The organism is Enterococcus sp. AZ194 (genome assembly GCF_051713825.1).
In the GTDB taxonomy this organism is placed as follows: domain Bacteria; phylum Bacillota; class Bacilli; order Lactobacillales; family Enterococcaceae; genus Enterococcus_K.
In genome coordinates this window covers 2,333,015-2,448,357 of the sequence record NZ_JBIOQR010000001.1, presented here as the reverse complement: position 1 = coordinate 2,448,357, position 115,343 = coordinate 2,333,015, and the positions used below count along the sequence as shown (strand labels likewise).

Annotated in this window: 111 protein-coding genes, 3 pseudogenes and 1 other annotated feature (1 of these 115 cut by a window edge); of the genes and pseudogenes, 89 read left to right on the top strand and 25 right to left on the bottom strand. The window is 37.2% G+C overall.

The genetic code is table 11. The features are described 5' to 3' along the window. Positions 1-654 carry the 3' portion of a tRNA (guanosine(37)-N1)-methyltransferase TrmD gene (gene trmD / locus IGI37_RS11475; protein WP_438762049.1) on the top strand. Its footprint begins 84 nt before the window's first position, so only the last 654 of its 738 coding nucleotides appear in the window; its start codon lies beyond the left edge, outside the window; its stop codon occupies positions 652-654. Between the two features lie 247 nt (positions 655-901). After that, complete coding sequence (gene rplS, locus IGI37_RS11470; protein ID WP_438762048.1) at positions 902-1,249, top strand: 50S ribosomal protein L19; 348 nt, start codon at positions 902-904, stop codon at positions 1,247-1,249. Between the two features lie 134 nt (positions 1,250-1,383). Here the strand turns inward: rplS and IGI37_RS11465 are convergent, their stop codons facing one another. The 3 genes from IGI37_RS11465 to IGI37_RS11455 form a co-directional block, all read right to left on the bottom strand. Further along, positions 1,384-2,508: a tyrosine-type recombinase/integrase gene (locus IGI37_RS11465; protein WP_438762046.1), complete on the bottom strand. Its 1,125-nt coding sequence runs from the start codon at positions 2,506-2,508 to the stop codon at positions 1,384-1,386. 106 nt (positions 2,509-2,614) lie between these two features. Then, a complete protein-coding gene (locus IGI37_RS11460; protein ID WP_438762045.1) occupies positions 2,615-3,736 on the bottom strand; it encodes an ImmA/IrrE family metallo-endopeptidase in 1,122 nt (373 codons plus the stop codon). Then, positions 3,717-4,085, bottom strand: coding sequence for a helix-turn-helix domain-containing protein (locus IGI37_RS11455; protein WP_438762043.1), 369 nt, complete (start codon positions 4,083-4,085; stop codon positions 3,717-3,719). Before IGI37_RS11455 ends, IGI37_RS11460 begins: the two co-directional genes overlap by 20 nt. 304 nt (positions 4,086-4,389) lie before the next feature. On the opposite strand from IGI37_RS11455, the gene IGI37_RS11450 reads away from it, so the two are divergent. The 47 genes and pseudogenes from IGI37_RS11450 (at position 4,390) to IGI37_RS11220 (ending at position 37,036) form a co-directional block, all read left to right on the top strand. Next, positions 4,390-4,581, top strand: a complete 192-nt coding sequence (locus tag IGI37_RS11450) for a helix-turn-helix domain-containing protein (RefSeq protein WP_438762041.1) — start codon at positions 4,390-4,392, stop codon at positions 4,579-4,581. A gap of 11 nt (positions 4,582-4,592) precedes the next feature. Then, on the top strand, positions 4,593-5,330 hold the full coding sequence (locus IGI37_RS11445; protein WP_438762039.1) for an ORF6C domain-containing protein: 738 nt from the start codon (positions 4,593-4,595) through the stop codon (positions 5,328-5,330). Between the two features lie 21 nt (positions 5,331-5,351). Further along, positions 5,352-5,561 carry a hypothetical protein gene (locus IGI37_RS11440; RefSeq protein WP_438762037.1) on the top strand — a complete coding sequence of 70 codons (210 nt, stop codon included), beginning with the start codon at positions 5,352-5,354 and terminating at the stop codon, positions 5,559-5,561. Positions 5,562-5,611: 50 nt separating this feature from the next. After that, positions 5,612-6,001: a hypothetical protein gene (locus IGI37_RS11435; RefSeq protein WP_438762036.1), complete on the top strand. Its 390-nt coding sequence runs from the start codon at positions 5,612-5,614 to the stop codon at positions 5,999-6,001. Continuing rightward, on the top strand, positions 5,998-6,540 hold the full coding sequence (locus IGI37_RS11430) for a hypothetical protein (RefSeq protein WP_438762035.1): 543 nt from the start codon (positions 5,998-6,000) through the stop codon (positions 6,538-6,540). The genes IGI37_RS11435 and IGI37_RS11430 overlap by 4 nt, the downstream gene beginning before the upstream one ends. 4 nt (positions 6,541-6,544) lie before the next feature. After that, positions 6,545-6,709, top strand: a complete 165-nt coding sequence (locus IGI37_RS11425) for a hypothetical protein (protein WP_438762034.1) — start codon at positions 6,545-6,547, stop codon at positions 6,707-6,709. Further along, a complete protein-coding gene (locus tag IGI37_RS11420) occupies positions 6,706-6,933 on the top strand; it encodes a hypothetical protein (protein ID WP_438762033.1) in 228 nt (75 codons plus the stop codon). The genes IGI37_RS11425 and IGI37_RS11420 overlap by 4 nt, the downstream gene beginning before the upstream one ends. Positions 6,934-6,948: 15 nt before the next feature. Beyond that, positions 6,949-7,152, top strand: coding sequence for a hypothetical protein (locus tag IGI37_RS11415; RefSeq protein WP_438762032.1), 204 nt, complete (start codon positions 6,949-6,951; stop codon positions 7,150-7,152). A 2-nt stretch (positions 7,153-7,154) separates the two neighbouring features. Further along, a complete protein-coding gene (locus IGI37_RS11410) occupies positions 7,155-7,370 on the top strand; it encodes a hypothetical protein (protein ID WP_438762030.1) in 216 nt (71 codons plus the stop codon). Between the two features lie 32 nt (positions 7,371-7,402). After that, positions 7,403-7,984: a hypothetical protein gene (locus tag IGI37_RS11405; protein ID WP_438762029.1), complete on the top strand. Its 582-nt coding sequence runs from the start codon at positions 7,403-7,405 to the stop codon at positions 7,982-7,984. A 14-nt stretch (positions 7,985-7,998) separates the two neighbouring features. After that, positions 7,999-8,481: a siphovirus Gp157 family protein gene (locus IGI37_RS11400; protein WP_438762027.1), complete on the top strand. Its 483-nt coding sequence runs from the start codon at positions 7,999-8,001 to the stop codon at positions 8,479-8,481. After that, positions 8,478-9,179 (top strand): AAA family ATPase, encoded by a 702-nt coding sequence (locus IGI37_RS11395; protein WP_438762025.1) that lies wholly within the window; start codon positions 8,478-8,480, stop codon positions 9,177-9,179. The genes IGI37_RS11400 and IGI37_RS11395 overlap by 4 nt, the downstream gene beginning before the upstream one ends. A gap of 1 nt (position 9,180) precedes the next feature. After that, positions 9,181-9,672, top strand: coding sequence for a hypothetical protein (locus tag IGI37_RS11390; RefSeq protein ID WP_438762024.1), 492 nt, complete (start codon positions 9,181-9,183; stop codon positions 9,670-9,672). A gap of 504 nt (positions 9,673-10,176) precedes the next feature. Next, entirely contained in the window at positions 10,177-12,012 is a 1,836-nt protein-coding gene (locus tag IGI37_RS11385; protein ID WP_438762022.1) for a hypothetical protein, read from the top strand. After that, the gene (locus IGI37_RS11380) at positions 12,009-13,475 is read left to right on the top strand and encodes an ATP-dependent DNA helicase (protein WP_438762021.1); all 1,467 of its coding nucleotides are present in this window, start codon (positions 12,009-12,011) and stop codon (positions 13,473-13,475) included. The genes IGI37_RS11385 and IGI37_RS11380 overlap by 4 nt, the downstream gene beginning before the upstream one ends. After that, positions 13,472-13,939: a crossover junction endodeoxyribonuclease RuvC gene (locus tag IGI37_RS11375; RefSeq protein WP_438762019.1), complete on the top strand. Its 468-nt coding sequence runs from the start codon at positions 13,472-13,474 to the stop codon at positions 13,937-13,939. Before IGI37_RS11380 ends, IGI37_RS11375 begins: the two co-directional genes overlap by 4 nt. 13 nt (positions 13,940-13,952) lie before the next feature. Then, positions 13,953-14,414, top strand: coding sequence for a hypothetical protein (locus IGI37_RS11370; protein ID WP_438762017.1), 462 nt, complete (start codon positions 13,953-13,955; stop codon positions 14,412-14,414). 20 nt (positions 14,415-14,434) lie between these two features. Then, positions 14,435-14,959, top strand: coding sequence for a hypothetical protein (locus IGI37_RS11365; RefSeq protein WP_438762016.1), 525 nt, complete (start codon positions 14,435-14,437; stop codon positions 14,957-14,959). Between the two features lie 111 nt (positions 14,960-15,070). Further along, positions 15,071-15,403, top strand: a complete 333-nt coding sequence (locus IGI37_RS11360) for an HNH endonuclease (protein WP_438762014.1) — start codon at positions 15,071-15,073, stop codon at positions 15,401-15,403. A 14-nt stretch (positions 15,404-15,417) separates the two neighbouring features. Next, positions 15,418-16,221, top strand: a complete 804-nt coding sequence (locus IGI37_RS11355) for an HNH endonuclease (protein ID WP_438762012.1) — start codon at positions 15,418-15,420, stop codon at positions 16,219-16,221. A 113-nt stretch (positions 16,222-16,334) separates the two neighbouring features. Further along, complete coding sequence (locus IGI37_RS11350) at positions 16,335-17,570, top strand: hypothetical protein (RefSeq protein ID WP_438762010.1); 1,236 nt, start codon at positions 16,335-16,337, stop codon at positions 17,568-17,570. Further along, on the top strand, positions 17,563-18,795 hold the full coding sequence (locus IGI37_RS11345; RefSeq protein WP_438762008.1) for a hypothetical protein: 1,233 nt from the start codon (positions 17,563-17,565) through the stop codon (positions 18,793-18,795). Before IGI37_RS11350 ends, IGI37_RS11345 begins: the two co-directional genes overlap by 8 nt. Position 18,796: 1 nt before the next feature. Then, positions 18,797-19,033 (top strand): hypothetical protein, encoded by a 237-nt coding sequence (locus IGI37_RS11340; protein ID WP_438762007.1) that lies wholly within the window; start codon positions 18,797-18,799, stop codon positions 19,031-19,033. 61 nt (positions 19,034-19,094) lie between these two features. Continuing rightward, positions 19,095-19,286, top strand: a complete 192-nt coding sequence (locus tag IGI37_RS11335) for a hypothetical protein (protein ID WP_438762006.1) — start codon at positions 19,095-19,097, stop codon at positions 19,284-19,286. 50 nt (positions 19,287-19,336) lie between these two features. After that, positions 19,337-20,749: a DEAD/DEAH box helicase family protein gene (locus tag IGI37_RS11330; RefSeq protein ID WP_438762004.1), complete on the top strand. Its 1,413-nt coding sequence runs from the start codon at positions 19,337-19,339 to the stop codon at positions 20,747-20,749. A gap of 80 nt (positions 20,750-20,829) precedes the next feature. After that, positions 20,830-21,300 carry a capsid assembly scaffolding protein Gp46 family protein gene (locus IGI37_RS11325; protein WP_438762002.1) on the top strand — a complete coding sequence of 157 codons (471 nt, stop codon included), beginning with the start codon at positions 20,830-20,832 and terminating at the stop codon, positions 21,298-21,300. Positions 21,301-21,306: 6 nt separating this feature from the next. Continuing rightward, positions 21,307-22,215 (top strand): phage major capsid protein, encoded by a 909-nt coding sequence (locus IGI37_RS11320; RefSeq protein WP_438762000.1) that lies wholly within the window; start codon positions 21,307-21,309, stop codon positions 22,213-22,215. A 3-nt stretch (positions 22,216-22,218) separates the two neighbouring features. Further along, positions 22,219-22,515, top strand: coding sequence for a hypothetical protein (locus tag IGI37_RS11315; protein ID WP_438761999.1), 297 nt, complete (start codon positions 22,219-22,221; stop codon positions 22,513-22,515). Next, positions 22,505-22,906, top strand: a complete 402-nt coding sequence (locus IGI37_RS11310; protein WP_438761997.1) for a phage Gp19/Gp15/Gp42 family protein — start codon at positions 22,505-22,507, stop codon at positions 22,904-22,906. The genes IGI37_RS11315 and IGI37_RS11310 overlap by 11 nt, the downstream gene beginning before the upstream one ends. Then, the gene (locus IGI37_RS11305) at positions 22,893-23,231 is read left to right on the top strand and encodes a hypothetical protein (protein WP_438761995.1); all 339 of its coding nucleotides are present in this window, start codon (positions 22,893-22,895) and stop codon (positions 23,229-23,231) included. The genes IGI37_RS11310 and IGI37_RS11305 overlap by 14 nt, the downstream gene beginning before the upstream one ends. Beyond that, positions 23,224-23,460, top strand: coding sequence for a hypothetical protein (locus IGI37_RS11300; RefSeq protein ID WP_438761994.1), 237 nt, complete (start codon positions 23,224-23,226; stop codon positions 23,458-23,460). Before IGI37_RS11305 ends, IGI37_RS11300 begins: the two co-directional genes overlap by 8 nt. Further along, a complete protein-coding gene (locus IGI37_RS11295) occupies positions 23,461-23,796 on the top strand; it encodes a hypothetical protein (protein ID WP_438761992.1) in 336 nt (111 codons plus the stop codon). It begins immediately after the preceding gene. A 16-nt stretch (positions 23,797-23,812) separates the two neighbouring features. Next, positions 23,813-24,364, top strand: a pseudogene (locus tag IGI37_RS11290) (phage tail protein); the annotation flags it as partial. A gap of 116 nt (positions 24,365-24,480) precedes the next feature. Further along, on the top strand, positions 24,481-24,744 hold the full coding sequence (locus IGI37_RS11285; RefSeq protein ID WP_438761990.1) for a hypothetical protein: 264 nt from the start codon (positions 24,481-24,483) through the stop codon (positions 24,742-24,744). Between the two features lie 11 nt (positions 24,745-24,755). After that, positions 24,756-25,130 (top strand): DUF5361 domain-containing protein, encoded by a 375-nt coding sequence (locus IGI37_RS11280; RefSeq protein ID WP_438761988.1) that lies wholly within the window; start codon positions 24,756-24,758, stop codon positions 25,128-25,130. Next, complete coding sequence (locus IGI37_RS11275; protein WP_438761987.1) at positions 25,130-28,105, top strand: hypothetical protein; 2,976 nt, start codon at positions 25,130-25,132, stop codon at positions 28,103-28,105. The genes IGI37_RS11280 and IGI37_RS11275 overlap by 1 nt, the downstream gene beginning before the upstream one ends. Before the next feature lie 12 nt (positions 28,106-28,117). Continuing rightward, positions 28,118-28,936, top strand: a complete 819-nt coding sequence (locus IGI37_RS11270) for a phage distal tail protein (protein ID WP_438761986.1) — start codon at positions 28,118-28,120, stop codon at positions 28,934-28,936. A 14-nt stretch (positions 28,937-28,950) separates the two neighbouring features. After that, positions 28,951-31,116 (top strand): SGNH/GDSL hydrolase family protein, encoded by a 2,166-nt coding sequence (locus IGI37_RS11265; protein WP_438761984.1) that lies wholly within the window; start codon positions 28,951-28,953, stop codon positions 31,114-31,116. Between the two features lie 26 nt (positions 31,117-31,142). Next, complete coding sequence (locus IGI37_RS11260; RefSeq protein WP_438761982.1) at positions 31,143-33,089, top strand: phage tail spike protein; 1,947 nt, start codon at positions 31,143-31,145, stop codon at positions 33,087-33,089. Beyond that, on the top strand, positions 33,089-33,340 hold the full coding sequence (locus IGI37_RS11255; RefSeq protein WP_438761981.1) for a hypothetical protein: 252 nt from the start codon (positions 33,089-33,091) through the stop codon (positions 33,338-33,340). Before IGI37_RS11260 ends, IGI37_RS11255 begins: the two co-directional genes overlap by 1 nt. Beyond that, positions 33,319-33,537 (top strand): hypothetical protein, encoded by a 219-nt coding sequence (locus IGI37_RS11250; RefSeq protein WP_438761979.1) that lies wholly within the window; start codon positions 33,319-33,321, stop codon positions 33,535-33,537. The genes IGI37_RS11255 and IGI37_RS11250 overlap by 22 nt, the downstream gene beginning before the upstream one ends. 19 nt (positions 33,538-33,556) lie before the next feature. Continuing rightward, positions 33,557-34,030, top strand: a complete 474-nt coding sequence (locus IGI37_RS11245) for a hypothetical protein (protein WP_438761978.1) — start codon at positions 33,557-33,559, stop codon at positions 34,028-34,030. Between the two features lie 21 nt (positions 34,031-34,051). Further along, entirely contained in the window at positions 34,052-34,327 is a 276-nt protein-coding gene (locus IGI37_RS11240) for a phage holin (RefSeq protein WP_438761976.1), read from the top strand. Beyond that, on the top strand, positions 34,317-35,102 hold the full coding sequence (locus IGI37_RS11235) for a peptidoglycan amidohydrolase family protein (protein ID WP_438761974.1): 786 nt from the start codon (positions 34,317-34,319) through the stop codon (positions 35,100-35,102). The genes IGI37_RS11240 and IGI37_RS11235 overlap by 11 nt, the downstream gene beginning before the upstream one ends. 582 nt (positions 35,103-35,684) lie before the next feature. Beyond that, positions 35,685-36,327, top strand: a pseudogene (locus IGI37_RS11230) (hypothetical protein). A gap of 65 nt (positions 36,328-36,392) precedes the next feature. Beyond that, the gene (locus IGI37_RS11225; RefSeq protein WP_438761972.1) at positions 36,393-36,716 is read left to right on the top strand and encodes a family 1 glycosylhydrolase; all 324 of its coding nucleotides are present in this window, start codon (positions 36,393-36,395) and stop codon (positions 36,714-36,716) included. Next, entirely contained in the window at positions 36,713-37,036 is a 324-nt protein-coding gene (locus IGI37_RS11220) for a family 1 glycosylhydrolase (RefSeq protein ID WP_438761970.1), read from the top strand. The genes IGI37_RS11225 and IGI37_RS11220 overlap by 4 nt, the downstream gene beginning before the upstream one ends. Before the next feature lie 238 nt (positions 37,037-37,274). Here the strand turns inward: IGI37_RS11220 and IGI37_RS11215 are convergent, their stop codons facing one another. Next, on the bottom strand, positions 37,275-38,603 hold the full coding sequence (locus IGI37_RS11215; RefSeq protein ID WP_438759476.1) for an ISL3 family transposase: 1,329 nt from the start codon (positions 38,601-38,603) through the stop codon (positions 37,275-37,277). A 129-nt stretch (positions 38,604-38,732) separates the two neighbouring features. Between IGI37_RS11215 and IGI37_RS11210 the strand changes: the two genes are divergently transcribed. From IGI37_RS11210 to IGI37_RS11200, 3 genes are all read left to right on the top strand, one after another. Beyond that, positions 38,733-39,575, top strand: a complete 843-nt coding sequence (locus tag IGI37_RS11210) for a PRD domain-containing protein (protein WP_438761969.1) — start codon at positions 38,733-38,735, stop codon at positions 39,573-39,575. Between the two features lie 64 nt (positions 39,576-39,639). Further along, positions 39,640-41,466, top strand: coding sequence for a beta-glucoside-specific PTS transporter subunit IIABC (locus IGI37_RS11205; protein ID WP_438761968.1), 1,827 nt, complete (start codon positions 39,640-39,642; stop codon positions 41,464-41,466). Between the two features lie 54 nt (positions 41,467-41,520). After that, positions 41,521-42,957, top strand: a complete 1,437-nt coding sequence (locus tag IGI37_RS11200) for a glycoside hydrolase family 1 protein (RefSeq protein ID WP_438761966.1) — start codon at positions 41,521-41,523, stop codon at positions 42,955-42,957. 1,036 nt (positions 42,958-43,993) lie between these two features. Here the strand turns inward: IGI37_RS11200 and IGI37_RS11195 are convergent. After that, entirely contained in the window at positions 43,994-44,284 is a 291-nt protein-coding gene (locus IGI37_RS11195) for a hypothetical protein (RefSeq protein WP_438761964.1), read from the bottom strand. 260 nt (positions 44,285-44,544) lie between these two features. Then, the gene (locus IGI37_RS11190; protein ID WP_438761962.1) at positions 44,545-45,540 is read right to left on the bottom strand and encodes a helix-turn-helix domain-containing protein; all 996 of its coding nucleotides are present in this window, start codon (positions 45,538-45,540) and stop codon (positions 44,545-44,547) included. A 301-nt stretch (positions 45,541-45,841) separates the two neighbouring features. On the opposite strand from IGI37_RS11190, the gene IGI37_RS11185 reads away from it, so the two are divergent. The 6 genes and pseudogenes from IGI37_RS11185 to IGI37_RS11160 form a co-directional block, all read left to right on the top strand. Next, entirely contained in the window at positions 45,842-47,179 is a 1,338-nt protein-coding gene (locus IGI37_RS11185) for an ABC transporter substrate-binding protein (RefSeq protein WP_438761960.1), read from the top strand. Positions 47,180-47,253: 74 nt separating this feature from the next. Further along, positions 47,254-48,165 (top strand): carbohydrate ABC transporter permease, encoded by a 912-nt coding sequence (locus IGI37_RS11180; RefSeq protein WP_438761958.1) that lies wholly within the window; start codon positions 47,254-47,256, stop codon positions 48,163-48,165. Beyond that, positions 48,158-48,991: a carbohydrate ABC transporter permease gene (locus IGI37_RS11175; RefSeq protein WP_438761956.1), complete on the top strand. Its 834-nt coding sequence runs from the start codon at positions 48,158-48,160 to the stop codon at positions 48,989-48,991. Before IGI37_RS11180 ends, IGI37_RS11175 begins: the two co-directional genes overlap by 8 nt. Before the next feature lie 80 nt (positions 48,992-49,071). Then, entirely contained in the window at positions 49,072-50,196 is a 1,125-nt protein-coding gene (locus IGI37_RS11170; RefSeq protein ID WP_438763637.1) for a glycoside hydrolase family 88 protein, read from the top strand. Between the two features lie 51 nt (positions 50,197-50,247). Continuing rightward, positions 50,248-52,134, top strand: coding sequence for a DUF2264 domain-containing protein (locus IGI37_RS11165; protein ID WP_438761954.1), 1,887 nt, complete (start codon positions 50,248-50,250; stop codon positions 52,132-52,134). 335 nt (positions 52,135-52,469) lie between these two features. Beyond that, positions 52,470-53,301: pseudogene (locus tag IGI37_RS11160) on the top strand (aldo/keto reductase); the annotation flags it as partial. 236 nt (positions 53,302-53,537) lie between these two features. On the opposite strand, the gene IGI37_RS11155 reads toward IGI37_RS11160, so the two are convergent. Beyond that, positions 53,538-53,789, bottom strand: a complete 252-nt coding sequence (locus IGI37_RS11155; protein ID WP_438761952.1) for a DUF3781 domain-containing protein — start codon at positions 53,787-53,789, stop codon at positions 53,538-53,540. Between the two features lie 493 nt (positions 53,790-54,282). On the opposite strand from IGI37_RS11155, the gene IGI37_RS11150 reads away from it, so the two are divergent. From IGI37_RS11150 to IGI37_RS11120, 7 genes are all read left to right on the top strand, one after another. After that, positions 54,283-54,603: a hypothetical protein gene (locus tag IGI37_RS11150; RefSeq protein WP_438761950.1), complete on the top strand. Its 321-nt coding sequence runs from the start codon at positions 54,283-54,285 to the stop codon at positions 54,601-54,603. Next, a complete protein-coding gene (locus IGI37_RS11145; RefSeq protein WP_438761949.1) occupies positions 54,596-56,311 on the top strand; it encodes an ATP-binding cassette domain-containing protein in 1,716 nt (571 codons plus the stop codon). The genes IGI37_RS11150 and IGI37_RS11145 overlap by 8 nt, the downstream gene beginning before the upstream one ends. Before the next feature lie 2 nt (positions 56,312-56,313). Beyond that, entirely contained in the window at positions 56,314-58,065 is a 1,752-nt protein-coding gene (locus IGI37_RS11140) for an ATP-binding cassette domain-containing protein (protein WP_438761947.1), read from the top strand. 447 nt (positions 58,066-58,512) lie between these two features. After that, positions 58,513-59,067: a hypothetical protein gene (locus IGI37_RS11135; protein WP_438761945.1), complete on the top strand. Its 555-nt coding sequence runs from the start codon at positions 58,513-58,515 to the stop codon at positions 59,065-59,067. Positions 59,068-59,977: 910 nt separating this feature from the next. Further along, positions 59,978-60,397, top strand: coding sequence for a hypothetical protein (locus tag IGI37_RS11130; protein WP_438761943.1), 420 nt, complete (start codon positions 59,978-59,980; stop codon positions 60,395-60,397). Positions 60,398-60,615: 218 nt separating this feature from the next. Then, a complete protein-coding gene (locus IGI37_RS11125) occupies positions 60,616-61,230 on the top strand; it encodes a helix-turn-helix domain-containing protein (protein WP_438761941.1) in 615 nt (204 codons plus the stop codon). 171 nt (positions 61,231-61,401) lie between these two features. Beyond that, the gene (locus IGI37_RS11120; protein WP_438761939.1) at positions 61,402-62,211 is read left to right on the top strand and encodes a hypothetical protein; all 810 of its coding nucleotides are present in this window, start codon (positions 61,402-61,404) and stop codon (positions 62,209-62,211) included. Between the two features lie 138 nt (positions 62,212-62,349). On the opposite strand, the gene IGI37_RS11115 is transcribed toward IGI37_RS11120, so the two are convergent. After that, entirely contained in the window at positions 62,350-63,768 is a 1,419-nt protein-coding gene (locus IGI37_RS11115) for a PLP-dependent aminotransferase family protein (RefSeq protein WP_438761937.1), read from the bottom strand. A gap of 110 nt (positions 63,769-63,878) precedes the next feature. Between IGI37_RS11115 and IGI37_RS11110 the strand changes: the two genes are divergently transcribed. From IGI37_RS11110 to IGI37_RS11095, 4 genes are all read left to right on the top strand, one after another. Further along, on the top strand, positions 63,879-64,775 hold the full coding sequence (locus IGI37_RS11110; RefSeq protein ID WP_438761936.1) for a DMT family transporter: 897 nt from the start codon (positions 63,879-63,881) through the stop codon (positions 64,773-64,775). Between the two features lie 213 nt (positions 64,776-64,988). Further along, positions 64,989-66,434, top strand: coding sequence for a DUF1958 domain-containing protein (locus IGI37_RS11105; protein WP_438761934.1), 1,446 nt, complete (start codon positions 64,989-64,991; stop codon positions 66,432-66,434). A gap of 665 nt (positions 66,435-67,099) precedes the next feature. After that, a complete protein-coding gene (locus IGI37_RS11100; RefSeq protein ID WP_438761932.1) occupies positions 67,100-67,828 on the top strand; it encodes an ABC transporter ATP-binding protein in 729 nt (242 codons plus the stop codon). After that, on the top strand, positions 67,812-69,470 hold the full coding sequence (locus IGI37_RS11095; RefSeq protein ID WP_438761930.1) for a hypothetical protein: 1,659 nt from the start codon (positions 67,812-67,814) through the stop codon (positions 69,468-69,470). Before IGI37_RS11100 ends, IGI37_RS11095 begins: the two co-directional genes overlap by 17 nt. A 262-nt stretch (positions 69,471-69,732) precedes the next feature. On the opposite strand, the gene IGI37_RS11090 is transcribed toward IGI37_RS11095, so the two are convergent. Next, the gene (locus IGI37_RS11090) at positions 69,733-70,107 is read right to left on the bottom strand and encodes a winged helix-turn-helix transcriptional regulator (protein ID WP_438761929.1); all 375 of its coding nucleotides are present in this window, start codon (positions 70,105-70,107) and stop codon (positions 69,733-69,735) included. Positions 70,108-70,412: 305 nt separating this feature from the next. Between IGI37_RS11090 and IGI37_RS11085 the strand changes: the two genes are divergently transcribed. The 4 genes from IGI37_RS11085 to IGI37_RS11070 all read left to right on the top strand — a co-directional run bounded on the left by IGI37_RS11085 (position 70,413) and on the right by IGI37_RS11070 (position 74,350). Next, positions 70,413-71,594, top strand: a complete 1,182-nt coding sequence (locus IGI37_RS11085) for an NADH-dependent flavin oxidoreductase (protein ID WP_438761928.1) — start codon at positions 70,413-70,415, stop codon at positions 71,592-71,594. 414 nt (positions 71,595-72,008) lie between these two features. Continuing rightward, a complete protein-coding gene (locus IGI37_RS11080; protein ID WP_438761926.1) occupies positions 72,009-73,238 on the top strand; it encodes an MFS transporter in 1,230 nt (409 codons plus the stop codon). Positions 73,239-73,347: 109 nt separating this feature from the next. Then, complete coding sequence (locus IGI37_RS11075; RefSeq protein ID WP_438761925.1) at positions 73,348-73,857, top strand: hypothetical protein; 510 nt, start codon at positions 73,348-73,350, stop codon at positions 73,855-73,857. 55 nt (positions 73,858-73,912) lie between these two features. Further along, positions 73,913-74,350, top strand: a complete 438-nt coding sequence (locus IGI37_RS11070) for a GNAT family N-acetyltransferase (RefSeq protein ID WP_438761923.1) — start codon at positions 73,913-73,915, stop codon at positions 74,348-74,350. Positions 74,351-74,778: 428 nt separating this feature from the next. On the opposite strand, the gene IGI37_RS11065 is transcribed toward IGI37_RS11070, so the two are convergent. Next, entirely contained in the window at positions 74,779-75,531 is a 753-nt protein-coding gene (locus IGI37_RS11065) for a C39 family peptidase (protein ID WP_438761922.1), read from the bottom strand. Between the two features lie 328 nt (positions 75,532-75,859). On the opposite strand from IGI37_RS11065, the gene IGI37_RS11060 reads away from it, so the two are divergent. Next, entirely contained in the window at positions 75,860-76,033 is a 174-nt protein-coding gene (locus IGI37_RS11060) for a response regulator (RefSeq protein WP_438761921.1), read from the top strand. 303 nt (positions 76,034-76,336) lie between these two features. On the opposite strand, the gene IGI37_RS11055 is transcribed toward IGI37_RS11060, so the two are convergent. Both IGI37_RS11055 and IGI37_RS11050 read right to left on the bottom strand, forming a co-directional pair. Further along, positions 76,337-76,891, bottom strand: a complete 555-nt coding sequence (locus IGI37_RS11055; protein ID WP_438761920.1) for a TetR/AcrR family transcriptional regulator — start codon at positions 76,889-76,891, stop codon at positions 76,337-76,339. A gap of 31 nt (positions 76,892-76,922) precedes the next feature. After that, positions 76,923-77,300, bottom strand: coding sequence for a DUF7006 family protein (locus IGI37_RS11050; protein WP_438761919.1), 378 nt, complete (start codon positions 77,298-77,300; stop codon positions 76,923-76,925). A gap of 402 nt (positions 77,301-77,702) precedes the next feature. Here IGI37_RS11050 and IGI37_RS11045 point away from each other — a divergent pair, with 402 nt between their 5' ends. The 3 genes from IGI37_RS11045 (at position 77,703) to IGI37_RS11035 (ending at position 87,768) form a co-directional block, all read left to right on the top strand. Next, complete coding sequence (locus tag IGI37_RS11045) at positions 77,703-79,145, top strand: helix-turn-helix domain-containing protein (protein WP_438761917.1); 1,443 nt, start codon at positions 77,703-77,705, stop codon at positions 79,143-79,145. A gap of 2 nt (positions 79,146-79,147) precedes the next feature. Beyond that, entirely contained in the window at positions 79,148-79,489 is a 342-nt protein-coding gene (locus IGI37_RS11040) for a hypothetical protein (RefSeq protein ID WP_438761915.1), read from the top strand. Positions 79,490-80,544: 1,055 nt separating this feature from the next. Next, a complete protein-coding gene (locus tag IGI37_RS11035) occupies positions 80,545-87,768 on the top strand; it encodes a Spy0128 family protein (protein WP_438761913.1) in 7,224 nt (2,407 codons plus the stop codon). A 126-nt stretch (positions 87,769-87,894) separates the two neighbouring features. Here the strand turns inward: IGI37_RS11035 and IGI37_RS11030 are convergent, their stop codons facing one another. The 8 genes from IGI37_RS11030 to IGI37_RS10995 form a co-directional block, all read right to left on the bottom strand. After that, positions 87,895-88,281, bottom strand: coding sequence for a hypothetical protein (locus IGI37_RS11030; protein WP_438761912.1), 387 nt, complete (start codon positions 88,279-88,281; stop codon positions 87,895-87,897). Positions 88,282-88,376: 95 nt separating this feature from the next. Continuing rightward, the gene (locus IGI37_RS11025) at positions 88,377-88,979 is read right to left on the bottom strand and encodes an ATP-binding cassette domain-containing protein (protein WP_438761910.1); all 603 of its coding nucleotides are present in this window, start codon (positions 88,977-88,979) and stop codon (positions 88,377-88,379) included. 12 nt (positions 88,980-88,991) lie between these two features. Next, positions 88,992-89,522: a hypothetical protein gene (locus tag IGI37_RS11020; protein WP_438761908.1), complete on the bottom strand. Its 531-nt coding sequence runs from the start codon at positions 89,520-89,522 to the stop codon at positions 88,992-88,994. A 17-nt stretch (positions 89,523-89,539) separates the two neighbouring features. Then, a complete protein-coding gene (locus tag IGI37_RS11015) occupies positions 89,540-89,935 on the bottom strand; it encodes a hypothetical protein (RefSeq protein WP_438761906.1) in 396 nt (131 codons plus the stop codon). Between the two features lie 39 nt (positions 89,936-89,974). Continuing rightward, a complete protein-coding gene (locus tag IGI37_RS11010) occupies positions 89,975-90,505 on the bottom strand; it encodes a hypothetical protein (RefSeq protein ID WP_438761904.1) in 531 nt (176 codons plus the stop codon). Between the two features lie 17 nt (positions 90,506-90,522). Then, on the bottom strand, positions 90,523-91,353 hold the full coding sequence (locus IGI37_RS11005) for a hypothetical protein (protein WP_438761902.1): 831 nt from the start codon (positions 91,351-91,353) through the stop codon (positions 90,523-90,525). A 30-nt stretch (positions 91,354-91,383) separates the two neighbouring features. Further along, positions 91,384-92,205 carry a hypothetical protein gene (locus IGI37_RS11000; RefSeq protein ID WP_438761900.1) on the bottom strand — a complete coding sequence of 274 codons (822 nt, stop codon included), beginning with the start codon at positions 92,203-92,205 and terminating at the stop codon, positions 91,384-91,386. A 70-nt stretch (positions 92,206-92,275) separates the two neighbouring features. After that, on the bottom strand, positions 92,276-92,674 hold the full coding sequence (locus IGI37_RS10995; protein WP_438761898.1) for a choline-binding protein: 399 nt from the start codon (positions 92,672-92,674) through the stop codon (positions 92,276-92,278). Between the two features lie 540 nt (positions 92,675-93,214). Here IGI37_RS10995 and IGI37_RS10990 point away from each other — a divergent pair. Beyond that, positions 93,215-95,002 carry a DUF2264 domain-containing protein gene (locus IGI37_RS10990; RefSeq protein WP_438761896.1) on the top strand — a complete coding sequence of 596 codons (1,788 nt, stop codon included), beginning with the start codon at positions 93,215-93,217 and terminating at the stop codon, positions 95,000-95,002. A gap of 154 nt (positions 95,003-95,156) precedes the next feature. Continuing rightward, complete coding sequence (locus IGI37_RS10985) at positions 95,157-96,128, top strand: diaminopimelate dehydrogenase (RefSeq protein ID WP_438761894.1); 972 nt, start codon at positions 95,157-95,159, stop codon at positions 96,126-96,128. Positions 96,129-96,214: 86 nt separating this feature from the next. Here IGI37_RS10985 and IGI37_RS10980 read toward each other — a convergent pair whose 3' ends face one another. Then, positions 96,215-96,382, bottom strand: coding sequence for a hypothetical protein (locus IGI37_RS10980; RefSeq protein WP_438761892.1), 168 nt, complete (start codon positions 96,380-96,382; stop codon positions 96,215-96,217). Positions 96,383-97,068: 686 nt separating this feature from the next. Continuing rightward, positions 97,069-97,283 (top strand) — a binding site (T-box leader). Positions 97,284-97,388: 105 nt separating this feature from the next. Here IGI37_RS10980 and tyrS point away from each other — a divergent pair. The 7 genes from tyrS (at position 97,389) to pcp (ending at position 106,518) form a co-directional block, all read left to right on the top strand. Next, the gene (gene tyrS / locus IGI37_RS10975; RefSeq protein WP_438761891.1) at positions 97,389-98,645 is read left to right on the top strand and encodes a tyrosine--tRNA ligase; all 1,257 of its coding nucleotides are present in this window, start codon (positions 97,389-97,391) and stop codon (positions 98,643-98,645) included. 286 nt (positions 98,646-98,931) lie between these two features. Next, positions 98,932-100,797, top strand: coding sequence for a tyrosine decarboxylase (gene tdc / locus IGI37_RS10970; protein WP_438761889.1), 1,866 nt, complete (start codon positions 98,932-98,934; stop codon positions 100,795-100,797). A gap of 137 nt (positions 100,798-100,934) precedes the next feature. Then, complete coding sequence (gene tyrP / locus IGI37_RS10965) at positions 100,935-102,353, top strand: tyrosine-tyramine antiporter (RefSeq protein WP_438761887.1); 1,419 nt, start codon at positions 100,935-100,937, stop codon at positions 102,351-102,353. Between the two features lie 184 nt (positions 102,354-102,537). After that, complete coding sequence (gene nhaC / locus IGI37_RS10960; protein ID WP_438761885.1) at positions 102,538-103,920, top strand: Na+/H+ antiporter NhaC; 1,383 nt, start codon at positions 102,538-102,540, stop codon at positions 103,918-103,920. A 268-nt stretch (positions 103,921-104,188) separates the two neighbouring features. Beyond that, positions 104,189-104,875 carry a DUF969 domain-containing protein gene (locus IGI37_RS10955; protein ID WP_438761883.1) on the top strand — a complete coding sequence of 229 codons (687 nt, stop codon included), beginning with the start codon at positions 104,189-104,191 and terminating at the stop codon, positions 104,873-104,875. Between the two features lie 41 nt (positions 104,876-104,916). Beyond that, the gene (locus IGI37_RS10950; RefSeq protein WP_438763636.1) at positions 104,917-105,837 is read left to right on the top strand and encodes a DUF979 domain-containing protein; all 921 of its coding nucleotides are present in this window, start codon (positions 104,917-104,919) and stop codon (positions 105,835-105,837) included. Positions 105,838-105,870: 33 nt separating this feature from the next. Beyond that, positions 105,871-106,518: a pyroglutamyl-peptidase I gene (gene pcp, locus IGI37_RS10945; RefSeq protein ID WP_438761882.1), complete on the top strand. Its 648-nt coding sequence runs from the start codon at positions 105,871-105,873 to the stop codon at positions 106,516-106,518. An 83-nt stretch (positions 106,519-106,601) separates the two neighbouring features. On the opposite strand, the gene IGI37_RS10940 is transcribed toward pcp, so the two are convergent. Further along, positions 106,602-107,018, bottom strand: a complete 417-nt coding sequence (locus IGI37_RS10940; protein WP_438761881.1) for an Hsp20/alpha crystallin family protein — start codon at positions 107,016-107,018, stop codon at positions 106,602-106,604. A gap of 1,028 nt (positions 107,019-108,046) precedes the next feature. On the opposite strand from IGI37_RS10940, the gene IGI37_RS10935 reads away from it, so the two are divergent. From IGI37_RS10935 to IGI37_RS10925, 3 genes are read left to right on the top strand one after another with little or no spacing between them, the layout of a single operon-like run. Next, positions 108,047-109,378 carry a PTS sugar transporter subunit IIC gene (locus IGI37_RS10935; RefSeq protein ID WP_438761879.1) on the top strand — a complete coding sequence of 444 codons (1,332 nt, stop codon included), beginning with the start codon at positions 108,047-108,049 and terminating at the stop codon, positions 109,376-109,378. Next, entirely contained in the window at positions 109,371-111,665 is a 2,295-nt protein-coding gene (locus IGI37_RS10930; RefSeq protein ID WP_438761877.1) for a glycoside hydrolase family 3 N-terminal domain-containing protein, read from the top strand. The genes IGI37_RS10935 and IGI37_RS10930 overlap by 8 nt, the downstream gene beginning before the upstream one ends. 12 nt (positions 111,666-111,677) lie before the next feature. After that, positions 111,678-112,658 carry a LacI family DNA-binding transcriptional regulator gene (locus IGI37_RS10925; protein ID WP_438761875.1) on the top strand — a complete coding sequence of 327 codons (981 nt, stop codon included), beginning with the start codon at positions 111,678-111,680 and terminating at the stop codon, positions 112,656-112,658. Positions 112,659-112,759: 101 nt separating this feature from the next. On the opposite strand, the gene IGI37_RS10920 is transcribed toward IGI37_RS10925, so the two are convergent. Genes IGI37_RS10920 through IGI37_RS10910 form a run of 3 tightly spaced genes read right to left on the bottom strand, consistent with a single transcriptional unit; the run spans position 112,760 to position 115,153 of the window. Then, a complete protein-coding gene (locus IGI37_RS10920) occupies positions 112,760-113,761 on the bottom strand; it encodes a Gfo/Idh/MocA family protein (RefSeq protein WP_438761873.1) in 1,002 nt (333 codons plus the stop codon). Further along, complete coding sequence (locus IGI37_RS10915; protein ID WP_438761871.1) at positions 113,758-114,252, bottom strand: hypothetical protein; 495 nt, start codon at positions 114,250-114,252, stop codon at positions 113,758-113,760. Before IGI37_RS10915 ends, IGI37_RS10920 begins: the two co-directional genes overlap by 4 nt. Before the next feature lie 10 nt (positions 114,253-114,262). Beyond that, the gene (locus tag IGI37_RS10910; RefSeq protein ID WP_438761870.1) at positions 114,263-115,153 is read right to left on the bottom strand and encodes a helix-turn-helix transcriptional regulator; all 891 of its coding nucleotides are present in this window, start codon (positions 115,151-115,153) and stop codon (positions 114,263-114,265) included. Between the last annotated feature and the right edge of the window lie 190 nt (positions 115,154-115,343).

Sequence of the window (115,343 nt, the reverse complement as noted above, 5' to 3'; positions counted from 1 at the left end):
GATTTACTCGAAATCAACGTCTCCAACTTCCGTGAGTTTTCAGATAACAAACATCAAGCGGTGGATGACTATCCATATGGTGGGGGCGCTGGCATGCTTTTAAAAGTCCAGCCAATCTATGACAACTTAAAAGCAATCGAAAAGGACACACCCCACACACAAAAAAGAGTGATTCTTTTAGATCCAGCTGGCAAACAGTTTGACCAAAAAATGGCTGAAGAGTTCTCTGAAGAAGAGCACCTTGTATTTATTTGCGGACATTACGAAGGGTATGATGAGCGTATTCGTTCAATGGTCACCGATGAAGTTTCACTCGGCGACTATGTTTTGACAGGCGGCGAGTTAGGGGCGATGGTCATGATTGATGCAACAGTCCGCTTACTTCCAGATGTATTAGGAAATAAGACATCTGCGCAAACAGATTCTCACTCAACCGGACTACTAGAGCATCCACAATACACACGCCCTGCTGAATTTAATGGTATGGCCGTACCTGAAGTCTTAACCAATGGTAACCACAAACTAATTGCTGAATGGCAGCTAAAGGAATCCTTGCGTCGAACGTATTTACGTCGCCCAGATATGTTAGAAAAACTAGAGCTGACAGATGAAATGAGCAAGCTATTAGCTGAGATCAAAAAAGAAGAAGCCTAGTCTAAACGAAACACCAAGAACTGCTCCTTTAAGAGCCGGAATCCTTGGTGTTTTTTTGACGATTTGATCTCAGCTAAAATAGAAGAGGGATTGAAGATATAAGTCAAAAAATAGTTATAAAGAAAATTTACTTTACACTGTCTAAAAGCTGTGCTAAACTAATTTGGTGAGTGCAAAAGCACTTAACTATTACGATATTCCGCTGTGGTCCGTACCATAAGAATGTTTGGAATAAGGAGAAGAAGAAATGAATCCATTAATTCAAGAATTAACACAAGAACAATTACGCAGTGACATCCCAGCGTTCCGTCCTGGTGATACTGTACGTGTTCACGCGAAAGTTGTCGAAGGTACTCGCGAACGTATCCAGTTATTTGAAGGTGTTGTTATCAAACGCCGTGGTGCTGGAATTAGCGAAACTTACACAGTTCGTAAAATCTCTAATGGTATTGGGGTAGAACGTACTTTCCCATTACACACACCTCGTGTTGCTCAAATTGAAGTGGTTCGCTTTGGTAAAGTTCGTCGTGCGAAACTTTATTACCTACGCGCATTACACGGAAAAGCAGCTCGTATCAAAGAAATTCGTCGTTAATTTATCGTTATCGAATGAAGTTGAAACCCTTGATTATTCAAGGGTTTTTATTTTATCATTGTTATATATTTCAATCAGTGAGCACTAGTACTTTGTCCCTATACGCTCAAAAGGGGCAGAAAAGGGGCAAGCTTTTATAAAAGCTCTAAATCACTTTGTAATTTTTCTCGCATTCCTTCAGTAACATGAAGATAAATTTGTTGAGTCAATTTACTATCCTCGTGACCGACTCTGTCTTGTATCACATACATCGGTGTTCCAATTTCAGCCAGCTTAGAAATATGCGTGTGTCTAAAAATATGAGAGCTTAAACTTTTTTCTGGATTGATTCCCATATCGACTTTATGTTTTTTAAGATACGTATTTATTGCAGTGATTAAAATAGGTGTTCCTCTGCTTGTTTGAAATAAAAAATCACCACTCGGATTTAATTCCAGTAGTCTATAATATATTTCCATGGTCTTTGTAGACAAACCAATTTTGCGCATCCCTGCTGCAGTTTTTGTCCGGTTTGATTTAACCATCTCTGATACTTTACGCTCTCTGGTTAGCAGTGTGCCGTTAATATCCACCATTGTGTTATCAACATCCACATCTGACTTTAAAAGGCCTGTAGCCTCACCAGGGCGCATTCCTGTTAAATACAACCACTGAAACAACAATCCATATCGTTCATTATGATTCATTGAAAATTTTATAAGTGATTGATATTCGGAGTCTTCAAGATACTTATCTTTAATTTTTCCCGTTTTAAATTCTTTCTTATAATTCAATTCAACTTTGTCTAGGGGGTTGATGGTAATATAACCTTTTCTAATTGCATATTTCAAAACAAGATTAATTTTAGTCTTAATAATACTGACATATTTGTTCGATAGATTTTTCTCATATAAATATCTATCTAAAATGTCACCAAGAAGACGATCGTCAATTCTAGACACCAATGTATTTTCACCCACATCAGCAATTACTGCTTTCATCAAGTTTTTTGTAGGGAGGTAAGTTCCTTCTGCTACTTGCTTCTTATAGCGCTCATACCATTCGTTATACAAGTCGATAAACGTAATTTCTGGCAAAGCATTTTCCAACTCATTTAGTTTATCGGCAATCTTATTATTCAAAATGTACATAGCTTCCTTTTGCGTTTGTCTCGTCTTGTTGGGGCAAAGCACCGACATACGTTTCAATTTCCCCGTTAATGGGTCCTCATAGCGTTCAATATACTTGAATCTGCCGTCCGGCATTTCTTCAATCCACATTTGTATCAGCTCCTATTTTTTGATACAATAAGCGTGACTAAATAAGCCTATTGTTTATTTTGTACTGCACGCCAATCTTTCGACGGATGGGGCGTGTTTTTTTATTTTAGAAAGGTGGGTCTTCCTTAAGTTCCTTTTCCAAATCCCAATTTTTTAGTAACCCTTGAACTTTGTATGATGTAGTAGCGCCACATTTCGGACAATATCTAAAATTCCCTGACAAAACTCCATCACAGCTACTAGAATCTTCACTTCTTTCTTGAAGGGTCAATTGTACCGTACCAAAAAAAGTATCGACTGTTTTATTCGAATCAGGCCCTAAGCAAACGTTGTGGATATAAGTCGAGCATATAGGACAGTAGTTAAAATCGTCATTCAATCCTTCGTACTCACAGCTAGGACATTTAACAGGAGTACCTTGTTCATTTGTTTCAATTTTTGAATAGTCCATAATATTATCCCTTTCCACAAAATAATTAGCATAACTTTCAGCGTTAGCACCGTTAAAATGAGTATTTCCACAAAATATGCAAAAATCATTATCCTTATCTTGCGCCCCAAAACAATTCATACAAATTTTTGAGTTCGCATCAGCGTTAATGAAATCAATAAAGCTGTCAACCATAGGATGTCCTTCTCGAACTATCATTGACCTTTTATATCTTCTCTTCAAATCAGTAATTATGTGATGTGCTACTGTATAGGATGTGTTGAACGCATATTCAATACTGGTTGCCACTATTTCGTTCCAATTTTCCATATATAAATCCACTAATGGTATAGGAGCAAGCAATCTCTTTGCGAAATAATTAGCTTCTTTTTCAAAAATATCATACTCATCACTGGTCAAAGAATATCTAGATAGTTTTGTTTTCTCTGAAAGTTCATTGTGCTTTAAAACGTAATGACCCAACTCGTGAGCTAAGGTAAAGCGTATTCTTCCAGTATTTTCTATCATATCATTATATAGAATAATAAACTTATTCTTTCCGTTCATCCAAAGACAACCCTCTTCTGAGTTTGTAATTTGATAAACTTCTTCTAAAGATAGATTTCTTCTTTTAGCAAATACTGTATATTTTTGTAAAGAGATATTCGGAAAGCTTCTTATTAATTTTTTTACAGATAAAGGCAATTTGCTTTGACCGCTGTTTTGCACCGTTTCATAAGCTAAAGATTGGGCCTTGCCATAATCAGGCGATATATCATCATAAGTCGTCGTCTTCATCTTCTTCAAAATCCCCATTCTCTAAATCATCAAAAGTAGCTTCCATGATTTTTAAAAGGCGCTGTTGCTCTTTTTGACTCAGCATTTTTGATTTTCGTTGAATAGCAAAAAATTCGGGCGGGATATTATCATCTTCCGTTTCTAATGGATTAGGATTTACTGTCCTTCCAAGTAAATAATCTACATTTACATCAAAATATTTTGCAACTTTTTCTAAATCTCTCGCTTTAGGTTCACTGGTTTTCCAACGGTAAAACAGATTTTCGCTAAAACCCAAGTCTGAAGCAACTTTAGATACACTTACCCCTCGATCAGTAGCTAATTTTTTTATCATCTCAAACACTGTCATATCAATATTCCTCCTGTAAAGACGAGAAAACTCAATACGAAATGTAAAAAAATGATTGACATTTTATACGAAACGTAATAAAGTAATACTCGTAAGATAAATAGTAAGACTAGAAGCGAAAATTAATACACCTAATTAATAATTACAATTCGAGGTCGGCAAACTTAGAACGCTAATTTAAAAAGGGATTAACTATGCTTATTTAACTATGCTTTAATTTTATACGAACGTATAGAAAAGTCAATAGTTATTTACGAATTCTTGCTATTTTTCTTACAAATACAAAGAAAAAGGAGGGATTACAGTGCCTAATATTGCCAACGGAAGACAAAAAGTATTGGAATACATGAAGGAAAATAATATCTCTGTAACTGATTTGGCTGTTGCTTATGGCGTAAAGAAGCAAGATTTATCTAGTTACTTAAATGGAAAGCTCGACAATGTCAAAGGCAATCAGATTATTTTGCGAATTATTTCAGACTACAGAATACGATAGGAGGAGTTCAAATGAACACTATACAAATTGCAGCAAACGAACAAACAACCGATTTATTAATTAAAGAGTACCAGAAACAACGAGTTGTCACTTTTAAAGATATTGACGAATTACATCAACGTCCGGAAGGAACGGCAGGAAGAAATTTCAGGGAAAATAGAGAGAATTTTATTGAAGGTGTAGATTATTTCAATCTTGCTGGAAACAAACTGAAAGAATTTAAACAGGCGACGAATTTCGTCGGCAGTCGAACGAAAGAATTAATTCTTATTACTCAAACTGGTTACCCAATGTTGACAAAATCAATGAATGACCCTTTATCCTGGGCGGTACAAAGAGAATTGGTTAATCATTACTTCAATCCACAATACCAACCAATGTCTATGGAACAAATGATGATTCACCAACTCCAAGAAATGGAAACAGTAAAGGGTGACGTAGCATTGCTGAAGACTGAAACCACTTTGAATGGTAGTCAACGAAGAAGGATAAACAACCAAGTCAAATCGACAGTTATTAGTACGCTAGGTGGTATGAAATCAAATGCATACAAAGATAAATCTATCAGAAATAAATGTTTCAGTAACTGCTATAAGCAATTAAAGGATTATTTTGACGTAGCTTCTTATATGGATATTCCGAAAATCCGATTTGAGGAAGCTATGGAACTAATCCCAAGATGGAGTCCGACATTAGAGCTTCAAGCCATCATTGACTTTGCAAATGGAAATTCTGATATTTTTTCATAGTTCTAGAGAGGAGGAATAACGATGGACGGAACACTTTCAAAAAAAGACTTCAAAGAAAAGTACAAATATTCAGAATCGACGTATCACCGACGGATTAACTTATTCAAACAATCGAAATTTCGAAAAGGCTACATTGCACCAACAAAAAATGAAGTTCATATAAACATCGATTTATATGAACAGTTTTTAAAAGAAAAATCTGCAGAACGATTACATTATCAAACAGTATAGAACAGAGTCGAAATTTTCGACCTTGTTAAAAAAAATAGGAGGAATTTTTAATGAATAAACAAAATGAAGTATGGGAAGTAGCGGACGACATTATAGAAAATATCGATTTTATTTTCAACGCTTACAAGGAAGATGTGCCAATTTATAACATCGTGAAAGACGAGTCGATTGAAGGATTTATTGGTCAGTCTGTTTTAGAAACAACAAATGGGAGTCCGGGTCATACGATGCGTGATGAAAACGGTGAAACTATTTTCGTTCAGCTATTTTCGGATGATAAAAAAATATACACCTATTTAAAAGATGGAAAAGTCTCTCGCTATGAATTTTTGGTTTTAGATAAAAAAATAGATACACCAACGAAAAAGCTTGAATATATCAAAAAGAAGATTGAAGAACTAATTGCTATTCAACCAGAACTGGTGAGTGAAGACAAATGATTATTAAATTAGATAGAACAGGCTTTAAACGTAGATTGTGGGAGCGAGCTTTTTACAAGGCGTTAAGACAATATGAGACGGATTTCGATAACAAAGAATCAGAAGATATCCTTCAACAAGATGCCGAAAAAATAGTAGTGTATGGCATAAAATTTTTAGGTCCAAAATATAAGGAAATGAAAGATTCAGAAAGAGAAGCGCTTGAACATCAGTGGGAATTATACTCAGTCGTGATGAAGTCAATCCAAGCTGTAACACCTCGCCAGTTTATGGAGTGGTTTCGGATAAAGAAAGATTTCGACGGAAAACGTTGGGAATGCAAAGACTATTTTTCGACGATGGAAGCATTACAAGAAGTTGACATAGACAAACCTATCAAAGAACCTTTTGAGTTTCTATGGGATTACTGGAACCGGGATACGTCAAGATTTCTTATAAACTACATGAGCGCTATAAGCAACTTAAGAAAATTAGACACAGGAATTGGAATTGTTGAAGAGTATTTTCAAAACGAAGGATTAACATTTTATGAGGAGTGACGACATGAGCAAACTACGACTACCAATCTTCACATTTATTCTAGGCGTTTTGTTTGGTAACGCAACACTCGAATGGAAAATTCTTGTATTAGTTCCGCTAGGAATCTGCTTATATATGGACTGGGACGAATTCAATGTGAAGTACAAATTTGGAGGGATTAATAAATGACAAGTGATGAATTATTAGAACAAGCTTCAGAACTGGCCAATCTAGCTGACCGATTGGAATTGGTCGAACGTATATTAGAAAATCTCGAATATGCTAGTTCAACAGGAGACGACTTTTGCATAAAATTTCAAATTAAACAAGGCGTACTTGGGAATCTAGGTGACAATGTTACTGATATCAAGAATAAAGTAATTGCAATATCAAATAAAATTTGTCCGGATTAGAGGAGGAAAAAGTAAATGAAGAATATCGATGATTTAGCTGCAGACGCCGCATATTTAGGGGGGGCTATTCGAGCACTGGATACAGTTTTATATCATCATCTTAATACCAGCATGACTGTAGATAAAATTAACGAAATAAACGGAATGGTCGAAATGATTAAATGCTTTTCTGAAAAACATGAAATAGAAATAGATGCGTATTCTATGGAAGGAGAATAAGGATGAATTTGAAAGAAAAGCTATGTAAAGAAATAAGCGAGCTAGTTGATTATGCTCAAACACTTGATGAAGTCGACTTGCAAAACTTGATTGCTGATATCAAATATCAATCATCTATACATGACTCTATGCCAGTCAAAAATACCTTTAACAATATAGTAAAACTGTTAGAACAAAAACAAGAGCCTGCATCGTTGGCAGACGATACAGACCATTAAATAAATATTCTATATAAAAGGAGTGTAACATATTGAAATTAAAACCGCAAAACACCTATCGCCACCTGCTGAATTTTGTAGGCGACGGTAAGACTAGGCCTTTATTAAGTGCCTTCCATTTTAGAGAAGATGGTGCCATCGAAGCCACTAACGCCCACATTTTATTACGTTTATTAAATCATGGGATTAAAGGAGTGTCGCTAAATCTACATCCAAAAGAATTGACACAGATTGAAGGCTGCTATCCAGAAACAGATAAGTTATTTCAAAAAAACAATGAGTCTGCATTGCTTTTAGAACCAGAAACTTGTGCTAAGATTTCTGCATTTCTTAAAGCTTTCAAAAAAGATGAAGAAATAACTATTTCTGTAAAGGGGACGGAATTAAGCATTACGAACGGAGCGACATCGGCTTTATTTTCTGTGATAAATTCCGAGCACAAAGATACTCAAATGTTCGTGAATTGCACGTACTTTGGTTACGTAATGAGTTTTATCGCTGATTGTAGTTCATTACCAGTCCAGCTGTGCATGCCGTCGCAAAAATTCCACCCAATTATTTTCAAGGTGGATGGTTATTGTGAAGGAATAATTAGTCAAATTTTACAACGATAAGAGGAGGAAAAATCATGGCAGTATTATACAAACTTGTAGCAGATTACAACCACGTAATTGAAATGGCTGACCAATTGGACGATGGCACATTAAAAGACACATTAGATTCAATTGAAGAAGTCTTCGACGACAAAGTAGAAAATATTGCAAAGTCTATCAAAGAAATTGAAGGACAGGCAGATATGATAAAGGCCGAAAAAGAACGACTGGCTAAACGGGAACAAACCATGCGAAGCAATGTAAAAAATATGAAACGCTACATGCAGGATCAAATGGAAGCGGTAGGGAAGAAAAAAGTCCAAGGGGAACTGTTAACAATTGCAATTCAACGGAACGCCCCTTCAATTCGCATTGACAGCGAGGAATACATTCCAGAAGAGTTTTACATTCCGCAACCATCAAAGCTTGATAAAACTGAATTAAAACAAGAATTAAAAGCAGGACTAGAGATACCTGGTGTAGCACTTGTTCAAACAGAAAGTGTGAGAATCCGATGAAACGAATTCAAGCGGAATCTATCCAACGTTTTGACAATTGGACCTGTTTGATTTATTCCGAACCAGGAAAAGGGAAAACAAGCATGGTCAACTATTTAAAAGGAAACACGCTTTTATTTTCAACAGATGGCATGTATCACGTTTTAAGTGGCTTAAAAAATGTTGAAATTCTAGTTATGGATTCAAAAAAACCACATGACGACTTGGAAGCATTCTTTCGCTATCTCGTAAAAAATAAAGATAATTTTGACAACGTAGTAATAGATAATCTATCAACGTTTCAAAAGTTTTGGCTTAATTCAAAAGCCACATCGACGACTAGTGGGATGCCTGAAATTAAAGATTACGGTGTCATTGACCGCGTGTTACTGGACCTTGTGGCAAGTCTAAAAGACTTAAATAAGAACATCCTCCTATTTGCCCATGAGAAGCAAGTAGAGGTCACGATGGAATCAGGGCGAGTTTACACCCAATTCCAACCGGACGTCCGCAATATCGACGCTGTAATGGGTATCGTGCCATTAGTTGGACGTCTAGTTATTATCAAAAATCAAGAAACAGAAAAGCAAGAACGAACAATTATTTTACAACCAACGCAATCAACACGAGCAAAAGATCAACTAATTGGGAATATGCAGACTGTCAAACAGACAGAATTGCTTTCTATATTACAACAAACAGAAAAAGGAGAGATTTAAAATGGGCTTATTAGACTTATTAAAACAAGTAAAAGAGGATGGATTTGATCCAAAAAATGACAAGATTGTAAAAGATACACGACTAGCTGCAGGTAACTACCCAGTGCGTTTGAAATCAGCACAAGCAGGCACAAGCAAGATGGGTCAAGATCAAATCGCTATCACACTAGAGGTGGTTTCTGGTAAGGATAAGGACAGATTAGAAACTATCTACATTTCATTTGATGATAAATTGCCAGAGTTTGTTTTGGAAAAAAATGGTCGTATGCTACTAAAATTATCAGCTATGGTCGGGGTTGAATTTGGCAAAAAGGATTTGGAAGATGAGTATTCAGCAAGCGAAGCGTTAGCTAAAGGAGTCGGCACCCAATTCTTGATGAATTTGACGATTTCACCCAACAAAAAGAATCCGTCATATCCATATAGAAATTATGACTTCGAACAACTAGAAGATACTGACATGGACATCGAAGAAGATGAATTTCCGTTCTAAAACTGTAAATTTCACAATCGAAAACACTTTAAAAATAGTATTTCTATTGAAAATTCGAGTTGAAATTCACAATCGCATCGTTTTTATGAGTATTTCCTCATAAAAGGGTAAAAAATGGTTACAAAATATTTTTTCACAAAGTGATAAAAAGTGAATCCTAACTTAGAGCAACAAAGGATTAAAGGTGGTTATGGAAAAGTTACAAGATAGGTTACAAAAAAAGAAAAATAACCTTAAATTAGAAAATTTTAATCTAAAAACAGAAAATTCTTGTAACTGTAACCCCCTTTATAACTTTTTTGTAACCTCTGAATACCTTGGTACTATTGGGTTTTTAAGCAAAAGTTACAAAGTTACACCGAGTAAATAGATAAATTAATTATATTTATTAAAAAAGTAAATACCCTCCTTTTGTAACTTTTCACAAAGTTTAAAGGAGGGCACTAGTTAAATTATTTTGTTCTTGGGTATCACTAATATAGCACGGAAGGAGTTGTCTTGCAAGTGGGTGAGATATTATTTGATAAATCTCGTAGAAACCTAAAAAAAATATACAACAGAATAAATTCAACCAATTTAAATCAATATATAAAAGCAGAAAAAGAAAAAGTTCTCTATTTAGCCATTGGAGGGTACAACCGAACATATGACTTATTACTCGCAATGGGACTAGAAGAGCATGAAATCACAACACATTCAAACCTAAACCTAACACAATCTTTTTTAAATGAAACTCATATGAAAAAAGTGATCTATATAAAGAAAATCAACTACACAACAAGCATTAATAAAAGTCTGCCATATGCACCAAAAAAATTGGATTTAAATGTCGCTGACGCTTTTGAGGAATCTTTAATGATTTACGAGACTGCAGAACGGACCTTCTTTTTTGGGAAACGAAAAGAAGCATGGCAAAAACCAAAAATTATTATTCTGGATGACAAATCATTAAATCTACAATATGAAGGGCATCGATTCAAATATCAAAATGATATCGGGTTTGTTCAGATTCGAAATCGGAATGCAAATCCTAAACTTATTCTTGAAGAAATAGAAAACGTGGAAGAAGCAGAACGAATGATGTTTGCTTTATATCAAACGCAAACAATTGATGAACCAGAAATATTGGACGCTTTGAGCCGAATTCAAAGCAAAGTTTATCGACAAAAAGATGAACAATGGTTTATGAAACCAACAGAGTTTAAGGAGGTTGCTGGCTCCCTTGAAGTATCAACTCGTTTAAAGGAAATCAAAGAACTTGGTATTCATCAACTTTCAGCGAACAAAAAAATAGGCAAAGAAAATGCGCGGTGGATCGTAATTCCAGACGCTGCCTTCGAATTTAAGGGGTTTGATTACAAAGACGAATCAGACTTATTTAAAGAAGAACTAGAAAAAGAAAAAGAAATTGAACAATCATTTGCTGAAGAACAAGAAACACTCCTACGTACAATTCTTGATACCGAGATACCTCTCAATATCAAAACAGGATATGTTGGGAGGGGAATGGCTTACAGCTCGTCAGAGAGCTTACAGAGCTTTTTAAATGATGTCGATAACATTGAGCAAGAAAAAGTTAACGGTATTGAATTGCTTTCTGGTGCATCAACAGATGAAGAATACAAGCATATTAAGAAGTATAAGCTAGCCTATTTCTTAGATGGAACATACAAAAATGATGAACGCCTTGATGAAAATTACCTCGGAGGAAAACGCCTGATTTCAATAGATATAGATGAGGGCGAATACACGAGAGTAGACATCGAAAACAGGCTAGAACAACAAGGATTATTTGGGTTAGTCTATCCAACAGCTAAATATTATTTCAACGGATCTAAACGATGGCGAATATTGTTAATGGCAGACTCAGCAATGAGCAAGGATGAATACAAAAACGTGGTAGTGGGCGTCGGACAAATGCTTGCTATAGAAATTGATGAAGCGAGCAAGAAAATCGCTCAACTGATGGGCTATCCACTAAAAACATCTGACGTATCAACAGTCATTGGAACAATGGTGAGTGTAGAGCAATTCAAGCCAAAAACGCAACCTCAAATGCAACAAACAGGAAATGTTCTACCTTTTTCTAGCAGTTCAAAATCATTAATTGATTTTAATCATGAACAAGCTCGATTACTTAAAGGCGTCCTTGAGCATGGAGCAGTGGAAGGGAGACGAAATGAAACCTACCGACAAGTCTACGTCTATTTAAAAGATACGTTGGATAAACCGGAAATGGCTCCTTGGCATGATGAAGCACGAGAACTTATCGAACAAACAAAAGCGCAAGCAATCATTGATGGATTGCCTGAGAAAGAAGTGGAGGTCATTTACAGATGAATTTTACAGTCGCATTAATTCGCAACATTGAAAAAACGTATACTTATGCTTTTGCAAAAAATACTGGAAAATATGATGGAAAACCTGAGTCATTTGATTCCTTAATATTTTTTACTAATCAATTGAAACGAGAAAATCCATTTCAAGTATTTATGGAATTAGATCACTATGCGTTTCAACGTGCAAAAAACGACATAATAAGGTATGAAATTCCATATACAGAAGCACAAGAACGACAAGCGAAAATTTACCATGATGTGACAGAACAAATGAAGCGAGAACGTAGCGATACTGTCTCGCTTTACATTGAAAATCTTGATAAAACAGGGGTAGTGCTATATAAACCGCCGTATGTTTTAACGACAGAAAAAACTCTATTCGTTACTGAGCAAATTCACAAGTTACCCTATAGAAAAATCACTACAAACATTATTTATGAAAACAACGTCTCTATTCAATTAAAAAATGCTCAAGAGCAATACAAAGCGTTACAAACATGTTTGAAATATCAAATTTCATGCTTAATTGGTGGGGCAGGCACTGGCAAAAGTTTTGTAACAGCTTCGATTATTGAACAACTTCAACTAAACGGTTTGACAGTAGCTGTGCTAGCACCAACACACAAAGCAAGAGAAGCTTTACAAAATAAATTAGGTAACATCGCTCAAGTTAAAACTATTCATAGTTTCGTGCATAATCCTACATCGTGTGAAGCTATAGTCATTGATGAGAGCGGCATGTTATCAACGCCGTTGTTTGCCAAAATTATGGAGATTTACAATAATCAGCAATTAATATTCGTGGGTGACAAGAATCAGATTCCACCAATTGAGTATGGACGACCATTTGAAATCATTCAAGAAAGATTCGTCTCATCCGAATTGAAAGAAAATAAACGTTCAGAGTCAGCAGATATCATTGCATTAGGAAGAGAAATTTTAGGCATTCCACAAAATGCCAATATGCCAGTACACAATATACAAGTTGTAGACACAGTGGATGAGGCATTTAAGCAAGGCGCAGAAGTCGCTTTATCATTCACTAATAACAATGTTCAATACATTAATGAAAGTAGACGCATAAAAAATGGTCAAAAAGCGATTTCTCCCGAGTTTAGTATAGGTGATGTGATTGTCGCAAAGACCAATGAAAAAGGACGGTTCTACAATGGACAAATTTATGAAATCATTTCATGGAATCGAGCACAAAAGAAAGATAGTGAGCGAATCATCACATTCAAGTCAGAAAAAGACCTCAAAGGAAACTTTGACCTTGCCTACGGATTAACTATCCATAAGTCGCAAGGTTCAGAATGGGATGTGGTCGCTTATCAGCCGAGTAGCATCGATACACAAAACCTTGCTTATGTCGCTGTGACAAGAGCAAAAAAGAAACTTATCATCATCGGAAATGAAATTAAAACATCGTACCGACCAGATAGAGAGTGGAGGCATGTCGAATGAATCTTATAGCATTTGACCAATCCACAACAGCAACTGGGTGGTGCGTAATGGAAATGGATAACTCTAAAATTGTTGCTTATGGAGTTATCCGGCCAATCGGCCCGACAAATGAACGTATTCGAGAAACAATCAAAAAATGTTCGACTTTATGTAAAAAATTCGAAGTCGGATTTGTTTTCATCGAAGGAATTCAAATCCAAAAAAGCCCCAAAGTTTTTGAAATACTCGCAAAATTGCAAGGAACACTCGAAATCATCTTAGAAGAAAAGGGCTATTTCGTAAATATCGTTAAAGCAACAGAGTGGCGGAAGCGTGTTGGCATTCCAAACAAAAAACGTGAATTGGTTAAAAAAGAAGCTATCAACCTGGTTAAAGAGCTTTATGAACTCACACCTTCAGAAGACGAATGTGAAGCTATCTTGTTTGCTCGAGCATTTTCAGCAGTGGAAGTGAGAAAGAAATAAAGGAGGAAATACATTGCTTGTTATAGATATCATTGGTAAAAGATTCAATAGATTAACAGTAATAGAAGCAACACATGAACGAAAATGGGGTGGAATCCTTTATAAGTGTATCTGTGATTGCGGCAACGAGTTGTTAGTGGCTGGAGCCGACTTAAACAGAAAAAACACTCAAAGCTGTGGATGCTTGCAAAAAGATGCAGCAAGAAACAATATCATAAACGGAAAATATTTTCAAAGTACTATGTTTGAAGGAACAAATATTTCTCTTCTAAATTCTAAAATACCTTCAAGTAACACTAGCGGAGTTAAGGGAGTAACCTGGTCGAAAAAGGCAAATAAATGGAAAGCTCAAATCGGATTTCAAAATAAAACTATTTATCTCGGTTTGTTTTCTAATGTACAAGAAGCAGCTGATGCACGTAAGGCGGCTGAACAAAAATATTTCAAACCAATCTTAGAAAAGTATAGTAAATGACAATATGAGGGGGTGGCTTGATGGCCAGTTTAACAAAGGAACAATTAGAAATAATTACTGCTGCAGTATTAAAGTCACAGAAGCGTGTGGAGAGAGACCGTAAGAAAGAAAAGGAAGATTGGAAGCTGAGGAACACTAACCTGTTGCTCAAGAACTATAGGATGCTTAAAAAACATTGTGATGGTATAGTTCCGACCTTGCATGAGTTCGAAGAAACAATATTCAATCCAGATGAACTAAACCTTGAAAAGCTAATGAAGTATAAGGCTCGTACAAAAGAAATGCTTGATTACTTTGATATCATGCTTTCATCTTATAATCAATATTGCCACAATCAAGGAGTCAGCGCAGAAAGACGCTTCGATGTAATTAACAAGATATATATCACCAATCCATCTTTCTCTAAGTCTCAAATGGCTGGTATATATGATATCGATGACCGTACGATTCAGAGGGATATCAAGAAGTCGTGTCAAGAGTTATCGGTGTTCTTGTTTGGGATAGATAGTCTTGACGATTTAAGCAATGTCCTTTTCGTGTCTTGAACGTGTCCTATAGTCCATAGTATGATGATAGCGTGAAATAGTTCGTAAAAAGACACCCTCCATATCAAATGGTCGGTGTCTTTCCTTATGTGCAAAAGAGGTGAAAGCATCATGGCTATTAGAGCAGACCGTCAAGGACCACACCGTACCGCGTTCGATAAAGCCCGACGAGTCCTGTTAAAGACCCAGGGGGTGTGCGGGATTTGTGGTAAACCAGTCAATAAAAAGTTAAAGCCACCTGATCCATTAGCTCCAGTGGTTGACCACATCATACCAGTTAACAAGGGTGGGCACCCATCGGACATAGCTAACTTACAGCTAGCTCATGCGACTTGTAATCGTCAGAAGTCTGACAAAATGTTTAATAATAAAAAAAAAGAAAATAAAGTATTAGGAAATCGTAACTTGCCACAAAGCCTTGATTGGGCGTCTTACGGTTCTTAGAAAGGATATTAAGCATGAGAGTATGCAAATGTTGTGGAAAAGACATCAGTAAAAAATCTTTAAAAGCTATATATTGCAGTACTAAGTGCAGAAATACTTATAATGATGGTAAACATCATCTAAGTTGGATACAGTTTCAAAAAAAGAGAAGCAAGATTAACGAAAGAAGAAAAATAGAAACTAAAAACCGCAAAGAAAAGCAGAAGCTAGAGAGAGAGTTGAAAATAAAATGCAAGGTATGTGGAAATAGTTTTGTCACTAACAAATCGCAACAACTAACTTGCTCAAGCGAGTGTAGAAAAAAATGGAAAAATCGTAAAAGCGATAAAAGAATAAGTAAGCATAATACCATAGATAGAGACATAACACTTGTGAAGCTGTACGAACGAGACAAGGGTGTGTGTTACATTTGTGGTGAGCAGTGCGACTTCGAAGACTTCAATAAAAATGAAGTCTTTTTTGTTTGTGGTAAAACATACCCTACAGTTGACCACATCGTCCCTATAGCTAAAGGCGGACTACATGCCTGGTGCAATGTTAGGTTAGCTCATCACTTTTGCAATTCGATAAAAAGTGACAAGCTATCAGAAAAGTACCATAACATCCAACAATATTGTAGCGACTCTATCAACAAACCTAGCTTGACAAGTTCTAGAAGTAAACGAGTGCGACAGTTAACAAAAGAAGGTGAAATATTAGCTGAATATAAATCAACAATAAATGCTGAACATGAAACAAATATCAAGCAAAGAGGAATACAAAAGTGTGCCAGAAAAGAATGCAAAAGCTACGGAGGGTATTCATGGGAATACTTCTAGTCAATTTATTAATAAAAATAGAACCGGGGGTATCCCCCTATAGGACTAGTTGCTCCGGAGTTCAGCAGTCACTGCACAAATTTTCTCGCGCGACATTTATAAGGAGTGAAAACATGGAACAACAAGGCATTGAATATCTACGAAAAAAGCTTATGTCGCACAAAGACAGAGTCGATATGCGTTATAAGCAATATGCTATGCAATACACTGATGCCAGCGTTGGCATCACTATCCCGGATGAAATCCGACGACGTTATCGCTCAGTTCTGGGCTGGTGTGCAAAGGGTGTTGATAGTCTTGCAGACCGTTTAGTTTTTCGAGAGTTTGCAAATGATGATTTTGAGGTAAACGAGATTTTCCAAGCGAACAATCCAGATGTATTTTTTGACAGTGCGGTGCTTTCAGCGTTGATTGCATCGTGCTCTTTTATTTACATTTCAAAGGATGCTAATGACGACGTGCGATTGCAAGTCATTGAAGCAAGCAATGCGACTGGCAGTATCGACCCAATTACAGGGCTATTGACTGAGGGTTATGCAGTTCTTGACCGTGATGAGCATGGTAAAGCAACTCTTGAAGCATACTTTACACCTGGTCAAACAGACTATTTCCCAGCAGTCGGAAAACCATATTCAATCGAAAATGAGGTTGCACATCCGTTGCTTGTGCCAATCATACACAGGCCAGATGCAGTTCGACCGTTTGGACGGTCACGCATTACTCGTGCAGGTATGTACTACCAACGTTATGCAAAACGTACGCTTGAGCGTGCAGATGTTACTGCCGAGTTTTATAGTTTTCCTCAAAAGTACGTTTTAGGTCGCAGTCTTGACTCTAAACCGATGGACAGCTGGAAAGCTACAGTATCAAGTATGTTAGATTTTACGAAAGATGCAGATGGAGATAAGCCAGTGCTTGGGCAATTTACAACGTCTAGCATGACGCCGTTTACGGAGCAACTTAAAACAGCAGCTGCAGGTTTTGCAGGAGAGACTGGTTTAACATTGGATGACCTCGGTTTTGTATCCGATAACCCATCATCGGTTGAAGCGATTAAAGCAAGTCATGAAAACTTGCGACTTGCTGGACGTAAAGCGCAACGATCGCTTGGTTCGGGTTTATTAAACGTTGCATACATTGCTACATGTTTACGTGACGATACAACATATAATCGTAGTCAATTTAGCCGCACAATCCCAAAATGGGAACCATTGTTTGAAGCTGATGCAAGCTCTTTATCATTGATTGGTGATGGTGCAATTAAAATTAATCAGTCGATACCAGGTTACATTGATGGCGAAACACTAAGAGATTTGACGGGTATCAAAGGAGCAGATGGTAATGGATAAAGACATTGTGCCTGAACTTTTGAAATTGATTAACGAAGAGTTTGATAGTAAGACACTTAAGAGTGCTAAATTAAAAAATGCAATCAAGCTGTTGAAATCAAAAAAAGTCAATTATCTCGACGTTAATGATTTCGCTATCGAAGTGGGTGAAATATTAGCCGGCGTATTCAAAAACAATATCACTGCAGATGTACTGCCAGATAGTAAGATGTACTACAACATTGCAGACCGAATATTAAATCAGACATTACAAAAAAATTATGAATTGATATCTAATTATGCAATTGACGTTCAGACAATTTTAAATCATGAGGCTGGCTTAAGGTTAAAAGCTCAAGCGCCTGCACTTAATCAAAATCGCATTGACGGATTAGTCAATAAATTAACTGAATATGATGACTTTGAGCTTGCGAAGTGGCTACTAGATGAGCCGATTGTTAATTTTAGTCAAAGCGTTGTGGACGACGCAATCAAGGCTAATGCAGATTTTCATTTTAATGCTGGTCTATCTCCGAAAATCACTCGACGAGTATCAGGGCATGCTTGTGAATGGTGCAAAAATTTATCTGGAACCTATGATTATCATAGCGAGCCAGATGATATTTACAGGCGACATGAGCGTTGCCGTTGTACAGTAGAGTACAACCCAAAAGATGGCCGTGGAGTGCAAAATTCTCACTCGAAAAAATGGCGTGAAGAGCAGAAACGTGCTAAAATAGAAGAAAGAAAGCAAGTTGGATTATCTCAATATTTAAGCAATGCATCAGGCGCTAAAAATTATTTTCGTGATAGCTCGGAAGATTTCTTAAGATCTCCAGAGGAAATTCGAAAAGATAGTTTTGCTTATCTCCAATATGATGCTATTAAAAATAGTAATCAATCTATAGAAAAAAGAAAAATTTATTCAAATATTGGTAAATTTAAAAATATGAAAGATTTTTCAAAAAAAGATATTGATATTGCTTTCAATCATGTTTTTAATGATATCCATGAATTAGAGAACGGGTTAAGTTTATTTAAACCAGACTATGATATGGCTCAGTCTTGGAATCGTCTCATTAATGGTAATTCTATTCAAGCACATGATTTGCTTTTGTTAAGACATGAACGGTTGGAACATGATTATATGTATGTTGTTGATAAATTGGACTATGATTCAGCTCATGCTAAAACGAATAAATCGTATGACTATAACAGCAATATTCCAAAAGGAAAGGGAGATTGAAATGGTAAAATTCAAATTAATAAAAATCATTGATGGATTTTATCATTATGAAATCTATCCGGAAGGCGATACTTCAAATAAAGGTGTATTAATTTTCAATCCAGTAACAAAGGAGTTACAAGAAAGAACTAACCCTGGCTATCCATACGATAGCGATAAGTGGATAGGGCATGCAATATCGGGATTAAGAAACGAAGACGGAAATTACAAGCAAGACGGAATGGTCGCTTGGGGATAATAGCACCCAGTCAGTAAAATGATTGAGTGCTATTTTTGTACGCAAAATTAGGAGGTATGTTATGAAAGATGATAGAAATGGAAATAGTGGTTTAGGATTGGCAAGTATTTTAACAATTATTTTTGTTATTGCCAAAATAACGGGATATATCAATTGGAGTTGGTGGCTAGTTTTCTCGCCGACTATAGCATTATTCAGTTTTGCAATATTAATTCTAATCATTGCATTGATAATTACAGCGATTTCTAAGTAGACTTCCCAGCGACAGGGTTATCATGCGAGATGATTGAAAGGGGATAGTTTATGACTACTAAAGTACGACTTGGTAATCAACATCCTACTCAATCGGTAATATTACCATATACTAATACGTTGTATCAGCAAGCTGTAGACATATACCAAAAGACAAAACAGGAGTGTTACGATTGGCAGCTTAATATGTTGGCTCCTATCATGGCTGTAGATGATGACGGGCTGTGGGTACATCAAAAATTTGGGTACTCACTACCCCGACGAAACGGTAAGACGGAAATCATTTACATGCTAGAGTTGTGGGCACTTAAACAAGGATTAAGTACGTTACACACCGCTCACCGTATAAGCACCTCACATTCATCATTCGAAAAGATGAAAAAATATCTTGAAGAATCGGGATATATAGAAGGCGAAGATTTTAACTCTATCAAAGCTAAAGGGCAAGAACGTTTAGAGCTATATGAAACTGGTGGAGTCATCCAATTTCGTACGCGAACATCCAGCGGTGGTTTGGGCGAAGGATTTGACTTTTTAGTCATTGACGAGGCGCAAGAGTATACGACAGAGCAAGAATCAGCCCTAAAGTACACCGTAACTGATAGCAAAAATCCTATGACAATCATGACCGGAACACCTCCGACACCTGTTTCAAGCGGTACAGTTTTCACTAATTTTCGGGAGAATTTACTGTTTGGCCAGTCTAAATATGCTGGTTGGGCGGAATGGTCGGTAGATGAGGAAAAAGACATCCATGACATTGAAGCATGGTACAATTCCAATCCTTCTATGGGATATCATCTCAACGAACGGAAAATCGAAGCGGAACTTGGTGAGGATAAGCTAGATCATAATGTACAGCGTTTGGGCTACTGGCCTAAGTACAACCAAAAATCAGCTATATCGGAACAAGAGTGGAAAGCCTTAGAGGTTAACGGATTACCAATCCTTAAAGGTTCATTGCATGTTGGTGTCAAATACGGGAATGATGGTACGAACGTTGCTATGAGTATCGCTGTTAAAACATTATCTGGGAAAATATTTATCGAATCCATTGACTGCCAATCAATTCGAAACGGCAATCAGTGGATTATTAATTTTCTTAAAAAAACCAATGTAGCCAGTGTGACAATCGACGGTGCAAGTGGTCAAAGTATTTTAGCACAAGATATGCAAGAGTTTCGCATTACCCAAAAGCCTAACCTGCCAACTGTCAAAGAGGTCATTACCGCCAACGCATTGTGGGAGCAAGGCATTTACCAAAAGACCATCTGTCATGCTGACCAGCCATCACTTACAACCGTTGTCACCAATTCCGAAAAGCGTAATATCGGCACGGGTGGGGGATTTGGGTATAAGTCGCAGTTTAATGATATGGATATTAGTTTAATGGATAGTGCTCTACTAGCACATTGGGCTTGTCATAATGACAAACCAAAACAAGTACAACAAATTAGGTATTAAACGACTATATTATGTAGTCGTTTTTTTAATACACAAAATTACCGATACCACCGGGTCAAGTGGGAGAAAGGGCGTTTATTATGACAGATTTTACACCAATTACAACACAAGAAGAGTTCGACAAAGCAGTTCAAGCTAGAGTTGTGAGGGAACAAGAGACTTTGGCAAAAAAATATAGTGATTACGATGAACTCAAGAAACGCAACACAGAGTTAGAAACAGAGGTCGGAACCTTCAAATCAACTGTAGAAGAGTTGAGTAATACTGCAAAAGCTCATGAGCAAACAGTGACCGAATTAAATGCAAAAATCGCTAGTCAAGAAATAGCCAGCATGCGAACACGAATCGCATTGCAAAGTGGTGTGCCGTTTGATTTAACAGACAGAGTTGTAGGAGATGACGAAGAAAGTATCAAGGCAGATGCAGAGCGTTTAGCTGGATTTGTTAGTAAACCTAAACCAGTAGCTCCATTAAAAAATACAGAGCCGAATTTAGGTGATGATAAAAATTCAGCTTATAAAAATTTATTAAAAGGAATAAAAGGAGAGTAAAACATTATGACATTAGAAAAAGGTAATTTATTTGATCCTCAGTTAGTAACAGATTTAATTAGTAAAGTAACAGGAAAAAGCTCACTAGCGCGCTTATCAGCACAAAAACCCATTCCTTTCAATGGCGAAAAAGTTTTCACTTTTACGATGGATTCTGAAATTGATATCGTTGCAGAAAGCGGAGCGAAATCACACGGTGGGGTTACATTAACACCACAAAAAATGGCGCCAATAAAAATCGAATATGGTGCACGAATTTCCGATGAATTTATGTTCGCGTCAGAAGAAGAGCAAATTGAAATTCTTCAAGCGTTTAACGACGGATTTGCTAAAAAAGTTGCTCGTGGTATTGACTTGATGGGATTCCACGGCGTGAATCCACGCACAGGTTTGCCATCTGTTGTTATTGGAACAAATCACTTTGATGCAAAAGTAACGCAAAAAGTCGAAATGCCCACAGGGCTTGCAAGTCCGAATGAAGCGGTTGAAACAGCAATTGAGTTAGTAACTGGCTCTGAAGGGGAAGTAACAGGTATGGCTATCAATCCGGCATTCCGTTCAGCTTTAGCTAAACAGCAAGATAAGCAAGGTAATCCAATGTTTCCGGATTTGGCTTGGGGTAACGCACCAGGTACAATCAATGGTTTGCCAGTCGATGTAAACAAAACGGTATCTGACATGAATGCTAGTGTAAATGACCGTTCCATCATTGGTGATTTTGCAGATGCGTTTAAGTGGGGATATGCTAAAGAAATCCCAATGGAAATTATCGAGTACGGGGATCCCGACAATTCTGGTATGGACTTGAAAGGTCATAATCAAATCTATGTACGTGCCGAAGCGTTTCTTGGTTGGGGTATTTTGGCACCTGAGCGATTTGCTCGCATTACAGAAGCAACTACACAGGAGGATTAATAAATGCGATATAAAAACTCGAAGACAGGAGCTATCATTGATAGTTTGTATAAAGTAACTGGCGGTGACTGGGTAACATACGACTCAAAAATGTCTCAAAAAATCGTAGTTGAAGAAACTCCAGTAGCTGAACAAGTACTTCAAGAGACAGAAACACTAGATGAACAAACAGGAAATGCAGATTTTGATAGTATTACAAAACCTCAAATTATGCAGGAACTAGACGCATTTGGCTTTAAATATGACAAGCGAGCAAATAAACAAGTGCTCTATGATTTGATGATGAACCATGGACAATAAACCATTTGCAACCGTCCAAGACTTGATTGACTTGTGGCGACCATTGAAACAGGAAGAGACCACACGAGCGGATAAATTGCTTGTAGTGGTCTCTGATTCTTTGCGTGTGGAAGCAGACAAAGTCGGCAAGAATTTAGATGTGATGGTGGCAGACAGCGTGTCTTACGGTACAGTCGTTAAATCTGTCACTGTAGACATCGTTGCACGCACTTTGATGACGTCAACCGACCAAGAACCCATGACGCAGACTGCAGAGAGTGCACTCGGATATTCTTGGTCGGGTTCTTATCTTGTACCTGGTGGCGGCTTGTTTATCAAAAACACCGAGCTAAATCGGCTTGGGTTGCGTCAACAACGTTATGGGGTGATTGATTTCTATGGTCATGATTAAAGGAATTACAATTCAATTAATGGAGCAAGTAAAAACAGGAACGGATCCATTTGGCAAGCCTATCTATGAGAATAAGCCTGTAGATGTGGAGAACGTGCTTGTCAGCCCAACATCATCAGACGATATCATCAATCAGCAGTCCTTGACTGGTAAAGTGGCAGTTTATACGTTGGCAATCCCAAAAGGCGATACACACGAGTGGGAGGATAAAGAAGTCATCTTTTTCGGTAAGCGTTGGAAGACGTTTGGCTTTCCTACGGGAGGCATTGACGAACTTATCCCACTGGATTGGAATATGAAAGTGATGGTGGAACGATATGGCTAAATCAAAGTTTAAACTTAACAAAAGCGGTGTCGGTGATCTATTAAAGTCTGGTGAAATGCAACACTTACTAGAAAACAAAGCAACTGACATTCGAAACAGATGTGGCGTTGGCTACGAACAAGATGTGTACGTTGGAAAAACTCGTGCAAATGCGATGGTTAAAGCAACAAGCAACAAAGCAAAGCGTGACAATGCCAAAAATAATACATTGCTTAAGGCGGTGCGATAAATGATTGAGTTAGTGATTAAAAACTATCTTGACGGTCATTTATCCGTACCGTCTTTTTTAGAGCGTTCGGGTAAGATGCCCGATGAATTTATACTATTTGAAAAAACAAGTGGCGCTAAACGTAATCAAGTTAAATCATCTACTTTTGCTTTTCAGAGTTACGCGCCGTCGATGTATGGCGCTGCTAAGCTTAATGAGGAGCTTAAAGATGTCGTTGAGGAATTGATTACAGTTGACGAAGTCAGCAGTGTCCGCTTAAACAGTGACTACAATTTTACGGATACTGAGACAAAAGAATATAGATATCAAGCGGTGTTTGATATCAATCATTATTAATTGGAGGGAATTAAATATGTCAGATGCAGCAAACGTAACAACAGCGAAGCCTAAAGTTGGTGGGGCGATTTACTCAGCACCATTAGGGACAGCCGTACCAACTGACGCAATCACACCATTAACTGATGCATATAAGGGCTTAGGATACATCTCAGAAGACGGTATGACAAATGCTAATTCCATGTCATCTGAAAATATCAAGGCATGGGGCGGAGCAACTGTAGCTAGCCCACAAACAGAAAAAGAAGATGCTTTTACGTACACGTTGATTGAGTCAACAAATGTAGACGTATTAAAAGAAGTCTATGGTAACGATAACGTAACAGGTACTTTAGATACAGGTATTAAAATCAAAGCCAATTCTAAGGAACTTGAAGAGCATGTAGTTATTGTCGATATGATTTTAAAACACGGCATTTTGAAACGAATCGTGATCCCTCGTGGCAAAGTGACAGAAGTTGGTGAAATTTCGTATGCAGATGCAGATGCAATCGGATATGAAACAACTCTAACTGCCACTCCATCGGATGCCGAAGACAATACTCATTTCGAGTATATTCAAAAACCTTCTAAAGATGGTGGGGGCGGAGAGCAAGAAACTTTCAGCGCAAAAGTAGATGATGGCGGCGATGGTAATCAAGAAACCGTCAGCGAAAAAACTAAGAAGAAAAGTGAGGAAAAATAATGCTGATTACTGGGAAAACTAAATCAGGCTTTAAGTATCAAATCCAAAAAGAGCGTGTGGAAGATTATGAATTTATTGAACTTATCAGCGAAGTGGAAGAGAACCCAACTTTATTACCGAAAGTTCTGAAATTGTTGTTTGGTAGAGAGCAAACCGATCAACTGAAGGAACACCTACGCACGGAAGAGGGATTTGTCCCAATTGAACCGATGATGCAAGAGTTCGGCGAAGTATTGAACAACCCTAAATTAAAAAACTCTTAGTCCTTGCCGGATTGATAAAATTTGATGAGGATGCGTTGATCTGCGATCTCGCAGAAACTTATCATATATACGATTACAGACAGCTATCGCCATCAAAGATAGCTGTCTTTTCTTTTGGATTGCCGGACAATGCGCGAATTCGAGCGAAATTAAGCAATCAAATGGTTTCGTTGGATACCTTGTTACTTGCTGGTATCAATGATAGTTTGGCTACACTCGTGTGGATGAAAACTAAAGATGGCCAAAAAGGTATCAACCGGCCAGCGTCTATTTCAGCTAAATTAAGCGGAACAGACAAACAAGAGAAAAAAGAAATCGTATTTGAATCAGGCGAGGATTTTGAACGTTTAAGACGTGAGCTTTTAGGCAGTGGAGGTGAGAATTAATGGCAACAGAGCTAGGACAAGCCTATGTACAGATAGTTCCGTCAGCAAGAGGGATTAGTGGTGCAATCTCAAAACAACTAGGTCCTGAAGCTGATGCAGCTGGAAGCAGTGCCGGTCAGTCACTAGGTGGCAAACTTGTTGGCGTGATGAAAGGTGTGATTGCAACTGCTGCAATCGGCAAAGCAATCGGCGCATCATTGATGGAGGGTGCTGATTTACAACAATCCCTAGGCGGTATCGAGACCCTGTTTAAGGGATCAGCAAGCAAGGTAAAAAAGTATGCGGATGAAGCTTATCGAACAACAGGATTGTCCGCAAACAATTACATGGAGAGCGTAACAAGCTTTAGTGCAAGCCTCTTACAAAGTATGGGCGGAGATACAGAAAAAGCCGCAGACAAAGCCAACATGGCCATGGTCGATATGTCCGATAATGCCAACAAGATGGGTACCAACATGGGCGATATCCAAAACGCTTACATGGGTTTTGCAAAACAAAACTACACCATGCTTGATAACTTAAAACTGGGTTATGGTGGGACGAAAACCGAAATGGAACGTTTGCTTGCAGATGCCACGAAATTGACAGGCGTTAAGTACGACATGAGCAATTTAGGGGACGTGTACGATGCTATCCATGCAGTGCAAGAGGAACTTGATATCACAGGGACGACTGCCAAAGAGTCTGCAGAGACTTTCAGTGGATCACTCGCATCGATGAAAGCTTCATTTTCTAATGTTCTTGGGAAATTGTCACTTGGCCAAGATATTCAACCGGCACTTAAAGCACTCGCACAATCTACTTCCACATTTTTAATTGGAAATTTAGTTCCGATGGTCGTCAATATTTTTAAAGGATTACCTGGTGCGATAGCAACATTTATTTCAGAATCCGCGCCACTTATTGCTAAAGCGTTTGGCAACATGTTTAGTGGCATTGGTGGAGGTAATCTATTTTCAGGGTTTATGGCCAATATGAAATTTGCGACTGACCTTATAAAATTCGATATGAAAAATATGGTGCTGCAAGTTAAGGATCGCATTCCTGAAATGGTGAACTCGTTTAAAAAATTAGGAACAAGCTTGCAACCAATACTTACAAAAGTCGGTGGTCTATTAAGTACCTGGGCGGTAGGGATATCTGAAATACTTTCTTACGCAATCCCACTAGCCGTAGATGTATTGAGAATTACATTTGACGGTATCGTTAAGTATGTAGTTCCGATTTTAGATACTGTCATTGATGTATTTTGGGAAATGAGTGCCGCAATCATGGGCGCCGTTGAGGAGTATGTAGTGCCAGCGTTGCAACAAATGATTGATTGGGTACGTGATAATGAGGAGTCAATTAAGAGGCTAGTACCAGTGGTAGGTAGTTTAGTTGCTGGATTTATGGTATTTAAAACACTATCTACAATTGTTCCAATAATTACTGCAGTAGCAGCCACACTTAAAGGACTAGTAACAGCATTTAGCATGATCAAGTCTGCAGCTGGTGCACTCACATTAATCAAAACAGGATTTACGGCATTGATCACTGCTGTAGGTGGTCCGATTACAATTATCATTGCGGCCATTGCAGGTCTTGTTGCCGCTTTTGTCTATCTCTGGAATACGAACGAAGGGTTCAAGAACAAAGTAATGGAGATCTGGACAGCAATTCAAGCGTTTATTACTCCTATTATTAATTTTATCGGTCAAACAATCCAAGCTGTTTGGACAGGGATAGCTACATGGTGGGCAGAAAATCAAGCAGGTATCTTGTTAACTATTCAAACTGTTTGGAATTCAATCTGGACGACTATATCAACTGTAGTTGGTGCCATAAGTGCATTTGTCATGGAATTGTTCGGAGTCTTATCGCAATGGTGGACCGAGAACCAACAAACGATCCTAAGCGTTGCAACCACCGTTTGGAATGCAGTCAAGATGGCCATTGATTTGGCGATGATAGCCATTCAATTTGTTGTTTCTAGTGTGCTTAATACAATCCAATCAACGTGGACAACAGTATCCACTGCAATCAAATTAGTTGTGCAAGTAATGTGGGCGTATGTCACAACGCTATTTAAAAATAATTTAACTAGTATCTTAACGGTTGTATCAGCTGTTTTAAATCAAATCAAAACCACGTTTGATTTTATTATCAATACGATTAAGAACATCGTTAAAGTGGGCATGTCAATCATGAAAGGCGATTGGAGTGGCGCGCTTGATGGGATTAAAGGGATAATAGATGGCTTTAAAACATTTGCTGACAAGACCTGGGAAAACATCATGAATACAGCGAAAAAATTGGTTGAAAATGGAATTAATTCAATCAAAGAATTTTTTGGCAAGCTTGGTGATATTGATCTTTTTGAAGCAGGTAAAGCAATCATCAACGGTTTTATCGATGGCTTAAAAGGTGCTTGGGAAGCTGGGAAAGATTTTATCGGAGGAATCGGCGATTGGATTAAGGAAAACAAAGGTCCCATCTCTTACGATAAAAAATTATTGATCCCTGCAGGTATTGCCATCATAGGTGGCTTAAACTCAAGTATACAAGATAGCTTTAAGGCAGTAATGAAAACTGTCTCGAGTATGGCCGGTCAAATAGTCGAAAGTTTGAGTATCGAATATCCTGTCGTTTCCAGTATGATCTACGATATAAAAGACCTGGTGTCAGGCAATCAAAATAGCTCATTATTTGATGGATTAGAGCAATTTAATGATGGCCATTTAGACATGCAAGTAGCAAAAGAAATTTCAATAAGCAGTCAAGATTTGACGCTGCATAATGGTTCAGAAGATGATATGAAAGTATCATTGGACACTATTACTTCAGTTCTCTATCAGCTGCTTGAAAAAGATACGGATATCTTACTAGATAAAGAATCTGTGGTCGATAAATTGAAAGAACCTATGAGCAAAACACTCGCAAAAATGAAAAATGACGCAATTAGAAACGCTGGGTTACAGCCAAGACCAATGTAAAGGAGGGATATTGTGGATTTCATATTTAATAATGAATTTCAATTGTCTGATTATAAGATGGACGTATTAAAAGGCTATCAGAGACCAATATTTGCTCCTTTTTCAAATGTGACGAAAACAATCCCCGGTCGTCCAGGTGCATGGGACTTTGGCATTGAAATAGGACCAAGAGTTGACACGTATCCAATTGTTTGTTTGGCCAAAGGGGCAGATGAACGAGACAAACTTATTAATGGTTTTGTAGGTCGATTATTTGATCAAAAAGGCCAACCAAAAACTTTCAAAGTTCAAACGTCCTTTGACTCGAAAATGTGGATTGAATGCCGAGTGTCTGCACAATCAACAGGCAAGTATTATCCTGGAGGGAACGTGGTATTTGATTTACAATTCTCTGCATTTAATGACCCGTTCAAAAGAGCGACACAGACAGCCTTTGACCCTATCGACAATGTGAAATATGGCGATGTCGAAAAAGGGGATTATTACAAAAATACGGATTCGTTTCAATGGCTCTATTCAAGACATTATTTCGGTTGCCACAATTACAGCAGCTTAGAAACAGACATCAAATTTGTTTTGACAAATGCAAGTGGTAACGACGTAAGCATTGAGCACCTAGAATCAAAACGGGAACTCACTTTGCCCAATTTTTCGAATGCCAGGGTTGAAATTGATACGGGAAATAAAACAATAAAAATCAACGGAAGAAATATACTCCAAGGATCAAATATGAAGTTCTTTTCATTGTTCCCAGGAGACAATGGATTTGTGTTCAAGGGATCTGGAGTGAAGGGGCTAGTTAAGTGCAGTTGGATTCATAAATTTATGTAAAAAGGAGTGAGACAATGCCTATTACACCAGTAAGCGGAGAAATCAAAGCTCAACCGCTTAACGATAATTTTAGCTACCTAGATAGCAAAATAGAGCAGATTAAAGGTGGGCCTCTCGGAGTATTAGAGAGCGAATCCGAATTGAATCAGAAGTACCCAAATGGCGCAAATGGGTTTTTCATTATCGATGGTAATATGTGGATTTGGGAAAATGACAAATGGACAAATGCAGGTGTGTATCAAGCAATAGGTTTAGCAGATGAATCTGTTACTTATCCAAAAATTGCAGGACAGTTAAACTATATTGAATCTTGTGAGATTACAGAGAATAAGTATATGCAGTCGGTAGCGAGTGACGGAACGATTACGTACACGGACACTGCTAATTATTTTTTAGCAACTTTAGATATACCCAAGAGTGGAAAGCTGGCTATTTTGAAATCTAGCTTACAACACGGGCAATCTTTAGCGGTAATCGATAGCGTAGGTAAAGCAGCAGCATATTGGGCTTTTGGTTTTGGTAACATGTTTAATGCTGCATGGGCTACTAACTACACAGCTTACTATGTTATTGATGCAACGTTACTTAAACAAGCCTATCCCACTGCTACACAGTTAGTCATCGAATTTAGGATTGAGGACAGACAATCAGCCTATATTTACGGACATGATACTGCAGATCTCACTGATAAGGATTGGGGAGCGGGTCCCGAATTCGGAGCGATCAGAAATGTACCTAATAGACTGTCTGACAGATACGATTTATTAAAAGAGCCGACGTCTGTGACGTATCCGAATAAGTCGATACCACGGTACAATTCGTCGACCGGATTAGTAGAGCTTTCGCCCGTATCGAACCGGACATCTTATTATTTTGACATTACAGAGATGGGGACACTTGAGTTTCCGGTGTACACTTTGCCAGATCAGCAATTTTTGATGCTTGTTGACAAAGATAAAAAGGTGCTTAAAAATTTCGATTACACTTTTAATACAGGTACTAGCACAATTGATTTTCTGCAAAAATCAAACGGATTATTTACAATCGACATTGACAAGCTTAAAGCATATAACGCGAATGTAAAAGGATTGTATGTAGTGGTTTGGAATAAGGCGGTTGACGGATTTTATATTGCGGCCAAAAATGCGTTTTTAGTAACAGATGTATTTCCTTCGCTGACCGATTTAAATCAAAAAAAGGAAATAGTATTGCCAACTGAATACCCGATCGTTGAGGGAAGAACAGGATATATTTATCTTGATAACGTCAATCTTTATGGAAACTATTACACTGATAAAGATTTGTATATTTCCCAAACAGATAATAATGATTTGATTGCGGGAGGTTTTCCAATTACTCCGACCGCCGATAAAAAGATTCCGATTAGTCGAATGGAAAACGGTCTAGAAATCGAAAGAAAAAGCATTTTAGTTAAAAGTATTCCAGCAGCTGCTGGAAGCGGAAAGATGTTAAAAGCGCTATTTATTGGAGAATCAACAACAGAAGCACAAGCATATCTAAATGCTTTAATCGCTTGCTTTAATAATGATCCCTTGTCTATTGTATTGGGTGGCACGAGAGGTAGCGGAGAAACTAAACACGAGGGACGGAGCGGTTGGACAACCAACCACCTAATGACTTCCGAATCCTACAATGGAGCTACTAATAGCTTCTATAACCCAACGACTAAAAAGTTTGATTATAGCTACTATCTCAAGACATTTAATATTGATATACCTGACATTGTATTTCTTAGTTTCGGGATCAATGATCCAAATCAAGGTATTGCGGCATCAAAAACAATTGCGAACTTAAAAAACATTATCAGTCAGATAAGAGCAGTTAACCCGAACGTAAAATTTGGAATTGGCTTGACTAGTAATCTTTGTCGCATCGAGAATGTAGCCTATCGGACAGAAATCCGTCGTAATAACATTTTGAAAACTACGCAAGCTTTAATCAAGGAATTTGATAACAAAAAATCTCAAGGATACTACCTAAATCCGATGTATCTCAACGTAGACCCGATTTGGGATATGCGTTACACAGAACGTCAGTTGAGCATCTACCAAACTAAGACTGAGTTGTACAGCACAGACGGGACTCACCCAGCTGATGCAACAGGCTATAAAAAAACTGCAGATGCGACCTACTTCACGATCAAGTGGATGGCTACGTAAAAAAGACTGGAAGGAGAAATATATGTATGCTCATAAAAGTTTTATCTCTTAATAGAGAGTATATAGCCGTTCTGGAGAACGCTTCTAACATTGGCTATGATAAAGTGACGAACAATCTGTGGACTGCGAATTTTAAATTGCCGATAGATGATATTAAAAATGAACAGGTTCAGCATTACCAATATGTTGAACTGTGGGAAACGGCAGATGAAAAGGACGAGGATTATATCGGGCTTTTTCAAATCTTGCCGAAGAAAACAACTAAAAATAATCAAACAAAAGAGATTTCTTATGAGTGTACGCATGTTTTACGTACGCTCATGAGTAAATCTCTTTTTAAATACCATCAATCGGACGGGAACACCACAAAGGCAAACATTGAGTGGCTACTGGCTAAACAGGATCCTTCAGCAAGCTACTGGAAACTTGGCCAGTGTGAGTTCACTCGATATTTTTCGTACTCGTTTGAAAATGAAAATCTACTCAATGCGATATTGTCGATCCCTAAACCATTTGATGAAGAGTATCGATGGACGTGGAACACGCGCACGTTCCCCTGGGAGTTGAATTTGGTTAAACAAGAAACAGAGCCAGTTTGTCGATTAGATGAAGGATACAATCTCGAAGGGTTTGTAATCACAGAAAACCCTAACGATATCTACAACCGTATCTATGGATTAGGTGCCGGCGAAGGTGTCAACCAATTAGACGTCAAGAAAATCAATGGTGGAAAGCCGTATGTGGAAAACCCCGACTCTATTGCTAAGTATGGGCTGCAAGAATATATCTTTGCAGATAAGCGATTCACATTGAAACAAAACTTGTTAGAAACAATGAAAGGCATGCTCAATAAATTTAGTCGTCCCTTAGTCAGTTGGGAATGCTCAGCTGCTTATCTGTATCAACTGACTGGAGAACCAATCGATAAATTTCGAGAGGGTGCGATTGTCAGAGTTACCACCAATGACTTTGGCACAGTGGACCTGAGAATTAATCGGGAGAAACGTCAAAACATCGGTGAGAACCCAGGGGATATTGATTTAGAACTTGGCGATGTCAAAGCTGATTTGGGCACGACTGCGACTGATGTCGAACGTAGGCAGCAAATCAATGAATTGTGGTCTCAAGGTGCAACCAATGTAATTCCATATATTTTTATCGCGGAAGCCGATGCAGATCACCCGATTGTATTCGAACCGTTTTTTGATGATGACTTTGTGCATATAAACACCGCAGAGCTATCGATTAAGACAACCAAGTTTCGTTCAACAAGCAAAGGGAATACAAGTAGTCCGCAATCGGTGTCTAGTTCGACTAGTTCATCTGGTGGTGCAAGTGTACAGTCGGCGACAAGCTCGTCTGGTGGATCAAGCGTGCAATCAGCGACAAGTCAAGCAGCAGGACAAAATACACAAACGTCAAGCGCAAGCGGCAGCCATTATCATCGGATGTTTAAAGAGAATAACACAATCGGACCATTTCCTACAGAAGTAAAGCGATACTCTGCGAAAGGGTCAGCATACGTTGAGATGACTGTATACGAGGGTGTGGGAGATTTAATAACAGAAGAAACTGTAGACAACCACACGCATAGTGTTACGACACCTGCGCATACCCATCAAGTATCTATCAATATTCCTGCGCATACCCATCAAGTATCAATTACGATTCCTGCGCATACCCATCAAGTATCAATTACTATCCCAGGGCACACTCATGAGATTGTCTATGGGATTTTTGAATATGAGGGATCACCAACAAAATTAGACATCAAGGTAGATGACAGAGTAATTGACACAACATCTACTAATTTTGAGCGATTCGACATTATCCCTTATTTAGATCAGACAGCTGACGAAAGTGTCGCAAGAGGTACCCATACGATTGAAATCAAGCCAGATGATTTGGCAAGGGTCCAAGTCACTTTGATATTGAGAGTATTTATTAAGAGTAATTTAGGAGGAGAATTTTAATGAAAATTATGCAGATTACAACTAAGAAAGGCATTCACGTACAGATTGGTGTATCGGATGCTGCTGAATACAGAGCAAAGAAAGAGGCTATTCTTAAAAGCACAAAAGAATTCGTGACGGTGATCGATACTTGCACGATTTGTCGAAGTGATGTTTCAATTATCGAATATTTTGAAAAGACTGAAGAACCAGTCCAAGAAGTTAAAAAAGAAAAAGGAGGATTCAAACAATGGCTAAGAAAATTACGGTAATCGTCCAGAGCGAGGGTACACAGGTAGAAAGAGATATAACAGTTGGCGATGATTTCGATTTAAAAGAAAGCTATTACGACTATCTCACTGGCATCAAAGTTGGACCACACGGAAACACTGTATTAGGTGCAATGATTGGCGATAAATACTATGTACGGTTTTCAGATGCAATAGAAGTCTTTGAAGCAGAACAATAAATTTTAATGGAGGAGATCAATGGATTTATTTTATCAAATGCAACAGCTAAACAATTGGCTGGTGCTCATCTGTGGTGGAGGGATATCCGCATTAGTATTGCGCTTGACTTCCACGATTAGCAAGTTAGTCAAAGAAAAAGTCGAAGAAAACCGCTTGCGAGAGGAGACTATCCGCGTATTAAAAAAGCAGAATGTCGAACAAGATGAGCGGTTAAAGGGCGTTGAGGATTATCAGGAAATGGCCGAAGAACGCAGCCAAAAAATTATTAAGGCTGAAAAGGCGTCCTTGCATAATCAGATCTGGAACAAAGCCGATGAATATTTTAATCGAGGTTATATTACAGTAGGTGAATTGAACAACTTTGATTATTTATTTGAAGGCTATAAGAATCTTGGCGGTAACGGCACAGGTGATACCTTGCACAAAAAAGTATCATCTCTGCCACAAAGAGACGAAGGAGTTCTACAACAGAAAGAAATAGACGCACATTAGAAAAGGAGAATGAACATGAAAATGACAAATACGCAATATGACGTAGCGAAAAGAGTTTTGGTTATGGTGGTGCCAGCTGCAATTACTTTAATTTCAGGATTTGGTGCACTGTTTAAATTTGATACCGAGTATATTGTAGGGTCGATTACGCTTGTATCTACATTTTTGGGTGTCTTACTCAATGCTGCTAGCAATGATTACAACGCAGACAAGCCTCGTATTGATCCATACGAAGTGGATAACGAATTCACTTTACCAACAGATTTCCCAAGAAAGGACGATAAGAATGGCAAGTAAAGAAAATATGATTAAATGGATGACTGACCGTGCAGGCAAAGTGACCTACTCAATGACTAGTCGTTTGGGACCATCTAGCTACGATTGTTCAAGCGCTGTCTTTAATTCGCTGATTACAGGCGGATACCTTCCTAAAAATACAGGTATCGGAAATACTGAGACCTTGTTTGGATTACGTGGTAAGTTGTTAAAAGAAATTAGTCGTGCTGAGGCTAAGCGTGGTGATATTTTCGTTTCGGGGACACCCGGTGGATCCAACGGCTCTGCTGGCCACACTGGTATCTTTTTAAGCAATAGCCAGTTTATCCACTGTAGCTATTACTGGAATACTATCCATGTAGACAGCCACGATAGCTATATGGGCACGCACCTTGAACATCATTTTTACCGCTTGGTTGACGGTGCATCTAGTCCTAGCACACCCAATAAACCACAGCAGATTATCATCTCGGTTGATGGTCAGTTCGGACCTAGTACAGCTCGACGCTTGCAAGAGTATTTCGATACTGTAGGCAAAGATGGTGTGATTAGTCATCAATTCAAGCAGGAGTACAATAAGTATATCTATGCTGCAGATTTTGATAATACGTTGATTGGCTCAAATGTAATCGTAGCGTTGCAGAAGTGGCTAGGGGTAACACAGGATGGTCTATTTGGTAAAGCGACGATCATTGCGTTGCAGAAACGCATGGGGACGACAGCGGATGGTTATATAAGCTCTGTGTCTGATTGTGTTAAGGAGTTGCAACGTCGGTTAAACAAGAATAAATTGTAATAAGTAAGCCGGTATCCATTTTTAGGATATCGGCTTTTTTTGTGTTTATTTTATTTCAATTATAAGGGGCAAAAAAGGGGCAGAATTTGATTAATGGTTGACAATTAATGACATTGTTTGACTAATCCAAACAAGCTATAAACCCTTATATGACAACGATTGAATAGTATTTGACACTTATTGAATAACGCATAGGATTCTACGCGCATTACACGGAAAAGCAGCTCGTATCAAAGAAATCAGAAGATAAGAAAGTCTCTGACTGTCTATCAAATTTCGAATGTGAAAAGTCCTTGTATATCAAGGGCTTTTTCTATTTCTCTGAATTCCTAAAATTCGTAAAATATGGTGTTTTTGTCTGTAATTGTCCCATTTTGACGATAAATGTAGTCAGAAGAGGGAAAATTTACAGTTCAGACTGACGACAAAAGTCATACGAAAATACCAATACGAAGCTCCCGATTTAGCAAGTCTTGAGGCTGGACTGCTCTTGGGAGAATAGAAGCCGTTGCGTACTTCACGATGGCTAAAAAGGCTGATAGAACTATATTCTCTATAATATAGTAGAAAGGATAGACTGTTATGAAATTAGATGATAAACGAGTAATATGGAAGCAGAAAAGTAATTTAATGTTGATGCAAGCTATACTTGATTTTATCGAAAAGCATCAAATTGAATCTGTTAGAGAATATCAACAAAAAATGAAAGAATATCCTAATGAGGTTCCCAGCGTATGGTTTATCAAAGAACGTTTCGAATCATGGGATAATTTATTAATTCATTTAGGGAAAGATAGAGTTGAGAGGTATTGTTGGTCCAAAATGAATGATAATGAAATCAAAGAAATTGTTGCAAATTTTATTGAATCAGAGTCTATTCGTTCGCAACGAGAATATGAAAGAAAATCCTCTGGAAAAGATGAGGTTCCTTCTTTATATACTTTGAAAAAGAGATTCGATGATGTTAAGCCACTTTTCAGAAGAAAATCGAAAGGCAATATTTCAGATTTTGAACTTCTTTTCGAGCTAAGAAAATCAATCATTCGATTGGGTTAGAAAGTAATCTGTCCATGACTGAATTTAGAAAAAAACTGAATCAAAAAAATTGCCATCCGTTGATACAATTATGCGCAGAACAGGTAAAACATGGGAAGAATTAATGGAAGAGATAGGTTTTGATTATCGAACGATAAAGGTAGCAAAATTGACTAGAAATTTTAAATGAGTAAGTAAGAATAAATATGCCCAAAAAATATTTGGAAAGCGTTAGAAGAAAATAGAGAGAGTTATATGTTAGCCGATGTTTTCGTTAAAGGGAAATATCCTAAATGGTATCTAAAAAAATTAGAGCGTGAAGGTATTGAACTAGATATGACGGAAGAAGAATTGTCTTGTCTTAAAGAAAATACGGTTGATTATTTATCATTCAGTTATTATATGTCCTTGACAATTTCATATGAGAATCGTCCTGAAACGGAAGGTAATCTAAAAGGCGGCATTGACAATCCTTATTTGCCAAAAACTGATTGGGGATGGTCAATCGATCCGTTAGGATTACGGATAATCCTCAATGAATTGTATGATCGCTATGATATTCCTCTAATGATTAGTTGATTAGTGAAAATGGTTTTGGTGCTTATGACAAAATTGATGAAGATGGCAACATCTTTGATGAAGCACGAATTGAGTATTTGAAAGCTCACATTATTGAAGTGAAGAAGGCTATCGAACTAGATGGTGTTGATTGTTTTAGTTATTTAAGTTGGTCACCAATTGACATGATTAGCGCAGGTACTTCTGAAATGTCTAAAAGATATGGTTACATCTATGTAGATCAAGATGATTATGGAAATGGCTCTCTTGGACGAGCGAAAAAAAAAAAGTCATTTGAATGGTATAAAAAAGTGATTGAAAGTAATGGCGAAAATTTATAGATCATTTTCATTTAATTTTTTCCTTGATTTCAGATGGTAACGATGGTAAAGTAATTTTAGAGAACAAGTAATCTTGTTCGGGATTGTTACTGCATGTCAGGCAATACCCTTTCTTTTTGGAGGGGTATTGTCTTTTTTGTCCATTAGGGAGGTGAAAAAATGGGCACTTTGTCAAATGGTGTTGTTTTAAAAATAAGTCACAGAATTGAGAACACTTTTGGTGTTCTCTTTTTGTTTTTTAAATGAGTTCACAGAGACCTTGTTGGACTAGAATCCGCAGGCGTAGATGGCGAAATGTTCGGAATCCAAAGGCAATACGTTTGATTACTTTGATTAGGTTGTTTTTTCCTTCTAGTTTCCCGTTAGAATAGCTGTACATCAAGGCATTACAAATGGCTTTTCGATGCTTTCGCAGGTAGAGAATGGCTTTCTTGAATCCTTTATTCAATTGCGCAGGAAGTTGGTCGATACAAGTAAAGAAGCCCTCATAATCCTTAGTTTCAAAGGTTTCTAAGAGTTCTTGATAAATTTCATAGCTTTCTCTGAGGTCAGAATCCACGGTTAGGAGATGGTCCAAAACCTCTGATTCTGTTACATATCTCTTTTGAAAGAGGGGAAACTGCTTGAGCGCACTGTAGTTGATATTTTTATGTTTCTTTAAAAGAGTCCGCCAATATTTTTTTAACTTGCGATAGTCCTTTTGGGCAAGGGCATCACTTTTTTTTAGTTGATTCATTGTTTGAATTCGTTGTTTATTAAAAGCTCTACTCAGTTGTTGAATCACATGAAATCGATCAATCGAAATTTTGGCGTAAGGAAATACATCTTTTACAAAGCTACTATAAGAAGCATTCATGTCCATGACAATATGGGTGACTTTCTTTCGTGCCTTTAGCGTAAAACGCTGAAAATACGCACGTAGCTTGAAGTTTCTTCGGTCGCTTAAAATGTCAAAAATTTGTCCTGTATCTGCGTCACTGACAATAAAACACATGGCTCCTTCACAATCTTTCGTTCCTTTAAACTCGTCAATCAATAAATGAGCTGGCAAGTAATGAGGGTTAAAACGGGGTTCTCTATGAAAAGAGTCTAGAACTCGTTCAACCGTTTTAAAAGAGACAAAATAGCGTTCGCCAATATCTTTCATTGAAATTTTCCGCTTCAAATCAATGGCAATAGCGAATTTCAATGGGTTCGAAATGTAACAATTTTCCTGAACATAGGTCGTCTGGGCAGAAAAAGTGGCGGTACATTGTTTACAACGGAAGCGCTGCTTAAATAACCGTAAGTAGGTAGGAACCTCTTGATACGGAATGAGCTGAATAAGACTCTCATAATACGCATGACGAATAATACAGTGTCCTTCATTGACAGAGCCGCAAGCAGGGCAACAAGAAGGTGTATAAGTAAGTACACCGGTAAAGACGTTGGATAGCTTGCCGGAGATCGTTTCTTTAGATAAGGGGTCCTCTACAAAGTAAAGGTTTGGATCTTTTATATTTAATAATTTTTTTATCAATTCACTTGTCTTTTCCTGTTTTTTTCTGTTAATCTTAGTTATAGGCATTTGGTTTCTCCTTCTATATTTTGTTTAGGCGACTTAATTATAGAGGAACCAAATGCTTTTTGTTATAAAAAAATTTGGAGTTCCTACTCATTTTTTGAGTAACAACACCAAATATTATAGAGCCAAAAAATGGGAATAAGGATTGAACGTGTTTTGAACAATAATGCTGTGGTAACAAAAGGAACAGATGGGAAAGAGTATGTATTGATCGGGTCCGGATTGGCTTTTCAAAAGAAACATGGCGGGTATGTATCCGAGGAAAAAGTGGAGAAACGCTATCGATTGGAAGGCGAACAAGCACAGAATAATTTTTCACAGCTAGTTTCTCGCATCTCAGAAGATTATTTTGATATTGCGGAGCAAACGATTGAATTGGCAAAAGACATATACAACATTGAGCTAGATAGTTCAATCTTAGTTTCATTAGCAGATCATATTTACAATGCAGTGAAACGTCAAGGTGAGGGAATCACACTTGATAATGGGCTCGTTTGGGAAATTAAGCAGATTTATAGCAAAGAGTTTGAAATTGGCAAGTATGTGGTGAAAGTCGTGAATGAAAAATTCAATACACATTTTGATGGAAATGAATCCGCATTCATCTCGATGCACATCATTGATAACCGTTCAGGAAAAAATCCGAACGAGTCAATTAATCGAACCATTGCATTAATTAAGGAGATTCAGCAACTATTGACGTATCATTTTAAAACACAAATTGATGAAGAGTCTTTGGATTATTATCGACTAATTACTCATTTAAAGTTCTTCGTACAAAGAATGGCTCAAAAGCAAACGCGGGATGATCATAATGATGCGCTATATTTGATGATCTCCAAAAGTTATCCAGCATCAGCCAATGCAGTAAAGAAAATATATTCTTATCTTAAAAATAATTATGATTACGAAATGTCAAAAGCGGATCAGGCGTACTTGGTCATCCATATTGCAAATTTGTTTGAAAAAGGGTAATTACCCAGGATTGTTACTGTTAAATCAGGCAATACCTCCTAACTAATTTGAGGAGGAATTATTCATGAAAAAAGAGGCAATTAAAGTCATATTAGCGAATGTTGGTGGTGAGAAGAATATTAAGAGTTTTTCTCATTGCTTTACCCGGTTACGATTAGATCTAAAGGATAATAATAAAATTAACCTTGAAAAGATTGAAGCGCTTGATCCTGTCAAAGGAGTAGGGATTAATGGTGGTCAGCTTCAAATAATTTTTGGTAATGAGGTCGAGGACTATTTCAACGAACTGGAAAATGAAATTGGGACAAAGGAAGAAGTGAACGCGGAGAAACATACGAATGTGTTGGATATTTTCCAACGGATCTTTACGCCAGTATTTCCTGCACTTGCTGCTGGTGGTTTGCTAAAAGGGTTATTGTTAGCGGCGCAATTCTCTGGTTTGGTAGATACTTCAGGGCCAACGTTTTCGTTAATGATGACTTTTTCAGACATTCCGTTCTATTTCTTACCGATTATTCTAGCATTTAGCGCAGGTAAAACCTTCAAATGTAATCAGTATCTTGCCGTTTTAATTGCAGGAGCTATGTTGCATCCGAATTTTACGAGCTTAACGGAAAATGCCTCGTTTTTAGGATTACCTGTACAAGCGGTAAATTATTCATCTACCGTCTTCCCTATTTTACTAAGTATCTTTGTGCTTTCATATATTGAAAAGGGGTTACGGAAGATCATACCAAAGACATTAGCCTTATTGTTTGTACCTCTATTTGCACTTATCATAACTGCACCTATCGCATTGATCGTTATTGGACCTTTTGCGAATCAATTAGGCTTGTGGATTGGAGATGCGGTAAGTTTTATCTATGAAAAAGGTGGATTTATTGGTGGCGCTATTTTTGGTGGGATTTATCCATTTTTAGTTTTCACTGGGATGCATCAGGCGATTCCACCAATTCAATTACAAAACTTAGCGCAAACAGGCACAGATGTTTTGTTGGCGTTAGCGGCCTGTGGAAATGCTGCGATTGCGGGTGCGACATTGATGATCGCGATTAAAGAAAAAGACAAAAATGCTAAATCGTTGGCCTATTCGACTTCATTAAGCGGGTTTATCGGTATTACTGAACCAGCATTATATGGCGTCATTGCGAAATACAAGCATGCGTTTATCGCGACGTTTATAGGTGGTGCTTTAGGCTCTGCGATCGTAGCGATGTTCAAGGTTGCAGCTGTCGGAATGGGACCTGTTCCTTTAGCAGGGATTGCCTTATTTTTCGGTAATAAGTTCATTTATTATATTGTTGGTATTCTTGTTGCAACGGTTGGTGCGATGATCGCGATGAACTTTTTAGGCGTAAAGACTACTGAGGCAGAAGACGAGGAAGAAGTGAAAGAATTCTTGCCTGAGGTGACGGATGAAACAATTGCCAGCCCTGTAAAAGGGAAAGTGATGCCATTAAAGGATATCAAAGACCCCACTTTTTCTTCAGGTGTGATGGGTAATGGTGTAGGTATCTTACCGGCAGAGGGCAAAGTATATGCGCCATTTGATGGGATGATTGAAGCGGTCTTTCCGACTAATCATGCGTTGGGGATTAAGAGTAATGATGGGATCGAAATGATGATTCATATTGGAATTGATACGGTAAAATTAAAAGGTCAGAATTTCACAGCCCATGTTAAAAACGGTGAGAATGTGAAAAAAGGCGATCTCCTTATTGAGTTTGATAAAGAAGCAATAAGCAAGGCAGGGTATGATATAACGACTGCAGTGATTGTCACAAACTTAAATGTGATCACGAGTCATTCTGGTGATGAAATCGATCGATTAGAGGGGCTGTTTAGCGTCGAAACAAGCCAATCATTATCCACTGCACCTACGACTGCTTGATGAGCGTTGATAGGAATCACGCTGAGAAAAATTCTTACTATGGAGGATATAAAAATGAACCAATTATTACCAAAAGACTTTCTTATTGGTGGCTCTTTTTCCGCCAATCAAGTAGAAGGTGGATTAAGAGGGACTGGAAAAGGGCTATCTACAGCCGATTGTTTCAAGCTAACAGATCGAAGTAAGGGTGGCTCTTTTGAACTTAGTTATCAAGAAGTACTTGATGCGGTGAAGGATACGCAAGATCAAAAATACCCGAAGCGGCGAGGAATTGAATTTTACACCCACTACAAAGAAGACATTCGCTTATTCTCAGAGATGGGTTTTAAGGCATTAAGGTTGTCTATTTCTTGGTCACGATTATTTCCGACTGGAGAAGAAGAGACACAGAATGAACAAGGCGTTGACTTCTATCTAAAGCTTTTTCAGGAACTGAAAAAATATGATATTACACCTATTGTTACACTATCTCATTTTGAAATGCCTGTTCACTTAGCTGTAAAATACAATGGCTGGGCGGACAAACAATTAATTGCTCTTTTTACGAAATACGCCCGTTTTGTAATTGATACGTATAAGGATTATGTGACACATTGGATTGTTTTTAATGAGATAGACGCGACCATCCATATTCCATTTGTCGGTGCTGGAATCATTCCTGAAAGAACCGAAAATCTGGAGCAAACAAAATATCAGGCATTGCATCATCAGTTTATTGCGACAGCTCAAACAATCAAATATGCTCATGAGGTTAATCCCCAGAGTAAAGTAGGCTGCATGGCGACTAAAAACTTGAAGTACCCAGCAACCTGTAAACCAGAAGACTGTATGCAGTTTTTCAATGAAACAGAGATTGATACATTTGTTACTGATGTTCAAGCATTAGGAGAATACAACTACGCAATCAAACAATACTTTAAGAACAAAGGGATCAAACTTGATACAACTGAAGAAGAATTACAGTTGTTGAGGGATCACACGGTTGATTATGTAGGCTTTAGTTACTATGCCTCACTAGTAACCAGCTTTGATAAAACGAATGCCGACAAAACGAATGCGAATCTTTTAGTAGGTGAAAAAAATCCTTATCTGGAGGTTACACCTTGGGGTTGGCAAATTGATCCTTCAGGGTTACGTTACTCATTGAACTTTTTCTATGCTCGTTACGGCTTACCAGTCTTCGTTGCAGAAAACGGGATGGGAATGTTGGATCAAGAAGATGAAACTGGTCAGGTTCATGATGATTATCGGATAGACTTTGTATCTAAGCATTTAGAGCAGCTAATGAAGGCCATCGATGACGGGGTTGATGTGATGGGGTATACGTATTGGGGCTGCATTGACTGTATTAGCGCATCCACCTCAGAAATGTCCAAACGCTATGGGTTCATTTACGTTGATCAAGACGATCAGGGAAATGGGACACTTAAGCGATCGAAAAAAGATTCCTTTGACTGGTATAAAAATTTTATTTCAAATGCGATGAGCTAGTTTAAACAAAAAGAGCTTGGGACATAAGTCTTAAGACAAAATAAAACAGAAGACCGAAAATCATAAAAATGATTTTTAGTCTTCTGTTTTTTAGTTTCTTGGGAGAATACTTCTTATTTTCTAGTTTACTTAGCCTATATTTCCTTAAATTTACTGCCATTAACGCGAAGCCAATTTAGCTGAGAGCCAGTGTTCTCGGCTCTTTCTTTTAAAATGAAACAAATGGTTTATCATTTTTTCTCAGCTAGTCGTGACTGCCTTTGTACAGATGGAAGTTGATCTTAACATTGACGTTCCTGTTTTTAGAAGCAGTAACGTGACGGTAGCGATAATTACAATAAAAAGCTTGGATAGGTATCGTTAAAGCACATACTTCCAGCGAAAATATTTACCTTTTTATTGTTTGTTACTCAGATAAATGTTCAGATATTTTCCCTCAATCCAAAGAGCCTAGGACCTAACTTTATTTATTTATGTCCTAGGCTCCTATTAACAATTCCTGTCCCCAACTCTTGTCGTCCTTCAACTGATTTCTTCAAGTACTTTTATACTCTAAAAAGCGTTCGATTACCTTATCCCTAATTTCTAGTAAATACGCATTACCTGACAGATTTTCTAAAAATCTCTTTTATCCTAACAACTCACCATAATAAGAGTTATACAGGCTAAGATAAAAAATTTATATTTATTTTCCATATCAAAATCTTCATTCTACAAATTTTGGATTGTATCTGCTCTTCAATTCTTTATTCAATGTATACTCATAATTCACATTTTTGGATTTATAAGCAACTTCATTTGGTGAACAGTACGCAATATCATAATAAACCGCAAAGAGGAAAGCCAACATTTGATAATGCTTATTTAATGTATATATTGTGTAGGTACTCTTGTTATCATAGGAGACATTGTCTTTTACAATCAGGCCTACTTGAACGTCGTTAGAATCGTATAATGGTATTTTTAAACCTTTTTTACCTAGTCCTATCGCGTAGAAATAATACGTTTCAGCGTTGTAATTTAATTCAAAAAAAGTCTAACCAAATAACCATTTTATTCTTCTTTTACATAATGAACCTATTAACACATTATTTTCATTATATATTTGAAAAGGAAGTAACTTCATATTTTCAGAATAATTGAAACGACCTATTGCATCTTTAATAATAGAACATTGTAATTTAAAATTTTTATTTGCTATTGAAACATTGATTTCTTTTCTGAGGTTTATTGGTATTTTAATCGTACTTATAATTCTATTGGCTTCTATTAGTTCATACATTTTCCCAAAATTAGCTTTGGTTTGAATCAATCTATTTGTTATCATCGGATTCTTCCACACATCATAAGTCGCTTTGTAACACCGTCTAATATTACTACTGAACTAATTGGTACTAATTTTTTCATAAACAAATTCCTCCTACCATCTTATTATTTTATCTCAACCTGTAAAACATTCAAATCGGCGAAGTTTATCTCATCATCGTTTCCTCCAACCAAGCCCAGTTTCACTTTTCCTGCTATACCGAACCTAAGTAAACTCACATTCAGTTTGAAAAAATTTTTTTGTTGTGTATCAGAGAAGTGTTACATCGGCCAGGGGGGTTGGTTGATAATTACGTCAACACTGTTCACTTTTTCAGAAAATCCTGGTTGCAACGAGTCGTAGTACTTAGAAGGGGAGTAGCCTGTGTGTTTTTTAAATGCAGCAGAAAAATGGTGGATAGAGTTAAATCCTAGTCTCTGTGCAATCTCGGTATAACTAAGTTCGTTCTCACGCACCCACGTTTTAGCAGCTTGCATTTTTAGGTTTTTAAAATAATGCATAATGCTCGAGCCCGTCTCTTTTTTAAAAATCTTTTTCAAATTCGCACTACCCACAAAAAATTCTTGTGCAATTTCATCAATCGCATAATTCTTATCCAAATTTGTTTTCATGAAATCAATAATCTGATTGACTAATTTGTTGGAATAAGTAGTTGTACTTTCCGTCTTTATTACTTTGTTCTGTTCTGTATTCCAGGCTTCATTTTTAACAAAGAACGTCTCCTTATTTGCCATAATAATCTTAGGAAGTTCTTCTCTGATGACCTTTTCGCTCAAAGAGAGTAATAGTTGCTGAAGGTAAGAATAAAGTAACGAACAACACAAGCCAAACATTTCTCCAATCATTTTGTCATAAGTAATCGATGGTTTGCGTTTTTTTAGAAAGGCAATTTCTTCAATTTGATCGCTTAGCATCCGAAATAGACTGACATAATCTTCATCTGCAAAGAAACTGCGATTGGTGATAGAGGCTAGGGAATGTTCTTTTTCATGGAATAAAATGCTGATAACCCTTGTTGAAGGAGCTAACGAAGTGAAGGTTATTTCTTTATTAATCTTGGCTAGAATAAAATGTCCGGTAGGTAACTCAAAAGAAAGACTATCTGATGTTAAACGAATGTTTCCTTCCTTTATGTATAGCAAGAAAAAAGTATTTTCCTCTTTTACTTTATGGACCATTCCAGGTTCGCAATATTGTTCTGTCGCCTTGAGTACTTCGGTTATTTCAATCGGCGTATATCTAGGAATCCTTTTCATTTGTTAACCTCCTTATAAAAAAAGAGACTCTTTACAAATTCAGATACTCACAAAAAATAGAAATCTCTAAATTCGTAACATTAGTTCACTTTTTAGTAAATATTTTCTTCGAATGAAATTGTATGATGTAGGTACAAAAGAAAGCGCTTCGTTTGTTAATTTCTGTGTATACGAGGTCATTATAGCAGAAATGCTCAACCATGTATAATAGCTATTTACACATGATTGAGTCCATTCCTTTTTATTAACACAGAATAAAAAGGGCTATGCCATTTACAAAAAAAGAGAAGGAGAATAACACATGAAAATGAAGAAAGTAGCAATAAAATTTGGATTTATCACGCTTTGTACAGCGGCAATTATAACCCTTTCTGGGTGTGGCTCAACAAAGGATACAACAGCTAAAATGAAGTTAGGAGAGGACGTCATTAAAGAAGAAACAACGCTAGACGTTTATGCCTCCTCAGGGAAAAGCCAGAATTATCTAACAGATATGGCAAAAATTTATAATGAAAAAAATGATGCGAACATCAAATTGAAGTTTACAACTGTTGCATCTGGAACGGCAACTGTTCAGATGATTACCCCTAAGTTGGTTTCACAAGAAGAGATGCCCGATATCGTATCCATCACTGACAGCAGTGCAGCAGGGGTACTAGAAAAATTTGAAGATTCCTTTTATAGTGCAACGGATTACGGATTTTATGATAAATATGGCAAAGAATTTTATGCGCAGAAATTAAATATCTTAAAAGCACAGAGCTCAAAAGATCAAGTCATTCCCTACGCAAATGATATCACTTCTGCGGTCAGTTATTATCAACCAAAATTTTTTGAACAAGTAGGAACAACCTTTGAAGATATCAAATCCTGGGATGAATACATTGAAGTTGCTAAAAAAATAAAAGGAGCAACCGGTGTTTATGGAATTGCCTTGCCAGAAGCGGGTGATCAAGAATTATTTATCAATATCATGGCGCAACAAAATGCACCTCTTTTAGATGATAAAGGAAACATTAATTTGGAAACAAAAGAGGCAAAAAATGCGGCTGCCATTATCAAAAAAATGATCGATGCGGATATCGTTAATTTTTATGGTGCCAATGATGGAGAAAAAGCGTTTCAGGAGTCCGCGATGTTTGTCGCTGGAGGATGGTATGCTACGAATATGTCCCTGAATTTCCCAAATGCTAGTGGAAATTGGAGAATGGCACCTATTGTTCCATTTTCAAAAGAAGACGCTGGAAAATCCCCTGTATCTGGAGGCTCTAGTTGGTATGTACCCAAAAAAGGCAAAAACCCTGAAGTCGCACAACAATTCCTATCTTTTATACTTTCAAATGAAGATTGCTTAAAAGCTGGTCTTGAAAATGGCATGGTCTTATCGAATACAAAGGCCTATGAAACAGAAGCAGCAAGTAAAGAATTCGAATACTTTGGCGGGCAAAAGTACTTTGAAGTGTTAAATAGTACAAATGATAATATGGCAGATGTAAGTTTCCCACCTTCTTACTCTGATGCAACCGCTTATGTTTCAACTGCTTCATATAAATACTGGCAAACAGGGGACTTTGATGCTTCCTATGTAAAAGAAGCGACCAATTTTGCTCAAAAATATGGTGTTGAAGTGAATAAATAAATATCTATTTTCGGATTAAGGCAAACGAACGGTTTTGCCTTAATCTAAATTATTTGGTTTAGAGAGGAAATAATATGAAAACACAAGCCACATCTTTGCTACATAAAGATAAAAAAAAGAAGAGTGTAGACTCTCATGCTAAAAGTGCGTACGGTTTTGTTGCCCCATTCGTCGTATTTTTTGTGATTACCATTATGATCCCCATCGTTATTTCATTTGCTTTTAGTTTTATGAAAATTGGGAACACATTTGAATTCGTGGGCCTACAAAACTATATCGAAACATTTAGAGATCCGTTGTTTATTAAATCGTACACAAACATCTTAATCATAATGATTGGATATATCCCAATAACTATTCTATTAGCCATCTTTTTTGCTGTTCAATTGAATCAAGCGCACCTTAAGGGAAAGGGCTTCTTTCGGACAGTTTATTATATTCCAACCGTTACATCTGCCGTAGCAGTCGCTTCTGTTTTTATGACGTTTTTTAATCCTTCAGGGCTACTTAATGGCGTTTTAAGTGCGATAGGGTTACCGAATATTCAATGGTTAACTGATCCAATATGGCTTAGAGTATCGATGATTATCACGATGATTTGGATGAATGTTGGCTACAATACTGTTTTATTTTTGGCAGGTTTACAAGGAATTTCAACTGAAATTTATGAGAGTGCTGAAATGGACGGTGCTTCAAAATTGCGCCAATTTTTTCTGCTAACGATTCCTATGTTAAAACCGATTATTTTAATGGCCACTGTTCTAGCCACTATTAATGGCTTAGGAAGTTTTAATATTCCAAATATTTTCTTTGGCACATCTAATGGACCAGACAACGCAGCATTAGTTGTCGGAGTCAATCTATATAAGACAAGTTTCGAGATGGTCGATTTTGGGAAAGCATCTGCTATTGCTTGGACAATGGTTTTTGTAGCAGGAGTGCTGTCATTCTTACAGTTTAAGTTTGGAGGAGATAATGATGAATAAAGGTTCAAACAAAAGGAAAATATTCAGCTATCTTCTTTTAGTTGTGGGTGCGTTTATTTTCTTATTACCGTATTTTTATATGATGGTTGCTTCAACACAAAGTAACGAACAGATTTTGAGTGGCGGTATCAACTTTAAAATTGGTTCTATGTTGGCTAAAAACTGGCAGGCTATCATGGACCGTTACAACTACCCCTTAATTATTTTCAATTCATTGTTTATCGCAGTCATTAGTACATTTCTAGCGACAGCGAGCTCTACTATGGCAGGTTATGCATTGGCAAAATATAAATTTAAAGGAAATAAATTTTTGTTTAATTCTGTGATGATTTCAAGGATGGTGCCTTTTTTCACTACCTTGATTCCATTGTTTTATATTATGAGTCGTATGGGTTTAACCAATACGTATGCTGGAATCATTATTCCTTCAATTGCTAGTACAACGTCTGTATTTATGATGCGGCAATATTGTCGTCAATTTCCAACATCCCTAATGGAAGCCGCTCGAATCGATGGAGCTAACGAATGGATGATCTTCACTAAAATTGCCTTGCCCATTTTAAAACCGACCATTGTAACTAATGGCCTCTTAATTTTTATGGGCAGCTGGAATCAATATTTATATCCACTAGTGATGTTAACAGATAAGGATAAATTTACTGTCCCACTGATTATAAAGAACATGACTGTCTCAAGTACAGGTGAACCAATCAACTATGGCGCCATTATGCTCGTTCTCGCAAGTTCGGTTATCCCAATGGTTCTTCTCTATATATGGGGACAAGCGAAATTTAAAGAAAATGACATTGGTGCGGCTAATAAGTAACCCGTTCGCAAAAAGAGGGCGGATGAACCAACGTCTGTCCTCTTTTTTATAAAAAGAACAAGGAAGGAAAAAGACGAGTGATTGATACACAAACAAAACAGTGGGCAGAAGAAGTTCTGCGACTTGCTACGCAAAAAATAAAGAGAGAAACCAGTCGTTTAGACGGTGCCACACCTTATATTCCATATGATGGGTTATATAGCGATGTTGCAAAAGAACGCGGCCTCGATTGGTGGACCAATGGCTTTTGGGGCGGACTTTTATGGCAATTATTCCATACGACAAAAGATAATGAATTTAAAGAAGCTGCTATACAACAAGAACGGCGACTAGATGAGGCCCTATATAGTTTTCGCGATATTCATCACGATGTAGGTTTTATGTGGTTACACACGGCCGTTGCTCATTACCGAGAATGCGGCGATGAACAAGCCTATCGTACTGGGCTACATGTAGCGACACTATTATTAGGAAGGTTCAATGTGGATGGAAATTACATCGTTGCTTGGAATGATCAAAAACCAGGGTGGGTTATCATAGATAGCATGATGAATATCCCTCTTCTTTACTGGGCATCCAACGAAACAAAGGATCCACGATTTAAAAAAGTAGCCAAACGCCATGCCGATACTATTGCCAAACATTTGGTCCGTGAAGATGGTTCTGTCGGGCACATAGCAAGTTTTGATTCAGAAAGTGGCGACTTTATTGAACAAATAGGCGGGCAAGGATATGGCCCTGATTCTGCATGGAGTCGAGGAAATGCTTGGGCAATCTATGGTTTTGCGTTAAGCTATCACCATACCAAAAATGAGTACTATCTAGCTATCGCCAAACGAGTAGCCAATTATTTTATTGGAAGTATTAGTGAAACTGACCATGTTCCACTCGTTGATTTTCGGGCACCTAAAGAACCCGTGATTTATGATACAAGTGCCGGTGTGTGTGCCGCTTGTGGTTTATTGGAAATTGCGAAGTGGGTACCAGATACTGAAAAAGATTACTATGAACGTACTGCTATAAAAATTCTAAAAACAATTGAAAATAAATACGCCAATTGGTCATTAGATGAAGATGGTATTATTGGAGGTGGTACGGAGGCCTACCATCGTCCGGCAACTTACGAGGTCCCACTGATTTATTCGGACTATTTCTTTATAGAAGGAATTTTACGATTACTGGATCGCGACTTATTTATTTGGTAATCAGAAGGTGAATCAACAGCTATAGTAAAACAAACAAAAAGAAGGAAAAGCATGTCAAAAATAAAATTGGAATCTAAAGACGATTATTTAGCTCTTTTTAAGACTATCAATCAGCCGTTGAGAGAAAAATTTAGTAGCGGTTTTGCTCGAATAAAATTTGGCCAAAACGGCGTTGGTTATGGCACTAAGATTGCTGAAATGGAAGGATTTTCTCGCCTCTTATGGGGAGCGGCTCCTGCGATAAGAATGCTCGATGATAGTTGGCAACAACAACTAATCCAAGGAATTATCCATGGAACAAATCCAAATCATACAGAATACTGGGGAGACATTCAAGACCGTGATCAACGAATGGTGGAGATGCCTGCGATTGCATTGGCACTTCTTCACGGAGACCACTTTATTTGGAAACACTTATCAACTGCCGAAAGAAAAAAAGTTCTTACATGGTTATCTCAAATATTTGATTATGAGTGCGCAGACGGGAACTGGCAATTTTTCAAAGTAATAGTTGCCTTGGTTTTTCAAGAATTAGGACATGAAGTGGATGCCACAAAATATGCGCTGTCTCTAGAAAAAATTGAAGCCTGTTACCTAGATGATGGGTGGTATAAAGATAGTTCTAGAGGGCGTCAGGATTACTACACACCCTTCGCTTTTCACTATTACGGACTCATTTATAGTAGACTAGTCCCCAAAGCACCATTGTCAGCTGTTTTTAAAGAACGAGCTTGGCTTTTTGCAAAGGAGTATTTACACTTTTTTGCAGAAGATGGGGCAAATGTCCCATTTGGACGAAGCATGATTTATCGTTACGCCGTTAGTGCTTTTTGGTCTGCTGCCGTTTATGCCAATCTACTCCCTTATGAATTAGCCGTAATGAAGGGCTTGATTAATCGGAACTTGGAGTGGTGGTTATCAAAAAATATTTTTGATGGCGAAGGACTGTTAAACTTAGGGTATACCTATCCACAGCTTTCCATAACAGAACCCTACAATAGTGCTCTATCACCTTATTGGTCAAATAAAATATTTTTGTTGTTGGCATTGCCTGATGAACACCCGTATTGGCATACTGCTCAAACAGAAATGCCTGCGTGTCGACCTACTCAAAAACTCTTAACACAAGCAAATATGCTAGCCGTCCACGATAAGGGACATACGCAATTGTTGAATGCTGGTCAGCCAGGGCCCAATTACCACACGTTAAGCAATGAAAAGTATTTAAAATTTGCTTATTCCAGTCAATTTGGCTTTTCAATTCCTCGAAGCAATCAATCCAAAGAAGAAACTGCAATGGATTCAATGATTGGCCTTCAAACCTTGGATAGAAAAACGCTCATCAGTCAAAATCAACAGACCGTTGAAGCAGTTGGTCCATTTTTAATAAGAAACAAAGTAACTAATATTACTTTAAACAATCAAGCGATTGCTTCGACCTGGCAGGTAACTGATTCAAAAAGTGTTCGCACGTGGCTTTTGGCACTTGATGGTTGGCAGTTAAGAATCCATCAAATTAACCTTGATGAACCAGCTGTCATTTATGAAACGGGTTTTGCTGTAGAAAACACGCCTGAAAAATTAGGAGACATCATCATTGAGAGCAACAACCAATATTTTGAAGGAAAGAAGGGGTTTAGCGGCATCGCGGATCTCTCTGTAACTGATACAACACGTTCGCACACACCAGTCAATTGTTTACCAAATACCAACTTGATGACTTATGAAATGACTTGTCTGCCAGGCTTAGAAACGATTTTAGATGAAGGAATACACTGGTTGGTTACCGGCATTTTTGCTCATCAAGATATCAAGTACGCAAAAGAGCAGTGGCGTACACCTCCTGCTGTCACACTGAATCAGAATGAATGGATTATTGCAAGAGGAGCCAAACAAATTATATTGAACCTGAGTGAAGGGCAATGCATGGCCAATTGATTGAATTCTATTTCAAAATAATGGTAACGCAACAGTCTACCACTTAAGGAAACTTAATAAGTGATAGAACTACGACCAGTTAAGCAACTTGCTTAGCTGGTTTTTGAAGTTTATTTAGGAGGAATGAAAGTAAACTCCTTGCCTTGAATTTCACTTCAAGGTGTACAGTAAAAGAAGTTGAATAGTACGACGACAAACGAATAGGTTAGAAGCATTTCTCTAAAATGGTCTTTGAGTCAGATGAAATGAAACTAGACTTGCTTGTCACATCAACTTTTTATTACGAACTACCGAAACAGCATTGGTTTGAATCCAAAGATAATGGAGGGAAACACATGGAGTATGTAAAATTTGGTAATACGGGAATAGATGTCTCCCAGCTATGTTTGGGAGCGATGGGGTCGATCCTAACAGCGGGTTTCATGAGTGGGTATTAGAAGAGGCCAAGAGTCGACCAGTCATTCAAAAAGCATTGGATTTGGGCATTAATTTCTTTGATACGGCAAACATTTACTCTTATGGGGCAAGTGAAAAAATTCTCGGTCAAGCATTGAATGATTTTGCTAAGCGTAATGGGATTGTAGTTACTACCAAGGCTTATATGAAAATGAAGCAAGCGCCAAATAGTGGGGGCTATCTCGGAAAGTTTTGTTTCATCAAATTGACAAAAGTTTAGAACGCTTGAAAATGGATTACGTGGATCTGTATATCATTCATCGTTGGGATTATCAAACTCCTATTGAAGAAACAATGGCTGCACTTCATGATATCGTGAAATCAGGTAAATCTTGTTGTATAGGTGCATCAGCTATGTATGCTTGGCAATTTGCTAAAGCTCAAGAGGTCGCCAGCAGAAATGGCTGGACTAAATTCGTTTCAATGCAGAACCATTTGAATTTGTTATACCGTGAAGAAGAACGTGAAATGTTACCTTTTTGTGAAGATCAAAAAATCGCAATAACTCCATATAGCCCTTTAGCAGCCGGACGTTTGACCCGCGATTGGGCAGCAACAACCAAACGTTTCATCACTGATAAAACGGCCCAATCAAAGTATGATACTACAGAAAATCAAGATCGTATAATTGTGGCGCGCGTGGCAGAAATCGCAGCCAACTATCAGGTCCCCAGAGCGCAGGTAGCTTTAGCATGGCTCTTACAAAAAAAATTTGAACACCTTGCAATTACTGCCGGCCCCCAGAATGGTTAGAACCAGTTGATGATGATTGGTATGGGGAATTAGAGAATTGAGTAAAAAATATCAGCTTTAATCATTATTTATTTTATGTCGTAGGTTAAAAAAAGGGTACGGACTGTTATAAGGCGAAGGAACCAATAAAAGATACAAAAAGAAATCATCCGACTGAAGACAGATATTTGATAGATGAAGCGCAACTTTTTTATCTAAAGCTTATCTGCTGTAATCACTCGATAGGTGTATGAGTTAATCGTCACCCTAGTGCGCGTTTTTTTATCTTCAATATAGTAATTTTTCCCCAGTTTATAAATCACATTATTCTCACATTCAACGACTTGATAAATAAATTTCTCAATTTCAGCTTTTGTCATCGTCATTCGTAGCTTTTTATTTATCCTGCCATAAACTAAATCAGTGTAGCAGATTTGACTAAGTATCATATTTCTTAAATTATTCATTATCTTCCTCCAAACCTCACGTATTCCACCTATTATTATACAGAAAAATATGGATAAAAGAGCAATCAATCGGCAAAACTTACTCAGGAATATTTTAGCCATCGAAATGATAAGTAATTCCAACGAACCTATTCAAAAATAACCCTTACATCGAAGAGATCCGTGATAATTCGAAATTCTTCACTAAAATTAAATAAAGAGAGAATAAAGCAATTAGAGATATCAGCTATCATGCGCTTCGCAATCGATAAAATAGCAAAAGTAATCAACATAGAAGCAAGTATGGTCAAGTATTATTTTCCCAAAATTATTCATTGAACGGAGGTCTATAATCGAAAACAAAAACCGAACACAATTATAACAAAACCAAAAGTTTCAAATTTTATCCATGTTAGTTATTACATCTCATTTGCTATTCGTTACATATAAGAAAATATATTAGAATACTATGATAGTATTCTATGGAGAAATAGTACGTAGAAAAATTGTAAAGATGTCGAACGTTAAAGAGCGGCAAAAAATATATATTGCAAAAAACTTTACAGTGTATTCAATTTATTTAAAAGACAAGTTCTCTAACTATGGATTGGTTGGGACTGTGATTCAAAAAGAAAAAATCTGTTATTTAATGTGCTTATCTTGTAGAGCACTTGGAAAAGGAGCCGAGGAGAAAATATTAGAATGGATGGAGAGAAGGATAGATAGCCTTCTATTTTTTGAAACTGGCTCTAATCATATTCTAAAACAAAGAATTTCAGCTCAAACTCCAACCATACAACTCATTGATCAATCTACGGAGGATTTTTATGGTTAAAACAACGTTGTTTTTGTTAAAAGAATACTGGAAAGTTCAACCAAGTAGGCTCATATTCTCAATCAGTTTGAAAGTTATTGAAGCTTTAATGCTAACAATCAATTCGATTGGTTTGCTTTATTTTCTAACAAGTTCTTATGAACAAAATCGTCCCTTCCGTCAAGTTACCTTTATCTTGGTTCTTTTTGGCGGCATTCAATTGCTGATAAGTAGTTTCTCCTCTTGGTATGCTACGGTTATACAAGAAAATCAAATCCTCAAAAGCCGAGAATATTTTTCCAAAAAAATGGTTGATAGTGTAATAAATATTGACTATAGCCGTTTATTCACTCCCCAATTCTATGATGAATTTAATCTTGTTAGTCAAGGGGTCAATAAGTACTTTGAATTAGCCTATACGAATGTTTTAAATGGCCTGTTTCAACTTGTTGCCCTGATAAATGCAATAGTAGTCACTATTTCAATTGATCCGCGACTGCTAGTCTTGTCTGTCTTTTTATTTTTATCGATGTATTTCGCAAAAAAACTGAATCAAACAACCTTTGAAAAAGAGAAAAGATTGGTGAATATTGAAAGAAGAAAGACAGAGTTGCAAGCATTGCTACTTACTAAAGAAGCCAATGTCGATTTTAAAACAACGGGACTTGATGCCTGTTTTCATAATTTTGTTCAACAAATGTATGATGAAAATATCGCGTTGACGAAAAGTTATGCAAAAAAACAGATTCTTTTTAAGATGGTTCTAACAGATTTCTCGATTAATTTTATTTATCTATTTTCTTTATTTTTTGCTGTCTATTCTTTTGTGGCATTTCCTTCGTTTACCATATCCCAATTTTCAATTTTATTTAGTGCAATTATTTTATTTCTAACACGGATAAGGAACCTTCTTCAGACCATTGAGAATGCAGATGCGTATCGATTATATATTAGGGCATTTCAAAGATTCACATCATTAAAAATCCAGAAAAAACCTACTCTCTCTGCTATAGAAGAATTATCCTTATACCAGGTGAATTACAATTACCCTAAAACAGAAAAGCAGGTTCTAAAAAATATATCACTTTCGCTAAGAAAAGGTGAAAAAATAGCCATTGTGGGTCCAAATGGTTCTGGAAAATCAACTTTACTAAAGATTTTTTCAGGAATTTTAAACGATTTTCGTGGAGAAATCATGATTAATCGCGAAATAGATAGCAAGAAAGTGGAATGGGATCAACATTTAACTTTTTTATCTCAAGACTTTCTTTTGTTCAATGTCACTCTGCTAGAAAATATTATAGGTAGTAGTGAAAAAAGCACAACAATGGAAGCACTTAGTAAAGAAGAATGGTTTCAACCTCTGTCGAAAAAAATGAACCAACGTTTGGGGAAAGAGCTTTTTGAGGATGGGTTGATTCTTTCAGGAGGAGAGGCACAAAAAATTGCTCTTGCTCGGGCTTTGTGCAAAGAGCCGTCAATTTTATTGATGGATGAACCAACTTCGGCATTAGACAATATATCAGCCGAACAAGTAATGCATTCAATTAGTCAAAAGATAGAGACGGTGGTATATGTCACGCACAATCCTCAAGTAGCGATGAAAGCAGACCGTATTTTATTAATGCAAGAGGGACAGTTAATCTATGATGGGCCCCCAAATAAAATTTTAGAGAATGATATTTACAAAAACTTATTTGAATCCTCTATGAAGGAAGGAATGGAATAACGATGCTTCTCAAACAATTGAGCGTTCAGCTTCATTTTTCATTTACACCTTTTTTTCTAATGACTGTTGTCTATCATCTATTTCAGCAATTACCTCTTTATATCTTTAATGTTTGGATGTATGCGAAAGTTATCACTCTATTATTGAATGGTTTTCAGTGGCAATCCCTGTTACCGTTTCTATTAGGTACATGGCTGTTTATGATTATCAGTAATCTTTTTTGCAGTCTCTACGAGTATGTTTACCAGCCTATTGCTACTGAGAAAGTCAGCACGTTTTTTCTAAAACACTTAATTCAATGTGAATCACAATTATCCTGGAATGAGTTAGAAGAAACCAAATTTCGCAATAATTATCTGTTTTATACTCAAAATGGGCAAGAAATGATTACTGGCTATCTAGATTGCCTAGCAAGTTTAGTTGCTTCTACCATTTTAATTCTGTTAACAGGGTCGTTAATCTTAACCATTGATCCCTTGCTCATATTAATTTTAGGATTTTCCCTTATCAGCACTTTTTTTGGAAACAAAAAAATGGGTAAATTACAGAGTAGTAAACAGGAGAAACAAATAAGTTTAACTAATCAATTTAGTTATTATTTTGGTACTTTTTCCAACATACGTGCTATTCGGGATATTCGTATCAATCACTTAGATTCCTTACTCAAAGAAAAACTTTCCATAATTATTTCAAAATTATCAAAGCAACAAACTTTCGAAAATAAACGAATTTTTAGACAGCGATTAATTTTTAGCTACGTCTTATCAGATACTTTTTTGAAAGTTGTGGGACCTTTACTGCTTATAATAAAATTATTTGTTCAGAGAACCATTAATCTTGCTGGATTTGTTTCTGCCTACAATGCATTTAATTTGATGTTCCAATCTCTAAGTAGCCTTTTGGGTTCAGGCCTAACGAATTTTTTCTTTAACCAACAACGTGTAGACAACCTAACTTCTTTTCTGTTAGAGCTCAAGAATCTAAATGAAAATTTTTTCCCGACTACTGAATTGACCACTGAAAAGATTGTTCAACTAAAAGCCTATTCTTTTATCTATCCTGATTCAGAAAAAGAAGTACTTAAAAATATTGATTTGACGGTGAACAAACATGAAAAAATTTTAATTGTAGGGGAAAATGGTTCTGGAAAAAGTACCTTATTAAAAGTATTGATGAATCAATACCGATTGAATTCAGAAAATGGTAAAGGATCACTTATTTTCAATGACAAAATGAATGGACAAAAAATCAATTATCAAGCCCAACATTTTCAAATGTATCCTATCAGTCTTGGAATGAATGTCTCACGAGAGTTAAAATATAATGAAACAAAAGTAAGCAGTCTTTTTGAACAATTAAAGTTAGTCCCTGAATTAAAAGAACTGCAAAAACGTCCTGTAGGTAGGCATCTGTTTACTAATGGGATTGAATTGTCTGGTGGGGAAACCCAAAAAATTGTCTTAGCTAGAAGTCTCTGGGCCAAGGACAAGGAGCTACTTTTTTTTGATGAACCACTTAGTCAGATAGATCATCAAATACAGCCCTTATTCTTTGATCTTTTAGCCAACGACTGGAAGGAAAAAACTGTTATCATGATTAGTCACTCTTTAGAATATGCTTCATCCTTTGATCGAATACTTGTTATGAAAAATGGGCGAATAGATACTGAAGGAATACATGAACAACTGCTGGAATCTTCACAATTATATAAGAATTTATATACTGTTGGTGAAATTCAAGGCAAAAAGCTATAGTTGAATCAATTCCAGTAATTATACGCACTTGCTACAACAGAGGAGAAGTATAAAAAAGAACCTCCTTTTTTCTTTAGTGTTGCTTCTAGTAACTCAAAAAACTTTTTGACTAACAAAAAAGATTATTAAAGCTTTACTTCAGACACTCCTAATTTTTACTAAGCAATACAGCAAAGAATATTGTATTTGTTTACGCCATTTTCTGATAAATTGAACCCACTCTTTTTATCGACTTAATAGGGTGAATCACATTCTAAGAAATAGTAATAATTAAAAATTCAACAATACGCTAAGTAGAGAGACGGTAGAACTTCCCTATGATTAAACTATAGACTACTGGTAATGAAAATACTTTTCAACCCTATATCAAATCTGTTAAAATTAGCTGTCACCAACCCTCGAAAAAAGGGCGTTTTAAAAAATAACTTATGATAAGAAGGAATCTTTATGAAAAAATTCTATCCAATACTTATGGTAGCCAGCATCGCCTTATTAGCTGCTTGTGGGGAGCAAAAAAAGGACAGCACGGATCTACAGAGTGCTCAATCAACTTCATCCTCTAGTCAAATTAAACAAAGTCAAACAAGTGCAGAGAACCAAACTGTCCCCGAAACAAGTACATCAACAATTGAATCGACAACAATTTCTAACAGCAGTCAAGAAGAGACCTCATCCAATCAATCTGCACAAGGAGAAAACACGTGGGCGTCTATGGATGAGGCGATTGAATTTTATGAAGCGACTTACAAGAATACAGAAAATGAAATCAGTAAAGACATTGCTTGGAACAATTATGATCGAAAATGTTGGAGTTTAACAAAGCAAGAAGGCGATACAATTGTTCTTCATTGGAGTAACATCGGTGGAGCAGGGGGAAGTTACTGCAAATTTGTGAAGGATGGAGAAAATACTCAGCTGTTTGAATATGATGGGAATGCTTCCTATCCTGATAACCCAACTAAACAATTTACCATTCAAAACAGTAATCACAAAGTGCTTTAAAAAAAGCATAGTTGGAAAAGCAGGAAAATCAGCATAGTAAAATTATATCGAATTGAGCAATTGTTGAGATAGATGTCGTTAAGAAAACATTTCTATCTCAACAATTTTTCTGCAACTACGGGAGATTCTATAAATGGGAGGAAACTGTATACAAATAGGCGTACAACGGATAAAGAATATCAACAAGGTGTAGAAGGAATTCAAGAAACAAAGAATTAAAAGTTAGCAAAAAATAAGGTTTGAAAAAAAAATCCAGTAGTGCTAGGCTTGATACTAAAGTTCGTTTTAATTTAGAAAGCCCCAATACGATTCTGCTAGACAGCTTTCATCTTTCCGCAGATGACGCATCTGTAGCTCTCGTCATAACAATCATCGCTTTGTTCTTTTTCCTTCCTATTTTTCAAGATGTCAATTACACAATCATCCATCTCATAAGATATAGGGCTCATAGTCTGCTGATATTTCGTTATAAGTCAGTGAGAATTCCACATTTTTATAAGCGCACTGCAAAAAATGATTTCGAAAGAATCAGTCGACGAAAATCAAGATATTGTTATCGACTATCTTCTAATCTTCAACTAGCTCTATGCATACTAGTCAGAGAAAAAGTACCAGGCGGAAAGAGAACCGTTCGCAACTATGGTACGAATACGTATACTGTAAAATACCATTTCCGCTTATTTACCAAGGTGAATCTTCTACTTATCACCGAAGTACTTTTTTAGCCGATTATTGTTTGCTATTCAGTCTTTTCCTTTAGCCGTCGTTTCTTGCTGTTTTAGCCTTCTTTTTAGTTTGTTCTTGATACTTCAGTTAATTCGTTCTAGAAAAAGATTTCATTTTTTTGTTGATTGATAATGGACTGCGACCACAAAAACAGATTTCTCTGTCTGATAGTAAAGGAATCTCGTTGAATTGGGAAACGTCAAAAGGACCGCCCATCCGTTTGTTGCAACTGACCGTCAGTCCAGATGCTTGGTGTCAGTACTATAAAAAGGAAAAAAAGAAAGCACAGTACCAACAGGATTATGAAGAAATGTATATCGTTGTACCTGTCACCAATCAAACTGATCAGGACATGAATGAATTGGTTGATTATGTTGTTCAAAGCGGGATTCCAAAACGACCATTTGTGGCGTCGGTTTTAGGGGCCTATCCAGGCGTCCCTCGAATCAATCAGTATCCAAAATATACCGCCTCTGAAAATCCTATAGTTCTTCGGCAGAAAAGACGCCAGCGCATTCGTCAGGTGTTATGTATCTGTTTTATCATTTTTGTCGCTCTTCTTATTGGGGTGAAACAAATTGAAATAATGAGAGCCAGCTTATGACTCTTGATTAAAGGAGTTGGAAAAGAGAGCAGGCGGGGGCTAAATTTCAAGTGAAGAAGCAGAAGACTAACCCAAATCTTAGTTATTGTCCATAGACATTCAAGTAACCAGAGAACTGGGGAGACGGATATCAACCATTACTTGATGTACATGCGGTTCACTTTAGAGATATAATTAGGCTATAACACAGTACCGTACCCATTGGGGAGGAAGCTAGGATGAATGAATTTGACATCAAAAAAATTGGGAAACGAATTGCCGATGCTAGGAAAGCGTTGAATATGACACAAATGGAGCTAGCTGATAAGCTTTATGTCAGTTTTCAGGCTGTAAGTAATTGGGAGCGTGGGCAGTCTATACCAGATTTAGAGAGATTGACCACTTTATGTACAGTATTTGATTTGACACTCGATCAATTGATTCGAAATGATGCAGTCGTACAGCCAATAGCCAAGCTTTCTTCAACTGTGACAAATGACTTTTTATCTATGCGCGATCTTGTAGACACAGCTCCTTTTTTGAAACCACAAGAGATTGATTCTTATATCGATAAGGTCACTGACTTTCCATTTGATCAAATTATTTGTCTAGCGCCATTTATTACAGAGACTACGCTTAGCTTCCTAGTGGAAAAAGCCCAATCTCAAGAGAAGATACAGCAGGAACATTTCTTTAAACTAGCCCCGTTTATGAATACGTCACAATTTGACGGGCTAGTATGCCAGTACTTAAACGAAGGTGGCCGGTTTTCAAGCTACGACGAACTTCTTCCTTTCGTAAAGAGTGAAACTCGTATACAGGTGGTTCATTCTTCTAACAGGGAATCCTTTTGAGTACTGGGCGTTCATTACTCATATCGAGTTTCTTTCTCATTAGTTAAACAACTCGAGCGAGTGTTTAAACTCATTGAGAAGGAAATTTTTGTAAAAGATATAACAATTCAAAACGGAAAATCGCAGAATGTATTACATTTCGAGTAGACAGATAAATGGGGGATTAAATAGATGAAAGATATTTCTAAACTAATAGATTGCATAGATTTTTCAAATGCTTTAGAGAAAAATACACTTCATAAAGTATATGAAACTATACATGATCCCAAAGAAGACTTGCTTCCTAGAACTCTTAAAGTTTTCATATTGGCAAGCATTTCTTGGATTGTAAGCTTACTCTCAAGCATAAATTGGTTTATATTCCCTATTTTATCATTGTTAATTGTTATTTATGGACTAGTTTTCTATTTTAAGTGTCCGTCATACTTAAACAAAGCAGCTTATAATAGTGTATTTTACCTTTTTACACAAACTATGTTTATTTTTTTTATATGTTCTTTAGAGATATCGACTAACGTTCTTATGAATAGATGTCTGGCTACAATTTACATTATAGTAAGCTACTCACTGTCACTTTATATAGTAAAAATAAAATTAATTGATACTATACAAGTCAAATATTTACCTAAAAATAAGGAGCTATCTAAAAAAAGATTGATAAAAATCGTGAGGATATTTTCATCAACATTAGCTACGTTTATCGCTATATCAATTATGGTGATGCAGTTTTACCGACTTAATAAGTGGTGGATAAATAACAATGATTTCACGTTTCTTTCCGGATTAAACAATTCAGTAATTGGAAATATATTAGCTATCATTTCAGTGTTTATGGGTATATCTATCTTAAGTCTAATTACATTACTACCCACACTACTTCTGAGATTAGAAATCCTTGCTGATGGACTACTATTGCAAAAATATTCAGAAGACTTTCGAAAAGAATATGAATTTGAAAAAAAAGAATGGTATGGCGAATAACCCCATTATCTGTACTTACTCCTTATACATGACTTTCAAATCCACTTTCAGCCAAAAGAAACGATCAAAATCAGTACAAACCTAATTTTAATCGTTTCTTTTTAAGTAGTTGTATAAATGTTGTAATTCCTTGATAACTTACAAATACTCCTTCCAAGCAACTTTCAATCGTGACACACAGTCTGGAATTTCTGAAACAAGAATTTTACTAAAACCTAGAAAGAGTGAGTGTGGAGGACAAGCTGCTTTGTCATGCCAAAATTGCATAGTGGAGTAGACTCGAACACCATTGTTTTCTGCTAATTGAATCATTTTTTGCTGATCGATTTCCTTAGAAAAATGGAGGAGAAAATACTGACCACTGACGTTACTTGAAAGCTCAACGTTCTGACCAAAACTTTTGAACTCCTCGACAAACGTGTCTGCTCGTTTTTTAAATATTTGGTTCATTCGTCTCATATGGCGTTCGTACTCTCCAGACTCAATTAATTTAGCGACTGTATACTGGTTTAATAACGGAACAGAGCTATTGTATGCTACAAATTTAGTTTGATATTCAGTTACCAAATGTGGCGGTAAAATTAAGTAGCTCATCCGAAGAGACGGGGATAATCCTTTTGAAAAAGTACCGAGATAGATGACTCGTTCATTCTGATCGATTGATTGTAAGGAAGGAATTGGGTGCGAATAATAACGCAACTCACTATCAAAATCATCTTCAAATATGTAGGTATTATTTGCGCTTGCCCAGTTTAGTAGGTCAATTCTTCTGCTAATCGGCATAACGGCACCAGTGGGAAACTGATGGGAGGGCGTCGTATAAATTCCTAGAAAGGGCTCATTTGTAGGCAGCTGTGAAACAAGCAACCCCTCCTTATCAATTGGAATGCTTTTGATAGCTAGATGATGGTGCTCAAATATCGTTCTCGCTTTAATATAACCAGGTTCCTCCATCAAAACTAAGTTCTTTTTTCCCTCAAGCAGTAAACATAAATAATTTAACGACTGCTGCAAACCACCTGTAATCACAAGCTGGTCTTCTTCGCATTGTACACCACGAAACTTCGCTAGGTATTTTATTAACGCTTGTCTAAGAAAAGAATCTCCTTGTTTGTCTTGAAGCACAGAAAGTTTTTGTTCTTCCTCCAATAAATCCAAACTATCCAAAGTAAACTTCCGCCAAATTTTTTTGGGAAATAAATCCTGTGAATGGCCAACATTAGTCAAATCATAGATGATATGTGGCTGGGACTCCTTATGACGGTGAATTGTTTTACTTGCTTTTGGCTGTTTCGATGAGGGAAGCGAGCTATTTAGCTTGGGGACTGAGATAACTAGTAAACCGACACCTTTTTTAGCGTTCACATAACCTTCTGCCAGTAATTGACTATATGCCACATCCACTGTGTTTCGACTGACCCCTAACGTTTTTGCTAGCGTGCGGCTTCCTGCCAAAAGAGTGCCAGTTGGAATAATCCCCGTAACAATTTCATTTTTAAGTTGTTGGTAGATTTGTACATAGAGTGGCGTGCTTACTTTTCGATCAATATATATCATCTCCATACTCCTTTCTCAGTGGCACCTTAATAAAACTAAATAGTGGCTCTTTTGAAAAGTCCACCTATATATTATCATAGTCTCCATTAGGATAATAGGAGGAAACTATCATGAATTCAAAAAAACGAGAGAACAAAAATAGAGATATATTATTAGAAATTATTGCCATTTCTTTTCTCGCAATGGGAGGAATATTTGTGAAAGCGAGCCAATTATCCCCTCTAAATACTGGCTTTTACCGTGTATTATTTTCACTGCCTTTACTTTTTCCATTCGCGTATAAACAACTTCAAGCTCTTACCCGAAAAGACTGTTTGATTCTCTTACTGTCGGGCGTCTTTTTAGCAGGCGATATTGGTCTATGGAATCTGTCATTTTCCTATACAAGTGTTGCCAATGCAAATCTGTTAACAAATCTAACACCACTAACCGTTGTCCCTGTGGCCTATGTACTCTTCAAAGAAAAGATTCCTAAATACTTTCCAATAGGTGTTCTCATCACATTCTTGGGTCTATTCGTCTTGTTAGGCGGAAAAGTTCAAGCAAATAGCGAAGGCTATTTTGGCGATTTTTTGGCCTTTCTAGCATCGATATTTTATGGAGGCTTCTTGTTAATTTCTTATAAGTTAAGGGATCGTATTGGTAGTCACGCAATCATGTTTGTCAGTGGTATCGGTAGCTCAATCACTCTGTTTATTTTGGCCAACATGGAAAGTTTTCAAGTGCCCAAAACGACGGCGGACTTCTTACCCATCTTGGGCTTAACGATTTGTTTACAAGTCGTAGGACATAATTTACTTGCCTTTTGCCAAGGCAAACTGAATGTCACTCTTTCTTCGGTCATTTGCCTTTTCCAAGCAGTAATCGCTACAATCTATTCCTTCTTTATTTTTGGAGAGACTATTTCAACAAAAGAAATTATCGGAATGGTGATTGTTATGGTTGGCGTGTTTACTGTCAAGGCTCAGTTTGCATCGCCAAAGACAAAAGCTGAGGCCCCAATCTAAATAGACAGCTCCCAAATCAGACAAAGCGCAGCGAATCATAGAGGAGCGGGCAACAGAGATATTCGGCTCTATAATGTTTGTCCGAAATGCTTGGCAGACCCAACAGATAAAATTGGAATAGTTAGAAAATTTTGAAAAGTAGCCAACTTGAACTTGATATTTACACACGTGCATAATAAAATATAGGGTATTACTTGTTAATTTGGAGGCCCTATGACAAAAAAATTCGTCTTTGTATTATTTGTGTTACTCTTAGTTCCTTTTGAAACACCTGTCACGGTCTATGCTGCTGAAGACATTATGGAAGTAACAAGGGCAGCAGGATATACAGATGTTTTAGAGAAAAACAAACCAAAAGCATCCATTGTTGTGGATGGAACAAATGGCCAGATATTATGGGCAGAGAACCCTGATGCTGTGCGAGAACCAGCTAGTATCTCCAAAATGATGACCGTCTTTTTAGTATTTGATGCAATAAAAGAAGGAAAATTAACTTTAGACACTACCATTCAAGCGACACAAAATGATCAAGCAATTGGCCAGTTGTATGCAATTAGTAACAACAAAATTGTGGCTGGTGTAGACTATCCAGTCAAAGAATTGTTAAAAATGGTCATCGTACCGTCATCGAATGTTGCAACTGTCATGTTGGCAAATGCTGTCTCAGATAATCAAGCGGGTGCGTTTATTCAAAAAATGAATGACAAAGCGCAAGAAATCGGCATGAGTAACACGACATTTTATAACTGTAGTGGTGCATCAGCAGTCAGCTTTGAAGGGTTGTACCATCCAGAAGGTTTTGATCCAAATGGTAGCAATACTTCGACTGCTCGTGATTTAGCAACGATGGTCTTTCATTTAATCAACAATCATCCCGAGGTCTTGGAATTTACCAACCAGCCTGTAGTTACAGCTATGGAAGGCACGCCTTATGAGGAAACCTTTGAGACCTATAACTATTCATTACCTGGCGCAAAATATGGTTTTGAAGGGGTCGATGGTATGAAGACCGGCTCTGGACCAAGCAGTGCCTTCAATTATGTGGCTACAGCTAAACAAGGAGAGACACGTTTAATTGAAGTGATTTTAGGTGTCGGAGATTGGGCAGACCAGGATGGAGAATATTATCGTCATCCTTTTGGGAACGCATTACTTAAGAAGACCTTTGATGAGTATGAACATCGGTTACTTTTACCAAAAGGCGACCATGAAATTGAAGGAAAAGTCATTCAGTTAGACAACGATTTTTATGGTGTAGTGAAAAAAGGGGAAGAACCTCAAATCACCCTTCAAGAAAACAAAGTCGTCTTGCTTAACCAAAAAGAACGACTAACAGAAAGTCTGCCAGAATTAGCCGCAAACTACATAGAAGGCAATAAAGAGAGTACTAAAGAAAACAGTACAGAGGGCGATAAAACAGCTACAAAACAGGCAGCAAACTCATTCACTTCGAAAAAAGCTTTGCTGGATCAAGCAAAAGAGTATATTTTACCTGTCGTTCTTCTCATTATCGGACTATTCTTTCTATTTGTCCCAATCAAACGAAAACCAGTTGGGCGAAGAAGTAGCACTCGCGGAAGTAAGCTATTAATCGTTAGAATTATCGGAGTTGCCTCTTTGCTTATCGCATTAATTTTGTTTATAAAAAACTTTCTCTAGTATAGAACTCAAAAATTTCAAATTAATCTACTTAACTTTGTAGATCAAACTTAGCCAATAAAAATAACACTAACTCGCTAAGGATAAAGACAGTCAGCAGTGATTAGCGACTTCAACAGTACATTATTAGATGAGAGAAACACTAGCCAAACAGGATGGTCACTTTTATCAGTGGCCGTCCTGTTTGGTTTCGTTTAGATTGTGATAATTTGAAAAAGAACGCTCACTCTCAGATCTCCTTGCTAGCTTCAAAGAGAAGGGCCGATTTCTTTTGAGAGAGCATAAAGAGATCTAAATTATTTTCTGCTAGAATCGTTTCTGGTAACTGAATTAATTGACCCGTATACATTTCTATCAACTCTTTCTTTTTAACTCATCTGAGGAGTTTTGAGTTAATTCACTGATGCTGATAGATGAACTGTTTTTTCTACCTAGTGACTTATTGATTCCTTCAGCTAGGCCCTTAATTTGGAACGTATGTTATCAACTGAAGCAACTGAAAAATAGAAACGACAACGAACTTTGGCTTTTATGCTAGTGTTCGTTTTTTGTGGTCTCGTGTTTATTACGATGACTATGAGGTCACCCAGGAAAGCCCCCATATCACTATTCAAAAGACAAGCATTCTAGTACACTTATCTTTAAGAGAAAGGGTAGGTGATTAAATGAAATTAGTAATTGATGCAATTGAAAAAAAATTTGGAGAAAAAGTCATTTTTGACGACACTAGCTTTCAGTTCGAAAAAGGGAAAATTTATGGTCTGCTCGGACGGAACGGTTCTGGTAAAACTACCTTGTTTAATTGTATTTCCAGAAACATTGCCTTGGATGGTGGACAGATTTATTTAGAGAATCAAGAAGAAAGAAATTTGAATTACGATACAACAGACATTGGATTTGTCTATACGACGCCCCATCTCCCAGCATTTATGACAGCATATGAATTTGTCCGCTTTTTTGTGGATATTAATCGCAAGAGGATTACAGATATTCAGCGTCCCGAAGATTATCTACTATCAGTTGGGATTGAAGCAGAAGATCATCATCGATTGTTGAAGGATTTTTCTCATGGTATGCAAAACAAAGTGCAAATGCTCGTTTCTTTGATGGTCAAACCACCCGTATTATTATTGGATGAACCCTTAACCTCATTTGATGTGGTGGCTGCTCACGAAATGAAAGAAATGATTCTCCATATGAAAACTGATTCAGTGGTGATTTTTTCCACACATATTCTACAACTAGCCCAGGATTTATGTGATGAAGTGGTCTTGTTACATACTGGAAAATTAGTTGGGATTCCTGCTGAACGTATTCACGACCCAAATTTTGAAGAAGAAGTGGTACAGATGCTGACAGACAAGGAGGGTCCGATAAATGAAGATGCTGGCTAATTTTTTTAAAGAAGATTGCCATTTTTTCAATTATAATCTAACCAAAATGCTAAATAGTTTTTTCTATTTTTTGCGCCGTGTTCCGCTCATTAAACGAATGATTAGTGAGCAGGTTTACGCAGCCTATGGATTGAAGAGTGCCTTAGGAGTCATCTTAACCATCTTCAGTATCTCATTTTCATTTTTGAAGAAGGTCTTATTTCTTATAGTGATTGTAGCCTTACAAATTTTCTTATCTACCTTTGTGAATAAAGGTACGATTTCGGATATTTTTTCTCAGATAAATCCGTCTATGTTGCAGCAAGGCGCTTTTCTGTGGTTTGTATTGGTCGTTATAGTTTATGGATTTTACAATCAGTTTTCCGTTCTTATTACTCAAAAAATGATTAAATTCTATACGGAATTTTCTCTATCCGCTCCCCAGTTTGTCTTAGGTCAAATGTTTGTAAGTGTCTTGAAAAGTACCTTCTTCTACTTGCTCACTGGCGTCTTTTATGGCTTATTGGCTAACAAACCCTTACTAGGTTTGCTGATGCCTCTTTCATATTTAGCAGGGAACTTATTATTATTTGTCTTCTGTCGTTGGTTATATATGATTAATTTTAGTACCGTTATGCGTCGCTGGATCGGACTAATGGCCACCGTTATATTCTTGATTATTATTGGTAGTTTCTATTATCTGGGATGGGTAGCGTCTTTGACAAACCTTTTTACTAGCTGGATTTTATTACCAGCTTGGTTAATTTTAACTTATTTAAGCTTTCGAGCCGCATGGAACTATCCGAAACAGCATGAATTTATTCAAAAAACGATTCGGCAGTCGTTTTCATTTTATGAAACGACAACAAATGATACTCAAAAAAATAATCAATATATTGGCCAAGGACTTAAAATGCAAAGTCAGTTACAGGTCAATACGGATGAAAAGGTATCTAATTTAAAGGGGAGCGAGTATTTAAACGCACTTCTGTTCAGTCGTTACCGCCAAGTATTTAATAAAAAAATCCGCTATATGCTTGCTGGATTTTCTGTAGTTGCAGTATTCTTACTTGTTTTGCGACTCACCAATGTTGACCTTGGTTTAGATGAAGCCGCGACAGTCAGACTGTTGCCTTTCTTATTTTTTGTCATGTACTTTCTGTCCTTTGGTAAACAAATCGTTCAAATGCTGTTCGTCAATTGTGACTCGTCGATGCTATATTATCCATTTTATCGAGAAAGTGATACAATTCTAAAAGGCTTTACCTATCGTTTACGGCGAACGTTTCAATACAATAGCTTAATTATTCTGAGTATTTTTTTCTTATTTATCCTCCTGCAGGTGCTAAATGATTTCTATTTGAGCTGGCAGTTTTTTGGGACATTGTTGTTGTTATTAGTTGCATTAGGATTTTTATTTTCTTTTCATGAACTATTTGTTTATTATTTGCTTCAGCCATTCACTTCTGATATGACCGTGAGCAGCCCAGCATACAAAGTCGTTACCTGGGTATTTTATTATTTTGCTTATATGAATTCACAAGTTAGAGTTACTGGGGTTCTTTATGTGATTGTGGTTTCAGTGATCTGTTTAGTGTATGTAGCAATTGGACTCGTTGTGATTTATCGTGTAGCACCCAAAACTTTTAAAACCAAAGACTAAATAAACGTGGGAGAATCGGCAGAAAAATTACTGACGATTTTCCACGTTTATTTGTGCGAGGAAAGAAATCAAAAAAGAGGAGGCCGCTATTTGTGTATTCGAACAAAAAAACTCTCCGAAATCATTCATTTGTATTCGGTTTTTCAACCGCCACAAGAAAATTAAGGGGAGTAATAACAGATTAATCCAATTTTTATTAGAATATCAGCTGGTCAATAAACTATTTATGTGACTCGCTCACATTTCCGTGGTACTCAGCAAATTAATACTTGAGAAAACCAGAATAATCCTCATTTTCAATTTCAATATTGGCGCCAGCTTCGTTTAGTTTTTCCACGCGTTTGACTCCCCACTCTGACATAGAGACGAGGATATCTCGTAATGATTTTCCATCTTCAGACAAAGAGTATTCAACTTTAGGTGGGACTTGGTTGTAGACTTTTCGATCCACGATACCATCTTCTTCCAGCTCACGAAGCTGTTGGACAAGCATTTTTTGTGTGATATTGGGGATTTTCCGTCTTAGTTCACTTGTCCGAATTGGCCCATTACCTAAGTGACACAAAATAATCGTCTTCCATTTTCTACCAATCACGTCCAATGTAGCACCTATACCTAAGTGATAGACTTTTTTCATAGAATCATTCTCCTTTTCATACCATTTACAAGCCACTAAACATTGTGGCTCACTAGTTCTTCTACTTAATGGAGGTATGATACCATCGACCATAAAAAAAAACAATCATTCTCGCCTGAAAATTCGCTTAAAAAAGAAAGAAATCAAAAAAATATTTTTGTAATTTGATTGAACTGACGCAATTGTTTCCTTTTTGTGCCTATGAAACAAAAAAGTAGGTACTTTTCAACTGTCTGATTGTCTTTATAATAGCAATTACAAGGCAGGAAAATAAATTCCTGTAAGTTCAGAAAGGATGAAGAGTAATGAAAAACTTTTTAACTAACTACAAATTCAAAAACGGGTTAGAAATTAAAAACAGAATTGTGATGTCACCGATGACTACTATGTCGAGTTTTTATAACGGAATGGTGACCTCAGAGGAAGTCGATTACTATGCCTTACGAGCAGGCGGACCGGGAATAATTGTCACGGGTGTTGCAAATGTCAGTGACAACGGAAAAGGCTTTGAAGGGGAACTTTCTGTCGCAAATGACCGCATGCTCCCAGGTTTAACTAACTTGGCCACAGCAATAAAAAAAGAGGACACCAAAGCCGTTTTACAAATTTTTCATGCGGGACGAAAATCAAACAGTAAAGTATTACGTGGGGAACAACCAGTAAGTGCCAGTGCCTTAGCTGCGCCTTATCCACCAAATTCAGAGGTACCACGTGCGTTGACGCACGAAGAAATCCTACAAATTATTGAAGACTTAGGTCAAGCAACCAAACGAGCAATTGACGCTGGCTTTGATGGTGTTGAGTTGCATGGCGCCAATACGTATTTACTTCAACAGTTTTATTCAGAAAATTCTAATCAACGAGAGGACGAGTGGGGAGGAACACGAGAAAATCGTTTGAAATTCCCGTTGGCCGTTATTGCTAAAGTTAATGAAACAATCCAAAAATATGCCACTCAGCCGTTTATTCTTGGTTACCGTTTGTCGCCAGAAGAAATTGAAACACCAGGAATTCGTTTGGAAGATTCATTATACTTTGTTGATCAAATAAAAGGAAAAGTTGACTATATCCACCTTTCAATGGGAAGCTACCAACGAACTTCTTTAAACGATAAGGCGAACACAAACACCTTATTATCCCAATTTGCACAACAGACAAAAGGCGTTGTCCCACTCATTGGTATCGGCTCTGTCGAACAACCCGAAGAAGCGGAAGCTGTCATGAATGATGGCGCAGACTTCGTAGCAATTGGACGTGAGCTAATTCGTGAGCCTAAATGGGTCCAAAAAGTAGCAGCCAACCTGCCAACAAGCATCCGAACAACCTTAAATCCTTTTGATATGGAAGAATTAGCTATCCCAGGCGCGATGCAAGAATATCTACGTGAGTCCTTTAGAAGCGTTATGCATTTTGACGATGATGGGAATGTGTATGATTCTTACACAAACACACTCGCACCAATGGAAGGCTTCGAGAAAAAACTCTAACACACATTTTGTATTCAATTGAAAAGTTAGCGAATAGGGTGCACGATTGCATTTTAATGAGGGAAAAGCCTGTTTAACTCAAGAGGATTATTGGTTTGAAAGTGGCGGTGACTCAATAAAATTCATCTTCCAGTAAAAAACGGTGACTCAGATTGGATGCAGATAAAAAATAGCCATAGACAGAAAGCCTCTAGTGAACATCCCGTATTCACTAGAGGCTTTAATGTGGCTGGTGATTGATATGATCCATTTACTAAAGCATCGATTGAGGCATTGGCAACTCACTCGTTGACATGTTTTTTGTTCTATGCTATTGTATCTTCACGACGAAAAAGGCTGGGGTATCCTAGCACGTATACCTCGCGAGAAACTCCGAGCAGTTGTAACTACTACAATTGTAAAGGAGATTTTTTTATGCTTAAATTCACATCACCACGTTGGACACATAACTTTTATCCGTTATTTGTAGGGCAGGGGCTCTCCACGCTCCTATCTACCACGGTCAACTATGCGCTGATTTTTTATCTAACAGCTATCACCCATTCCGCAAGTGTCTTATCCCTAGCACAAATCATTTCACTCATTCCACTGGCGCTTCTTTCGCCGTTTGCTGGGATTCTTATCGATCGTTTCTCAAAGAAAAAAATACTGATGCTTTCTGATGCTCTTGTAGGCACCATAACACTCTTTTTATTCCTCAAAGGCTTAGCATCAGGCGGCCAGTTAACTATCAGTCTCATTTTATTTTCAAACTTTCTACGATCTGTTGCCCTTAGTGTTCAAAATCCAACCACACAATCTTCTGTTCCTGAACTTGTTCCCTCAGAGCATTTATTAAAGGTGAACGGTCATTATAGTGCGTTACAAGCTGTCAATCAGCTATTTCCACCAGTATTAGGAGGACTCCTATATGGACTACTGCCTATAAATGATCTCTTACTGTTTTCAGTTTTAGCGAATTTAGTTGGGTTGGCAACAGTTGGCATCACCCGGTTCCCGTCATTTGCAACGTCCATCAATTCTTCGTTTCATCTAATCCAAGAACTGAAATCGGGTTTCGTGGAGTTAAAACGAAATCGCCCATTGTTTCATTTACTTATGTACAAAGTGGTTTCCGTTGCTCTGATTATGCCGACGACCGTGTTATATCCACTAATGACAACAGAACATTTTCACGGGTCACTCAAGGTTTCTGCGCCAATTGTTGAAGTTTCCCTTGCAGTGGGCATGTTACTTTCCGGACTCAGTCTTGCCCATTTACCACATCTGGTTCATCGTCTCTTTTTTACGGCCACGGGGACAATCACTGTGGCAGCTAGCTTACTTATTTCAGGCTTTTTACCAGCCAATCGACTGGGATTTTCTTGTTTTGTTTTGGTTAATTTTTGCGCAGGATTTGCCTTGCCTCTAATTGATGCACCTATTCAAACACTCTTACAAGAAACCATTTCTGTAGAGCATCGAGGGAAGGTCATCAGCTTATTTTTGATGTTCATTGGCCTTTCTGGACCTCTTGGCCTGATTATCGGGAGTTTCTTATCCATTATTCTGCCTACCGTAGGGATGTTTGTTACCTCAGGCGCTTGTTTATTGCTCCTCTTTTTCTTAGGATTACGGGATAAACAACTTCGTTCACTTCAATAAATTAGAGATACAACTCATAATTTTTCATTTCAAATGAACCCTGACTGTCAAAACGTGGTATCATGAATTATTATCACAGTTAATTAGCGAATTTTAAGGAGGAATCGGAATGTCTTTTGGACTGTACATTGTAACAAAAGGGGAATTGGAAGAAGTTTCTAGAAGCGGAGAACTATTATCTTTGAACGATTTAGTGCAGTTAGGCAATGAAAAAGAGGCAATTGAGAAAGAATTCAAACGGATGGGATTTGAGCCCCAAGACATTATTCCCGATGAAAAGTTATTTTATATAGAAAATACGAACTTTCATTCGCCCTTTCAAGTATTTAACACGGCGGCAGGGGAAGTTATTAATGCCTATGTAAAAGAAGGGACTATTTATGAAGTAATAATTGAGAATTACCTTAAGTATAGTGCAGATTTATTTGACTACTTGGCAAAGTATGATTTCCCTTATGAAATTTGGACTATACGCGAAGATTTATATGAGCCAAACAAAATTCAACGATCCGATCTCTCAGTTCTTTCTGAAACAACGCTAAAACAAATAATAGATGACAACACCGGTTCGCCTCCAGCAGTCAAAAGAGTAAATATGAAACCAAGAGATTCATTCTAAAAGGGAATACCACACCTTATATCAACGAATACTGGACGTAAGAAGGGACTAGTACATGACCATAAAAGTTGACACTATGAATTTCAAACAGAATTCTGAACAATTGATCCAACTACTTAATATGCACCAACAAGAAAAAATGGCACGAACCTTTACAGAAGGAAAAGACTCAATTTCACTCGCAATTTACATGAATGAAGCATACCTGGCAGGGTTGACCGGCTACATCACAGGCAACAGAATGCATCTATCTTTGCTAGCCGTTATACCGGACTATCGCCACAAAAATTACGGGTCCATTTTAGTGAAAGAAGCGGAGAAACTAGCAATTTCTAGAAGCTGTAGGCATCTCACGGTTAACACACAGGATTATCAAGGACTAGGTTTTTATCAAAAATTAGGCTTTTCCATTTACGGCAAACTTGAAGATTGTCCATTTGATGGTACAACAAAATATTTTTTGAACAAGTCAATAGAGATAACCAGCCGTTAAACGCCGACTTGTGACACTGTTCAAAACACACTAGTTATTTTTCGTTTGATAAATGTCGCTAGAAATAGCAAAAATAGGACTAAAACAAAGGATGTCTCGCGTGGTGTACTGTATTGATAATGGACCGATGAAAGGATTCTGGGGAATGATGAAACGAGAAAAAGTATGATAGACATAAGGCATAAGTTCACTAGTCGCGAAGGCTTGGTATACGTGATTTCAGCCTATATGGTTTCATGAGTGAAACGGGCTTTGTTTCGCTTATGAAACGAGTGGGCGAGTTAAGCGGTAGCGCGACTAGTGCTTGAAGTAAAAACAAAAAAAGAGGGGGAGTACGGAAGCAACTCGCACGTTTGCCCCGTTTTTACTTATCTAGAATACGAACCTCTAATTCAAGAGTCATTCATTATACCTTACATTGATTTTTCCTACTTTAGATACAACATCTGTTCACCCATCACAGCATAGGCTTCCTTAAACTGTTCAATTGGCACCTTACGATTTTTGTAGCCGTAGGGATCGTTAACATAGACAGAATTCGCATCGACTCCTGTGACGACGACCGAATGACAAATCCGACAAACGGTGATAATACCACTCGTTGTTTGCCAAGTCAGCCAGTCTGTTTCCTGTGGTGTGACATAATCAACTGTAGTGATTACCCATACTGGTTTGCCTGCGTTAACCGCATCTTCAACTTCAGAAAAATCAATTGCACTTCCTGATACGACTTCTTTGTCGCCCCCCACAATACTTTTTGTTAATGTAGCTATCGGTTCAACTGCCACGCCCATCGCTTCCAAACCACCTTCAATATTTCCAACAAAACCATCGTGTGGGTTGCCGTGATAAGTTGCATCCACCATGACGGGAACATACGTAAGCTGAGATGCCAATGTATTTTTCGTTACTTTATACCCAGAATATCTAAGCAACATCGATAAAGCAGTGACCTCACAGCCGTTTTCTAATTTATCCGGGTCCAATTGATTTTCTAGAGGAACAGCCAATGGACTCGATACCTTTTTTTCCTTCTTTGTCTTCTGCGCAGAAGAACTGTGTATATGAGAAACCAGACCCCGATAAACTTTTGGTTGTGAGAAAAAAATCCCTGCTATTGTCACCCCAATAAAAAGAAACAAAACTAAATACTTTTTTACTGAAGAAACGCGTTTCATCATTACTGACCATCGCCCTCCAGAATGAGGCCTTTGCTATTACATACGATAGCAGCTGTTGCCGACCCAATAAATTCTTTTTCGAATTTCCGCATATGGCTTCCTACTTTCTTTAGTTGATGAGCACAAACTAAGTTTACTTGAAAAGAATAGGAGGATTGCCTAAATGTCACAAATGACGGTTTATAGGTAATAACTGGTAAAAAAATAGACCAATCTGGTTTTTTGTTGAAATAATTCGTGGAGAAGTGTAGACTTCTGATTGACTAAAGAGAGAAGGGACACAATGAAAATTGTCATCTGTGATGATGAATGATTAACAACCTAACAAGTGGAAATATTGTTAGAGAGCTACACAAACAATCGATTAGACGTGGGGATCTACTATGATCTTCAAAAGCTTCTGCTGGTATCAAAAAGAACAAAGTATGATGTCTATTTTTTAGACATCAAGATACCCAACATGAGCGGAACTGACTTGACAAGGAACATTCGAAAAGGCTGATATTTAGTACCCATTATATTTTTAACAAGCTATAAGGAGTATATGCCTGAAGTATTTTCTCTACAAATCTTCGATTATGTCACAAAATCCGTATCTAAAAAAACTTTCTTTCCGGTTCTGGATCGAGTAATGAAGTACTTACAAGCACAAGAAAGAGGACTACAATTTTCTTATAAAAAGAGTGACTATTTTATCGAATTTCGTAAGATTCTCTACTTTGAAAAAGGTATGACAGGCTCACAATTTAAAAAAACAGACCCTACACCTATATACAAAGGGGAGGGTCCGTTTTATTGAGTTAGTTTATACATGTGCTTCAACAGATGGCGTCACTTTTGCAAAATAGTCTGTTGAATAGACTGCCGCAATTCGTTCATACAGCTCTTGAATCAGCTCGTGTTCTTTAAACTGACCAACAATCGTCATAAGGGAATTGATACTCCCGATAATTTGTGCATAGAGTAGCTGAATTTGGACAGGTTTAAGTGTCGTTTGGTTAGAAAAAGCTTCGCAAAATTTAGCAAAGAAAAATTTTTGTGTATCCTTCAAAGAAATTTTATCCGTAGTTAGTGCCAGATATTGATCGGCCTCTTCTTTGGTAAACCGATAAAAATTATTCATAAAATCAAGTAAAGTCTCATTTTTTGCGAAATAATTTTCTGCAATACGAGTAAGTATCAACTGATAGACAGCACTTCGCAAGTTATCTATATTTTTGAACTCCATGTAGATTGGTTGGGTAGAAATGCCCATCTCTCTTGACAAGCCTCTCGCTGTGACTGCAGTTATTCCTTCCTTTATGGCTAATTCATAAGCACCTTCTAATATAAATTCGGCTGTAAATACCTTTCCTCTCATAATAAAACGCTCCTCTCAATAGTTTCTTAGTTTAACCAATTCTTTGTAAAAATGAGATTGGAATAGTGGAACTCATTTTATAATCCATGGTTTCTTGATAATATGTATGGCAATCTTTTTCTGCGATTGAAATAATCTCATCTTCTGAACAGTTGTGTGCGTCCGTTTCGAACCAAAAGAAAAATAATATTTGCAATTTTGCATCTAAAGTTAATGTCTTTTGAATATTTTCTAAATAGGTTTCTCTGTGTGTCTGTAAAATAATCTCTGAAAATTCTCTTTTGATTCCTTCATAATAAGTGAGTAATTTTTCAGCCTGTGATTTATATGAATTTTTTAGTAGTGTCTGCTCATAACCGAAAAAATAAGCCTCCACTTCCTTGCTAACTGATGACAATCGTTGACTCATTTTGTCTCCTCCTAACTATTTTTGAGTTCTAATTTATAGTCACTTCCTTTTTTATCCCTTAGTTACAAGGTATATGACGAATACAAATTGATTATAGGACAAAAAAATAGAAAGTCTGTCCAGAAAATTCTAAGTTTCTGATAATTTTTTGGATTTCTCTCAAAAATATTTAATTTTCCTCTCATATTTTATGCAGACATATTTTTTGTGTTTCCAGATAACTTCCTTTATTATCAACATAAAGCACGTTATTTTTAACATTTTTCTAATCAAAAGTTTGCTAGATTGTTCGAAAAGGTTCTCTCAAAAAATCCAAAATATTTTTTCTTTCCAAAAAAAATTGAGACGAATCTAACAAAAAAAAATAGTAGAATAAGATATAATGAAGGGAGAATATACTGAATGAGCCCAAATTACCTATTATTAGAGGATCAGTATTATAAAATCACCGTATTACAATATCTAGAATTAAATAAGAACCAATATTGTACGATTAACAAACTAAGTGATGTTCTTTCAATTTCTAAATATAAAACGGCAAAGTTCATTCAATTACTTCATGAAGAATTAAATTTACTGTTCTCAGACACGGATATAGAAATCGAGATTCTTGCAAGTGGCGAGATTATCTCAAAAAACATTTCCCATAGAACAATAAAAGAACTGCGGATGAATTATTTAAAGTCGAGTACGCTTTTCCAGTTGTTTCACAATTTTCTAGTGAAAGAAACGCCCCTTGACCGACAAATAGATGACCTACATATGAGCCGATCCTCTGCCTATAACCAGCACAGAGAGCTAAAATCTATTGTGCAAACAGATAACCTTCTACTTAAAAAGAATCAGATTCTTGGAGATGAATTTCAATTGCGAATCCGCCTATATAATCTTTATTATGAGGCATTCAATGGCATCTACAGTCCATTTCCTGATTTCATTCAAGTGAAGGCTAATCAGCTAATTGACCAACTTATCCACTCAACAAAATGTTCCTTATCAGAGACCAAAAAAATCAAATTGGCCTCTTTTATAAATGTTTGGCTGACTAGATTAAGAATGAATCATTACATAGAAGAAAGTTTTGTCACCGTAGAACCATCAGCTTATCGAGAGTTTTTAACAGAAGAGTTAGTGCATAGCTGGGGTGTCCCAAAGGATAAGGTCTCCAACGAAATCGCATTTCTCTTTTCATTTATTTATTTAGAGGATATTGATAAAGACTTGATTGAAAGCTTCTTAAGAAATGATACCGAGCTTGCAGTGGAGCAAATCGCACATCAATTTCTTCAATATCTTTCAAATGAATGTCTCTTAAATAAGCAAGACGAAGTGAAGTTGTTAAATGAAGTCAAGGATATTAATCGAAAGTGGCTGATCTATCATTTTAAAGAAACCACCTTTATCATAAAAAAGGAATTTCATTATTTCCAAGAAGTGAATCCCAAACTAGATTCTATCGTAAAAAATTTCCTAGACACGCTCGAAGGTCGAAAGCTGTTTTTTGATGAGGCCGAGATGAGCAAGCTTTACTACGATTATCTTTTCTTGTTGGTTACAAAATTACCTATATCCAAAATAGAACAACCGTTATACATATGTATTGATTTCTCACATGGAGAAAACTATAACCAATACATTCAGTTGATGTTGTCTTCTTTACAAAGTATGAATATTAAATATGAAGAAAAAATTACCCGACAAACAGATATCTACATTTCTGATTGTCTGATTCATCAAAAAGGCTACAAACAATTGATTTGGAAAAAACCGCCAACTCCTGATGACTGGCGCGACCTTGGAGAACTATTAGTTGAACTTAAGGGAGCGAAAGCTGAAAGGAGTTAAAAATGAATGAACGAATGATTTCTTTCTTAATGGTCCCGCTACTCATTTCTTATCAATCAAGCAATATTTTATTATCTGATGAGTACACCATAACAAAGGAAGATAAACATTTCCAAATCGACCAAATGACAGTAGACACCGAAGAAAATTTGTTGATTGTTGAAAACGAACACCAAGATAGTTTTAAGAAAAAATTGCTACTACAGAAAAAAATGGCAGATATAGAAGAGCAGGCTGCTGTCTTAAACGATTCCAATGAGACGGCACAATTAGGAATGATTCTAGCGAGTATGTCTGGAACTATCCTTTTTGGTGAAAGGGCCTTAGCATTGACAAAAGAGTAGACCAAGCAACACTTTTTCTGAATATTTCGCCATTTTTTTTTAAGACATGAATGAATAACATTTGAATACGGAGAGGTTGAGACAGAAGTGTTTAACTCCGAGAACCGGGTAGATACTGTGCAACATCAACTCATGCTTCGTTGTGTTTTACAGCACCGAGTAGGTACTGTGCAACATCAACTCATGCTTCGTTGTGTTTTACAGCAATAAGAGGGAATCCACGAAAATGACAAGAAACACGAAAGCCTTTCTTTCGATGTTGATTGATTCCTACGTGGTGCTCTTCAAATTTTTGTGACCAGGTAGGTACTGTTCTACATCTATTTACTTTGTAAATAGTGTTTCACAGCACCGGGTAGGTACTGTTCTACATCTATTTACTTTGTAAATAGTGTTTCACAGCACCGGGTAGGTACTGTTCTACATCTATTTACTTTGTAAATAGTGTTTCACAGCAATTTCAGCTTATTTTTCGAACCTTCAACTCTAGCATGTCTCATGCGTAGAAGTTGTTGAGAGCGGAACAACGTGAAGATGGAGTTGCTTCTGTGCCGCCCACCGTTTATTCGGGGAATAGGAGCATGGGCATAACTTTTCGAGTTATGTCCCCTGCTCTCAAATAGCAGTTAGCTTACGACACAAATAATCGAGGTTAACTGTTGCTTCTACTAACGCTAGGGGAGAAAAGTTTAATTTGCGAAAATCGCAATTCAATAAACGAATTCTAAGTAGACTTCGTTTATTGAAAAGAAGTTAAGGTGAACAATCCGTTAATAACAGGACGAAAATGAACAGCTCGCCTAAAAATAACTGGAATTATTTTTATCAGTAACAGGCTTTCAAAAAAATAACTCCATTTATTCTTATAAGATTTTTTTGATTGCTCACCTAAAGATTGAGAGTTAAGCAATCTCCCTAAGCGTTTAGCACAGGACATGACCATTATTTGGAAGAAAGAAGAAAACGAGATATGACAGGTTTTTAATACTTTCTTTCAAAAACAAAAGAATATAGGAGGAGTAGTAATTTTCTACTCTTTTGGAGGCAGATGTAGCATGAAAAAAAGTCAAATAACTCTATTTAGTCTACTTACCATCCTTTCATCGGTGTTTATCCAACCGGTTCTCGCAGTTTCAAATGACCTCACTAGCTATTCAAGCACGAGTGCCTTAGTAAGTTCGGAGAAAGAGACCAACGAAACAACGGAAACACAAGAAATCAGATCATCAGAAAAAAGAGAGTCCTTACCAAAAGAAACAGAAGATACAGCTGAGCATAAGACAGAACCACTCGTAGAAAATACAGCCAGTGATGTCTCTCATCTAGTCGAAGTGAAGGGCTTAGATGTGCAAATCAACAACGGAAACGGCTTCACTTATTTGATTAAAGATGGGCAGCTCGTCGAAAATGCACCTGTACCCATTCCAGGAAATACCATTCGTTTTGAGTATAGATGGGCAATCCCACAAAAAAGTTTAGCTCAAATGAAGGCCGGAGATTACTTCACCTTCTCACTGCCAAATGACTATTTTTCATACAGTGATACAGGTAGTTTCCCTTTGACTGACCTTAACAATAAAGAAATAGGAACCAGTCAAATCGTTAATCATCAGATAAAAATTACTTTAAATAAATACGCCGTTTCTATGGATGCCCTCAAAAATGGACTCGTTTATGCAGATGGTCGAATAGAAAAAAGTGGCCAAGATATCGTCATTGCAATCGAAGAAGGAATTACTTTACCATCTATCATTATTGGCGAGCCAGGTAGTTCAGCAGGCGAATACCCGAGTACGTTAAATGAAATCATCACAAAAAATGGTGTTCAGATCTCAGGGAAAAACGTGGCCAACTGGGATGTCCTTGTGAATTTTGATAATGCTCGTAAACGATTTGATGGAGAAAGTTACTCAACATTAAACGAGACATTTTTAGTCGACAAGTTAGAAGGCAATCAACTCTTTTCATCCATTAAAATACAAACGATTTTATACACCGCAACTTCGTCAGGTAACCTTTCGAACAATTCGTTCCTCTATGCAGATGTTACTCAAACTTCTTGGGGCAATTACCAAATCAAAGAAGTTATGCCTAAAACAACTGATTTAACAATAGAAGACTTTAAAAAGACGTTAAAAGATACGGGTCAGCCCGGGTATGGTGTTCTAGATAACACAGTTGTTGTCTACTTCGGTAATATCCCTAGCGACCAAATTCAGTTGCCCGATAAATATAAAAATAATAATTATGAAGAAATAGAAAAACTTTTAAAAATCCAATTAGAGTCTGGTCGGATTACCCATGGCGGTTATAGTAAAACGTTAGATCACATTCGTTCAGGTGCAGAGGATCAAATTATTGCTTATCAAGTCACTATTCAAGCAGATGTAACTGGGGATTCGCGGACCTTAAAAAATCAAGCGAAGCTCATTCATTCAGACGGGGAAAACAATTCAAATATTCGCGAAATCGAATTTAGGGAAATCGGTGGCACTGCTGAAGTGGTTGAACCAAAAACAATGCAAATTATCAAGCAGGATGATGCAGGAAATAAGCTTGAAGGAGTCACATTCAAAATTCAAAAATGGCTTCCTGAAAAAAATACATATGAGGATTATTTAGCAAACGGTACGATTGGCACGATGGAGATAACTACGAATGCAAAAGGAGAAGCCTTGTTTGGCCAGTTGACTTCTGGCAAATATCGCGTAATCGAAACAAGCGGTTTAGATGGATACAGCGCCCCACAATTTTCTCCTTCGAACGAATTTGAAATTGGAGAGAAAGATATCTCCGGAATACAAATTGTCGTGACCAATCCAAAAACCAAACCGACTGAGCTCGCTTTAGTAGCCAATAAATCATTAATTGGACGTCAAATAAAAGAAGGTGAGTTCCAGTTTGAATTGCTTGATTCAGATGGAAAAGTCCTTCAAACCATACCGAATTCAACGGATGGAAAGATTTACTTTGAGGCAATTTCCTATGAAGAACCTGGCGATTACGTGTATACAATGAGAGAAAAACCAGGCAATAACGAAAACATGACCTATGATTCAAACGAATACAAGGTGGTGGTCAAGGTAGAAGACCACCAAGGCCAGCTCGTTGCCACACCTAGTTACAATGGCTATCCAGAGTTCCAAAATGTCTACATTCCTAAAAAGGGAGGTGTTGTTTTAGAAGCGACAAAAATTCTAGAAGGGCGACAGTTAGAGAACAATGAATTCCAATTCATGTTAACCGATCAAGATGGAAAAATCTTACAAGTAAGAAGTCAGGACACCAATGGAAAAATTTATTTTGACCCTATCGAATTTGAGACAGCCGGACACTACGTTTACATGATTCAAGAAATGTCAGGAAACGATGAGGCAATTATTTACGATAACCGTATCTTTATCGTTACCGTTGATGTGGAAGACATAAATGGCACACTAATCGCCACACCGACTTACCATGGTCCTACAGAATTCAGAAACATCTACACGCCGAAAAAAGGCAGCGTCGTTTTAGAAGCAAGCAAGGTGTTGAACGGACGACAACTACGTGCTGAAGAATTCCAATTTGAACTGGTTGATAAGAATGGCAATGTTCTACAAACCCAGACAAATGGCGCTAATGGAAAAATTTATTTCAACGCAATTGACTATGAAAAAACTGGCGAATACAACTATACAATTCGTGAAAAAGTAGGGCACGACGACACGATTACTTATGACAACAGTGAGTTTTCGGTTACGGTCAAAGTAACCGATGTGAACGGACAATTAATCGCGACTCCTACTTACAGTGGTAATGCCGAATTCAAAAATATTTATACGCCGAAAAAAGGCAGCGTCGTTTTAGAAGCAAGTAAGGTGTTGGAAGGTCGACAGCTACGTGCCGAAGAATTCCAATTTGAGCTAGTCGATAAAGAGGGGAGTGTTCTACAAACCCAGACAAACGGCGCTAATGAAAAAGTCTATTTTGACGCAATTGATTTTAAAAAAGCTGGGGAATACAACTATACAATTCGTGAAAAAGCGGGGAACGACGACACGATTACTTATGACAACAGTGAGTTTTCGGTTACGGTCAAAGTAACCGATGTGAACGGACAATTAATCGCGACTCCTACTTACAGTGGTAATGCCGAATTCAAAAATATTTATACGCCGAAAAAAGGCAGCGTCGTTTTAGAAGCAAGTAAGGTGTTGGAAGGTCGACAGCTACGTGCCGAAGAATTCCAATTTGAGCTAGTCGATAAAGAGGGGAATGTTCTACAAACCCAGACAAACGGCGCTAATGGAAAAGTCTATTTTGACGCAATTGATTTTAAAAAAGCTGGGGAATACAACTATACAATTCGTGAAAAAGCGGGGAACGACGAAACAATTACTTACGACAATACTAAGTTTTCAGTTACAGTCAACGTTACGGATCTTGACGGACAACTAGTCGCTACACCTACTTATAGTGGCAATGCCGAATTCAAGAATATCTATACACCGAAGAAAGGTAGTGTCGTTTTAGAAGCGAGTAAAATTCTAGACGGACGACAGCTAAGTGCTGGCGAATTCCAATTTGAGCTAGTCGATAAAAAGGGGAATGTTCTACAAACTCAGACAAACGGCATTAATGGAAAAGTTTATTTCAACGCAATAGACTACGACAAAGCTGGCGAATACAACTATACAATTCGCGAAAAAGTAGGAAACGACGAAACAATTACTTACGACAACAGTGAGTTTTCAGTTACGGTCAAAGTAACCGATGTGAACGGACAATTAATCGCTACTCCTGCTTACAGTGGCAATGCCGAATTCAAAAATATTTATACGCCGAAAAAAAGCAGCGTCGTTTTAGAAGCAAGTAAGGTGTTGAACGGACGACAACTACGTGCCGAAGAATTCCAATTTGAGCTGGTTGATAAAGAGGGAAAAGTTCTACAAACTCAGACAAACGGCATTAATGGAAAAGTTTATTTCGACGCAATTGATTTTGAGAAGGCTGGGGAACACAACTATACAATTCGCGAAAAAGTAGGAAACGACGAAACAATTACTTACGACAACAGTGAGTTTTCAGTTACGGTCAAAGTAACCGATGTGAACGGACAACTAGTCGCTACTCCTGCTTACAGTGGCAACACTGAATTCAAAAACATCTATACACCGAAAAAAGGCAGTATTGTTTTAGAAGCGAGTAAAATTCTAGACGGACGACAGCTAAGTGCTGGCGAATTCCAATTTGAGCTAGTCGATAAAAAGGGGAAAGTTCTACAAACTCAGACAAACGGCATTAATGGAAAAGTTTACTTCGACGCAATTGATTTTGAGAAGGCCGGGGAACACAACTATACAATTCGCGAAAAAACGGGGAACGACAACACGATTACTTATGATAACAGTGAATTTTCGATTACGGTCAATGTTGAAGATGTGAACGGACAATTAGTCGCTACACCTACTTATAGTGGCAACACTGAATTCAAAAACATCTATACACCAAAAAAAGGTAGTATCGTTTTAGAAGCGAGTAAGGTGTTGGAAGGTCGACAACTATGTGCTGAAGAATTCCAATTTGAGCTAGTCGATAAAGAGGGGAATGTTCTACAAACCCAGACAAACGACGCTAATGGAAAAATTTATTTCAACGCAATTGACTATGAAAAAACTGGCGAATATAACTATACAATTCGTGAAAAAGCGGGGAACGACGAAACAATTACATACGACAATACTAAGTTTTCAGTTACAGTCAACGTTACGGATCTTGACGAACAACTAGTCGCTACACCTACTTATAGTGGCAATGCCGAATTCAAGAATATCTATACACCGAAGAAAGGTAGTGTCGTTTTAGAAGCGAGTAAAATTCTAGACGGACGACAGCTAAGTGCTGGCGAATTCCAATTTGAGCTAGTCGATAAAAAGGGGAATGTTCTACAAACTCAGACAAACGGCATTAATGGAAAAGTTTATTTCAACGCAATAGACTACGACAAAGCTGGCGAATACAACTATACAATTCGTGAAAAAGCGGGGAACGACGAAACAATTACTTACGACAATACTAAGTTTTCAGTTACAGTCAACGTTACGGATCTTGACGGACAACTAGTCGCTACACCTACTTATAGTGGTAATGCCGAATTCAAGAATATCTATACACCGAAGAAAGGTAGTGTCGTTTTAGAAGCGAGTAAAATTCTAGACGGACGACAGCTAAGTGCTGGCGAATTCCAATTTGAGCTAGTCGATAAAAAGGGGAATGTTCTACAAACTCAGACAAACGGCATTAATGGAAAAGTTTACTTCGACGCAATTGATTTTGAGAAGGCCGGGGAACACAACTATACAATTCGCGAAAAAGTAGGAAACGACGAAACAATTACTTACGACAACAGTGAGTTTTCAGTTACGGTCAAAGTAACCGATGTGAACGGACAACTAGTCGCTATCCCTACTTATAGTGGCAATGCTGAATTCAAGAATATCTATACACCGAAGAAAGGTAGTGTCGTTTTAGAAGCGAGTAAAATTCTAGACGGACGACAGCTAAGTGCTGGCGAATTCCAATTTGAGCTAGTCGATAAAAAGGGGAATGTTCTACAAACTCAGACAAACGGCATTAATGGAAAAGTTTATTTCAACGCAATAGACTACGACAAAGCTGGCGAATACAACTATACAATTCGCGAAAAAGTAGGAAACGATGAGACCATTACTTACGACAATACTGAGTTTTCAGTTACGGTCAACGTTGCGGATCTTGACGGACAACTAGTCGCTACTCCTACTTATAGTGGCAATGCCGAATTCAAAAATATTTATACACCGAAAAAAGGCAGTGTCATTTTAGAAGCTGGAAAAATTCTAGATGGACGACAACTAAGTGCCGGCGAGTTCCAGTTTGAACTAGTTGATAAAGACGGCAAAGTCATGCAAACTCAAACAAATAACTCGACTGGAAATGTTTACTTTAATGCAATCGGTTATGATGAAACGGGCGAGTATAGCTACACTATTCGCGAAAAAGCAGGGAACGATCGCACGATTACGTATGACCGCAATGAGTACCAAGTTACGGTTAAAGTCAAAGAAGTCGACGGTGAACTGAATGCTATCCCGACCTACAATGGAAACCCTACTTTCAAAAATTCCTATAAAGTAGGCGCAGGCAGTGTCATTTTAGAAGCAAGTAAAACGTTGAAAGGACGAAAACTAAGTAGTGGCGAGTTCCAGTTCGAATTAGTCGATAGTGATGGATATGTTCTTCAAACCAAAACAAATGATGCCAACGGGAAAATCTATTTTAACATGATTGACTACAATAAAGCCGGCGAATACAGTTATATTATTCGCGAAAAAAGGGGCAAAGACAAAACTATCAGCTATGACGATAGAGAGCATCGAGTAACTGTTAAAGTTGAAAACACAGGCGGCAAACTGACTGCTACACCGAGTTACGAGGGGAAAATAGAATTCAAAAACACGTTTACCTCGAAAAAGGGGACTCTCATCTTAACTGCGGAAAAAACTTTGGAAGGTCGTGGACTAATCAATGGGGAATTCAAATTTGAGCTAGTTAGTGAAAATGGAGACATTCTCCAAACGACAACAAATGATGCTAACGGGAAAATTACATTTGACCCGATTGACTACAATAAGGCAGGCGAATATACGTACATTATTCGCGAAAAGATGGGGCATGACGAGACCGTTTACTATGATCTCACCGAACATAAAGTAACCGTTAAGGTAGTAAATAAAGATGGAAAGTTATCAGCGACTCTTAGCAACAAAGCAGTAATCACATTTGAGAATAAATACACGCAAAACAGCAGAAACAAACCTCTTACTGGTAGTCTTATTTTGCAAAAGGTTGATAAACATTCCGGAAAAAAATTAGTCGGAGCTACATTTGAGCTGAGAGATGCTAACAATAAAGTGATTCAAAAAGAGCTCGTGACCGACAAAAAAGGGGAAGTTCGCATCAACGATTTAGCAGCGGGAAGTTATCAACTAATCGAAACCAAGGCGCCAGATGGTTATGTTCTAGATGGAACACCTATCCATGTTGAGGTTGTTGAAAAATCGGACGTAACAGTCAAAAAAGAAAATACGGCAACAAATAAAACTACGAGTCAAACGACATCGAAAGCCTTACCTAAAACAGGGTTCAATATTGGAACTTCTTTACTAATGATTATCGTCGGTTACCTATTATTAATGATTGTTATGATTATTGGGCGTAAAAAATCAAATAAATCAGACGCAACCGAGTGGGACTAAACATAAGAGAAAGAAGTGAACTACACAATAAGCTTTATGTTTAAAAAAATTCCGAAAGGCCTAAGTAAGTAGGTTTTTTGCGGGTCAAAACAGCGAAAAACGAGAGGGAATTCCTCTCGTTTTTCTTTAATCTACCACCAACATTACTCCATACAGAAACAATCCTCGTATTAGAAAACCAAATAGGAGAGTCATTAGCATAAAAAGCGAATGATTTTTGATAAATCGATTCAGCAATAGCGTCACCAAATACGTAACTGTCAAACGAAGATAACCAATACTGTTGATCTGCTGACTGAGACAGTCAAATAAAACATTGACTACTAACAATACTCCAATGACTGGAAGGGTGAGTCGCAAAGAATAGTAGAATAAATTCCTTTTCAATTTTCGAATATGAATAAATTGCTGAATATCCCAAAATTGTTTGATAAAACTACACACTAACAAACTCTCAAGTGTCGCCAAAAGAACGCTTATCCCGACAGTTAGCGGCGTTTCAAAAGAATACACATAACGTTCCGCCCAGTATACCCCTAAATTAGATTGATGCATCAAATAACAAAATAGGAGAAGACCTACATAGAGTGTGATGTTTGTCGTTTTCTCTAATTTAATTGGAGACGCCCCTCTTCTAATAAATACTGTTCGTCAAAATTCAACTCTGACAAGTTATCATGAGAGGCAATAATAATCGTCTTATTCTCAGCAATCAGCTCTTCAATGAGTCGTTTTAGTTCGGCCAACGCTGCTTTATCCAATCCACGTGTCGGTTCGTCTAACAAAATTAGGTTTTGGTCTTCCATAATAGCTTGAATGATGCCCATTTTTTGACGCATTCCTACAGAATATTTTCCTACCTTTACTTTGCTGTCATAGTCCAGACCCAGTCTTTCCGTTAATCGAATAACCTTTTCCTCATCAAACTGTTTCTTTATTCCACCTAAAAATTGTAGATTTTTCTTTAAACTCATATCTTCCATAAAACTAGGATTTTCAATCAACGCACCAAGCTGAGTCTGATCTGAAAATTCTATCGATCCACTATCCGGTTCAATAATCTTGCAGATAATCTTAAAAATTGTTGATTTGCCTGAGCCATTACTCCCTATAATATGAACTAACTTGCCAAAATCCACCTGCAAATCAACGCCCTCAATAATTAACCGTTTGTTAAAATTTTTACTGATATTTTCTAATTTAATATTCATAAGAAGCTCCCTTCAACGACTTAAACCAAGATATATATTAGCTACCACATACAAACAATAACCATAATGAAATAATAAACCAATTAAAATACTAACAATTACTGTGTAGATAGGTTTAACGTTCCAATTACTCATGTTTAGTACAAAAGTAATCAGATAGACGACAAGACAATAAAGAATCATGACTAAAATTGCTATCGACAACTGATCACGATTTCGAATCCCAGCTATCGAAAAACTAAGCGCATACTGTGAAACCAAATACAAGGTTCCTAAAATGAAGGCTGTCAAATATTGATAAGCAATAAAATTCCAATATCCGACTCGAACGATTAGTAAAGAAGCAACACGGATGTTTCGAGAAATTTTTAATGAACAAACAATAATAAATAAAGTCAGCGAACAATAAGTCGTGAAATTGGATAAAAATAATGTTCCAATACTATCACTATCTCTCCCACCAGCGAGAATAAAGCTTATTCCTGCTAAGATAGACAACCCATAAAAACGAAGATTATCCCTACTTCTTAATAGTTGATACATCCATAAAACAACTCCTTTCAAAAACCATTTTCCTTATCCAGCTTCAGTCGCAAAGAAAACAATAAGTAACAAACAAGACTGTAAAAAAGAAGTGAAACAAGAAATACAAGACCACCATTAAACGTTGGCGCGTATACGCCTACTGGTTGGAGGGCAAGGGTAAGAATCGCATTTATTGACAAAAAACTAATAAAAAAATCATCCTGTTTTTCTAGTAATGGAGCACCCAAAATGACCGCTGCTACAATCAAGAATAACCCAATCACTAGTCCTGAAGGCAGATAGGCAATATAATTTTTCAGATACATCCCTAAGATAAGTACCAGAGATGAAAAGACAACCATGCCGATACAGATGAATAAAAAGAATGCTACTAGATCCCAGAAGCCATTTTTGAAAATATAATAAAGCATTCCTTAATATGAACTAACTTGCCAAAATCCCCCTGCAAATCAACGTCTATAATCAGTATATATACTAGCTACGACAAACAAACAATAGCCGTAATGAAATAGCAGCCCAATTAGAATGCTAAATATTACAGTATAGACAGGTTTAATATTCCAGTTACTTAAGTTTAGTACAAAAGTAATCAAATAGACGACAAGACAATAAAGAATCATGACTAAAATTGCTATCGGTAACTGTTCACGATTTCGAATTCCAACCATCGAAAAACTAAGCGTATACTGCGAAGCCAAATACAATGTTCCTAAAATGAAGGTCGTCAAATATTGATAAATAATAAAACTCCGATATCCGACTCGAACAATTAGCAGAGGCGCAACACGGATATTTCGAGAAATTTTTAGTGAACAAACAATAATAAATAAAGTCAGTGAACAATAAGTCGTGAAATGGGACAAAAATAATGTTTCGATACTATCATTATCTGGTCCATTAGCGAGAATAAAGCTTAGCCCTGCTACGATAGACAACCCATAAAAACGAAGATTATCTCTGCTTCTTAATAGTCGATACATCCATAAAACAACTCCTTTTAAAAACCATTCTTCTTATCAAGCTTCAATCGTAAAGAAAATAGTAAGTAACAAACTAGGGTATAGAAAAAGAGGGAGACAAAAAATACAATCCCACCATTAAACGTCGGCGAATACCTACCTACTGGTTGAAGAGCAGGGGAGATAATCGCATTTATCGACAAAACGCTAACAAGAAAACTATTGTGTTTTTCTAGTAATGGAGTGCCTAGAAGAACTGGTGCTACTATCAAAAACAGACCAACTACTAATCCAGAGGGAAGATAAATAACATAATTTTTCAGATACATACCTATGATAAGTATCAGAGTTGAAAAGATTGTCATACCGATACACGTAAATAGAATGAATGCTACTAGATTCCAAAAGCCATTTTTGACTATATAGTAGCAACTATCGACTAAAAAAAAACTAACTTTCTCGAAACGGAAAGGGGCATAGAATATGTTAATAAGAAGGATCCTCAATACAAGGATAGTTAACATCCATATAAATGTTAGGATTGCATTTGTTTTTAAAGTTCGAATCCAATACTTCTTAGAACTTTCAAATCGACTCACTAGTAAAAAATCAAAATGATTTGTTCGGGCACGTATCGCTTGACTAGAATAGAGTAGCGGAACCAATATAAACCACAAAAAGAAACAAATAGTTCCGATAAAATCATATCCACCACCACTTTGCATTTGATAAAAAATTGGAAGGCCACCTTCGCCACTATTCTTGATTGGTATAACAGAATCATCTATTTTTGCAAAAGTCTCGATGATACAAATAAGTATAGTGAGACCAAACATAAATACTTGTTTTCTCTTGGAAAATAGAATCATAGAAGTGTCTCCTCATCTTTGAAATTAGTCTTAAAAACCATTTTTCTTATCCAGCTTCAGTCGCAAAGAAAACAATAAGTAACAAACAAGACTGTAAAATAGAAGTGATACAAGAAATACAAGACCACCATTAAACGTTGGCGCATACCTACCTACTGGTTGTAAAGCAGGAGCGATAATGGCATTTATTGATAAAGTACTGATAATAAAACTATTGTGGTCCTCTAGCAATGGAGTACCTAATATCACAGGTGCAACCATAAGAAGTATCGAAATTATTAGTCCTGACGGTAAATAAATAATATAATTTTTCAAATACATCCCTAAGATAAGAATTAAAGTTGACAAAACTACCATCCCTAAGCAAGTAAATATGATAGAAACCATCATATTCAACAAATCATCCTCAAAAATGTAATAAAGTGTTCCCTTTGTTAAAACTCTCTCAAAATAGAACGGATCATAAAATAGATTAACTAGGAGCGCTCTTAGAAGGAGAATACTTAACATCCAAATAAAAGTAAGAATAGCATTTGTTTTTAAAACATTTATCCAGTAATCCCTAGAGTTTTGAAACCGACTAATCAATAGATAGTCAAAATGATTCGTTCTAGCACGTATTGCCTGATTAGAGTATAAAAGCGGAATCAACAAAAACCACAAAAAATAACAAATCGTCCCAATTAACTCAGTTCCGCCACCACTCTGAAATTGATAGAATAGAGAAATACCACCTTGTCCAACTTGAACAACTGGTGCCGCATCATTTATTGTAGAAACTATTTCTACTAAAGAGGTGAGTAGTGTAATAACAAACATAAATACTAATCTTTTCTTTGAAAATAACATCATGGTGGTTCCCCTTTCTTTGCTATCTAGATAAAAATAAAGGTCAACAACAATGCCGACCTTTATTTTCTCCTTATTTTGTATCAGCAGAAAAATGTAGCTTTACAGTGCTTCCATGTGGTTCAACCTTTTTAGAGAAAACTTCTGCGTAGTAATAATAACCTTTTAGTCCCGAATTATTTTTGCCATATGTTGTTTTATCAGGATACAACCCCACATTTCCTGAGCGTATCTCACCTGCCGAATTAACTAGCCTCACGGTATATCCATATGCATTAGGAATTGCATCTCCATTAAACGAGGCCAGATTGTCATTTGATGTCTTTTGATTTGACTGAGCAGTTATTCCACCCCCACCTTTTGCTGGGACATAACAATTACCAACCGTCCATGTACTTGCAAAAACTGTTGCTCCACCTAAAATACTGACGAGTAACGAACTAATATACAAAAACTTTGTACTTCTTTTCATTCAAAAAACCTCCTTCTATTTTACAGACGGTTTCTCTTGTGCACAAAGAAAACGTTTGCGTAATTGGTTAAGGGATGCCTTTTTACTCATTTAAGCAATCGACTTTCGAGTTACTTTGAAGAGAGGACGATTGGTTTTAGTTCTTCCAATAACCAGTGTACGCCTAAAAAATAACGATTGCAAACGGTTTCAAGCGCGCGGAATTGCGTTCACTCCTTTAATAATCAGTATCTAAATATATTGTTTCATTTATTGAATAACTTTTTTTGCATTTATCAGTCTTTATAGGCTTTGTCCAATAAACTTAAGTTTTAACAGCTTTTAATATAATTTTTCAAAATAAATAAAAATATTTTCGAAGATCTAAAGAATTCCTAACGAAGGCCTGATTCGCTTATATTCGACACTCGTTGGCATAATACTTGCTTGTAAGAAAAGATGGCTTGTTTCTTCAAAAACACCATCTAGCAAACGGAGATGGCTGAGTTGAACAAACATTTCAAAATGAACCACTCATCGCTGATAAAGGAGAAAACACAAATGACTAATTTGCAGACACAATCAGAACTTGTTCAATGGCTTGATTCCATGGTTCCTTGCGACTTTACCTATTTGGATCAATCAGGTGGTAGCTATCTGAAAGAGATTCGACACTTTGAAGGAATCATGCGGCCTCTTTGGGGACTGATTCCTAAATATGTCGGACAAAACAATCTGAAGGAAATCAAAAATGAACCTATATTTCAAAGTTTCCAACAATTATTGTCTGACAAGGCACTTCCAACTTTTTCGACAGAAAATCGACAGATTGCTGTCGAATTAAACATAATTGGGTACGCGTTGGGAACTTTTGGAAACGAGTTTCTTAATTTGTTAGCACCTGAAAACCAAACATACTTACTCTCTTGGTTAAATGGGATTAATACTATTGAGTTTCCGGCGGGGAATTGGTATTTCTTTTTGGTCTTGGTCAATGGGGCGCTAAAAAAGATTGGAGCAGAATACTCAGAAGAACGACTCCAAGAAGCGTTGGTTACTATCGAAAGCTTTTATTTAGGAGAGGGGTGGTACTCTGATGGATCGAACCAACAACGTGATTATTATGTGTCGTTTGCTTTTCATTTTTATGGACTGCTCTATGGACGTTTTGCCAAAGAGGACATCGCCAAAAAATTCCAAGAGAGAGCTTGTTTATTCGCAATGGATTTTCGATATTGGTTTGACAATAAGGGACGTTCACTTCCTTTTGGTCGCAGCTTAACTTATCGTTTTGCGCACGCGGCTTTTTGGTCTGCATTTATCGTGACGGATACCTATAAACAATCTGATTTATCATTAGGGGAAGTCAAAAAAATACTTCTTGATCACTTACGCTATTGGACGCAAATGCCTATTACATTACCTAAGGAACAAAATCTTTCTATCGGTTATGGCTACAATAATTTACTCTTATCCGAGGATTATAATGCACCAGGTTCCCCAATGTGGGCCTTTAAATCTTTTGTTCTCTTGGAATTGTCTAAAACAGATAAATTTTGGCAAGTGGAGGAACAACCAACTAAAAAAAGGGCCCTCACAACTCAACTACATGCCGGATTTTTCATTCAAACAGCAGATGACCAAACGATTGCTTTAAGTAATAAACAATACGCAAATAATCAGCATTTGTATCATGGTCGTGAAAAATATAGTAAATTTGCATACTCTACGGCGGTTGGCTTTAATTTGACACGCGAGAATCAAGGGTTGGAAAGTTTTGCTATCGATTCCACACTCGCGTTCAGCCTACTTGAAACCAACCAATATCAAACGCGTGGACTCATTTCTAAATCTATTACGTACTCAGATTATTCCGTGAGCCAATGGACCGTCTATAACAAAATTCGAGTCACGACTTATTTGGTTCCTGTGAACAACCATGGACACATTCGAATACACGAGATTTTCACACCATTTCCTGTAGAAACTGCTGAAGGTGGGTTTCCATTACTTGATTGGAATCAGAAATATCAAACCGCTCAAATAAAACCACATTCTTGCTTATTAACGAATCACTTGGACTGTTCTGTCATTTATGATTTGGTGGGGGATAGAAAACCACAAGTGACACAACAAGGACCAAACACAAATATCTATTCCGCAGAAAAAAATGGCGTACCAACTTTAGTTAAAAAACTATGTGCCGGAAAACACCTCTTCGTGAGTTATATTAACAATACTCATTTGGCTAACTATCATTCTGACAGAAATTTATCATTTATAGAAAAAGAAAAATTCTTCGTTATCAAAGGAGAGATCACTGTCAAAATTAAAAAAGAACCGTTTTAACACAACTAGAGGAGTTCAGCATTACAGCTTTTTCTTTCAGAATCCCTAAATAAAAATCAAATTATGATTATTTTTTTAAACTAAATGAATTTTTTCTCATATTTCTGACGTTATGTAGTATAATTGAACCAATAAAATTTTGGGAGTGAAATAAATGACGAAAATTGCAATTATTGGTTATGGAAATTTGGGACGTGGTGTCGAACGTGCACTAACACTTGCTCCTGATATGGATTTAGTTGGGGTATTTACCCGCAGAGCACCTGAAACAGTGACTACGTATGGCGCGAAAGCATACCATATGGATGACTTACTGAATAAAAAAGAAGAGATTGATGTCTGCATTTTGTGTGGTGGATCAGCGACTGACTTGCCTGTGCAAACACCTGAAATCACAAAAATGTTTCATACGATTGACAGCTTTGACACGCATGCCAAGATTCCTGAGCACTTTGCCAACGTAGACAAAGTAGCTAAAGAACATCAAACGGTCTCGATTATTTCTACTGGTTGGGATCCAGGTTTGTTCAGCTTAAATCGTTTGTATGCGCAAAGCATTTTACCTAAAGGAGAGACGTATACATTTTGGGGGAAAGGGGTTAGTCAGGGACACTCTGATGCACTGAGACGAATCGAAGGCGTAGCAGATGCCACACAATATACGATTCCAAACGCAGAAGTGATTCAAAAACTGAAAGCCGGGGATCTACTGGAATTAAGTACGCGTGACAAGCACTTTAGAGAATGTTTTGTGGTTCTTGAAGCGGGTGCAGATGCCAAAGCTGTAAAAGAAGAGATTGTCTCTATGCCAAACTATTTTGCAGAGTATGATACAGAAGTTCACTTCATTTCTCAAGATGAATTGACTAAAAACCATAAAAAAATGCCTCATGGCGGAACGGTTCTTCATATTGGTCAAACTTCTGAACAAACAAACCAAGTCATCGAATACAATCTAGCCTTAGATAGTAATCCAGAATTTACGGCTAGTGTACTGGTTGCTTACGCCAGAGCTTGTGCTCGTTTGGCATCTGAAAAAAAATTTGGGGCGTATACTGTCTTAGATATTGCACCAAAATATCTGTCAACAAGTGATGACGCGACCCTAAGAAAAGAATTATTATAAGCACATCACTCATGATAAGTTAAGATAACAAAAAAGCAATCCTCATTTGATTGCTTTTTTGTTACGCCTATTTAGAGCGGACTCGTTTATACATAATAAAAGAAGGTGTAGGCGATGAAAAAAAATAAAATAATATCGCCAATAAGCAAAGAGACAGAGCTATACAGCAACAAACTAATTCCTTTAGACATCGCAAGAATAATAAGTATCATACTAATGAAGTATAAGACAAACGGTACCACAAAAACGATCATTTCGATTTCCCCCTGGAACATAGGCACTATTGAGACAGGCCAACACTTTTCTACGCTTCATTTTATCAGTTCTGTTCCAAAGAGTAAAACTATCCACCTACGCAATCGGTTGAATTTTCACGAAAAATCTTCTTATTAGAAAACGAATCTCTAATGTAGACAAAAAAATAACTCGTCAAAAAGCTTCTTATAATAGAAGAGCCACTGAGCGAATCAGTTCTGTCGCAAATCATCTTTATTTTTATTCATTTTGAATGAAGAACAGATATTTTCATCGAAGTTTCATAGAGGAGATAACAGGTAGGCTTGTTGCCGTTAAGAATCCGCCAAAACAAATAATCACTCTGTTATATGAATCATAACTAATTCTTTGAGAATGAATTTCAGAAAAATTATTTCACTTCAAAATCAATAAAATTCCGCTTGTTTTTTCATAATTAACAAAATTATTTAAATAATTCGAACATTTGATACAATTTCAAAAGTATTCTGAATTGTCTAACGTTTAAAAAATAATATTTTCTCGTTATTTTTAATCATCAGTTTTTTGTTATTTTATTCTCGTCGAAAAATTAAAATCTTCTCATAAAAACCGAAATATCTGCTTTTTTTTAATGAATAAATAAAAACTGTCATTTTGGTGTTGACAAAGAAATCGAAACGTACTATGCTACGGTTAAGTTAATAAACAAGCGATGAAAGAAAAGCAGTAGAGAGATAACCTCTGTCATAGAGAGCTAGTGGGGCTGGAAACTAGCACAAGTTATTCATCGAATTACATTCTGGAGCTTTTGTCTTTAAGACACGTGTAACGGCGATACTCGTTTTGAGGTATATAGAAAAGACAACACATTTCTATGTATAAATTTTGGGTGGTACCACGATAATTATCGTCCCTAAGTCTAACGGCTTAGGGACTTTTTTTATTTTCTATAACTTTGTGAACCAACTAGTTTGATCAAACCTCGAACTAGTTTTCAATAAAAATAACTTGGAGGGTGAGAACATGAACATTATTGATGAATTAACATGGCGTGATGCAATCAATCAACAAACAAACGAAGAAGGTCTTCGCGAACTTACAGAAAGCACGAGCATTTCACTCTATTGTGGGGTTGACCCAACAGGTGACAGTATGCATATCGGGCATTTGATCCCATTTATGATGATGAAAAGATTCCAGTTGGCTGGACATCATCCATATATCTTAATCGGTGGAGGAACAGGAACAATCGGTGATCCGAGTGGCCGAACAACCGAACGTGTATTACAAACGATGGAAACTGTTCAACACAATGTCGATAGTCTTTCTAACCAAATGAAAAAATTATTTGGGAAAGATGCCAATGTCACTATGGTAAATAACTACGAATGGTTATCAAAATTGACTTTGCTTGATTTCCTTAGAGATTTCGGGAAAAACTTTAACGTCAATACGATGTTAGCCAAAGATATCGTAGCTAGCCGTTTGGATGTGGGGATTTCATTTACAGAATTCACTTACCAAATCCTACAATCCATCGACTTCTTACAATTATACAAAAAACATGACGTACAATTACAAATTGGTGGGGCCGACCAGTGGGGGAACATCACAGCTGGCTTAGACTTAATTCGTAAAAAAGAAGGCGTTGAAGCAAAAGCGTTTGGTTTAACAATTCCTTTGATGCTTAAAGCTGACGGAACAAAATTCGGGAAAACAGCAGGTGGTGCGATTTGGTTAGATCCAAACAAAACCTCTCCATTTGAATTCTACCAATTCTGGTTAAACCAAGATGACCGTGATGTAGTTAGATACCTAAAATTCTTTACCTTCTTAGATAAAGAAACCATTGATGAATTAGCTAAAAAAGTTGAAACTGACCCAGGTAAACGTGAAGCACAACGCCGTTTAGCTGAAGAAGTGACAACATTTGTTCATAGTGAAGAAGCATTACGTGAAGCACAAAAGATTACAGAAGCTCTTTTCTCAGGAAACATCAAGGATTTAACTATAGAGGAAATTGAGCAAGGGTTCGAACACATGCCGACAGTTGAAGTTTCTAGTGAAACAAAAAATATTGTTGAGTGGCTAGTTGATACGAAAATCGAACCATCTAAACGACAAGCTCGCGAAGATGTGAGCAATGGAGCTATAAGCATTAACGGTGATCGTATCACCGATTTAGATTTTGCAATCGAGCCGTCACAACACTTCGAAGGAAAATTCGTGGTTGTACGCAAAGGGAAGAAAAAATACTTTTTGGCAAAAGTAGTGGATTAAAGTTTCTAATAATCTCATGAAGAGAAGACATAAGATTATTTGAGTAAAGTTAAAATCCAAAACTCCTTATAGGGGATACGTGAACCGTTAATGTCATAAGGAAGAGGGAATCTGTTTCGGCAGATTCCCTCTTCCTTTTTTCTGATAATGGAACTGTTGAAAAATGAGAAAATGAGAAGAAAATGAGTAGTCGTGTTATAGCTATCGCTTTACATATTGTTATTTTAGGTGTACGTTTTGAATGCAAAATCTAAATCAACAAAAATTTGTAAGGAGGAATTTTCGTATGAAAAACGAAAAAATGTCAAAAGGCGAAATGAACCTTAATGCACTATTCATTGGGGACAAAGCTGAGAACGGTCAATTATACAAGGAGTTGTTAGTTGACTTAGTAGATGAACATCTTGGATGGCGTCAAAACTATATGCCACAAGATATGCCAGTCATCTCTTCTCAAGAACGCACATCTGAAAGTTACAAGAACACTGTAAACCACATGAAGGATGTATTGAATGAAATTTCTTCTCGTATGCGTACACATTCAGTTCCATGGCATACAGCGGGTAGATATTGGGGCCATATGAATGCCGAAACGCTAATGCCTTCTCTATTAGCGTACAACTTCGCGATGCTATGGAATGGAAACAATGTTGCTTATGAATCTTCTCCAGCAACTTCTCAAATGGAAGAAGAAGTCGGGCACGAATTTGCTCATTTAATGAGTTATGAAAATGGTTGGGGACATATTGTCGCTGATGGTTCTTTAGCAAACTTAGAAGGTTTATGGTATGCCCGCAATATTAAATCATTACCATTTGCGATGAAGGAAGTAAAACCTGAATTAGTCGCAGGAAAATCTGATTGGGAACTATTAAACATGTCCACAAAAGAAATTATGGACTTAGTGGAAAGTGCTGAAGACGACATCGATGCCATCAAAGCGCATTCTGCACGTAGCGGAAAACATTTGCAAGAACTAGGTAAATGGCTTGTTCCTCAAACCAAACACTATTCTTGGCTAAAAGCTGCCGATATCATTGGTGTCGGTTTGGATCAAGTCATCCCAGTTCCTGTTGACCACAACTATCGTATGGATATCAGCGAACTTGAAAAAATTGTTCGTAACTTAGCCGCAGAAAAAACACCTATTTTAGGGGTTGTCGGTGTCGTTGGTTCAACAGAAGAAGGCGCCATTGATAGTATTGACAAAATTATTGACTTAAGAGATGTCTTAGCCAAAGACGGAATTTATTACTATGTTCACGTGGATGCGGCTTACGGTGGATATGGTCGTTCCATCTTCTTAGACGAAAACAACCAATTCATCCCTTATGAAAAATTACAAGAGGTACACGCTGAATATGGTGTCTTTACTCAACAAAAAGAACACATTTCAGAAGATGTTTATCATGCATATAAAGCAATCGAACGGGCAGAATCAGTGACCATTGACCCACATAAAATGGGCTATATTCCTTATTCTGCTGGGGGAATTGTTATCCAAGATATCCGTATGCGCGACGTTATTTCTTACTTTGCGACTTACGTATTTGAAAAAGGGGCCGATATTCCGGCGCTATTAGGGGCTTACATTTTAGAAGGTTCAAAAGCTGGCGCAACAGCTGCTTCTGTTTGGGCTGCTCACCATGTTTTACCTCTGAATGTAGCAGGTTACGGTAAATTAATCGGGGCTTCAATCGAAGGCTCACACAATTTCTACGATTTCTTAAATGATTTATCCTTCAAAGTCGGAGATAAAGAAATCGAAGTACACACATTAACTCATCCTGACTTTAACATGGTGGACTATGTCTTCAAAGAAAAAGGCAACGATGATTTAGTAGCTATGAACAAATTAAACCACGATGTCTATGACCTTGCATCTTATGTGAAAGGCAATATCTACAACAATGAATTTATTACTTCTCACACGGACTTTGCTATCCCAGATTACGGCAATAGCCCATTACAATTTGTAAATAATCTAGGCTTTAGTGATGCTGAATGGGACCGTGCTGGTAAAGTTACTGTATTACGTGCCGCTGTAATGACACCCTATATGAATAACAAAGAAGAATTCGACGTATACGCTCCAAAAATAAAAGCTGCGTTACAAGAAAAATTAGAACAAATTTATAACGTAAGCAAATAATTAAAAACTTAAGGTGTGGGAGGTAACTCAAGTGGGTTACGTCCTACATTCATTGGGTAAAAGGCATGGACTTGCCTTTTCTCGAAACAAACAGCAAGTCCATGCCTCTTTATCTTAGTTTATAAGGAGTGTAAAAATTGGATAAAAAACAAGTTAAAAAAATAGAATTAGGCACTTTTATTGGGCTCACAATGGCGCTCTGTGCCACTGTTCGTAGTATCCCAACACTAGCTTCGGTCGGTTGGACGTTAATCTCATATACTGTTTTTGCTGTTATCTTTTTCGCGGGTCCTATTGCTCTTATTTCTGGTGAGTTATCGACCATGTTGCCTCAAGAAGGCGGTCCCCAGCTTTGGGTCAAAACAGCCTTAGGTAGCAAATGGGGCTTTGTTGTTGCTTGGTTACTCTGGGTTCAAATGTTTCCTGGAATGGTAATGGTTGCTTCAACTTTAGGCCCATTACTAGGGAACACATTTGGCAACGTTGAACTAGGGAACAATCACTGGTTTGTTTTAGGATGTATCTTGATTATCTACTGGATTATTACGATTCTAAACTTAAAATTTGATATGGCAAAAGTCGGCGGGAACATTGGTGTTTGGTTAGGTGTGTATATTCCTGTACTAGTCATGGTTGTTTTAGGACTACTTTCGTTTTTCAAAGTAGGGCTTGTTACAACTGACTATTTGGGCACCTTCTCTTGGTCAAAAGTTCTGCCAAACCTTGAAAACATGGACTCATTTAAATATCTGGCTGGGATTTCATTTATCTTTGTCGGAATTGAAATGTCTTCTGTTTATATTCCACGTTTAAAGGATGCCACTAAAAACTATACAAAAGGGGTCTTCATTTCATTAATTGGGTTAGTCTTATTAAATGTCATTAATGCGTTATTTGTCGCTAATGTCGTTCCTGACCATAAAATGGAGCTTTCAAATATTACACAACCAATATTAATTTATTGCGACATTCTAGGCTTGCCTTCAATTATCGGAAATATCTTCAGTTTCATGGTCTTTATTGGGGTTCTTTTACAGCTCTCTGCTTGGGTGACAGGACCTTCAAAAACTATTATTCAAGTCGCTCGTGATGGCTTATTGCCACCAAAATTTGGTTTCCATCGTGAAAACAAATATGGCGTTTCCCGTAATGTCGTTTTGACACAATCGATTGTTATCTCTTTATTTGCCTTGCTTTATGGCGTAATGGATGATGTCAATGCGGTATTCTTAACGTTAACCAATGCCACAACGATTATTTACAGTATTGTCTATGTATTAATCGCTGTCGCTATCATCAAATTGCGTAAAGCACAGCCTGAAACCCTTCGTCCTTATCGCATTGGGAAATCTGGAAACGGCTTAGCTTATGCAGTTGCTTGTATGTTAATTATTGGTATTTTAATTGTTGTTTTTGCCACATTGGGAACAACCTCTATCACCGATGCTCTTTTAGTTGGTTTGATTACCCTTGCGATGTTCGTTATTCCGTTGATTATTCATCATTTCAAACATGATGACTGGTTAACAGAAGTCCAAAAAGAAGAGGATAAATAATCGTCGCTTTAGTCAAACAATTGGAAAAGAACTGAGGCTTTATCTGTTCTTTTGACGTTTTAGAAACTGAGGCGAGCCTGGGACATAACGCAAAAGGTTATGTCCCAGGCTCTGAGTATTCGAATAAACGGTAGGCACAGAAGCAACTCCTTCAGTTTCTGTCTTTTTATAGGAGGTTTTTATTATGAAACCAGAGAAACCGAAAGTAACCTTTGCTGAAAGTTTGAGTATTTTACTTCTTCTTTTAGCGATTTTAGGCTTTTTAATTATTGGTCAAAAATTATCACCACATATTCCTTTGCTTTTTGTCTTCATGTTACTGCTGTTTTATGGCAAATGGAAAAACTTTTCTTGGGATGACATTCATGCAGGAATCACAGCGGGAATTACTCCTGGGATTATCCCTATTATCATCTTCTTATTGATTGGTGTCTTAGTGGCCACTTGGATTCTATCAGGAACCATCCCAACGATCATGGTTTACGGATTTAAAATTATTTCCGTGAGATTCTTTTTACCCACTGTTTTTGTTGTTTGTAGTCTGGTCGGCGTCACAGTCGGAAGCTCGTTTACAACCATTTCGACTATGGGCATCGCTTTTCTAGGAATTGGGCATATTTTAGGCTTTGACAACGCAATGACAGCCGGAGCAGTTGTTTCTGGCGCTTTCTTGGGAAATAATATTTCCCCACTTTCAGATACAACCAATTTAGCTGCAGGAATTGGTGAAGTAGACCTGTTTGCACATATTAAAAACATGATGTGGACAGTTGTCCCAGCATTTGCTCTTTCAATTATTGGTTATGTCTTTTTAGGTCATCAATCCGTTTCAGCTGATTTAAAAACAGTCGATGCGATGGTCGCAACCCTTCGAGAAGGCTTTTGGATTTCACCGATCACCTTGATTCCAGTGGCGGTTTTGTTCCTCTTTGCTTGGAAAAAAGTGCCGGCTATCCCAACTTTACTAGTAGGCTCGACAACTGCAACCATCCTTGCATTCATCCATAACCCTTCATTAAACTTACAAAAAGTAGCAAGTATTTTAATGAGCGGATATGTCTCTACAACAGGGGATAAACGGGTGGATACACTCTTGTCACGAGGTGGAATAGAAAGCATGCTCAATTCTGCTTCTTTAATTATCTTAGCCTTAGCGTTAGGAGGATTATTGATCAAATTTGAAATCATTGCCACCTTAATTGAGAAAATTAAAGGCTATGTAAATAATTCCGCTAAACTCATTGGCTTGACAGCTCTAAGCTCAATCATGGTTAATGTCTTAGTCGGTGAACAATACCTCTCCATCATTTTACCAGGGGAGACCTTCAAATCTTCTTTTGAACGCCTACACATTGATAAAAAATATCTGACGCGCACACTAGCTGACGCTGGGGCTGCGGTCAATTCAATTGTTCCTTGGGGCGTCAGTGGCACCTTTATCATGGGAACACTAAAGGTCAGCACCTTATCTTACTTACCTTATGCGTTTTTCCCATTATTGTGCCCAGTAATTACGATTCTTTTAGGACTCCGATTAAAACAAAAATTATTGAAAATAGACAACTAAACCATTACTGGAATAGGTAGATAAAAGACCCATGTTTATAGCTTAAACACGTTTAGTCAGCTAATTATTTTTGCCAACAATCAGTGGCTGGTTTGTCCAATAGACCTACTTTACTCATTCAGGAAAATCGTTTTCGGAATAGAAGGTAGGTCTTTCGTTTTTTTATTTATCCGGACATGAAAATACAATGAGAAAAACTTGAGTTATTTTGCTTGCTAATTCTACTTGTTTTATAATTAATCTATTACTTTTAAGGAGATGAACAAAAATGGAATGGATAAAATTAATTGGCATTCTAATTATTTTAGTTGGCTTTATTTTTAAATTCGACACGATTGCTGTTGTTATTATTGCAGCATTAGCTACTGCACTTGTTTCTGGAATTTCAATTGTAGACTTCCTCACTATGCTAGGGGAGGCCTTCGTAAACAATCGCTTGGTAACTATTTTCCTGTTAACTTTACCAATGATTGGCCTATCTGAACGATTTGGTTTGCGTCAACAAGCAGTTATTCTAATTGAGAAAATAAAAGGGCTCACACCAGGAATGTTTTTAACCCTGTATACAGTGATTCGTGAGGTTGCCGGATTTTTTGGTATTCGAATTTCTGGACACCCACAATTTGTCCGACCAATTGTTAACCCAATGGCACAAGCCGCTGCAGAAACGAAGTATGGGAAAATTTCACCAGAAGATGAAGACAAAATCAAAGCGCGTGCGGCTGCAAATGAAAACTACGGGAACTTTTTTGCACAAAATACCTTTGTGGCAGCTTCCGGTGTATTATTAATTGCAGGAACACTCAAAGACCTTAACTATAATGTTTCTGAAGCTAGTATTTCAAGAATGGCCTTACTAGTTGCGTTAATCACGTTAGTCATCACTGCGATTTCAAACATGCTATTTGACCGTAGACTGGCTAAAAAATATGGAAAAAAAGGGGGACATAAATAATGGCTGAATTCTTTTCAACTATCTCGGCGTTTTACTTTGGTTTGACCGAATTTGTTCCGACAATCCTGGAATTTTTCTATATTTTAATTGGTTTACTTTCAATTATGACCTCTGTTCGAGCATTCCGTGACAAGACTAATAAAGCAAGAATTGGGACTGGCTTATTCTGGTTCATTCTTGGCGTCATCTTTGCGGCAGGAAACTTCATGCCTTATATTATTTCAGGTATTCTTTTATGTATTATCGGCGGATTGACCCTCTTCAAACAAGTCAAGATTGGTAAAATTGCCGAAATAACGGAAAAAGAAGGGGAAGAATCGGCCAAACGAATTGGTAGCTGGGTCTTTTTCCCATCCGTATTACTTGCTGCCTGTGCAGTTGGAATTTCATACACGCCACTCGGAGGTCAAGTCGGGATTGGAATCGCCTCAATCGTTGCTTTGCTCGTAGCAATGGTGATTACACGTGCAAAACCTAAAACTATGTTAGATGATACCGATAGAATGTTCCAATCTGTCGGAACCACTGGGATTTTACCACAGCTCTTAGCGGCTCTCGGTGTGATTTTTAATGCTTCAGGTGTTGGTAACGTGATTTCAAGTGCGATTTCCGGTTTTGTACCTGAAGGAAATCGATTAGCTGGTGTGGTTGCTTACTGTCTAGGTATGGTAATTTTCACTATGGTCATGGGAAATGGCTTTGCCGCATTCACAGTTATAACTGCCGGAATTGGCGTTCCTTTTGTCATGGCACAAGGTGGGGATCCAGTTGTTGCTGGAACACTTGCGATGACGGCTGGATTTTGTGGGACGTTGTTAACTCCAATGGCCGCAAATTTTAATGCGTTACCCGCTGCGTTATTGGAAATGAAGGACACGAATGGCGTTATCAAGACGCAAGCACCCATGGCCTTTATCATGATTATCGTCCATATCGCATTAATGTATTTTTTAGCTTTTTAGACGTATAATAAAAAAGAAGGAAGGATGAATTGCATGAAAATTTTAGTTACAGGATTCGATCCATTTGGTGGCGAATCAACCAACCCTGCGTTAGAAGCAGTAAAAGGCTTACCCGCTGTTATAAAGGGTGCAGAAATTATCAAATTAGAGATTCCAACCGTCTTCAACAAATCTGCTGAAGTCACAAAAAAAGCCATTTTAGCGCACAAGCCTGACGTTGTTCTAAATATTGGCCAAGCAGGAGGACGTTTTACCGTAACCCCTGAACGAGTAGCGATTAATGTTGACGATGCCCGTATCCCTGATAATGAAGGCAATCAACCGATTGATGTGCCCATTCACGAAGACGGAGCCCCTGCTTACTTTACACAGCTTCCAGTTAAAGCGATGGTTCAAGCAATCAAAAAAGCCGGACTACCAGCCGCACTCTCAAACTCTGCTGGAACCTTTGTCTGCAACCATATCATGTATCAAGTCCAATATATGATTGATAAAGAATTCCCAGAGATTCAAGGCGGATTCATACATGTGCCGTTTATCTCATCTCAAGTTGTTGATAAACCAGCTAGCCCATTCATGAGCTTAACAGACATCATCACTTCTTTAGAAAAAGCAATCGAAGCAATTGTCACTTTCGATGGAAAAGAAGATGTCAAAGCAGTCGAAGGAACCACTCATTAAATTTGATTCATAAAAATAGTGCCACTCTTACCTAAAGAAAGAGGTAAGGGTAGCACTATTTTCATTTAACTATTCGAACGATTCTATTTTAATTCAATTCGTTTGCTGTCTTTTTTATGATTTTCAGATTTAGGTAACGTCAAATGCAAGACACCTTTTTTGAATTCACCAGTTATTTTATCTTCGTCGACATTTGGCAAATAGAAGGATCGGTTATAAGAAATCATACTTCGTTCTTTACGAAGATAGTTCTTGTCGTCTTCTTTTTCTTCAGAATGGGTTTCATGTTTGGCAGAAATAGTTAAAGTATCATTGGCATATTCAACAACAGTATCTTCTTTATCGCAACCTGGCATATCCGCTGTCAACTCATACTCCTTATCTGACTCCTTCAAATCAACCTTAGGAGCAGCCGAGGACCCTAAAAAATCATTAAAGGTCGGACTGAACACATCTCTAAAATCTGGAAACATATCACGAATACTTGGAACATTAGCCATAATAAATCATCCTTTCAAATTAGTATTAGTGTTCCTACACTTCAGTAATAACGCCAATTAGAATAAAATGCAAGCAAAAACCCTTATTAAAAGAATTTAAGATTTTTTTTTAGAAATATGATAGAGAAGATATAAGGTTGGGACAGAAGTGTTTAACTCCGAGAACCGGGTAGGTACTGTGCAACATCAACTCATACTTCGTTGTGTTTTACAGCACCGATTAGGTACTGTGCAACATCAACTCATGCTTCGTTGTGTTTTACAGCAATAAGAACCTTCAACTCTAGCATGTCTCATGCGTAGAAGTTGTTGAGAGCGAAACGCAGTCCTTCAATTCTTAAGGTGTTTCACCTTTAGAAATTGATGAGATCGGAGTGTAGATGGAATTCACGGAAACGATAAGAAACACGAAAGCCTTTCTTTCGATGTTGATTGATTCCTACGTGGTGCTCTACAGATTTTTGTGACCAAGTAGGTACTGTTCTACATCTATTTCCTTTGTAAATAGTGTTTCACAGCACCGGGTAGGTACTGTTCTACATCTATTTCCTTTGTAAATAGTATTTCACAGCACCGGGTAGGTACTGTTCTACATCTATTTCCTTTGTAAATAGTATTTCACAGCACCGGGTAGGTACTGTTCTACATCTATTTCCTTTGTAAATAGTGTTTCACAGCACCGGGTAGGTACTGTTCTACATCTATTTCCTTTGTAAATAGTGTTTCACAGCAATTTCAGCTTATTTCCGAACCTTCAACTCTAGCATGTCCCATGCGTAGAAGTTGTTGAGAGCGGAACAACGTGCAGATGGAGTTGCTTCTGTACCCACCGTTTATTCGGATAAAGAGAGTTATGTCCCAACCTTGACTAATAACCTTCGATAATAATTCTTCGCAACTAAAAATCACCTGTTCCATTTAACGAATCATTTTGTATCCGTATTCAAATAATAGTTGCAAAATTAAAAATATATGATATAGTTTAAAAATGAACCGGTTCAATTTTATTATTTTAGGAGATGAACACTATGAAATTTGTAGACAAACTGTCAGAAAAATTATTACCAATTGTGTCAAAAATGAACAGTCAACGCCATTTATTGGCCATCAGAGATAGCTTTATCTTTACGATGCCACTTGTCATGGCGGCATCCGTCATGGTTTTATTAAATGCTCTAATTTTTTCAAATGAAACTGTTCAAAAAGTGATTAACTTGAGTTTTCTGGCTGATTTAGCCATGATCGTCAACAATGGAACGATGAGTATTTTAGCAATTGTTGTTTGTTACAATATTGGTTGGAATTTAGCTTCTCACTATGTTCGTTCTGGACAAATTGATGATCCTGCTTTTAATGCAGTGCATGCTGGGATTTTGAGTATTGCGGTGATGTTTATTCTCATGCCTGTCCAAAGTGTTGTGACGCTTGCTGACGGGAGTACTGCTGAAGTTGGAGGCGTCTTTTTACAAAGTTTAACATCCTCTTCAGGTCTTGCCACAGCAATGATTGCTTCTCTTCTTGGAACCGAACTATTTATTCGCTTGGCTAAATTTAAAAAATTAAAAATCAAAATGCCTGATGGAGTACCGCCAGCAGTAGCCACTTCGTTTAATTCATTAGTACCAGAAATATTAGTTATTCTAATTTTTGCTATTTTCGTATTCGTTTTAGATAAAACAACAGGCTTAAATTTCCCAGAACTGATTGAATTTTTAATCCAAACACCTTTAAAAGCGTTTGTATTATCTGTCCCTGGTATCTTATTCCTACAATTTTTCTCAGATTTTCTATGGGTCTTTGGGATGCATGGTTCAAGTATCTTGGCACCGATTCGTCAAGCACCTTTATTACAGTCTATTCAAGAGAATATGGATGCTTTTTCGGCTGGAAAAGATATTCCAAACATTATTACTGAACCTTTTACAAATGCCTTCGGGTTAATTGGTGGAGGAGGATGTATCTTACCATTAGTGATTGCTATTTTGTGGGCGTCAAAAAGACAAGAGCAACGTCAAATCGCTAAATTTGGCTTGACGACTTGTCTGTTTAATATCACTGAACCGGTGATGTTCGGTTTACCTGTAGTAATGAATCCAATCTTTATGATTCCTTGTGCGATTATTCCTTCGATTAACTTAGTAATTGCCTATTTTGCAACCAGCACTGGCTTAATCGGGAAAACCGTTGCTGCAGCTCCATGGATTACACCACCTGTCTTTCAAACCTTTATCGCAACAGGCGGTGATATCATGGCATCCATTTTAACAGTTCTTTTAATTATCTTAGATGTCTTCTTATTCTTACCATTTGTCTTAGCTGCAAACAAAGAACGACATGAAGGAGTGTCCGAGCTTGTCTAAATATCCCTATCAAAATCCGGAATTATCGATTCGTCAACGTGTAGAAGATTTATTAGGTCGAATGAATGTCCAAGAAAAAGTCGGCCAAGTGAATCAACATCTCTATGGTTGGGAATGTTATAAAAAAGAAGGAGACGGGATTGTTCTCACTGAAACCTTTACCGAGCACGTCGCATGGGGAGGTGGTATTGGCGCCTTATATGGTTTATTCCGCTCTGATCCTTGGTCCAAAGTTGACTATTCAAATGGGATAAAAGCTGTTGATAGCTGGAAAGTCACCAATCAAATCCAAGCCTACATCATTAAAAACTCTCGTTGGGGGATTCCCGCTTTAATCGCCGAAGAGTGTCCGCATGGGCATCAAGGATTAGATAGCATTTCTTATCCGACAAATATTGGTCGTGGCAGCACATTTAATCCTGAATTAATTCAACAAACAAGTGAATTAATGGCACAAGAGCTAGCGGCAAAAGGGGTACATCTTGCCTTGGTTTCAACACTTGATTTAATGAAAGATCCACGATGGGGTCGATCAGAAGAATGTTTTGGTGAAGATCCCATCGTCGGTGCCAAAATGACTGAAGCGATTGTTAAAGGATTTCAAGGGAATCTCATTGAAGACCAAACTGATTTTCTAGATGCTTCTGTTTTAGAAATCAACAAATCGTCTCAACAAATCGGGGTCATTTTAAAACACTGTATTGCTCAAGGGGAAGCGCAAGGCGGACATAATTCAGGGACTGTTCCTATAGGTACTCGAGAATTTGCAGATGTCTACACACCATTATTACACAGTACACGTAATGCGGTTGGTGTCATGGCTGCTTATAATGATATCGATGGGGTACCTTGTCATTCAAATCGAGTCCTTTTTGAGGAAAAGCTGCGCAATGAACAAGGATTTCAAGGGATTGTCATGGCAGATGGGATTGCATTAGATCGTTTGCAGGATGTCTATGAATCTCAAACTGAAGCGGCCGCCGACGCACTAGCCGCAGGTGTTGACTTGAGTTTGTGGGATGAAACCTATACAAAAATTGAAGCGGGCGTTACGTCTGGCATTATCGATGAAGAAGATTTAAACAATTCAGTCAGAAGAGTCCTTGCTATTAAATTCTTACTAGGGTTGTTCGAACAACCGTTTGTCGAAGATCCTAGTAAAAAATGGGCAACTTTATTTACGGAATCAAAAAAATTAAATAAAGCAGTCGCGAAAGAAAGTCTGACCCTGTTAAAAAATACAGGCATTCTACCACTTTCAGATAATGGAAAAAAAATTGCGGTTATTGGACCGAATGCCCATAATATTTACCATTTGTTAGGTGATTATTCTGCCCCTCAGTCTGAAAAACAACAAGAAAAAACTATTTTCAACGAGCTTAAACAACAATTTGTCCACTCAGAAGTGGTTTATGCAGAAGGCTGTGAAATCCGTAACGAAACAAAGCAACAAGAAAAAATGGCAAAAGCTATCGAACTGGCCCAAGAATCAGATATTATCATCGTTGTCTTAGGCGGTTCAAGTGCGAGAAACTTTGATATGGAATTTTTGCGGAATGGGGCAGTTACCTCAAAAGGGATCAACATGGATTCTGGAGAAAACGTCGATGTAGCTTCGTTATCTCTGGGTGGAAAACAAGAGGAGCTACTAACCAAACTAGCGCGTCTCAAAAAACCTATCATAACCCTTCTCGTACAAGGACGTCCATATGATTTAACTAGGGTTGAAAGTTTGTCAGATGCAGTCTTACTCGCTTGGTTTCCAGGACAAGAGGGTGGAAAAGCAATTGCTCAAACACTAATTGGAGAAAACAATCCAAACGGTCGTCTAAGTATCAGCTATCCACGAAATAGTCAACAATTACCTGTTTACTATTATCAAAGAGAGGCTTCGAAACAAGAAAATTACTACGATTTAAGTGGTCGTCCTCTCCACGAATTTGGAGAAGGGTTGAGTTATACCACATTTACTTATGAGGACCTTCAAACGAAAATGAATATTGACAATCTCGAAGTATCCGTTAAAGTTAAGAATACAGGAAGTGTCGCTGGAAAAGTAAGCTCACTTGTGTTCGTAAAACTTTATGGCGGAGCCGTGATTCAACGAAAGAAGCTTTTGAAGGCCTTTCGTAAAGATTTACTGGAACCAAATGAAACTTTAGAGCTTACATTCACACTAACGCCTAACGATTTGCGTTACATGAACGTGGATAATCGCTGGCACTTCGCGAAAAAAGCGAAAATCATGATTGGAGATTTATCATCTGAAATCCATTGTGATTGGTAGGAGTGTATAACGATGGCATCGATTAGGGATGTGGCAAAGCTTGCCGGCGTTTCTTTAGGAAGCGTATCAAGATATCTAAATGGACAACAATTAAAGGAAACCAATATGGAAAAAATTGCGCAGGCAATCAAAGAATTAGATTACAAGGAGAATATCATCGCCAAAGGACTCAAAAACAATCGGAGCTTTTCTATCGGCTTACTAATGAATAGTATTTCCAGCCGATTTGGTTCTGAGGTTGTTTCCGGTATTGAAAAAGTCGCAGAAGAGAATGGGTATAGTTTATTATTAAGTGGCTTTTCTGACGAAAGTAGACAAGTTGATGAAAAAATCAGTTATCTAATGAAACATTCTGTCGACGGATTGATTGTCTTTTTATCTGGAGAAGAATGGGTAGATTTAAAAAAATTGGAAAAAATCCAAGTCCCATTGGTCTCCATTAATTATCCCGATACGCAACAACAAGCAGATGCTATTTTACTCAATGACCGTCAAAGTGTTCGAGAGGTAATCGAACATTACATCCAACAAGGACACCAAAAGATTGGCTATATCTCTGCCCCTCAAGAAGATTATACGGCAAGAGAACGGCTGCTGGGTGCACAAGAAGCTATCGCTATAAATCAGTCTGTAACCTTAGAAATCTACGAAGGGGATTACACCAGAAAAAGTGGGTTTTTAGGGGCCGAACAACTGATCGATAAAGGCGTAACGGCTCTATTTGTCAGTAACTACAACATGTCGATCGGTGCCTTAGAATGTTTTAACCAAAAACGAGTGGTTGTCGGAGAAGAAATTGTTTTTGGCCACTATGACTATTTAGACCAAGGTGAACAAAGCATTCTTCCGCAAATCACGATTAACCCTCCTACAGCCAAAATAGGGGAGACTGCAGCCACCATGATGCTCGAACGAATCAAACAAACGCCAAATGAAGAACTTGAGAAGAAAGTCATCCTAATGAATAATGAGCTGTTTGGTCTGACAACCTGATTTTTTAGTGCTTGATTAAACCTCTAGAGCCTATAGCCTGTTAATAAAGGTGTTATAGGCTCTAGTTATTTAGATATCAATTTCACATCCCGTACCCATACTCAAGTCGTCTCTTTTTTAAGGATGTCTTTAAATTCAGATTGATAAATAATTCGGTCTTGTTTCGCCGATTCATAGGCCAAGCTAGCAATTTTCACCGTATATAAACCATCGTAGCCTGTAACAGGCTCTGGTAAATCGTTTTTAACACACTCAATAAAGGATTGAATCATTTCAACATCCATACTTTTCTCAAAAAGTGTAAACTCCTGGGAAGAATCTCGAATGAATAAATCACTTTTCCTTCCAATCCCATCCACAATCACTTGACCTCTGTCTGTAATAATTTCTAGCGTCGCATCGCCCCATATAGGAAAATTTAACGGTCGGTTCCAGGATGTATCTAGGCTCATAAAAACTTCATTTGTAAAATTAATATGAATTAAACCGCTATCCTCAATATCAGAATAAGTAGAAGCATGTTTCATTGTATAAATTGAATCAATCTCAAATTCAAACAACCATTTAGTTAAATCAATCAAATGAATCATGTGATCAATGATGGCTCCTCCTCCCGCCAGTTCTTTATTTAAAAACCAACCGCCAGGATTTTTACCATGATTCGTACCATTAATACAAAGAATTTTTCCTAATTCGCCTGTTTGGTAGATTTTTTTTAATTCTAAAATAGTTGGAGAAAATCGTAGAGGATGGGCAACCATTAGTTTCACATTGTGCTCTCGACAGACTAAAATCATACGAATTGCATCTGAAGTATTTAAAGCGAGCGGTTTTTCGATAATCACGTGTTTCTTATGATAGGCTGCAGCCAAGGTATAGTCATAATGCAAAGAGTTTTCAGAACAGATCAGAACCGTATCAATCTCTGAAAGAAGAATTTCTTCAATATTATCATAATAAGTAATGTTCATTTTTTGTGCAAAGTTCAAACCAGTTACATGGTTTCGGTCATAAACGCCTGTAACTTGTATGCCTTCGTCTAAGAATATCCCTGTATACACTTCTGTCTGCATATGAGCACACCCAATAATTCCAACTTTCATATATCGTCCTCCAGTTCAAGCTTCTTTCGACTTACACAACTTTCTTCAATTTTCCTCATTAATTCTTGTACTATATTTACAGAGTTTTGTGCTTTATTTTCTGGTAAATAGTTGGCTTGACTTAAGTACGTTGAGTGAAACGAAGTTGGCTGCAATGAATCATATTGATACATTCCAACAGCGCCAGATAATTCTACTAACTTACGGTAGCCTGTTACACTTCTCGAAAAATCTAATAAAAGGTTGCACAGCGACTGATTAACAAACTGCATGGTAATAATATAGAGTGAACGCTCGTTATTTGAGGAAGCATAAATTCTTTTTGGTCTATGCTTATGGCAGGCTAACAGAAACTCGAGCACTTCCTCCATAATCTTCACTTCCTCTTCCTTAGAAAAGGAGTCTGTTGACAAAGAATAGCGACTAATTTCAATTTTTCCTAATGTTCCATTGTTCACAAGTCTTAACATGTGTGCCTCTTCAATTTTCATCCGCTTCCTCCTATAATAATGAATCAAATTGTTCATCAATTGATTGAATTGATTTCTTGTACGTAGTCGGACTTAATCCTGTATATCGTTTGAATGTCTTGGAGAATTGATGAATACTCTCATACCCTAAGTTCTGAGCAATTGTCGTAAATAACTGATCATCTTCTCGTATCCAAAGCTTGGCCTGCTCCATTTTTAATGTTCTAAAATAGTTAATTAAACTATAGCCAGTATCCTCCTTAAAAAACTTTTTCAAAGAGGTAGGGCTAATAAAGAAGTGCTTTGCTAATTCTTTTATCGTAATATTTTCACTCAAATTCTTTTCCATAAAATGAATAACCTCATTAATTAACTCACGACTGTATTCCTTTGACAATTTCCCCGATTCTATAAACATGATTGGCTGTTTTTTGTAATTGGTCAAATATAGAAGCTCTAAGAAGTAAATAATCATTAACTGTATCTGGAACACAGGTACTTCTAACAATGAGATTTCTCCATTAACTAGATTCGCATCCCCACATTGACAGTTAGAAAAAATTTTTTCTAATAGATCCAATTGTTCATCAGATGCTTGGTGTGTTTGGTTCAACAAAGTAGAGAGGAACGCTGTATCTGCTTCTTGGCAAGAAAATTCAACAAGTAAAAATTTGACTGGTAGTTCTCTGGTCTCTAGAAGGTGATCTTGAAGTCTTTTAATGACACAATACTCACCTGCATGGACTTGGAGTATCTGGTCATCATAATCCACTATCAAATTACCAGTAGTAACAAAATACAGTCGCCAATAAAAAAAAGAAGTAGGGCGTTTTTTTCCTTTCGTATCACACTTCAGATAGGATAAGTTCGATAGGTTAATAGTCGGAAGGTTGACACCACTAGTTGGTCGTTTACTATCCATGTATCCGTAGAACCTCCTTTATGAGTATAAATAGATTATGTCATATTACGAATACGTTTTCTTATGTAGAAATAAGAATTGCCTAAAAAGACAAATAAAAAGTCCTTTTGGATAAATAAACGTAACCTAAAATAAGTTATTTTGTACTTACGGATTGAAACCGCATACAAAAAAACAGAAAGGAAATACT

Excerpts from the sequence above, each read along its gene's own strand:
- IGI37_RS11455 (WP_438762043.1), bottom strand. The coding sequence starts at position 4,085 with ATGACAGTGTTTGAGATGATAAAAAAATTAGCTACTGATCGAGGGGTA.
- IGI37_RS11435 (WP_438762036.1), top strand. The coding sequence starts at position 5,612 with ATGAATAAACAAAATGAAGTATGGGAAGTAGCGGACGACATTATAGAA.
- IGI37_RS10985 (WP_438761894.1), top strand. The coding sequence starts at position 95,157 with ATGACGAAAATTGCAATTATTGGTTATGGAAATTTGGGACGTGGTGTC.
- IGI37_RS10935 (WP_438761879.1), top strand. The coding sequence starts at position 108,047 with ATGAAATTTGTAGACAAACTGTCAGAAAAATTATTACCAATTGTGTCA.
- IGI37_RS10995 (WP_438761898.1), bottom strand. The coding sequence starts at position 92,674 with ATGAAAAGAAGTACAAAGTTTTTGTATATTAGTTCGTTACTCGTCAGT.
- IGI37_RS10920 (WP_438761873.1), bottom strand. The coding sequence starts at position 113,761 with ATGAAAGTTGGAATTATTGGGTGTGCTCATATGCAGACAGAAGTGTAT.
- IGI37_RS11420 (WP_438762033.1), top strand. The coding sequence starts at position 6,706 with ATGACAAGTGATGAATTATTAGAACAAGCTTCAGAACTGGCCAATCTA.
- IGI37_RS11345 (WP_438762008.1), top strand. The coding sequence starts at position 17,563 with ATGGATAAAGACATTGTGCCTGAACTTTTGAAATTGATTAACGAAGAG.
- IGI37_RS11305 (WP_438761995.1), top strand. The coding sequence starts at position 22,893 with ATGGTCATGATTAAAGGAATTACAATTCAATTAATGGAGCAAGTAAAA.
- IGI37_RS11165 (WP_438761954.1), top strand. The coding sequence starts at position 50,248 with ATGTCAAAAATAAAATTGGAATCTAAAGACGATTATTTAGCTCTTTTT.
- IGI37_RS11445 (WP_438762039.1), top strand. The coding sequence starts at position 4,593 with ATGAACACTATACAAATTGCAGCAAACGAACAAACAACCGATTTATTA.
- IGI37_RS10925 (WP_438761875.1), top strand. The coding sequence starts at position 111,678 with ATGGCATCGATTAGGGATGTGGCAAAGCTTGCCGGCGTTTCTTTAGGA.
- IGI37_RS11285 (WP_438761990.1), top strand. The coding sequence starts at position 24,481 with ATGCTGATTACTGGGAAAACTAAATCAGGCTTTAAGTATCAAATCCAA.
- IGI37_RS11440 (WP_438762037.1), top strand. The coding sequence starts at position 5,352 with ATGGACGGAACACTTTCAAAAAAAGACTTCAAAGAAAAGTACAAATAT.
- IGI37_RS10990 (WP_438761896.1), top strand. The coding sequence starts at position 93,215 with ATGACTAATTTGCAGACACAATCAGAACTTGTTCAATGGCTTGATTCC.
- IGI37_RS10980 (WP_438761892.1), bottom strand. The coding sequence starts at position 96,382 with ATGATCGTTTTTGTGGTACCGTTTGTCTTATACTTCATTAGTATGATA.
- IGI37_RS11045 (WP_438761917.1), top strand. The coding sequence starts at position 77,703 with ATGAGCCCAAATTACCTATTATTAGAGGATCAGTATTATAAAATCACC.
- IGI37_RS11040 (WP_438761915.1), top strand. The coding sequence starts at position 79,148 with ATGAATGAACGAATGATTTCTTTCTTAATGGTCCCGCTACTCATTTCT.
- IGI37_RS11175 (WP_438761956.1), top strand. The coding sequence starts at position 48,158 with ATGAATAAAGGTTCAAACAAAAGGAAAATATTCAGCTATCTTCTTTTA.
- IGI37_RS11265 (WP_438761984.1), top strand. The coding sequence starts at position 28,951 with ATGCCTATTACACCAGTAAGCGGAGAAATCAAAGCTCAACCGCTTAAC.
- IGI37_RS11390 (WP_438762024.1), top strand. The coding sequence starts at position 9,181 with ATGGGCTTATTAGACTTATTAAAACAAGTAAAAGAGGATGGATTTGAT.
- IGI37_RS11085 (WP_438761928.1), top strand. The coding sequence starts at position 70,413 with ATGAAAAACTTTTTAACTAACTACAAATTCAAAAACGGGTTAGAAATT.
- IGI37_RS11100 (WP_438761932.1), top strand. The coding sequence starts at position 67,100 with ATGAAATTAGTAATTGATGCAATTGAAAAAAAATTTGGAGAAAAAGTC.
- IGI37_RS11365 (WP_438762016.1), top strand. The coding sequence starts at position 14,435 with ATGGCCAGTTTAACAAAGGAACAATTAGAAATAATTACTGCTGCAGTA.
- tdc (WP_438761889.1), top strand. The coding sequence starts at position 98,932 with ATGAAAAACGAAAAAATGTCAAAAGGCGAAATGAACCTTAATGCACTA.
- IGI37_RS11000 (WP_438761900.1), bottom strand. The coding sequence starts at position 92,205 with ATGATGTTATTTTCAAAGAAAAGATTAGTATTTATGTTTGTTATTACA.
- IGI37_RS11255 (WP_438761981.1), top strand. The coding sequence starts at position 33,089 with ATGAAAATTATGCAGATTACAACTAAGAAAGGCATTCACGTACAGATT.
- IGI37_RS11395 (WP_438762025.1), top strand. The coding sequence starts at position 8,478 with ATGAAACGAATTCAAGCGGAATCTATCCAACGTTTTGACAATTGGACC.
- IGI37_RS11380 (WP_438762021.1), top strand. The coding sequence starts at position 12,009 with ATGAATTTTACAGTCGCATTAATTCGCAACATTGAAAAAACGTATACT.
- rplS (WP_438762048.1), top strand. The coding sequence starts at position 902 with ATGAATCCATTAATTCAAGAATTAACACAAGAACAATTACGCAGTGAC.
- IGI37_RS11210 (WP_438761969.1), top strand. The coding sequence starts at position 38,733 with ATGGGAATAAGGATTGAACGTGTTTTGAACAATAATGCTGTGGTAACA.
- IGI37_RS11020 (WP_438761908.1), bottom strand. The coding sequence starts at position 89,522 with ATGTATCAACTATTAAGAAGTAGGGATAATCTTCGTTTTTATGGGTTG.
- IGI37_RS11110 (WP_438761936.1), top strand. The coding sequence starts at position 63,879 with ATGAATTCAAAAAAACGAGAGAACAAAAATAGAGATATATTATTAGAA.
- IGI37_RS11075 (WP_438761925.1), top strand. The coding sequence starts at position 73,348 with ATGTCTTTTGGACTGTACATTGTAACAAAAGGGGAATTGGAAGAAGTT.
- IGI37_RS11135 (WP_438761945.1), top strand. The coding sequence starts at position 58,513 with ATGAAAAAATTCTATCCAATACTTATGGTAGCCAGCATCGCCTTATTA.
- IGI37_RS11055 (WP_438761920.1), bottom strand. The coding sequence starts at position 76,891 with ATGAGAGGAAAGGTATTTACAGCCGAATTTATATTAGAAGGTGCTTAT.
- IGI37_RS11010 (WP_438761904.1), bottom strand. The coding sequence starts at position 90,505 with ATGTATCGACTATTAAGAAGCAGAGATAATCTTCGTTTTTATGGGTTG.
- IGI37_RS10955 (WP_438761883.1), top strand. The coding sequence starts at position 104,189 with ATGGAATGGATAAAATTAATTGGCATTCTAATTATTTTAGTTGGCTTT.
- IGI37_RS11330 (WP_438762004.1), top strand. The coding sequence starts at position 19,337 with ATGACTACTAAAGTACGACTTGGTAATCAACATCCTACTCAATCGGTA.
- IGI37_RS11235 (WP_438761974.1), top strand. The coding sequence starts at position 34,317 with ATGGCAAGTAAAGAAAATATGATTAAATGGATGACTGACCGTGCAGGC.
- IGI37_RS11195 (WP_438761964.1), bottom strand. The coding sequence starts at position 44,284 with ATGATAACAAATAGATTGATTCAAACCAAAGCTAATTTTGGGAAAATG.
- IGI37_RS11005 (WP_438761902.1), bottom strand. The coding sequence starts at position 91,353 with ATGATTCTATTTTCCAAGAGAAAACAAGTATTTATGTTTGGTCTCACT.
- tyrS (WP_438761891.1), top strand. The coding sequence starts at position 97,389 with ATGAACATTATTGATGAATTAACATGGCGTGATGCAATCAATCAACAA.
- IGI37_RS11315 (WP_438761999.1), top strand. The coding sequence starts at position 22,219 with ATGCGATATAAAAACTCGAAGACAGGAGCTATCATTGATAGTTTGTAT.
- IGI37_RS11125 (WP_438761941.1), top strand. The coding sequence starts at position 60,616 with ATGAATGAATTTGACATCAAAAAAATTGGGAAACGAATTGCCGATGCT.
- IGI37_RS11460 (WP_438762045.1), bottom strand. The coding sequence starts at position 3,736 with ATGAAGACGACGACTTATGATGATATATCGCCTGATTATGGCAAGGCC.
- nhaC (WP_438761885.1), top strand. The coding sequence starts at position 102,538 with ATGAAACCAGAGAAACCGAAAGTAACCTTTGCTGAAAGTTTGAGTATT.
- IGI37_RS11050 (WP_438761919.1), bottom strand. The coding sequence starts at position 77,300 with ATGAGTCAACGATTGTCATCAGTTAGCAAGGAAGTGGAGGCTTATTTT.
- IGI37_RS11400 (WP_438762027.1), top strand. The coding sequence starts at position 7,999 with ATGGCAGTATTATACAAACTTGTAGCAGATTACAACCACGTAATTGAA.
- IGI37_RS11200 (WP_438761966.1), top strand. The coding sequence starts at position 41,521 with ATGAACCAATTATTACCAAAAGACTTTCTTATTGGTGGCTCTTTTTCC.
- IGI37_RS11350 (WP_438762010.1), top strand. The coding sequence starts at position 16,335 with ATGGAACAACAAGGCATTGAATATCTACGAAAAAAGCTTATGTCGCAC.
- IGI37_RS11150 (WP_438761950.1), top strand. The coding sequence starts at position 54,283 with ATGTCGAACGTTAAAGAGCGGCAAAAAATATATATTGCAAAAAACTTT.
- IGI37_RS11300 (WP_438761994.1), top strand. The coding sequence starts at position 23,224 with ATGGCTAAATCAAAGTTTAAACTTAACAAAAGCGGTGTCGGTGATCTA.
- IGI37_RS11035 (WP_438761913.1), top strand. The coding sequence starts at position 80,545 with ATGAAAAAAAGTCAAATAACTCTATTTAGTCTACTTACCATCCTTTCA.
- IGI37_RS11415 (WP_438762032.1), top strand. The coding sequence starts at position 6,949 with ATGAAGAATATCGATGATTTAGCTGCAGACGCCGCATATTTAGGGGGG.
- IGI37_RS11325 (WP_438762002.1), top strand. The coding sequence starts at position 20,830 with ATGACAGATTTTACACCAATTACAACACAAGAAGAGTTCGACAAAGCA.
- IGI37_RS11095 (WP_438761930.1), top strand. The coding sequence starts at position 67,812 with ATGAAGATGCTGGCTAATTTTTTTAAAGAAGATTGCCATTTTTTCAAT.
- IGI37_RS11245 (WP_438761978.1), top strand. The coding sequence starts at position 33,557 with ATGGATTTATTTTATCAAATGCAACAGCTAAACAATTGGCTGGTGCTC.
- IGI37_RS11355 (WP_438762012.1), top strand. The coding sequence starts at position 15,418 with ATGAGAGTATGCAAATGTTGTGGAAAAGACATCAGTAAAAAATCTTTA.
- IGI37_RS11155 (WP_438761952.1), bottom strand. The coding sequence starts at position 53,789 with ATGAATAATTTAAGAAATATGATACTTAGTCAAATCTGCTACACTGAT.
- IGI37_RS11105 (WP_438761934.1), top strand. The coding sequence starts at position 64,989 with ATGACAAAAAAATTCGTCTTTGTATTATTTGTGTTACTCTTAGTTCCT.
- IGI37_RS11360 (WP_438762014.1), top strand. The coding sequence starts at position 15,071 with ATGGCTATTAGAGCAGACCGTCAAGGACCACACCGTACCGCGTTCGAT.
- IGI37_RS11065 (WP_438761922.1), bottom strand. The coding sequence starts at position 75,531 with ATGATGAAACGCGTTTCTTCAGTAAAAAAGTATTTAGTTTTGTTTCTT.
- IGI37_RS10940 (WP_438761881.1), bottom strand. The coding sequence starts at position 107,018 with ATGGCTAATGTTCCAAGTATTCGTGATATGTTTCCAGATTTTAGAGAT.
- IGI37_RS11295 (WP_438761992.1), top strand. The coding sequence starts at position 23,461 with ATGATTGAGTTAGTGATTAAAAACTATCTTGACGGTCATTTATCCGTA.
- IGI37_RS11080 (WP_438761926.1), top strand. The coding sequence starts at position 72,009 with ATGCTTAAATTCACATCACCACGTTGGACACATAACTTTTATCCGTTA.
- IGI37_RS10910 (WP_438761870.1), bottom strand. The coding sequence starts at position 115,153 with ATGGATAGTAAACGACCAACTAGTGGTGTCAACCTTCCGACTATTAAC.
- IGI37_RS11145 (WP_438761949.1), top strand. The coding sequence starts at position 54,596 with ATGGTTAAAACAACGTTGTTTTTGTTAAAAGAATACTGGAAAGTTCAA.
- IGI37_RS11250 (WP_438761979.1), top strand. The coding sequence starts at position 33,319 with ATGGCTAAGAAAATTACGGTAATCGTCCAGAGCGAGGGTACACAGGTA.
- pcp (WP_438761882.1), top strand. The coding sequence starts at position 105,871 with ATGAAAATTTTAGTTACAGGATTCGATCCATTTGGTGGCGAATCAACC.
- IGI37_RS11410 (WP_438762030.1), top strand. The coding sequence starts at position 7,155 with ATGAATTTGAAAGAAAAGCTATGTAAAGAAATAAGCGAGCTAGTTGAT.
- IGI37_RS11340 (WP_438762007.1), top strand. The coding sequence starts at position 18,797 with ATGGTAAAATTCAAATTAATAAAAATCATTGATGGATTTTATCATTAT.
- IGI37_RS10915 (WP_438761871.1), bottom strand. The coding sequence starts at position 114,252 with ATGAAAATTGAAGAGGCACACATGTTAAGACTTGTGAACAATGGAACA.
- IGI37_RS11260 (WP_438761982.1), top strand. The coding sequence starts at position 31,143 with ATGCTCATAAAAGTTTTATCTCTTAATAGAGAGTATATAGCCGTTCTG.
- IGI37_RS11205 (WP_438761968.1), top strand. The coding sequence starts at position 39,640 with ATGAAAAAAGAGGCAATTAAAGTCATATTAGCGAATGTTGGTGGTGAG.
- IGI37_RS11215 (WP_438759476.1), bottom strand. The coding sequence starts at position 38,603 with ATGCCTATAACTAAGATTAACAGAAAAAAACAGGAAAAGACAAGTGAA.
- IGI37_RS11180 (WP_438761958.1), top strand. The coding sequence starts at position 47,254 with ATGAAAACACAAGCCACATCTTTGCTACATAAAGATAAAAAAAAGAAG.
- IGI37_RS11465 (WP_438762046.1), bottom strand. The coding sequence starts at position 2,508 with ATGTGGATTGAAGAAATGCCGGACGGCAGATTCAAGTATATTGAACGC.
- IGI37_RS11190 (WP_438761962.1), bottom strand. The coding sequence starts at position 45,540 with ATGAAAAGGATTCCTAGATATACGCCGATTGAAATAACCGAAGTACTC.
- IGI37_RS11425 (WP_438762034.1), top strand. The coding sequence starts at position 6,545 with ATGAGCAAACTACGACTACCAATCTTCACATTTATTCTAGGCGTTTTG.
- IGI37_RS11430 (WP_438762035.1), top strand. The coding sequence starts at position 5,998 with ATGATTATTAAATTAGATAGAACAGGCTTTAAACGTAGATTGTGGGAG.
- IGI37_RS11120 (WP_438761939.1), top strand. The coding sequence starts at position 61,402 with ATGAAAGATATTTCTAAACTAATAGATTGCATAGATTTTTCAAATGCT.
- IGI37_RS11015 (WP_438761906.1), bottom strand. The coding sequence starts at position 89,935 with ATGCTTTATTATATTTTCAAAAATGGCTTCTGGGATCTAGTAGCATTC.
- IGI37_RS11310 (WP_438761997.1), top strand. The coding sequence starts at position 22,505 with ATGGACAATAAACCATTTGCAACCGTCCAAGACTTGATTGACTTGTGG.
- IGI37_RS11240 (WP_438761976.1), top strand. The coding sequence starts at position 34,052 with ATGACAAATACGCAATATGACGTAGCGAAAAGAGTTTTGGTTATGGTG.
- IGI37_RS11320 (WP_438762000.1), top strand. The coding sequence starts at position 21,307 with ATGACATTAGAAAAAGGTAATTTATTTGATCCTCAGTTAGTAACAGAT.
- IGI37_RS11275 (WP_438761987.1), top strand. The coding sequence starts at position 25,130 with ATGGCAACAGAGCTAGGACAAGCCTATGTACAGATAGTTCCGTCAGCA.
- IGI37_RS11115 (WP_438761937.1), bottom strand. The coding sequence starts at position 63,768 with ATGATATATATTGATCGAAAAGTAAGCACGCCACTCTATGTACAAATC.
- IGI37_RS11225 (WP_438761972.1), top strand. The coding sequence starts at position 36,393 with ATGTTAGCCGATGTTTTCGTTAAAGGGAAATATCCTAAATGGTATCTA.
- IGI37_RS11140 (WP_438761947.1), top strand. The coding sequence starts at position 56,314 with ATGCTTCTCAAACAATTGAGCGTTCAGCTTCATTTTTCATTTACACCT.
- IGI37_RS11070 (WP_438761923.1), top strand. The coding sequence starts at position 73,913 with ATGACCATAAAAGTTGACACTATGAATTTCAAACAGAATTCTGAACAA.
- IGI37_RS11375 (WP_438762019.1), top strand. The coding sequence starts at position 13,472 with ATGAATCTTATAGCATTTGACCAATCCACAACAGCAACTGGGTGGTGC.
- IGI37_RS11185 (WP_438761960.1), top strand. The coding sequence starts at position 45,842 with ATGAAAATGAAGAAAGTAGCAATAAAATTTGGATTTATCACGCTTTGT.
- IGI37_RS11090 (WP_438761929.1), bottom strand. The coding sequence starts at position 70,107 with ATGAAAAAAGTCTATCACTTAGGTATAGGTGCTACATTGGACGTGATT.
- IGI37_RS11335 (WP_438762006.1), top strand. The coding sequence starts at position 19,095 with ATGAAAGATGATAGAAATGGAAATAGTGGTTTAGGATTGGCAAGTATT.
- IGI37_RS11025 (WP_438761910.1), bottom strand. The coding sequence starts at position 88,979 with ATGAATATTAAATTAGAAAATATCAGTAAAAATTTTAACAAACGGTTA.